The organism is Klenkia sp. AC732, from assembly GCF_979256525.1.
In genome coordinates this window covers 1-111,873 of sequence record NZ_CEEDOS010000009.1, presented here as the reverse complement: position 1 = coordinate 111,873, position 111,873 = coordinate 1, and the positions used below count along the sequence as shown (strand labels likewise).

The window sequence follows — 111,873 nt, the reverse complement described above, 5'->3', positions numbered from 1 at the left end:
CCGCCGAGGGCTCCCCCGCCCCCGACGCGGCGCCCCCCGGTGACCAGGCGTCGGCCGCGGAAGCACCGGGCCGGCACGCCGCGGTGATCGGCACGCCGGCCGCCACGCCGGGGCCCAGCGTCTACGACGCCCCGCAGGAGGCCCCGCCGGTCGAGCTGGCCCCCGTCACCGAGAGCCCGGCCGGCCCGGAGCCGGTCGACGGCGAGGCCGTCCGCGCCGTCGTCGAGGGCTGGTCGCACGACCCGCACGCCGTCCTCGGCGCCCACCAGGCCGGCTCGGGCTGGGTGGTCCGCACGCTGCGCCCGGACGCCGTGTCGGTGACCGTGGTGGACCAGGACGGCAGCCGGCACGAGGCCTCCCAGCTGCACGGCGGCGGCGTCTACGAGGCCGCCCTCCCCCAGCAGCCCGGGGACTACCGGGTCGAGGTCGTCTACAGCGACGGCGAGGGCGGCACGAACACCGTGCTCGCCGACGACCCCTACCGGTGGCTGCCCACACTGGGCGAGGTGGACCAGCACCTGATCCGCGAGGGCCGGCACGAGCGGCTCTGGGAGGTCCTCGGTGCCCACCCGCGCTCCTACGAGACCCCCGGTGGCACCGTCACCGGCGCCTCCTTCGCCGTCTGGGCGCCCAACGCCCGCGGCGTGAAGGTCACCGGCGACTTCGACTGGTGGCAGGCCCGCGCCCTGCCGATGCGCTCGCTGGGCTCCTCCGGCGTCTGGGAGGTCTTCGTCCCCGGTGTCGAGGTCGGCCAGCGCTACCGCTTCCACGTGCTGGGCGCCGACGGCGTCTGGCGGGAGAAGTCGGACCCGATGGCCTTCGCCACCGAGGTGCCGCCGCTGAACGCCTCGGTGGTCACCGAGTCCACCTACACCTGGGACGACGACGCCTGGCTGGCCGACCGCGCGGAGGGCAACTGGCACGCCCGCCCGGTCAGCGCCTACGAGGTGCACGTCGGGTCCTGGAAGCAGGGGCTGTCCTACCGTCAGCTGGCCGACGAGCTGGTCGAGTACGCCACGTACGCCGGGTTCACCCACCTGGAGTTCATGCCGGTCGCCGAGCACCCCTTCGGCGGGTCCTGGGGCTACCAGGTCAGCGGCTACTACGCCCCGTCCTCCCGCTTCGGCGTCCCCGACGACTTCCGTTACCTGGTCGACAAGGCCCACCAGGCGGGCCTGGGCATCATCATCGACTGGGTGCCGGCGCACTTCCCCAAGGACGAGTGGTCGCTGGGCCGCTTCGACGGGACCGCGCTCTACGAGCACGGTGACCCCCAGCGCGGCGAGCAGATGGACTGGGGCACCTACGTCTTCGACTTCGGCCGCTCCGAGGTCCGCAACTTCCTGGTCGCCAACGCCCTGTACTGGCTCAAGGAGTTCCACGTCGACGGCATCCGGGTCGACGCCGTCGCCTCGATGCTCTACCTGGACTACTCCCGCGAGGAGGGCCAGTGGACGCCCAACGTGCACGGCGGCCGGGAGAACCTGGAGGCGGTGGCGTTCCTGCAGGAGATGAACGCGACGGTCTACCGCGAGGTGCCCGGGGTCATGACGATCGCGGAGGAGTCGACCGCGTGGCCGGGCGTCACCCGGCCCACCTACCTGGGCGGCCTGGGCTTCGGCTTCAAGTGGAACATGGGCTGGATGCACGACTCGCTCGGCTACGTCGAGAAGCAGCCGGTGCACCGCGTCTACCACCACAACCAGCTGACGTTCTCCCTGGTCTACGCCTACAGCGAGAACTACGTGCTGCCGATCAGCCACGACGAGGTCGTGTACGGCAAGGGCTCGCTGCTGCGCAAGATGCCCGGTGACCGCTGGCAGCAGCTGGCCAACGTGCGCGCCTACCTGGCCTACATGTGGGCCCACCCGGGCAAGCAGCTGCTCTTCATGGGCCAGGAGTTCGCCCAGGACGGCGAGTGGGCCGACTCCCGCTCGCTGGACTGGTGGCACCTGGACGACCCGGCGCACCGCGGCGTGCTCTCCCTGGTCGCCGACCTCAACGCCCGGTACAAGGAGACCGAGGCGCTGTGGAGCCAGGACGTCGACCCGGCCGGGTTCCAGTGGATCGACGCCAACGACGCGACCAGCAACGTGCTGAGCTTCCTGCGTTACGGCAGCGGCGGCCAGGCACTGGCCTGCGTCGCCAACTTCGCCGGCACCCCGCACGAGGGCTACCGGATCGGCCTGCCGCGCGGTGGCCGCTGGCGTGAGGTGCTCAACACCGACGCCGAGGCCTACGGCGGCTCCGGGGTGGGCAACCTGGGTGGCGTCGACGCCGTCGCCGAGCCGTGGCACGGGCAGCCGTTCTCCGCCACCCTCAGCGCCCCGCCGCTGGGCACCGTCTGGTTCCTGCACGAGAGCTGAGCCGCCCCACCGGGCGACCGCACCCAACGCCCGCCGTCCCACCCGGGACGGCGGGCGCTGTGCGTCCACCCCAGCCGGGTGGCGCACGGACTCGCCTCGTCGCGGAGCCGCAGCAGGTCGGCCATGATGGTGGCGTCGGCCGGTCCCCCGGTCGGCGCGCGGAGAACGGGAGCCCATGACGTCGACGTCCCGCCTGGTGGCTGTCGCTGCCGGCGCCCTGTCCCTGAGCGTGCTGCTCACCGGCTGCTCCTCGACGCTGGTGCCCGGCCAGGCCTCCCCCGCGGGGCCCGCCATCAGCGACGTGGCACCCGGGGACTTCCCGATCACCGGCGCGGCCGAGACCGAGGTCGACGTCACCATGCGCAACGCCCTCGCCGACCTCGACGCGTACTGGAAGGCACAGTTCCCCGACGTCTACGGCGAGGACTTCCCGTCGCTGACCGGTGGCTACTACTCCGTCGACCCGAACGACGTCGACGAGTCGCTGTACCCCGAGGGCGTGATCGGCTGCGGCGCCGACCCCTCCGAGGTGGAGGGCAACGCCTTCTACTGCCCACCCGGCGCCAGCGGCACCAACGACGACTCGGTCAGCTACGACCGGACCTTCCTGCAGGAGCTCGCCGACGAGTTCGGTGCCTTCCTGCCCGCCCTGGTGATGGCGCACGAGTTCGGTCACGCGGTGCAGGGGCGGGTGGGCTACCCGGCCGACGACACCTCCATCAACGTGGAGACCCAGGCCGACTGCTTCGCCGGTGCCTGGACGCGCTGGGTCGCCGACGGCAACTCCTCGCACGAGACGATCCGGGCCACCGACCTGGACGACCTGCTGCGCGGGTACCAGCTGCTGCGCGACCCGGTCGGCACGGCCGCGGACAACACGCAGGCCCACGGGTCCTACTTCGACCGGGTCTCGGCCGTGCAGGAGGGCTACGACGGCGGCGCCACCGCCTGCCGGGACAACTACGAGGCCGACCGGCGGTTCACCCAGGCCGAGTTCACCGACAGCACCGAGGCCGCATCCGGCGGCAACGCCTCCCCCGAGGCGGTCACCGGGCTGATCGAGACGGCGCTGCCCGAGTACTACACCGACTCCTTCCCCGACGACCTGGGCACGGACTTCACCGCACCGACCATCGAGGCCTTCGAGGGCACCGCCCCCGACTGCGAGGGCGTCTCCCCCGAGGCCGACGTCTACTACTGCCCCGCCGACGACACGGTCGGCTACGACGTCACCGACCTGGCCGACCCCGCCTACTCCGACATCGGCGACTTCGCCGTGCTCACCGCGGTGGCGATCCCCTACGGCCTGGCCGCCCGGGAGCAGCTGGGCCTGTCCACCGACGACGAGGACGCCATCCGGTCGGCGACCTGCCAGGCCGGGGCGTTCTCCGGCGCCGTGCTGAACGAGGAGGTCCCCAGCATCACCATCTCCCCGGGCGACTTCGACGAGGCGGTCCAGTTCCTGCTCAGCTACGGCTCGGACCCCGACGTGTTCCCCGACGTCGGCCTGTCCGGCTTCCAGCTCGTCGACGTGTTCCGCACCGGCTACCTGCAGGGGCTGACCGCCTGCGGCCTCAGCTGAGCCGAGGCCGCCGGCGGGTCCGACCGCGAGCGGGTCAGAACAGGGCGGCCGACAGCTGCCGGCGGGCGGCCCCCACCCGGGGGTCCTCGTCACCGACGACGCTGAACAGCTCGACCAGGTGCACGCGGGCGACGTCCCGGTCCTCGCCGGCGGTGCGCCGCACGACGTCCAGCAGCCGGGCGAACGCGGCGTCGACGTCGCCGGTGCCCAGCAGGAAGTCCGCGGCCCGGGTCTGGGCGGCGACGTCGTCGGGGGCGGCGTCGGCGGCGGCCAACGCGTTCGGGCCGGCTTCCTCCGCGCGGCGGAACAGCTGCACCTGCTTGAGCGCCAGGCCGGCGACCGGGTGCGTGGGCTCCGCGTCCAGGATCGCCTGGTAGGCGGCCTCGGCGGCAGGCAGGTCGCCGCGGTTCAGGGCGTCGTCGGCGGCGTCCAGGCGCGGGTCCTCGGGCTCCTCGCCCTCCTCGCCCTCGGCAGCGCCGGGCACGCCACCACCGGTGGTCGCGCCGACCAGCTCGGTGATGAACTGGCGGGCCTGCTCCTCGGGGATGGCCCCGGTGAACTCGGCGACCAGCTGGCCCTGCCAGACGGCCTTGACCGCCGGGATGCCCTGCACGCGCAGCCCCTGGGACAGGTTGGGGTTGGCATCGACGTCGACCTTGGCGAGCACCCAGGCACCGCCGCCCTCCAGCGCCAGCTTCTCCAGCACCGGGGACAGCTGCTTGCACGGCCCACACCACTCTGCCCACAGGTCCAGCACGACCGGCACCTGGAAGGAGCGGTCGATGACCTCGGTCTGGAAGGTGGCCTCGTCGACGTCGATCACGGCACTGCCGGCGGCACCCACGGGGGCATCGGCGCTGGGCGGCGGCGCGGCGGCGGCCCGCGCGGCGGCGTCCGAGCGGGCCTTCACCGCGGCCAGGTCGACAGCACCGGCCAGCGACGCGGCCATCTGCGCCTGCTGCGCGGCGGCGCGGGGGTCGGTGGGTCCGGGTCGAGCGGGGCGGTTCGGCTGCATGAGGACGATCATCCCACCGGCCGGGGCGCCGACGCTCGCCACGGGGAGGCCGCTGCTGTGCCCCGGATCACCTCCGCAGGCAGCTCCGGGGGTGACCTGCCCGGACGCCGCGCTCCCCGCTCCCCCGGCCGCCCGTGGGGTTGCGGGGTCCCCCGGGGGGCTGCCTACGGTCGTCGGGCCGATCGGGAGGTCGTCGTCGCCACCGGACGGCCCCGACCCGGCACCGCCGGAGTGCCGCCCCAGCCCGGGGCCAGGCCGAGGGTCGCGAGGTGCCCGTGAGCACCCGACCCGCTCCGCCACTGGCCCCCCGCCCGCCGTCCGGTGTGCGCCCGGCGCGTGGTGTCCCGGCGGACGACGCGAGAGGAGCGAGTGCCACCCATGGCGACCACCCACCCCACCGAGCTCGACCAGCACCACACCAGCGACGACCACCCCCGGGACCACCGCAGCCCGCTGCGGTCCCGGCTGGCCCGGGTCCTCGTGACCGGCGCCGCCGCGGCCACGCTGTCGGTCGGCGTGCTGCCCGGCACCGCGAGCGCCCAGACCGCGGCCCCGGTCGCCGCGACCGCTGCCGCCGGCCAGTCGCCCACCGCGCAAGCCGCCGTCGACGCCGCGATGACCCAGGTCGGCAAGGGCTACGCCTACGGCGGCAACGGCCCGGACGCCTACGACTGCTCCGGCCTCACCACCGCCGCCTACGCCGCCGCCGGGGTCGCACTGCCGCGGACCAGCAGTGCCCAGTCCCAGGTCGGCACCCCGGTCTCCCGCGCCGACCTCGTCCCCGGTGACCTGGTCTTCTTCTACTCCCCGGTCAGCCACGTCGGCATCTACGTCGGCGACGGCCAGATGGTCAACGCACTGAACTCCAGCACCGGCGTCGTCGTCAGCAGCGTGGACATGCCCGGATTCGCCGGCGCCTCCCGCGTCGCCTGACGGTCCGCCCTGACCCTGCTCGATGTGACATCGAGCAGGGTCCGGGCAGGGCCGTCCCCCCTGATGTGACATCGAGCGGAGTCCAGCGGGTCCATCCCCCTGATGTGACATCGAGGGGGGTCTTCAGGCGTTCGAGCCCCTGGATGTGACATCGAGGGGTTCCGGCTCCTGTCTGCGGGCCTCGGCCTGTGGACGACGGCGCACACGGCCGGGCCGTGTGCAGGCAGGCTCCCCAGGTGGCACCCACCCCGAGCTGTCCGCCCGAACTGCGCGGGGTCGTGTTCCGCGGCTCGCACGCCGTGCGCCGGGGGCAACTGACCACCACGCACCTGCGGTCGAGGGCCTTCGTCCGGCTGTTCCGCGACGTGCGCGCCGGACCCGACGTCGTCGTCGACCACCGGGTGCGGGCCGTCGCGGCAGCGCAGCTGCTTCTGCCCGGCGCCGTCGTCGCCGGTCGCAGCGCTGCCGTCCTGTGGGGCGTCCCCCTCGCCGGGCTGACGGACGACGTCGAGCTGGTCCTGCCGCCCGGGTGCACCTCCGGGCGCGTGGACGGGGTGCGCGTCCGACGCGAGCGGATCGCTGTCGAGGAGACGGTGCTCCGGTCCGGCGTCGCCGTCACGTCCTTGGTGCGCACCGCCTTGGACCTGGCCCGCGCGCGCCCGGTCGAGGAGGCGGTTGCCCTGGTGGACCGGTTCCTGCTCGCCGTGCCGGTGGGTCCGGCGGAGGTGCTCGCCGCCGCCCGCGCCGACCCCAGCCGCGGCGCACGCCGTCGCGAGGCCGTGGTGCGACTCGCCGACGGGCTGGCCGAGTCACCCCAGGAGACCGTCGTGCGCCTGCTGCTCCAGCGCGCCGGGCTCCCCGCGCCGATCCCGCAGTTCCGGGTGCTGCACGAGGGGCGGGAGGTGGCCCGGGTGGACCTCGGCTGGCCGGCTCACCGGGTCGCCGTCGAGTACGACGGCCGGTGGCACGGAGGGACCGCGCAGTTCGCCCGCGACCGGGCCCGGTTGAACCGGCTCACCGCTGCCGGCTGGCGGGTGGTCTTCGTGACCGCCGAGGACCTGAGGGACCCGGCGTCCGTCGTCGGCCGCGTTCGCGCCGAGCTGGCCCGCTGACCCACGCAGCCGTCACACGGGGCCATCGAGCAGCCCCGAGCCGCAGACACACCCCTCGATGTCTTATCGAGCAGCCCCGAGCCGGGGCGACACCCCTCGATGTCACATCGAGCAGCCCCGGGGCGGGGCGACGCCGCTCGATGTGACACAGAGCGGGGCCGCGGGTCAGGCGGGGGGTGCGGGGCGGAGCGGGGGCGGGGTGCGGACGCCGAAGACCTTCCGCAGCGCCACCTTGGCGGCGTTGTCACCGCACATGCCGTGCACCGCGGGACCCGGCGGGGTGGCGGCGGAGGCGAGGAAGACGCCGTCCAGCGGGGTCGAGTAGGTGTTCCAGCGCGGCACCGGGCGGGCGAGCATCTGGCGGAGCGAGGCCTCGCCGTTGGAGATGTCGCCGCCCACGTCGTTGGGGTTCCACTGCTGCATCTGCGGGGCGGTCATGGTCGCCCGGGCCAGGATCGTGTCCTTGAAGCCGGGGGCGAAGCGCTCGACCTGGGTCTCGATCTCGGCGGTCATGTCGACGTCGGAGCCGTGCGGCACGTGCACGTAGGCCCAGAACACGTGCCTGCCCTCGGGCGCCCGGGTGGGGTCGACCACGGTGGGCTGGACGGCGAGCACGTAGGGGCGGTCGGTCAGCCGACCGGCGGCGGGGGCGGCCTCCCCGGCGATCGTCTCGGCCAGCGTGCCGGCGACGTGCACGGTGCCGGCCCGGCGGACGTCGGGGTTGGTCCAGGGCACCGGGTCCGACAGCGCCCAGTCCACCTTGAAGACGCCGGGGCCGTGCTTGTAGCGGTTCACCCAGCGCGCGTACCCGGGGTGCATCCGGTCCCCGGCCATCGCCACGAACGCACCCGGCGAGGTGTCCAGCAGCACGGCCGGGACGCCGTCGAACTCGCGCAGGTCGGTGACCTCGTGGCCGAGTTCGACCGAGCCGCCCTGCTGCTCCAGCGCGGTGACCATGGCGTCGGCCATCGTCTGGGTGCCGCCCTCGGGCAGCGGCCAGCCGCGGTGGTGGGCCAGCATCGACAGCACCATCCCCAGCCCGGCGGTGAGCGGGCGGGTCAGGTCGAGCATCCCGTGTGCGGCGGCGCCGCCGATGAGCGCGCGGGCCTTCTCCCCCTCGAAGGCCTTGTGCGCCAGCCACCGCACGTTGGGCAGCGCGTTGAGGGCGAACCGGGTGATCGCCGGGATGCTGCGGGTGGGCAGCCGGCGGAAGGCGGAGGACAGGAAGAAGTCGATGACGTCGTCGCCGTGCTCGACGAGCTGGCTGAACAGCGCCCGGTAGGCGTCCCCGTCGGCACCCAGGCCGGCGGCGGTCTGCTCCAGCGAGCGGTACGCGACGGCGGCGTCCCCGCCGTCGAGGGGGTGGGCGTAGGCGACCTCGGGGTGCAGCATGCGCACGCCCCGGGACTCCCAGTCGAACTCCCGGAAGAACGGGGAGGCGACGCCCATCGGGTGCACCGCGGAGCAGATGTCGTGTGCGAACCCGGGGAGGGTGACCTCCTCGGTCCGCATCCCGCCACCGGGGCGGTCACCGCGCTCGACGACCTGCACGCGCAGGCCCGCGGCCGACAGGCGCAGGGCAGCGGCCAGGCCGTTCGGGCCGGCTCCGACGACGACGGCGTCCGGCTTGGTGGTCACCTGCCCATCCTCCCCCGGCGGGGGTCAGAGCCGCCCGACGAGCTCGTCGGCCGCGGCGTAGGGGTCCAGCTCGCCGACCAGCACCCGGCCGGCCAGGGCGTCCAGCGCCTCGGCGCCGCCGACGTCGCCCATCCGCCGGCGCAGCTCGCCGACGGCGATGGCCTCCACCTCGCGGGCGGCCCGCAGCCGTCGCCGGCGCTCGCCCTCCCCGGAGGTGGTGAGCCAGGCGCGGTGGTCCTCGACCGCGGCGAGCAGGTCGTCCACCCCGTTGTCGGCGTCCCGGGAGGCCACGGTGCGCACGACCGGGGGCCGCCAGCCGGCATCCGGGGCCATGGTGAGCATGGAGCGCAGCTCGCGGGCGGTGCGGTCCGCGCCGTCCCGGTCGGCCTTGTTGACCACGAGGACGTCGGCGACCTCGAGGATGCCGGCCTTGGCCGCCTGCACGCCGTCACCCATGCCGGGGGCGACGAGCACCAGGGTGGTGTCGGCCAGCGAGGCGACCTCCAGCTCCGACTGCCCCACCCCCACGGTCTCGACGACGACGACGTCGCAGCCGGCCGCGTCGAGCACCCGCAGCGCCTGCGGGGTGGCCCAGGACAGCCCGCCCAGGTGCCCGCGGGAGGCCATCGAGCGGATGAAGACCCCGGGGTCGCCGGCGTGGTCGCCCATCCGCACCCGGTCGCCCAGCAGCGCCCCACCGGAGAACGGCGAGGACGGGTCGACGGCGAGGACCCCGACCCGCAGGTCCCGGGCACGCAGCCCCCGGACGACAGCCGTGGTGGTGGTCGACTTGCCGACGCCGGGCGGGCCGGTGATGCCCAGCACCCGGGCGCCGCCGGTGTGCGGGGCCAGCGCTGCGGCCACCTCGCGGAGGACCGGGCTCTCGTCCTCGACCAGGCTGATCAGCCGGGCGACCGAGCGGGGGTCGCCGTCCCGGGCGCCGGCGACGAGTGCGCCGACGTCCGGGGTGCGGCGTCCCACTGTCAGGCGGGGACGTGCAGGACCAGCGCGTCGCCCTGGCCGCCGCCACCGCACAGCGCGGCGGCGCCGACGCCGCCACCGCGGCGCTTGAGCTCCAGGGCCAGGTGCAGGGCGATCCGGGCGCCGCTCATGCCGACCGGGTGGCCCAGTGCGATGGCCCCGCCGTTGACGTTGACGCGCTCGGGGTCCAGGCCGAGCTCGCGGGTGGACACGATGCCGACCGCGGCGAAGGCCTCGTTGATCTCGACCAGGTCCAGGTCGGTGGGGCTGATGCCCTCGCGCTCGCAGGCCTTGGCGATCGCCCGGGAGGGCTGCTGCTGCAGCGAGGCGTCCGGACCGGCGACGACACCGTGCGCGCCGATCTCGGCCAGCACGGTCAGGCCCAGCTCGGCGGCCTTGGCGGCGCTCATCACCACGACGGCGGCGGCGCCGTCGGAGATCTGCGAGGCAGTGCCGGCGGTGATCGTGCCGTCCTTCGCGAACGCGGGCTTCAGGCGGCCGAGGGACTCGGTGGTGGTGTCGGGGCGGATGCCCTCGTCCTCGCGGAACTCGATCGGGTCGCCCTTGCGCTGCGGGATGGAGACGGTGACGATCTCGTCGTCGAACAGGCCGTTCTCGTGCGCGGCCGCGGCGCGCTGGTGGCTGGCGGCGCCGAAGGCGTCCTGCTCCTCGCGGGTGAGGGAGTACTGCGCGTTGTGCTGCTCGGTGAGCACGCCCATGGCGACCTGGTCGAAGGTGTCGGAGAGCCCGTCGTGGCTCATCGAGTCCACCAGCGCGGTGTCACCGAACTTGGTGCCCGAGCGGCTGTTGGCCAGCAGGTGCGGGGCCTGGGTCATCGACTCCATGCCCCCGGCGACGACGACCTCGAACTCACCGGCGCGGATGAGCTGGTCGGCCAGCGCGATGGCGTCCAGCCCGGACAGGCAGACCTTGTTCAGCGTGAACGAGGGCACCGACATCGGGATGCCGCCGGCGACCGCGGCCGGGCGGGCCGGGTTCTGGCCGGCGCCGGCCTGGATGACCTGGCCCATGATCACGTACTCGACCTGGTCGCCGCTGATGCCTGCCTTCTCCAGGGCGCCCTTGATGGCGACGCCCCCGAGGTCGGCGGCGGAGAAGTCCTTGAGCGAGCCGAGCAGCCGGCCCATCGGGGTGCGGGCGCCGCCGACGATCACGGAGCGGTTCTTCGCTGCAGGCTGGGTCATGCCGTCCTCCACTCGGTCCGGCCACCCTCGTTGGCGACCTCGTCCGGCCCTCCAGCGTAGGGCTGCCCGGGGTCCGACGCCGACGGCTGGTGACCGAGGTCACCGGGCTGGCCCCCGCCCGGGGGTGCCGGTCCCGCGGGGCGACCGGCAGCATGCCGGCATGAGCGTCGACGGAGCCGCCACCGGCCTGCCCACCGAGCTGTTCACCACGATCGACCACGTGGGGATCGCCGTCCCCGACCTGGACGAGGCGTTGGCCTTCTACGACCGGGCCTTCGGGATCGTGTCGGTGCACGAGGAGACCAACGAGGAGCAGGGCGTCCGCGAGGCCATGCTCGCCGTCGGCGACGGCCAGACCCGGATCCAGCTGCTCGCGCCGCTGACCCCGGAGTCCACGATCGCGAAGTTCATCGGCCGCTCGGGCCCGGGCCTGCAGCAGCTGGCCTTCCGGGTGGTCGACGTCGAGGCGGTCAGCGCCGTGCTGCGCGAGCGCGGACTGCGGCTGCTCTACGACGAGCCCCGTCGCGGGACGTCGGGCAGCCGGGTCAACTTCGTGCACCCCAAGGACGCCGGGGGCGTGCTGGTCGAGCTGGTCGAGCCCGCCCCGACGTCCTGACGGCGCACTGAGGCGCCGCTCACACTGCCTTGCCACTTCCCTACTGGTCAGTAACATCCGGCACCACCTGCAGGACCCCGCACGACTCCGAGCCAACGACGACCCGGGAGCACCGCGTGAACGAGATCAGGGACGCCATCCTCGCCGACCACCTCAGCGACATCGGGGGCCTGGCCGTGCCGGACTCCTACCGCGGTGTGCTGGTGCGCAGGGACGAGCAGGACGTGTTCGAGGGCCTGCCCACCAAGGAGAAGGACCCCCGCAGGTCCCTCCACGTGGAGGAGGTGGCCACCCCCGAGCTCGGCCCGGGCGAGGCGGTCGTGGCGGTGATGGCCAGCTCGGTCAACTACAACACCGTCTGGACGTCGATCTTCGAGCCCGTGAGCACGTTCGGGTTCCTGGCCCGCTACGGCAAGCTCTCCGAGCTCACCAAGAAGCACGACCTGCCCTACCACGTGGTGGGCTCGGACCTGGCCGGCGTCGTCCTGCGGGTGGGCCCCGGGGTGAACAAGTGGAAGCCCGGCGACGAGGTCGTCGCGCACTGCCTGTCCGTCGAGCTCGAGGACCCGGCCGGCCACGACGACACGATGATGGACCCGCAGCAGCGGATCTGGGGCTTCGAGACCAACTTCGGCGGCCTGGCCGAGCTGGCCCTGGTCAAGAGCAACCAGCTGATGCCCAAGCCCGGGCACCTCACCTGGGAGGAGGCCGCCGCGCCGGGCCTGGTGAACTCCACCGCCTACCGGCAGCTGGTCAGCCACAACGGCGCGAACATGAAGCAGGGCGACACCGTGCTCATCTGGGGCGCCTCGGGTGGCCTGGGCTCCTACGCCACCCAGATGGCGCTCAACGGCGGCGCGATCCCGGTCTGCGTCGTCTCCAGCCCGGAGAAGGCCGAGATCGTCCGGCGGATGGGCGCCGAGCTGGTCATCGACCGCTCCGCCGAGGGCTACCGGTTCTGGAAGGACGAGCACGAGCAGGACCCCAAGGAGTGGCAGCGGCTGGGCAAGAAGATCCGCGAGCTCACCGGCGGCGACGACCCCGACATCGTCTTCGAGCACCCCGGCCGGGAGACCTTCGGCGCCAGCGTCTACGTCGCCAAGAAGGGCGGCACGATCGTCACCTGCGCCTCCACCAGCGGCTACATGCACTCCTACGACAACCGCTACCTGTGGATGAACCTCAAGCGGATCGTCGGCTCGCACTTCGCGAACTACAAGGAGGCGTGGGAGGCCAACCGGCTCATCGACAAGGGCCTCATCCACCCGACGCTGTCCAAGGTCTACCCGATGGAGGAGGTCGGGCAGGCCGCGCTGGACGTCCACCGCAACGCCCACCAGGGCAAGGTCGGGGTGCTGACGCTGGCCCCCGAGGAGGGTCTCGGCGTCCGGGACACCGCCAAGCGGGAGCAGCACCTGGAGGCCATCAACCGCTTCCGCGGGGTCTGAGCACACCGCGCCGGGCCGGTCCTGCGCACTGCCTGTGAGAGTGCGACGGACCGGCCCGACACGCCCGACAGGGCCCCGGGTGTCTGGGAGGATGGGCCCATGAGCGACCCCCACTCCGACCTGCTGCCGCTCCGCGAGGCCACCTACTCCTTCGAGGTGGTGCGCAAGGGGTACGACCGCGACCAGGTCGCCGAGGCGATCGAACGCCTGGACGCGGACCTGCGGGTCACGATGGCCGACCGGGACGCCGCGGCACAGCGGTCCTCGGAACTGGCCTCGCAGCTCAACGCGCTGCAGAGCGAGATGGAGGGGCTGCGCCGCAAGGCCGCCTCGGCCGGGGCGCCCACCTTCGAGAACATGGGCGAGCGCATCTCGCACATGCTGCGGCTGGCCGAGGAGGAGGCCGCGGAGATCCGTCGTGCCGCGGAGGCCGACGCCGAGCAGGTCCGGGCGCGGGCCACGGCCGACGCGCAGGCCGCCGACGAGCGGACCCGGGCCGGCCAGACCGAGACCGAGGAGCTGCTCGCCGGCGCCCGGCAGCAGGCCGGCGAGGTCACCGCCGCCGCTCAGGCGCACGCCGACGAGCTGGTCACGGCCGCCGAGGAGCGCGTCGCGCGGCTCGACGCCGACTCCCAGGCCCGGCGGACGAAGATCGAGGAGGACTTCGAGATCGCCCAGCGGGCCCGTCGCAGCGAGGCGGCCCGGCTCGAGGAGGAGCGCGACCGCTCCTCGCGGCAGGCCGCCGAGCAGCGTGTCGCCGCGGCCGAGCAGCACGCCGCGGGCCTGGTCGCCGACGCCGAGGCGCGGGCGGCCTCGATCCGCCGGGTGCGCGACGAGCTGACCTCCCGGCTGCACGACGTGCGGGCCCTGCTGGGCCAGCTCCCCGACCTGGGCGACCGTCCCGACCCCGAGGCGCCGTCGGAGCCGGCGTCCGACCCGGCGGGGGCGACGCCGGCACCGACCGGGCCGGCCGTGCCGGCCGTGCCGGCCCAGGCCGCCGGGCAGCAGCAGGGGCCGCCGGCCCCGGGCGCCACCCGCGCCCCGGGTCGTCCCGCCGTCCCCACCCCGGCGGGCGACGACGACGGTCCCTCCACCGCGGTGCAGCCCGCGGTGCGCTCCGTGCCCGCCTCCACCGGCAGCGTCCCGGCCCAGCCGCAGGGCAGCGCACCCCGCCGCTGACCCCGCACCACCAGCACGCCCCCGGACGCCCCCCAGCACCCCCGCCCCGGAGCAGGCGGGCGTCCGTCGTCCGACTGGCCTTCCGTGACTCAGCGTGTCAAGATCAACACAGGAACGGGCGGGTCTCCGATCGTCGACCCGCGCATCGGTCACGGGGTGACCGACCCCCCGGCGGCCAGGAGGGACGACGTGCCCGAGCAGTCCACCCTGGACGACGCCGCACCCGCACCGGCGCCCTCCGACCGCGCCGACCGACCGGCCCGCCACCGGTCCACCCGCACCGCCCCTCCCCGCTGGTCGGTGCTGGCCCCGCTCGCCGCCGTGCTGGTCAGCGCCCTACTGGCCGCCCGGACGCTGCGCAGCAGCCCACTCGCCGACGACGGTGCCCTGACCGGTCCGGCCTGGGCCTGGCTGGACGGCGGCCCCACTCCGGCACTGCTCACCCCGGACGGCCTGGCCACGGTGCACACCGCCGGCTGGGCGCTGGCGACCCGGGCCTTCGACCGACACGACGGGCTCGCCGCAGCCGGGCGCGAGCTGCTCTGGACCACGCTGGTCGTGTCCTGCCTGCTCCTCTGGGCGCTGGCCCGCCGCGCCGGCCTCGGGGACGGCGCCGCCGCGATCGCCGTGCTGGCCTTCGGTGCGGTGCCCGGGCTGGTGCTCCTGCACGCGGTCAGCTCCCCCGCCTCACTGGCCGTGCCCTGGGTGCTGCTCGCCGGGCTGCTGGCCACCCGGCACCGACGCCGCGGACCCCGGACGGCCGCGGCGCTGTGCCTCGCCCCCGCGGTGCTGCTGGCCCCCGACGTGGCCCTGCTCCTGGTCGCCGCTGCGGCCGGGGCGCTGTCGGTCGGCCGGGTCCGCCCGGACTGGTCGCCGACCGTCCGGGTGGTCGCAGCGGGCCTGCTCGCGCCGGTGTTCGTCGCCCTGGTGCTGCTGCTCCCGGGATGGGACCCCCAGCCCCCGGTGACCACGCCCTGGGCGGCCGGGGAGACGCCGTCGGTCCTGCTGACCGCGGGCCTGCTCACCGCCGGCGCCCTCGCCGCCTGGCTGCTGCCCCGCTGGCGGCCGCCGGCGGCTGCACTGGCGGTCACCACCCTGGCCGCCGTCGCTCCCCCCGGACGGTTCGCGGCGCTCGTGGTGTGCCTGCCGGTGGCCGCGGTCCTGGTCGGTGCCCTCGTGCAGCGCCTGGTGACGGTGCCCGGCGTGCACCGGGCGCGGCCCGTGCTGCTGGTCGTGGGCGGCGCGACGCTGGCCACCGCGGTCGCCCTGGCGGCGGTCGTGCTGCCCTCCGCACGGGCCGACGACTTCGGGGCTGCCGACCGGGCGGAGCTGCTGGACTGGCTGGGCTCCGAGGTGTCCCCGCAGACCCCGGTGGCCGCCGACGGGCTGCTCGCCGACGAGCTGGACCGCGCCGGCGTCACCGTCGGCAGCGGTGGGCTGGAGGTCCTGCGCGGGGAGCCGGCCGACGAGGCCGTCCGCGACGACGTGGTCGCCCGCTTCGGCGACGACGACACCGCCCTCGTCGTGGTGGACCCGGGCCGGGCCGAGCCGACGGCCGACCAGCGCGCCCTCCGCCGCCAGCTGGCCGCGGCCCTGCTGACCAACCCGACCACCGCCGAGGCCGGTCAGGCCACCGGCGCCCTGCTCTCCGGCGACGTCGACCCGCGTCTGCTCACCCTGCTGGCCGGAATCGCCGCCCAGTACGGCGTCGGCATCTCCTCGTTGCCCGCGGTCCCCGGCGAGGTGGGCACCCCGGTCCGCCGGGTCGTCGTGGACTCCGTGGCCGGTACGCCACTGCGCGAGGACCCCGGCCTCGTCGTCCTGGTCACCACCTGGCTGTCGGCGCAGCTGCCGCCCTACGCGCCGGCGTCGGTGACCCCGCTCGAGGACGGCCTGCTCATCTCCTACGGCTACGCCTCCGACCCCGACGGCCTGGTCGTCGCCGCAGGTGGGTAGGCGGTCGGCCACCGCGACGTGCATCATGGGGACGGACCGTTCCCGGTCCGGGAACCGCCTCGCAGCGCCCCCGCAGCACACCGCAGCCCCAGCCCAGGAGGCCCCCTCGTGACGACCCGGCTCACCCGAGGACTCGGCGTCCTCCTGCTCGCCGGGTTGATCGCCCTCGTCGGCGGCGCCTCGGCGGCCGGGGCGGCCGACGGCGGGGTGCTCCGCCTGGCGCACCTGAGCCCGGACACACCCGCGGTGGACGTCTACGTGGACTCCGTCGACACCCCGGACTCCGGCATCCTGCTGACCGGCGTCTCCTACGGCACGGTCTCGGACTACCAGTCGGTGCCCGCCGGCACCTACACGGTGTCCATGCGCGCGGCCGGTGCCGCGGCCACCTCGGCCCCGGTGCTCTCGACGACCGTCACCGTCGCGGCCGGCAGCGCCTACACCGTCGCGGGCGTCGGCGAGTTCGCCTCCCTCGGCCTCGAGGTCATCCCGGACGACCTGGCCCTGCCCGCCGAGGGCCAGGCCCGGGCCCGGGTGGTCAACGCCGCGTCCACGCTCACCCCGGCCGACGTGTCGCTGGCCGACGGCGACGAGCTGGCCGGCGGCCTGGCCTTCGCCGCCCAGACCGGCTACGTCTCGGTCCCCGGCGGCCAGACCACCCTCGAGGTCAGCGGCGGCTCCTCGGCCGGCACCGACCTGCCCGTCGAGCTGACCAGCGGGTCCACCTACACCGTGCTGCTGCTGGACAGCGACGCCGGTGTCGAGGTCCGCACCGTCCTGGACGCGGCCAGCCCGGGCGTCGTCCCGACCGGTGGCGTCGAGGCCGGTGGCGGGGGCGCCGACGGCGGGTCCCCGGTCCTGCCCCTCGCCCTCGGCGGCATCGCGGCCTCCGCGGTGCTCGGCCTGCTGGTCACCGCCGGCCGCCGGCTGCCGCACCGGCACGCGGTCGCCGGTCGGCACGCTGCCGCCTGAGCGCGACCGCCCCGCCTCCCGCCCGTCCGTGCCCAGGCACACCCCGCACCGTCACCGCACCCGGCGGCGTCCCGGCCTGACCGCCGTGCGCTGGGTGCTGGCGCTGGTGGCCGTCGTCGCCGGCTCCGTCGCCCTGCTGGCCCCGCGCGGCCCCCAGGACGTGGGGCCCACCGTGGCCGGGTCGCCACCGGCCCCGGTCGTGGTGGCCGAGCAGGTCGCCTCGGACGTCCCCGTCCCGGTCTCGGTCTCCGTGCCGGCCATCGGACTGACCAGCAGCCTGGTGACCATCGGCGTCGACCGGACCGGCGCCCTGGTGCCCCCGGCCGACTACGCCCAGGCCGGCTGGTTCGCCGACGGCCCCGCGCCGGGTGCGGTCGGACCGGCCGTGCTGGCCGGCCACGTCGACTCCCGCTCGGGGCCCGCGGTGTTCTTCCGGCTCGAGGAGCTGCAGCCCGGCGCCCGGGTCGAGGTCGGCCGCAGCGACGGCAGCACACTGGCCTTCGAGGTCACCCGGGTCGCGGAGTACCCCAAGTCCGACTTCGCCACGGCCGAGGTCTACGGCCCCACCGTGGACGCCCAGCTGCGGCTGATCACCTGCGGCGGGGAGTTCGACCGCAGCCGGCGCAGCTACACCGACAACATCGTGGTCTACGCGACCGCCGTCTGAGGACGCCGCCCGGGACGACGCCGTCGGGTCCTAGCGGTGTCGGCGGTCTCGCGTGCGCCAGCAGACGCTGTGCCAGTGCCGACGCCAGTCCAGCGAGGACTCGGTGTCCCAGGGGTCCAGGTCGGAGTCCCGGGCGTAGACCGGCCAGGTGACCACGTGCGGCGTCCCCGGCCGGATCTCCTGGTCGCAACCCGGGCAGCGGTAGGTGCGCTGGCTCGCCGCGCCGGTGACCTGCCGGACGACCCAGTCGCCGTCGGCGGCCTGCTCGACCGGTTCGGGCCGGGTGAGCGGAGGACGGGTGTCGCGGCCGGTCCGCCGCTGCCCCCGTCCTCTGCCCATGTCGGCCCCGACGCTACCCGGCGCCGGACTACCGGGCCGTGTGGTCCCGGAAGCCCCGCCCGGTCTTGCGGCCCAGGTAGCCGGCGGTGACCAGGTGCTCCAGAAGGGGGGCCGGGGCGTACCCGGGCTCCCGGAACTCCGCGTAGAGCTCGCGCTCGATGGCCAGCGAGACGTCGAGACCGACGACGTCCAGCAGCTCGAAGGGGCCCATCGGGTACCCGCAGCCGACCTTCATCGCCGCGTCGATGTCGTCGGCGCTGGCGTAGTGCGCCTCGAGCATCCGGACCGCGTCGTTGAGGTAGGGGAACAGCAGGGCGTTGACGATGAAGCCCGCCCGGTCCGCGCAGGACACCGCGTGCTTGCCCAGCTGGGCGCACACCGCGTGCGCGGTCGCGGCGACGTCGGGCGCGGTGGCGATGGTGGAGACCACCTCGACGAGCTTCATCACCGGCGCCGGGTTGAAGAAGTGCAGCCCGACGACGTCCCCGGGTCGCTCGCTGGCCTTGGCGCACTCGATGACCGGCAGGCTGGACGTCGTGGTGGCCAGCACGGCACCGGGCCGGCAGCTCTCCCCCAGGGCGGCGAACAGCGTCTGCTTGACCGGCAGCGACTCCACGACCGCCTCGACGGCCAGGTCGACGTCGGCCAGGTCGTCCAGCGAGGTGGTGCCGGTGACCCGGGCGAGGACGACGTCCCGGGTGGCCTCGTCCAGCCGGCCGCGGACGACCTGCTTGTCCAGGCTCCTGGCCAGGGCTGACCGCACGGCCTCGACCTTCTCCGGGGAACGGGCGACGAACACGGTGTCGTAGCCGCCCTTGCCGAAGACCTCGATCATCCCGGTGGCCATCGTCCCGGAGCCGACGACGCCGACCCGGCGGACGGCGCGGGCCCCCTCGGCGGCACCCCCGGGCTGCGGGGTCGCGGCGTCGGGCACGACCTCGGCCTCGTCCCGGCCGGCGTAGCTGTAGAAGCCGCGGCCGGACTTCCGGCCCAGCAGGCCCGCGGTGACCATCTGCTTGATCACCGGGCTGGGGGCGTGCAGCCGGTCCCGGGACTGCCGGTACATCGTGTCCAGGATCTCGTAGGCGGTGTCGATGCCGATGAGGTCCATCAACGCCAGCGGGCCCATCGGCAGGCCGCAGCCCAGCCGCATGGCCGCGTCGATGTCCTCGCGGCTGGCGTAGCGGGACTCCAGCATCGCCACCGCGTGGTTGAGGTAGCCGAACAGCAGCGCGTTGGCGATGAACCCGGCCTTGTCCCCGATGGTGACGTCGGTCTTGCCCAGCCGGGCGGCCAGCGCCTCGACGTCCTCGACGACGGCGGGCTCGGTGACCACGGTGCGCACGACCTCGACCAGCTTCATCACCGGCGCGGGGTTGAAGAAGTGCATGCCGACGACCTTGCTGGGCCGGCCGGTGGCCACGCTCAGCTCGGTCACCGACAGGCTGGAGGTGTTGGTCGCCAGGATGGTGTCCGGCGGGCAGATGCCGTCCAGCTCGGCGAACAGCGCGGCCTTGAGCTCCAGGCGCTCGGGCACGGCCTCGACCACCAGCTCGGCCTGGGACAGGTCGGCCAGGGCGGTGCTGAAGCGGATCCGCTCGAGCACCGCGGTGCGCTCGTCGGCGTCGAGCTTGCCGCGCTCGACGGCCTTCTCGGTGGACTGCTCGACGTGCGCCCGGCCCCGGGCCAGCGCGTCCTCGTCGATCTCCACGGCGGTCACCGACAGCCCGGCGCGGGCGAGCACCTCGGTGATGCCGGCGCCCATGGTGCCGAGTCCGACGACGCCGACCTCGCTGAGTTCTCTGGCCACGTTGCCACTCCCTCGTCCGGGTGCGACCTCGTCGTCGCAGCCCGTGCGGCCGGAGTCTGCCAGAGCTGGTTACCGACGGGTAACCACCAACGGACGTGAAGGGGGTCACGTCCCCCGGGACTCAGAAGAGCCGGGCGGAGGGGTCGTCGGTGCCCTTGAGCACGGCGTAGTCGACGGTCAGGCAGTCGATCCCGCGGTCGGCGGCGAGCACCCGGGCCTGCGGCTTGATCTCCTGGGCGGCGAAGACGCCCTTGACCGGGGCCAGCAGCGGGTCCCGGTTGAGCAGCTCGAGGTAGCGGGTCAGCTGCTCGACGCCGTCGATCTCCCCGCGCCGCTTGATCTCCACCGCGACGACGCCACCGGCACCGTCCCGGCAGAGCAGGTCGACCGGCCCGATGGCGGTGGGGTACTCCCGGCGGACCAGCGACCAGCCCTCGCCGAAGGTCTCCACGTGCAGGGCCAGCAGCCGCTGCAGCTCGGACTCGACGCCGTCCTTCTGCAGGCCGGGGTCGGGGCCCAGCTCGTGCTTCACGTCGTGGACCACCGACTCGATGGTCACGATCAGCTGCTCACCGGCCTTGTTGGTGACCGTCCAGGTGCCCGCGCCGTCGACGAGCTCGTCCTTGAGGGAGCAGGGTGGGCTCATCCAGTTCAGCGGCTTGTAGGCCCGGTCGTCGGCGTGCACCGACACCGACCCGTCGGCCTTGACCAGGAGCAGCCGGGTGGCCAGGGGCAGGTGGGCGGTGAGCCGGCCGACGTAGTCGACGGAGCACTTCGCGATGACCAGACGCACGGGCGCCGACGCTACCGCGCCGGCGCCCGGGTGCCCGCAGGTCCTCAGACGGCGGCGGGCTGGGGCTCGTTGGTCTCACCCAGCGAGCGGACCGGGTCGACCGTGGTCGCCGAGTCGAACGCGGCCTGGTCCAGGATGCCCTCGCGCTTGGCCACGATGGTCGGGACCAGGGCCTGACCGGCCACGTTGGTGGCGGTGCGGCCCATGTCCAGGATCGGGTCGACGGCCAGCAGCAGGCCGACACCGGCCAGCGGGAGGCCCAGGGTGGACAGCGTCAGGGTCAGCATGACGACCGCGCCGGTGACCCCGGCGGTGGCCGCCGAGCCGACGACGGAGACCAGCGCGATGAGCAGGTAGTCGGTGATGCCGAGGTCCACGCCGAAGAACTGGGCGACGAAGATCGCGGCCAGGGCCGGGTAGATCGCCGCGCAGCCGTCCATCTTCGTCGTCGCGCCCAGCGGGACGGCGAAGGAGGCGTAGCTGCGCGGGACGCCCAGGTTGGCCTCGGTGACCCGCTCGGTCACCGGCAGCGTGCCGATGGAGGACCGGGACACGAAGCCGAGCTGGATGGCCGGCCACGCACCGGCGTAGAAGCGCCGCGGGGACAGCCCGTGCACCTTGAGCAGCACCGGGTAGACGACCAGCAGCACGATGGCCAGGCCGGCGTAGACGGCACCGACGAAGACGCCGAGGGAGCCCAGGGACTCCCAGCCGTAGCTGGCCACGGCGTTGCCGATGAGGCCCAGGGTGCCGATCGGGGACAGCAGGATGACCCACCAGAGGACCTTCTGCACGATCGCCAGCGCGGAGCGGGTGACCGACAGGAACGGCTCGGCGGCCTCACCGACCTTGAGCGCGGCGATGCCGACGGCGACCGAGATGACGATCAGCTGGAGGACGTTGAAGGAGATGGACCCGTCGGTGGAGCCCTCCAGGCCCAGGATGTTGCCGGGCACCAGACCGGTGAGGAAGTCCCACCAGCCACCGGAGGAACCGTCGAAGGTGGCCGCCGACTCCGAGACGGAGCTGTTGCGACCGGGTTGGGTGATCAGGCCCAGGCCGATGCCGATGGAGACCGCGATCAGCGCGGTGATCGCGAACCACAGCAGCGTCTGGCCGGCGAGGCGGGCGGCGTTGCCGACCTCCTTGAGGTTGGCGATGCTCACGATGATCGCGGTGACGATCAGCGGGATCACGATGACCCGCAGCAGCCCGACGAACGTCGAGCCGATCGTGTCCAGCGTCGAGGTCAGCCAGTTCTGGTCGGTGCCCTCGACGAGCTGACCGTCGACGACGGTGCCGGGGACGGTGCCGATGGCGCGGGCGAGCAGGCCGAGGCCCACGCCGACCACGAGGGCGATGAGGACCTGGGCCGCGAAGGGGGTGCGGCGGAGGCGGGAGAGCACGAGGGGAGGCCTTTCGGTGCGGGAGGGAGGACGGCGGTCAGCGCCGTCGTCAACCACCCGCGGTCGCTCGACCGAAGTCGATGACCCGCCTCTTCGTCAGCCACAGCTCGCGCACACGAGGGTCAACCGCTCCCCCGCGGCGGTGTTCCCGGGTGTGAGCCGTCAGTCGGTCCAGACCGCGGGCCGCTTGCCCAGGAACGCGGCCATGCCCTCGCGGGCGCCGTCGAGCTGGGAGGCGGCGGCCATCGTCACGACCGCCTGCGCGTAGGCGTCGGCCTCGGGACGGTCCAGCTGGGCGTACATCGCCTGCTTGCCCCAGGCCTTGCTCGCCCGCGAGCCCCGGGTGGCCCGGTGCACCAGGTCGACGACGGCGTCGTCGAGCTCGGCGTCGGGCACCACCCGGTTGACCAGGCCCCAGTCCAGCGCCGTCCGGGCGTCGATGACGTCGCCGGTGAGCGCGAGCTCCATCGCCCGCTTGCGCCCCACGTTGCGGGCGATCGCGACCATGGGGGTGTGGCAGAACCAGCCGCCCTTGCCGCCGGGGGCGGCGAAACCGGCGGACTCGGCGGCCACCGCGAGGTCGCAGGAGGCGACCAGCTGGGCGCCGGCCGCGGTGGCCAGGGCGTGCACCCGGGCCACGACGACCTGCGGCACCTCGTGCAGGGTCTGCATCAGCTCGGTGCACAGCGCCAGCAGCGAGCGGACGTCGGCCAGCGGCGCGCCGGCGACGTCGGCGAAGTCGTGGCCGGCGCTGAACACCGGGCCCTCGGCCGCCAGCACGAGTGCCGATGCGTCGGTGCGGGCCACGTCCTGCACCGCGGCCAGCAACTGGGTCAGGTGCTCGCGGGACAGCGCGTTGCGCTTGGACGGGCGGGACATGGTCACCGTGACGACGTCGTCGTGCCGCTCGACCCGCGGCGCTGCCAGCTGGCTCATGTGATCGACCACACCACGGCGGCGGGCCGGTGTCGAGCCCGCTGCGGTGGGCACCCTGGGGACGTGCACCCAGAACCGGTGACCCCCACCGCCCCGCGCCCCCTCACCTCGACCCTGTTCACCCAGGGCTGGCGGGACCTGGCCTTCCTGCACTGGGCGGTCGACCCGGCCCTGGTCGCCCCGCACCTGCCTGAGGGCACCCGCCCGGACACGATCGACGGCGCCACGTACGTCGGGCTGATCCCCTTCCGGATGCGCCGCATCGGCTTCTTCGGCCTGCCGGGCCTGCCCTACCTGGGCTCGTTCGCCGAGACCAACGTGCGGCTGTACTCGGTCGACTCCCAGGGCCGCCGCGGCGTGGTGTTCGCCTCGCTGGAGGCCGACCGGCTGCTGCCGGTGCTGGCCGCCCGGTGGGTCGCGCGACTGCCCTACGTCTTCGCCCGGATGCGGGTCACGGCCGACGGAGACCTGCGCCGCTACACCTCGCTGCGCCGCTGGCCCGGCCCGCGCACCGCCTCCAGCGCGGTGACCGTGCGGGTGGGCGAGCGCATCGCCGACCCCGGCCCGCTCGAGCGCTTCCTGACCTCGCGCTGGGGGCTGCACGAGCCCTTCCTGGGCCGGACGGCGTACTGGCCCAACGAGCACCCCGAGTGGCCGCTGCACCGCGCCGAGCTGGTCGAGCTCGACGAGTCGCTGACCGCCGCCGCGGGGCTCCCGATGACGGGAGCCCCGGACAGCGTGCTGTTCTCCCCCGGCGTGGACGTGCGCTTCGGCCCGCTGTCGTCCCGCCGCTGAGGTGCCCTAGAGGCCGTTGGCCTCGCGGACGACGTCGACGATCTGGCCCATGATGTCGGTCATCCCGAAGTCCTTCGGGGTGAACACCCGCGCGACGCCCTGCTCGCGCAGCCGCCGGGCGTCACCGTCGGGCACGATGCCGCCGACCACCACCGGGACGTCGTCCAGCCCGGCGGCGCGCAGGCCCTCGAGCACCGCCGGCACCACCTGCAGGTGCGAGCCGGACAGCACCGAGAGCCCGACCACGTGGACGTCCTCCTCGACCGCGGCCGACACGATCTGCGCCGGGGTCAGCCGGATCCCCTGGTAGACCACCTCGAAGCCGGCGTCCCGGGCCCGGACGGCGATCTGCTCGGCACCGTTGGAGTGCCCGTCGAGCCCGGGCTTGCCGACCAGCAGCCGCAGCCGCCCACCCAGCTCCTCCCCGGTGGCCCGCACCCGCTCCCGGACGTCGGCCAGCGAGGCGTCGGCGGCGCCGGTGGAGGCTGCGGAGACCCCGGTGGGGGCCCGGTACTCCCCGAACACCTCGCGCAGCACGCCGGCCCACTCCCCCGTCGTCACGCCCGCGCGGGCGCACTCGAGGCTGGCGGGCACGAGGTTCTCCTCGGTGCCGGCTGCGGCGCGCAGCGCGTCCAGCGAGGCGGCGACCCGGGCGTCGTCCCGGCCGGCCTTCCAGGTCTCCAGCGCTGCCTGGGCCGCAGCCTCGACAGCCGGGTCGACGGTCTGGATGGCGGTGTCCAGGTCGGCGATGAGCGGGTTGGGCTCGGTGGAGGTGAACCGGTTGACCCCGACGACGACGTCCTCGCCGGACTCCATCCGGCGGCGGCGCTCGGCCAGCGAGCCGACCAGCTGGCCCTTCATGTACCCGGACTCGACGGCCGCGACGGCACCGCCCATCTCCTGCACCCGGGCGATCTCCGCGCGGGCACCCTCGACGATCTCGGCGACCTTGGCCTCGACGACCACCGAGCCGGTGAACAGGTCGTCGTACTCCAGGAGGTCGGTCTCGAAGGCCAGCACCTGCTGCAGGCGCAGGGACCACTGCTGGTCCCACGGCCGCGGCAGCCCCAGCGCCTCGTTCCAGGCCGGGAGCTGCACCGCGCGGGCCCGGGCGTCCTTGGACAGGGTGACCGCGAGCATCTCCAGCACGATGCGCTGCACGTTGTTCTCCGGCTGGGCCTCGGTCAGGCCCAGGGAGTTGACCTGCACGCCGTAGCGGAAGCGGCGCTGCTTGGGGTCCTGCACGCCGTACCGCTCCAGGGTGAGGGAGTCCCAGAGCTGGCCGAAGGCGCGCATCTTGCACATCTCCTCGACGAACCGGACGCCGGCGTTGACGAAGAAGGAGATCCGGGCGACCACCTCGCCGAAGCGCTCCTGGGGCACCTGGCCGGAGTCGCGCACCGAGTCCAGCACCGCGATGGCCGTGCTGATCGCGTAGGCGATCTCCTGCACCGGCGTCGCGCCGGCCTCCTGCAGGTGGTAGCTGCAGATGTTCGTCGGGTTCCACCGGGGCATCGTGGTGACCGTGTAGGCGACCATGTCGGTGATCAGCCGCATCGACGGCGCCGGCGGGAAGACGTAGGTCCCCCGTGACAGGTACTCCTTGACGATGTCGTTCTGCGTCGTGCCGGTCAGGGCCGCGACGTCGTGACCGTGCTCCTCGGCGACGGCCTGGTACAGCGCCAGCAGCCACATGGCGGTCGCGTTGATGGTCATCGACGTGTTCATCTCGTCCAGCGGGATGCCGTCGAAGAGCGCACGCATGTCCCCGATGTGGCTCACCGGCACCCCGACCTTGCCGACCTCCCCCACGGCCAGCTCGTCGTCGGGGTCGTAGCCCGTCTGGGTCGGGAGGTCGAAGGCCACCGAGAGTCCGGTCTGGCCCTTGCTCAGGTTGCGCCGGTAGAGGGCGTTCGACTCGGCCGGCGAGGAGTGCCCGGCGTACGTCCGCATCACCCAGGGGCGGTCGCGGTCCTTCGGCGCTGAAGGGGTCGGCATGACCGCGGAGTGTAGGGCTACTGGCCAGTAACCGCGGTGTCGCGCAGACCACACCGGAGCCGCACGCGGCGTGCACAGCGGTGGCACACTCGGGGACCGGGGGTCCACCGCGGACCCGAGGGAGGGGTGCCGTCGTGCCCATCGACGCCGGGAGCCTGCACTTCCTGGTCGGACCGGTCATCGCCGGTCTCGCCCTGCTCGTGCTGGCGCTCTTCCTCCGCTGGGCGTTCGCCCCGAGCACCCCGAAGGCCACCAGGCGCCCCTCCGCGGAGGACGGGCTGCTGACCCGGGTCGCCACGCTGAGCAGGAAGGAGTCCGCGCTGGCGCTGCGCGCGGTGCTCTCCGACGCCGGCATCCGCTCGACGATCCGCTACCCCGCCCCGCTGCGTGCCGACGTGCTCGTCTTCCCCGAGGACGCCGGCCGCGCCCGCGTCCTGGCGGGCAGCTTCCAGAGCTGAGGGCCCTCAGTCCTCGGTGACGCGCTCGATCGTCGCGCCCAGCCCGCGCAGCTGCTCCACGAAGTCGGGGTAGCCACGGTCCACGTGGTGCACGTCGGCGACCTCCGTGACGCCGTCCGAGCAGAGACCGGCCAGCACCAGCCCGGCACCCGCGCGGATGTCGGTGGCCAGCACCGGGGCGCTGGACAGCGCCTCCCGGCCACGGACGACGGCGTGGTGCCCGTCGATCCGCACGTCGGCGCCCAGCCGGACCAGCTCGTTGACGAACATGAACCGGCCCTCGAAGACGTTCTCGGTGATCAGCGCGGTGCCCGTGGAGACCGCGGCCAGCGCGACCGCCATGGGCTGCAGGTCGGTGGGGAAGCCCGGGTAGGGCAGCGTGACGACGTCGACGCAGCGCGGCCGGTCCTCCATCGAGACCCGGACACCGCCCTCGACCTCGGTGACCGAGGCACCGGCCGTCCGCAGCTTGTCCAGGGCCACCCGCAGGTGCTCGGGCACGGCCCGCTCGATGACGACGTCCCCGCGGGTCATCACCGCACCGATGGCCCAGGTCCCGGCCACGATCCGGTCGGGGACGGTCGTGTACTGCACCGGGTGCAGTTCGGTGACCCCGTGCACGGTGATCGTGGAGGAGCCCGCGCCCTCGATGGAGGCGCCCATCGCGGTCAGCATCAGGCACAGGTCGACGATCTCGGGCTCGCGGGCGGCGTTGTCCACCACGGTGGTGCCCTCGGCGAGGACGGCGGCCATCACCAGGTTCTCCGTCGCCCCCACGGAGGGGAAGTCCAGCCAGATCGAGGTGCCCACCAGCCGCGGGGCGGTGGCGATGAGGAAGCCGTGCTCGCTGACCACCGTGGCACCCAGGCGCTCGAGGCCGGCCACGTGCATGTCCAGCCCGCGCGAGCCGATGGCGTCACCGCCGGGCAGGGCCACCTTGGCGGTGCCGCAGCGGGCCACCAGCGGACCCAGCACGCTGATCGAGGCGCGCATCCGGCGGACCAGGTCGTAGTCGGTCTCGCTGGAGGGCGTCTCCGGGACGTCGACGACCACCCGGCCACCGCCACCGCCGCGGCCGTCGGTGTAGCGCTCGAACGTCACGCCACAGCCCAGCCGGCGCAGCACCTCGCTCATGATCGCCACGTCGAGGATGTCGGGGACCTCGTCGATCGTCGTCTCGCCGCTGGCCAGCAGCGCGGCCGCCATCAGCTTCAGCGCGCTGTTCTTGGCACCGGTCACCCGGACCCGTCCGCGCAGCGCCGTTCCGCCGGTCACCTGGAAGCACTCCACCGGTCCACAGTAGGAGCAGCGGGAGGCCGCCGCCGGACCGGGCACTTAGGGTGCGGACATGACCGTCCGGCTTACCCGCATCTACACCAAGACCGGCGACGCCGGCCAGACGCACCTGGGCGACATGAGCCGGGTGTCCAAGACCGACGTCCGGCTGGCCGCCTACGCCGACGTCGACGAGACCAACTCGGTGATCGGCGTGGCCCTGGCCCTGGGCTCCCCCACCGAGGAGCTCACCGCCCTGCTGCGCAGCGTGCAGAACGACCTCTTCGACGTCGGCGCGGACCTGTGCACCCCGGTCACGCCCGACCCGGAGTACCCGCCGCTGCGCATCACCGAGGCCTACACGCAGCGGCTGGAGGCAGCCTGCGACGAGCACAACGAGCCGCTGCCGAAGCTGTCCTCGTTCATCCTGCCGGGCGGGACGGCGCTGGCCGCGCTGCTGCACCAGGCGCGCACGGTGGCCCGCCGGGCCGAGCGCCGCGTGTGGGCCCTGCTGGAGGCCGATGCCGAGCGGACCAACGAGGAGACGGCGAAGTACCTCAACCGGCTCTCGGACCTGCTCTTCATCCTGTCCCGCGAGGCCAACCCCGGCGGGGACGTGCTCTGGGAGCCCGGCGCACACAGCGGGGTGCACGCCCAGCGGGCCGCCCGCTCCCAGCAGACCGGGGACTAGCGCCCGACCGGCGGGGCCGACTCGATCCAGGACAGGAAGCCGGTCACCGTCGAGGTGTCCATCGCCAGCTCCTGCGGACCGGCCCCGGTGCGGCAGATCAGCACCTGGCTGTCCTGGGGCACGGCGCCGTCCTCGACGGTGGGCCGGCGCCGCCCCTCGACGTGGAACTCGGTGCGGCACAGCCGCTGGTTGGGCCGCACCGACAGCGACAGCGCCCGGTACCAGAGCAGCTGCTCACCGGAGTACCAGGCCACCCCGACCGCCCAGCGGGGTGCGCCCACCGGGCGCAGCCACATGGTGACCGCGCCGAGACCGGACAGCAGGAACCGGCGGCGCAGCAGGAAGGTGGCCACCAGGGCCACGAGCAGGACCCCGGCCACGACCAGCAGCAGCGTGGTCACGGTCGCGGGGTCCGGGGCTCAGACGAGGAGTGTCGCGGCGGGGAGGCTCAGGAGTCCTGGCCGGCGGCACGCAGGCGGGACTGGGCGCGACGCGCGGCGGCCAGCGACTCCTCGTCCTCGTCGGCGGCCTCGGCCCGGCGGAGCGCCTCGCGTGCCCGCTCGACGTCGATCTCGGTGGAGATCTCCGCCGTCTCGGCCAGGATGGAGACGCCCTGCTCGGTCACCGAGAGGAAGCCACCGTGGGCGGCGACGACCAGCTCCTCGCCGTCGACGGGCTTGATCCGCACGACGCCACCGGGAGCCAGCTCACCGAGCAGCGGGGCGTGACCGGGCAGGACACCGAGCTCGCCCTCGGTGGTCCGGGCGATGACGGTGCTCGCCTCGCCGGACCAGATCTTGCGCTCCACGGCCACGAGCTCGACCTGCAGGGTCGCCACGACACTCCTCGGGGTCCACCGGCCGGGCCGGTGCGGGTCGCCGCGGACGGCGACGGGTCAGCTGCCACTGTAACGGCTGGGGGCCACACTCCCCCGCCCGCTCCCGTGGGCACGGGTGTGGGACCGACGAGGGAGCGGTGCGGGACCGGCGGGTGGCTCAGTGGCCGCGGCGGTACAGCAGGGTCCAGCGCCCCACGCGCAGCAGCGGGCGGCGCACGATCGAGCTCGGTGCCCAGTCCTCGCAGTCGAACCGGCGGCCGCCGGCGGGCTCGAGCGGCGCGTACGGCGGCCAGCTCCAGTCCATCGGGTCGTCGACGGGCAGGACCGCCGGACCACGGTCGACCGGCTGCTCGGCGACCGGGACGGGCCCGGGCTCGGCCGCCTCGTCGTCGACCACCACGGGGTCGGCCACCACGGGGGTCGCCGTCCCCACCTGCAGGTCGTCCGTCACGCTCGTTCTCCCACCCGTGCACCGGCGGGAGCCGGCGCGTCGCCCACATGTTCGGTCGATCGGTCCCCCGCGGACCGTGCAGTGCACGGACTCCACCCGAACGGGTGGGGCGGTCTGCCCAGGGGGTCGACGGTGCGCGGCGCTGCAACCCGTCACCGGCGATGCTAGCGGCGCCCGGGGGGCCGTGCCGCCCGGTCGACGACCCGTCTCTGGACGGAACCGGTGAGTCCGCTCACGCCGGCGCGCGGGCCGCCAGGAGGTGGTGCGGGTGGGCCCGCCCGCGGTCCAGCCGCCGGGCCCGGACATCGGTGAGACCCGCCTCCACGAGCCACCGGGCCCGGACGTCGGGATCGACGAACGCGAAGTCCCGCGACCCCTCGGTGATGCCCAGGACCCGGACCGAGACCGACTCCTGCAGGGCGTTGAGCCGGGCCTTCCAGCGCGGGCGCGTGGCCATCTCCTTGACCACCAGCCGGCCACCGGGCGCCAGCCGGGACGCACACTCGACCAGCAGCGCCCGCTGGCCCTGCTCGTCGAGCAGGTAGAGCACGTCGACCAGCACGATGCCGTCCCAGGGGCCCTCCGGCACCGCACCCGACGGGCTGGCCCCGAAGGACCGGCGGGTCTCCCCCGCGGGCACGCTGGCCCGGGCCACCTCGATCTTGTCCACGTCGATGTCGACCCCGTGCACCGTGACACCGGGACGACGGGCGGCCAGGTAGCTGCTGAGGAGACCGTGCCCGCAGCCGACCTCCAGCACGCGGCCCACGGCGGGCAGCGCCCCGACGACCGGCGGGAACGGGCAGGTCAGCCACCGCACCAGCAGGTGCAGCCGGTCACCGGTCGGCGCGTCGCGGTAGGCCGCCATCGCCGTCCGGGCGGCCCGGTCGGGCAGCCGGCTCACCGGGCACCGGCCAGGTCCGCGAAGGTGCCCAGGCGCCAGTCGGCCGCCTCGACCACCGCCCGGGTGGCGGGGTCGGTCAGCACCGCGAGCTCCTGTCCCCACCGGTAGTCCCAGTCGAAGCGGGCGAGGTCGGCGTCCCCGGGCTCACCCGGGTGCGCGTTCACCTCCAGGCTGGTGGCCCCGGCGGCGCTCGCCCGGGCAAGGGCGGCCGACAGGTCGGCGACGTCCAGTCGACCGGCCTCGTCGAGCCCGGCGTAGCCGGCCGTGGTGGCCAGACCCGCCGTCGCCAGCCGGCGCCGCAACCGGCCGGCCAGCACCCGCACCCCGACGCCCAGCGGTCCACGTCGGGCACTGGTGGGCAGCCGGACGGTGCCGATCCCGGCCTCGCGGGCCAGCTCCACCACGACCCGGGCCACCGTGGGCCACAGGTGGGTGTGCTGGTGGGTGTCCAGGTGCGTCAGCGGCACCCCGATGCTGCGGACGCGGTCCAACTGGGCCCGGAACTCCCGGGCGACGTCGGCGGCGTCGATGCGACCGGCCAGCCCCCGGGCCACGACCGTGCGGTAGGACAGCGGGAACCGGCCGTCCCGGTCGACGAGGGAGGGGACCTCGCGGGCCGACAGCAGCGGCCGGTCCTCCCCCACCAGGGCCAGGTGGGCGCCGAGCCCGAGCGTCCCGGCGTCCCGGACGGTGCTGGCCGCCCGGTCGAACGCCTGCCCGACCGCCAGCACCGACGTCGAGGTCACCACGCCGTCCCGGTGGGCCCGGGCGACCGCGCGGCAGACGCCGTCGGTCAGCCCGAGGTCGTCGGCGTTGACCACCAGCAGCCCGGTCACCGGGTGACCGGGGTGACCTGCGCCAGGTCCGAGCGGAGCTCGCGCATCTCGGTGAGCATCCGGCGGATCGTGGACGCCGAGCTCAGGGTGGAGATGCCGCGGGTGCGCGGGAAGTAGTCCACGCCGATCTGCACGATGTGGAAGCCCAGCCGCTGGGCGCGGATCACCAGCTCGGCGTCGATGAACGAGCCCTCGCTCACCGGCCGGGCGGCGTCCAGCACGTGCCGGCGGACGAGCTTGAACGCGAAGTTGACGTCCCGCACCCGGGTGCCGAAGACCGCCTGCACCAGCGAGTTGTAGACGAAGGAGTAGACGGCCCGGCGGGGGCCCTCCCCGGTCCGGTCCAGCCGGTAGGCGCTGACCATGTCGGCCTCGTAGTGCCGCAGCACCCGCAGCGCCCGGCCCAGCTCAAGCATCTCGAAGGGCAGGTCGGCATCGGTGTAGAGGACGACGTCCCCGCGCACGGAGTCGAAGCCGGTCTTGATGCTGCCGCCCAGCCCCCGGTTGACCTCGTGGTGCACCACCCGGACGTGCGGGTCGGCCGCGGCCAACCGCTGCGCGATGGCGGCGGTGTCGTCGGTCGAGCAGTCGTCGACGATCACCAGCTCGTAGTCGCCGATCTCACCCAGCCCCTGCAGGCGCTGGCACTCGTCCTCGGCGGCCCGCACCGCCCGCTCGACGTAGTCCTGCTCGTTCCACATCGGGAAGAAGACCGAGAGCAGGGGCACCGGTGGTGCTGACATCAGGAGACCTCCACGCCGTTCACGTAGGCGACCGTCGCGATCGCGAGACCGACGGCCAGCAGCACGAGCACCACGGGCAGCAGCCAGCGCGGCCGACGCTCCCCGGTGAGGACGACGGCTGCGGCCGCGAGGAGAGGGTAGGCGGCCAGGACGTAGCGGCCGGCACCCATGAAGTCCTTGGTGCCGATGATCGGGATGGCGATGGAGACGGCGGCGAATGCCGTGTACCCCCAGCCGAAGCGCCGCCAGCAGGTGCGCACGAGCAGCACCGCCACCAGGCAGCACAGCGCCTGCGGGATCAGCAGCACCATCACGTCCCAGCGACCGGCCAGCGCCGTCCCCACGAAGACGCCCTTGAACCAGGTGAAGGGACCGCTGCCCTGGTCCCACCCCGGCGCCCCCTGCACCGTCGCGAACGCCAGTGGGTCCCCGAACCGGGTGCCCAGGTAGACCGTCCAGGCGATGAGCCCGGCCAGCGAGACCAGCAGGGACACCTCGCGGACCCGGACGTCGCGCAGCGCCGTCACGAGGTCGCGGAACGGCACCGGCCAGTGCCCTGGTGCCGTGCCCCCTCCCGCCGCCGCGTCGTCGGGGGGCCCGGCTCCACCTGCGCCCACGCCCACCGGGACGGCGACCTCGGCTGCCTCGCGGCGGCGGGCCCGCTCCTCGGCCAGCATCTCCACCGCCCGCACCACCAGCCCCGCGGTCACCGCGATGCCGATGGGGCGACCCGCGGTCGCCGCGATCGCCACGATGCCCGCCAGCAGGTACAGCCGGCGCTCCAGCAGCGCGAAGGACGCCATGGCACTGAGCAGGAAGAGCGCGTCGCTGTAGCCGGACCCGTAGAGGAAGAAGCTGTAGGGGTACAGCAGCAGCAGCGCGACGGCGACCACCGCCGTCCGGGCCGGCAACCGGGTCCGCACCCAGGAGGCGAACAGCCACACCGCCCCGGCGGCGCACACCAGGGTCACCAGACCGGCCGCGGTCGAGAAGTCCCCGCTCATCAGCTCCCCGACCAGCTCGACCAGCAGCGGGTAGGCCGGGAAGAACGCGATCGGCGACTGCTGCCCGGGGGTGTAGCTGTAGCCGTCGGCAGCGATCGAGTAGTACCAGCCGGAGTCGCCGTGGAACCAGGCGTCCAGCCACAGCGGACCGTCCAGGAACGGGTAGCCGTTGGCGGACCCGACACCGTCGTAGGCCGCCACCGCCAGCGCACCCGTCAGCGTGGTGAGCAGCACGAAGGCGCCCAGGGCGAGGAGCGGCAGTCTGCGGACGAGGACGTCCCACCGACCGCCGAGGGTCGGCGTCACGGTGCGGAGGGTAGGTCACCCTGCCCTCCGGACAACAGAGACCCGCGGGGGCCGGGACTCCTGGGACGGATGGGTTCACACTCCGTTCACCACCTGTACTGACACCTGTGAGTTCCTGGGCGCGACGGCCGCCGTGCGGCATGCTGCGCACGGCGCTCGCCCATCCCGGGCCCGCCAGGACGGGGGACCTCGTGGTCGTGTCGGTCGTCGCGCTCGTCGTTGCCGCGCTGTGCTCCGGCGCCGCGGCGGTGTGCCAGGCCTCGGCGGTGGCCCGCAGCGCCCGCCAGGACCTCACCGGACTCCTCGGCGGCCTGGTGCGCGAGCCCCGCTACCTGCTGGGCACCGCCCTCGTGGGCGCCGGCTTCCTGGCCTCCCTGGTCGCCGTCCGCGAGCTGCCGCTGTTCCTGGTGCAGGCCGGCCGCGCCTCCAGCCTGGGGGTCACCGCGGTCCTCGCTGCCCTGCTGCTGGGCAGCCGGCTGCACCGCCGGGAGGTCCTCGCCCTGGCCGGTGTGGCCGCGGGCCTGGTGGCCGTCGCGCTGGCGGCCGCCCCACGCGCGGCCGGCCTCGTGGACCCCGACGTCCGCTGGTCGGCCCTCGCCGGGGCGATCACCCTGCTGGCCGCGGTCGTGGTGTGCACCCGCGTGCCCGCGACCCCCACCGGCTCGGTGCTGGTCGCCGCACTCGCCGGCAGCTGCTTCGCGGTCGTGTCCCTGGGCGCCCGCGTGCTGGGCCCGGTCACCGTGCCCGGTGTGCTCGCCGACCCCAGCGCCTGGGCGATCGGCCTGTCGGGCGTCGCGGGGCTGGTTGCGGGCGCGCTGGCCCTCCAGCGGGGCTCCGTGGTGCTGGTGACCACGACGATGGTGGCGACCGAGTCGGTGCTGGGCTCGGTGCTGGGCGTGCTGGTCGGGGACCGCCCCGCCGAGGGTCTCGGCGGCCTCGCCGTGGCCGGCTTCGCCGTGACGATCGGGAGCGCGCTGCTGCTGGCCCGGTTCGGTGCCGTGCCCGCGCCCGCGGTCGCCGACGGGCAGCTCCCCGCCGGCGAGGACGTGTTCGCCGTCGACCAGGACGTGCCGGCACCCCGTCACTGAGTCCGGCATCCCCCCGCCGGTCGGGCGCAGGCCGCACCACCCTCCCCCGGGCTCCCCCGGGGACGCGCGGACGACCGGGACACGACGACGGCCGGGCCCCCCTGGGGGGACCCGGCCGTCGTGGCGGTGCTGGGGCTGGTCAGCCCTTCTTGAGCTTGGCGGCGTTGGCCTCGAGGTCCTCGAGTCCACCGCACATGAAGAAGGCCTGCTCCGGCACGTGGTCGTACTCGCCCTGGGTCAGCGCCTTGAACGCCTGCAGGGTCTCGGTCAGCGGCACGTAGGACCCCGGCTGACCGGTGAAGGCCTCGGCCACGAACATGTTCTGGGACAGGAAGCGCTCGATGCGACGGGCCCGGTTCACGGTGACCTTGTCCTCCTCACCGAGCTCGTCGATGCCGAGGATGGCGATGATGTCCTGCAGCTCCTGGTAGCGCTGCAGGATCCGCTTGACCTCCGACGCCGTGTCGTAGTGCTCCTGACCGACGTACTGGGCGTCGAGGATCCGGCTGGTGGAGTCCAGCGGGTCCACGGCCGGGTAGATGCCCTTCTCCGAGATGGGCCGCGACAGGTTCGTCGTGGCGTCCAGGTGGGCGAAGGTGGTGTGCGGCGCCGGGTCGGTGATGTCGTCGGCGGGCACGTAGATGGCCTGCAGCGAGGTGATGGACCGGCCTCGGGTCGAGGTGATCCGCTCCTGCAGCTCGCCCATCTCGTCGGCCAGGGTCGGCTGGTACCCCACGGCGGAGGGCATGCGCCCCAGCAGCGTGGAGACCTCGGACCCGGCCTGGGTGAACCGGAAGATGTTGTCGATGAAGAGCAGCACGTCCTGGTCCTGCTCGTCGCGGAAGTACTCCGCCATCGTCAGGGCCGAGAGGGCCACGCGCAGACGCGTGCCCGGCGGCTCGTCCATCTGGCCGAAGACCAGCGCGGTCGAGTTGATGACGCCGGACTCGGTCATCTCGGTGATGAGGTCGTTGCCCTCACGGGTGCGCTCGCCGACACCGGCGAACACCGACACGCCACCGAACTCCTGGGCGACACGACGGATCATCTCCTGGATGAGGACCGTCTTGCCGACGCCGGCACCGCCGAACAGGCCGATCTTCCCGCCCTTGATGTAGGGCGTGAGCAGGTCGATGACCTTGATGCCGGTCTCGAGCAGCTCGGTCCGACCCTCGAGCTGGTCGAACTTGGGGGCGTGGCGGTGGATCGTCCAGCGCAGTCCGTCCTCGCCGTAGCCGGGGGTGTCCAGGCACTCGCCGAGGGCGTTGAAGACGTGCCCGGTCACCTGGTCGCCGACGGGGACGGAGATGGCCGAACCGGTGTCGCGCACCTCGGCGCCGCGGACCAGACCGTCGGTCGGGGCCATGGAGATGGTGCGGACGACGTTGTCGCCCAGGTGCTGGGCGACCTCGAGGGTCAGGGTCTTGCCCAGGTCGGCGAGGGTGACGTCGACCTTGAGGGCGTTGAACAGCTCGGGCATCGAGTCACGGGGGAACTCGACGTCGACGACCGGGCCGGTGACCCGGACGACGCGGCCGGAGCCGGTGGTCTCGCTCGTGCTCGGACGGTCCTCGGTGAGGGTCATCGTGTCGCTCTCCTGGCTCGGTGGGTCGTGCTCGCGTGCGTGAACGTGGTGGCGGGCGACGGCATCAGGTGTCCGACCCGCTGGAGACGAGGGCGTCGGCGCCGCCGACGATCTCGCTGATCTCCTGGGTGATGCCCGCCTGGCGGGCCGCGTTCGCCTGCCGGGACAGGTTCTTCGCCAGCTCCTCGGCGTTGTCGGAGGCCGACTTCATGGCCCGACGACGGGACGCCGACTCCGACGCGGCGGACTCGAGCATCGCCGCGTAGATCCGGGTGGAGATGTACTTGGGCAGCAGCGCGTCCAGCAGCGCCTCCGCCGAGGGCTCGAACTCGTAGGAGGTCGGGATGTCGGTCGTCTTCTGACCGGCGGCGGCGTCCTCGCGCTCGTGCTCGAACTCCTCCACCTCCTCGACCTCCAGCGGGGCCATCCGCTTGGCGACGGGGACCTGGGCGAGCAGCGAGCGGAACTCGGTGTAGACGATGTGCAGCTCGTCGACGCCCTCGATGCCGTCGGCACCGCCGCCGACCTCGTCGTCGTCCTCGCCGGCGGTGAACGCCTCGATCAGCGTCCGGCCCACGTCCTGTGCGTCGGTGTAGTTGGGCTGCTCGGAGAACCCGGTCCAGGTCTCCTCGACGGCCCGGTCACGGAACCGGTAGTACGTCTCGCCCTTGCGGCCGACGACGTAGAGGACCGGCTCCTTGCCCTCGCTGCGCAGCAGGCCGAGGAGCTCCTCGGTACGGCGCAGCACGTTGACGTTGTAGGAGCCCGCGAAGCCACGGTCGGAGGTGATGACCAGCACCGCCACCCGACCCGGCTTCTCCCGCTCGGTGAGCAGCGGGTGGTCCAGGCTCGCCGAGGACGCCAGCGCCGAGAGCACCCGGGTGATCTCCCGGGCGTAGGGCTTGGAGGCCTCGACCCGGTTCTGCGCACGCACGATGCGGGCACCGGCGATCAGCTCCTGGGCCGAGAAGATCTTCTTCGTCGACCGTGTGGAGCGGATGCGGCGCCGCAGCGCGCGGAGAGAGGCAGCCACGGGTCAGGCCTTCTTCTTGACCTGGACGCGCTCCTGGCCACGGTCAGTGGCGGCCATGGCCTCGACCTCGGGCTCGTTGACCTTCAGCGACTCGCCGTCGCTGGTGGTGAACTGGCCGTAGAAGGCCTCGACCGCGGACTCCAGGTTCGCGACGGTGTCGTCCTCGAGCTTCTTGGAGTTGCGGATCGCGTCGAGCGCGCCCGTCTCGCCCCGGGACAGGTAGTCCAGGAACTCGCCCTCGAAGCGCCGGACGTCGGCGACCGGGACGACGTCGAGCTTGCCCCGGGTGCCCAGCCACAGCGAGACGACCTCGCGCTCCAGGGAGAACGGGGCGTACTGGCCCTGCTTGAGCAGCTCGACCAGACGCTGACCGCGGTCCAGGGTGGCGCGGGAGGAGGCATCCAGGTCCGAGGAGAAGGAGGAGAAGGCCTCCAGCTCACGGAACTGGGCCAGGTCCAGGCGCAGTCGGCCGGCGACGGCCTTCATGGCCTTCGTCTGCGCCGAGCCGCCGACGCGGGACACCGAGATGCCCACGTTGATGGCCGGGCGGACACCGGAGTTGAAGAGGCCGGTCTCCAGGAAGATCTGGCCGTCGGTGATCGAGATGACGTTGGTCGGGATGTACGCCGAGACGTCGTTGCCCTTGGTCTCGATGATCGGCAGGCCGGTCTGCGACCCGCCACCGAGCTCCTCGGACAGCTTGGCGCAGCGCTCGAGCAGACGGGAGTGCAAGTAGAAGACGTCGCCGGGGTAGGCCTCGCGGCCCGGCGGGCGACGCAGCAGCAGGGAGACAGCGCGGTACGCCTCGGCCTGCTTGGACAGGTCGTCGAAGACGATCAGCGTGTGCTTGCCCTCGTACATCCAGTGCTGGCCGATCGCCGAGCCGGTGTAGGGGGCGATGTACTTGTAGCCGGCCGAGTCCGAGGCGGGCGAGGCGACGATGGTCGTGTACTCCATCGCGCCGGCGTCCTCGAGCGCGGCCTTGACACCGGCGATCGTGGAGCCCTTCTGGCCCACGGCGACGTAGATGCAGCGGACCTGCTGGGCCGGGTCACCGGTGGCCCAGGCGGCCTTCTGGTTGATGATCGTGTCGATCGCGATCGCGGTCTTGCCGGTCTGGCGGTCGCCGATGATCAGCTGACGCTGGCCGCGGCCGATCGGGGTCATGGCGTCGATGGCCTTGATCCCGGTGGCGAGGGGCTCGTGCACCGACTGGCGCTGGACCACCGAGGGGGCCTGCAGCTCCAGGGCGCGGCGCTCGGTGCTGTGGATGTCGCCGGCGCCGTCGATCGGCACGCCGAGCGGGTCCACGACGCGGCCGAGGAAGCCGTCGCCGACCGGCACCGAGAGGACCTGACCGGTCCGGCGGACCGTCTGGCCCTCCTCGATGGAGGCGAAGTCACCCATGACCACGACGCCGACCTCGCGCACGTCGAGGTTCAGCGCCAGACCACGCACGCCACCCTCGAACTCCAGGAGCTCGTTGGTCATGACCGAGGGCAGGCCCTCGACACGGGCGATGCCGTCGCCGGCCTCGGTGACGATCCCGACCTCCTCACGGGAGACGTCGGAGTCGTAGTCGCTGACGTAGTTCTGGATGGCACTGCGGATCTCGTCCGCGGAGATCGTGAGCTCGGCCATGGCCCTGGGTGTCCTCTTCCCTGCTCAGGTGCTGTCTGGGGTCGTGCTGCGTGCTCGGTCGGTGCTCGACTGCCGCGCTGGTGGCTGCGGGTCAGCCGGTGAAGCGCCGGCCCGCTGCCTCGAGACGGTGCGAGATGCTGCCGTCCACGATCTCGTCGCCGACCCGGATGACCAGGCCCCCGACGATGGAGGGGTCGACCTGGACCTGCAGGCCGATGCTCCGGCCGTACGTCCTCTCCAGGATCCCGGTCAGCCGCTGCTCCTGCGCGTCGGTCAGGGGCAGGGCGCTCGTCACGTGCGCGACCGACTGGCCACGTCGTGCCGAGGCCGCGACCGAGATGCGCTCGACGGCGTTGGCTGCGTTGTGCACGTGCGAGCTGGTCAGCGAGTTCCGGACCAGCCGCTCGGTGACGGGTGAGACCCGGCCGGCCAGCAGCCGGTCCAGCAGCGCGGTCTTGCCCTCGCGGGACGCGCTGCGATCGCCGAGCAGTCGGGCCAGGTCGTCGTCGCCGTCGATGATCCGTCCGAACCGGAACAACTCGTCCTCGACGGTGTCGAGCTCCCCGCGGGCGTCCGCGGCGTCCAGCGCCGCATCGGTCGCGAGGGTCTCGACGGCCTCGACCAGGTCCAGCGGGCGCGACCAGCGCTGCCGGGCCACGGTCTCGACGACGTCGACGGCACCGGCGGAGAGCTGGGAGGCCAGCAGTCGCTGGGCCAGCCCGGCCCGGTCGTCGGGCCGCACCGACGCGTCGGCCAGGGCGCGCCGGAGCGAGACCTGGCCCTCGAGCAGGTGCGCGACCGAGAACAGCTCGTCGGCCAGGCCCAGGCGGGCCTCGCCGTCGGTGCCCCGGACGCGGTCTGCCAGGCGCTCGCGCGACTGCGCGAGCGCCTCGCGGCTGGCGGCCTGCATCAGCGGTCGCCCTCGGGCGAGTAGACCGTGCTGCCACCGGTGGTGCCGGCGGCCGCAGGGGTGCTGGCCGACATGCCGTCGAGCTCGTCGAGGAAGCGGTCGACCGTCCCGCGGCGACGGGCGTCGTCCTCGAGGGACTCCCCCACCACGCGGCCGGCCAGCGTCACGGCCATGGAGCCGATCTGCCCGCGGAGCTCGTTGACCACCTGCTGGCGGGAGGCAGCGAGCTGCTCCTCGCCACGGGCGGTGATCCGGGCGGACTCCTCCTGGGCCTGGGTGCGCAGCTCCTCGAGGATCTGCTGTCCCTCCGCCCGGGCGGCGTCACGGATCTGAGCGGCCTCGTTGCGGGCCTCGGCGAGCTGGGCGCGGTACTGCTCCAGCGCTGCCTTGGCCTCGGCCTGGGCCGCCTCGGCCCGTTCCATGCCGCCCTCGATGGCCTCGCGCCGCGCCTGGAACGTCTTCTCGATGACCGGGAAGACGTACTTGACGACGACGAACGCGAGGATCGCGAACGTGATCAGGCCGACGACGATCTCGCCGACGGGAGGGAGCAGGGGGTTCTGCTCACCCTCAGCTGCGTACAGGTTCATCTCTCAGCACCTCCTCCGAGTCCGGTCGCCCTGGCCCTGACGAGCAGGGTCAGGAACCGAAGATGAAGGGGACGACCAGGCCGATGAGCGCGAGCGCCTCGGAGAGGGCGGCACCCAGGAAGGCGTAGGTACGGGTGAGGCCGGCCGACTCGGGCTGGCGGGCGGTGGCCTGGATGTAGGCCGCCCACACGATGCCGACACCGATGCCGGGGCCGATGGCGGCCAGGCCGTAGCCGACCGAACCGATGCTGCCCTGCAGCTCTGCGAGAACCTCGATCATTGCGGGGTGTTCCTCCTGTGTCGGTCACCCGGGGTTCCGGGTGGCTGGCGGGGTGGTGCGTCTGGGGTGGACGGAGCGCTGAGGGGCCTCAGTGGGCCTTCTCGACCGCCCCGTTCAGGTAGGTCGCGGTCAGCACGGTGAAGACGTAGGCCTGCAGCACGATGACCAGGACCTCGAAGAAGGTCATGAACAGCGCCATGAGGAAGGAGAACGGCGCGAAGATGACCGAGAAGTTCTCACCGAACTTGCCCAGCAGGTAGACCGTGCCCAGGGAGAACACGACCAGGAGCATGTGCCCGGCGAAGAGGTTGGCGAAGAGTCGGACGGCGAGGGTGAACGGCCGGATGATGAACATCTGCAGCAGCTCGATCGGCGTCACCAGGAGCAGGAACGGACCAGGCACGCCCGGCGGGATGGCGACCTCCTTGAGGTAGCCCCCCAGTCCCTTGTTCTTGATCGACACGACGTTGTAGAGGATGTAGACCAGCAGCGCGAGGACCAGCGGCAGCGCGAACTTGCTCATCGGCGAGATCTGGAAGAACGGGATGATGCTCATCGCGTTGTTCGCCAGGATGAAGAAGAACAGCGCGCCCAGGAAGGGCACGAAACGCTGGAACTGCGGGCCGATGACGTCGCGGCCGATGTTGTCCCGGACGAGCGAGTAGCCGCTCTCCATCAGGAACTGCGCGCGGCGCGGCACGATCGTCGGCTTGCGGGTGGCCAGCACCATGAAGGCGAGGATCGCGGCGGTGGCGATCCAGGAGATCACCGTGATGCGGGTGATCGAGAAGTCGATGCCCAAGATCGTGAAGTCGACCAGGGACGGGGGGTAGAACTCGGCGATGCTCGGGGCGACGAATCCGCCGCCGGGGTCGCTCTCGACCGCGAGCACGCTGGAGAGCGCGTGGGCGCTGGAGGTCACCGGTGTCCCTTCTGCGTCCTGGGCTGGCTCCGTCGTCCGCCCGGGGTGTTGCGGTACGTGCTGTAGCTCTTAGAGCTGATCTTGCTGTAACTGGTCGAGCTGATGGCCTGGGTCTGCTGGACCGGTCCGCCGTACTTGACGGTGATCAGGTAGACCGACAGGCCGAGTCCGACGACCACGCCGATGAGGGCGAAGACCTTCGTGTCCAGCCACCGGTCCACCAGCAGCCCGGCCCCGCCGTAGACGACGAGTCCGGCCAGGAGGGTCCCGGTGATGCCCCAGCCGACATCCGCACCGCTGGGGTGCGGGGTGTCATCGGGGGCGTCTGCCGGTCGAGGCCGTGGGCCACCGGCACGCGTGGCGGCCTCGTCCATCAGTTCGGACACTATCAGCCGCCTGTGACCTTGCGGACCGGGTGTTCTACAGCGTGTGGCAGAACGTCCGTCGAGGGAGGGGCCGGCGGGGTCGTGTAGTAGAGCTGTCGGGTCCACACCCAGCGGGCCTGCACCCCGCTCCACAGGAGGGCGCCGGCGATGACGGTCCACGCCGTCGCCACCCGGTCGGGCCACCCGTCGGCGGGCAGGGCCTGGAGCAGGGCGAAGAAGCCGAGCACCTTGACCATGAAGGCACCGAGGGCCGCCGGCAGGGTGAAGGAGTCGTCGATCTTGCCGGCCCAGGCGATGGCGAAGCCGGAGAGGCAGAAGAACAGGGTGACGATGGCGGCACCCAGCACCACCCCCAGCGCCTCGGCCCAGCCGCTCAGCAGGCCGACCACCGGGACGGCCACCGCGGTGACCACGAGGGTCACCAGCGAACCGGCCCGCAGGAACGACAGGTCCCACGGGCCGGCGGCGCCCGGGGCGGGCACGACGCGGGTGGCGGGTGCCGGCCGTCGCCGCCAGCGGCGGGAGCGGACGCTGCGTCGGGCGGTGCTCTCGGACTCGGCGACCTCGATGGCGGTCCGCTCGGCACGGCGGGCCCGGGGGCTCAGCACCGCCAGCACGCCGATGACCAGCAGCGTGGAGACCACCACGAGCACCTCCAGGGTGCCGCCGGTGATGGACAGCGCGATGACGCCGAAGGACAGCAGCGCGGCCCAGAAGTACATGATCAGGACGGCCCGGCGGTGCGAGTGCCCGATGGTGAGCAGCCGGTGGTGCAGGTGCATCTTGTCCGGGCTGAAGGGCGACTGGCCCTTGCGGGTCCGGCGGACGACGGCGAGCACCAGGTCGGTGAAGGGGATGAAGAGCACCGCGAGCGGGACCAGCAGCGGCAGCGCCAGCGGCAGCACGCTGGCTGCGGAGTCGAAGCTCTGGGTGTCCACCCGACCGGTGGCCGAGACGGCGGCGGCGGAGAGCATCAGCCCGACCATCATGGACCCGGAGTCGCCCATGAAGATCCGCGCCGGGGAGAAGTTGTGCGGCAGGAACCCCAGGCAGGCCCCGGCCAGGATCGCGGTGATGAGGGCGGGGGCGCTCGCGGTGTCGTCGTAGCCGACCAGGCCCAGGTTGTAGCTGTAGGCGAACAGCGCCAGTGCCGAGATCGCCGAGACCCCGGCGGCCAGGCCGTCCAGTCCGTCGATGAAGTTGAGGGCGTTGACCACCAGGACGGTCACCAGGATGGTCAGCGGCACCCCGGCGTCGCCCAGGGACAGCGTCCCGATGTCGGCGAAGGGCAGGAAGACGAAGAGGAACTGGACGCCCAGCAGCACCATGACCCCGGCGCACGCGATCTGGCCGGTGAGCTTGGTGAGCGCGTCGATGCCGAACCGGTCGTCGAGCACACCGAGCAGGCAGATCAGCCCGCCCGCCACGAGCACCGCGTAGGTCTGGCTGTCCTCGAAGGTGCGCTGCAGGGCCGGCAGCCGGGAGGCCACCAGCACCGCGGCCGCGACCCCGGCGTACATCGCCACCCCTCCCCCCCGTGGGGTCGGGATGACGTGCACGTCGCGGTCGCGTACCGCGGCGACGACCTTGAACCGCATCGCCAGCATCCGCACGACGGGCGTGGTCAGGTAGGTGACCAGCGCCGCGACGAGGCAGACGACGAGGTACTCGCGCACGGGCGGCTCAGGCTCCTGGGGTGGTCGGGCGGGCGGTCCGGGCGGTGGCCCGGGCCCGCCTCAGCGGACGGGCTCGGGGTAGGCCGGGTGGGCCGAGACCAGCTCGCGGACCGCGGCCGACACCTCGGCGGACCGCGACCCGTCGGCGTCGCGGATCGCCGTCCCGATGAAGGTGGCGATCTGGGCCATGTCGGACTCGGTCATGCCCTGGGTGGTGACCGACGGGCTGCCGACCCGGATGCCCGAGGCGATGGAGGCCGGCTGCGGGTCGAAGGGGATCGCGTTCTTGTTCAGCACGATCCCGGCGGCGTCGCAGCGGGCCTCGGCGTCGGCACCGCTGACCCCGGTGGACTGCAGGTCCAGCAGGGCCAGGTGGGTGTCGGTGCCACCGGCGACCGGACGCAGTCCCTCGGCAGCCAGGCCCTCGGTGAGGGCCTGGGCGTTGGCGATGACCTGGCGGGTGTAGGCCTGGTACTCAGGTGTCAGGCACTCCTTGAGGTTCACCGCCTTGGCGGCGACGGCGTGCATCAGCGGCCCACCCTGCATCATCGGGAAGGCGGCCTTGTCGATGGCCTTGGCGTGCTCGGCCTTGCACACGATGGCGCCACCGCGGGGCCCGCGCAGCACCTTGTGCGTGGTGAAGGTGACGACATCGGCGTGCGGCACCGGCGAGGGGATGGCCTTGCCGGCCACCAGGCCGATGAAGTGGGCGGCGTCGACCATGAAGACGGCCCCGACCTCGTCGGCGATCTGCCGGAACGCGGCGAAGTCGATCAGCCGCGGGATCGCGGACCCGCCGGCGATGATCAGCTTGGGCCGGTGCTCGCGCGCGAGGTCACGGACCTGGTCGTAGTCGATGTGCTCGGTCTTCGGGTCCACGCCGTACTGCACGGCGTTGAACCACTTCCCGGAGAACGAGACCTTGGTGCCGTGGGTCAGGTGCCCGCCCATCGGCAGGGCCATCCCGAGCATGGTGTCACCGGGCTTGAGGAAGGCCCCGTAGGCGGCCAGGTTGGCGCTGGCGCCCGAGTGCGGCTGCAGGTTGACGTGCTCCGCGCCGAACAGCTCCTTGCCGCGCTCGATCCCGAGGGACTCGGCTCGGTCGACGACGTCGCAACCGCCGTAGTACCGCTTGCCGGGGTAGCCCTCGGCGTACTTGTTGCTCAGCGTGCTGCCCAGCGCCGCGAGGACGGCGGGGCTGGTGAAGTTCTCGCTGGCGATCAGCTGCAGGCCGGTGCGCAGCCGGTCCAGCTCGTCGGTGACGACGCCGGCGATCTCCGGGTCGAAGGAGGCCAGCGCGTCGAAGTCGGGCCCCCAGTACGGGGTGGCTGCAGGGGTGCTCATGCGGGGCGCGCTCCGGGAGAGAGGGGCGCCGCGCACCCGGGAGGGGGCACGCGGAGGTCGGACCCACGGTATCGCCCCCGTCAGCGGCTCCGGGCCGACGTGCTGGGACGGGGCCGGCTCGACGGCGCGGTGCGGGCGCAGCGCGGTACGGGGACCTGCTCAGTCGGTGATGCCGGGCACGACCGCGCGCAGCCGGTCCACGTCGACAGCACCCACCCGCAGCACCCGGGGCACGGGTCCGGTGCAGTCCACGATCGTGCTGGCCCCACTGCTCTCCCGCGGGCCGCCGTCCAGGACGACGGCTGCGTGCTCGCCCAGCTGGTACTCGGCCTGCTGTGCGCTGGTGGCGGCGGGACGGCCGGACCGGTTCGCACTGGAGACGGCGAGGGGGCCGGTGCGCCGGAGGAGGTCGCGGGCCAGGTCGTCGTCCGGCAGCCGGACGGCAACGGTCCCCTCGGCCTCGCCCAGGTCCCAGCTCAGCGTCGGGGTGTGTTCGAGCACCAGGGTCAGCCCGCCGGGCCAGAACGCCTCGGCGAGGGCGTGGGCGTCGGCGGGGAACGCCGTCACCAGGCCGGCCACGGTGGAGGCCTCCCCGACCAGCACGGGGACCGGCATGTTGCGGCCCCGGTTCTTGGCGGTGAGGAGCCGACCGACCGCCTCGGGGGTGAAGGCGTCGGCGGCCACCCCGTAGACGGTGTCGGTGGGCAGCAGGACCAGCTCGCCGCGGGAGAGCGCGGCGGCCGCGGCGGTCAGGCCCGCGGCGCGCTGGTCCTCGTCGGTGCAGTCGTAGACGTCGGCCACACCGGCAGTCTCCCCCACGTACCGTCGGCGCCCATGCGGTGGTGGCTGGTCCCGGTCGGACTGCTGCTGGGCGGCTGCGCGGCGCCGGTGCAGCTGGACACCCCGATGGGGGCCCGGGTCGACTACCAGCTCGGCGGGCAGTACGAGCCGGCCGACGGGGTGACCGGCGTGGTCCGGGACCGCACCGACTCCCCCGCCCCTGGCCTGTGGTCGGCCTGCTACGTCAACGCCTTCCAGACCCAGCCGGGCACCGACGAGGTGCCCGAGGACCTGCTGCTGCACGACGCGACGGGGGCCCGGGTCGAGGACCCGGACTGGCCCGGGGAGTTCCTCCTCGACATCAGCACCCCCGCCCAGCGCGAGCGGGTACTCACCGAGGTGGGCGGATGGTTCGACGGGTGCGCGGCGGACGGCTTCGACGCCGTCGAGCCGGACAACCTGGACAGCTGGACCCGCTCGCAGGGGCTGCTCACGGTGGACCACGCCGTCGCGATGGCGGGTCTGCTGGTCCGGCGGGCGCACGCCGCGGGCCTCACCATCGCGCAGAAGAACGCCGCCGACCTGGCCGGGCGCGACCTGGGGTTCGACTACGCGGTGACCGAGCAGTGCCAGGTGTACGGCGAGTGCCAGGCCTACACCGCCGCCTACGGCGACCTGGTGCTGGAGGTCGAGTACACCGACGCGGCCTTCGACGCCGCGTGCGCGGCACGGGGCACGGAGGTCGCCGTGCAGCGCCGGGACCGGGACGTGTCCGTCCCGGGGACCGAGGGCTACGTGTCGCGCTTCTGCAGCTGAGCGGTGGTGAAGCGGGGCCGCCCGGCCAGGTCGGGGTGGTCGGCGACGTCGACCCACCCGCCGTGCGCCCGGACCAGCGCCGGCAGCGAACCGCCCTGGACGTCGGCGTGCTCGACGGCCAGCAGCCCGCCGGGGCGCAGCAGCCGTGCGGCGGTGCGCAGCAGCCCGCGGACGACGTCCAGGCCGTCGGGGCCGCCCCACAGCGCCAGCGGCGGGTCGTGGTCGGCGACCTCGCGCGGCAGTCGCGCGTCGTCGGGCACGTACGGCGGGTTGGAGACGACGACGTCGACCCGACCGTCGAGGTCGGTCAACAGGCCCCGGTCGGTCATGTCCCCGGCGAGCACGGTCACCGGGGTGTCCCCCGCGGCGGCGCGAGCGTCGGCGTTGTGCCGGGTCCAGGCGATGGCGTCGGGGTCGCGTTCGACGGCGGTGACCCGAGCACCCGGGTGCTCGTGGGCGACCGACAGCGCGATCGCCCCGGAGCCAGTGCCCAGGTCGACGACGACGGGGGCGTCGAGCCCGGCCACCTGCTCGAGCACCCAGCCGGCGATCTGCTCGGTCTCCGGGCGGGGCACGAAGACCCCGGGGCCGACTGCCAGCTCCAGGTGCCGGAAGGCCGCGGAGCCGGTGAGGTGCTGCAGCGGCACCCGGGCGACGCGCTGGTCCAGCAGGTGGCTGAACCGGGTGCTGTCCGGGACGTCGTCCAGGGTGACCAGCCGCGCCCGGGGCACCCCGAGGGCGTGGGCCAGCAGCAGCTCGGCGTCGACCCGGGGGGACTCGACCCCGGCCTCCGCGAGCCGTCGGGCCGCCTGCTGGAGCAGTTCGCGCGGGGTCAGCTGCCGACCTCGAGCAGCTCGGCGGTGTGCGCGGTGGACAGCGCGTCGATGACGGGGTCCAGCTCGCCGTCCAGGACCGCGTCCAGGTTGTGCGCCTTGAAGCCGACGCGGTGGTCGGAGATCCGGTTCTCGGGGTAGTTGTAGGTCCGCACGCGCTCGCTGCGGTCCACGGTGCGGACCTGGCTGCGACGGGCGTCGCTGGCGGTCGCGGCGGCCTCCTCGCGGGCCGCGGCCAGCAGCCGGGAGCGCAGCACCCGCAGGGCGGACTCCCGGTTCTGCAGCTGGCTCTTCTCGTTCTGCGAGCTCACCACGGTGCCGGTGGGCAGGTGGGTGATCCGGACGGCGGAGTCGGTGGTGTTCACGCTCTGCCCGCCCGGGCCCGAGGACCGGAAGACGTCGATCCGCAGGTCGGCGGGGTCGACGGTGACGTCGACCTCCTCGGCCTCGGGCAGCACCAGCACGCCGACGGCGGAGGTGTGGATGCGGCCCTGGCTCTCGGTGACCGGCACCCGCTGCACCCGGTGGACGCCGGCCTCGAACTTCAGCCGGGACCAGATGCCCTCGTCGGTGCGGGACTTCACCGCGACCGCGACGTCCTTGTAGCCGCCGAGCTCGGCGTCCACGGCGTCGAGGACCTGGGTGGCCCACCCGCGGCGCTCGGCGTAGCGCAGGTACATCCGGAGCAGGTCCCCGACGAAGAGCGCGGACTCCGCGCCGCCCTCGCCGGCCTTGATCTCCAGGATGACGTCCTTGTCGTCGTCGGGGTCCTTGGGCAGCAGCTGCTCGCGCAGCCGGTCCTCCAGGACGGCGATCTGGCCCTGCAACTCGTCGGCCTCGGCGGCGAACGCCCGGTCCTCCTGGGCCAGCTCGCGGGCCGCGGCGAGGTCCTCGCGGGCCGCCTCGAGCGCCCGCGAGGTCTCCACGAGGGGGGCCAGCGAGGCGTAGCGGCGGGCCAGCCGGCGGGCCCGGGACTGGTCGGCGTGCACCGAGGGGTCGGCGAGCTCGAGCTCGAGGCCGGCGTGCTCGGCGAGCAGGTCGGCGAGGCCGCCGTCGGGTGTCCCGGTCACGGTGCTCCCCTCCCAGTGCTGATCGTCGGGCTGCTGGTGCGCTGTCCACGCGTCCCGACCGGGTGGCCGGGACACGACGACGGCGCCCGCCCCGGCCCCTGGTCGGGGGCGGGACGGGCGCCGTCGGGAGTGCTACTTGCTGGCTGCGGTCTCGCGCTTGCCGAAGCGCTTCTCGAAGCGGGCCACGCGGCCACCGGTGTCCAGGACACGCTGCTTGCCCGTGTAGAACGGGTGGCAGGCCGAGCACATCTCGACCGACAGCGTGCCGCCGGAGATGGTGCTGCGGGTGGTGAAGGTGTTCCCACAACCGCAGGTCACAGCGGTCTCGTGGTAGTCGGGGTGGATGTCGGGCTTCATGTCCCTCGCCCTCTCTTGTCTGGCGGGCCGGGTGGCCAGGGTGCTGGCCGGTCGACCGGGTGCGAATGGTGGAACGTCGTCAGCAGGTCGCGTTGTTCCACGCGGGTCCCGCCCTCGACGGGGCTCGGTCCGCCAGTCTCCCACAACCTGGTGAGCGACTGGCCGGCCCCCTCGCAGGGTCCCGGCGCGCGCGGAGCGAGTGCCGGGGGGCGAGGGGGTCCTCCTTCAGAGGTCCTTGTCGTTGCCCAGCGTCGTCTTCTGGACCTGCATGAGGAACTCGATGTTGTTGCGGGTCTTCTTCAGCCGGCCCAGCAGCAGCTCGAGGGCCTGCTGGGGCTCCAGTGCGGCCAGCACCCGGCGGAGCTTGATGACGATCGCCAGCTCGTCCGGGCTCATCAGCAGCTCCTCCTTGCGGGTGCTGGAGGCGTTGACGTCCACGGCCGGGAAGACCCGCTTGTCCGCCAGCCGGCGGTCGAGCTTGATCTCGGCGTTCCCGGTGCCCTTGAACTCCTCGAAGATGACCGTGTCCATCGTGGACCCGGTCTCCACCAGCGCCGAGGCGATGATGGTCAGCGAGCCGCCGTTCTCGATGTTGCGGGCGGCGCCCAGGAAGCGCTTGGGCGGGTAGAGCGCGGTGGAGTCGACGCCACCGGACAGGATGCGCCCGCTGGCGGGGGCCGCCAGGTTGTAGGCGCGGCCCAGCCGGGTGATCGAGTCCAGCAGCACGACGACGTCGTGGCCCATCTCGACCAGCCGCTTGGCCCGCTCGATGGACAGCTCGGCCACGGTGGTGTGGTCGGTCGCGGGCCGGTCGAAGGTCGAGGCGATGACCTCGCCCTTCACCGAGCGCTGCATGTCGGTGACCTCTTCGGGCCGCTCGTCGACCAGGACCACCATCAGGTGGCACTCGGGGTTGTTCGTGGTGATCGCGTTGGCGATGGCCTGCAGCACCATCGTCTTGCCCGCCTTGGGCGGGGAGACGATCAGCGCGCGCTGGCCCTTGCCGATGGGCATCACCAGGTCCAGGACCCGGGTGGTGAGCAGGTGCGACTCGGTCTCCATCCGCAGGCGGTCCTGCGGGTACAGCGGGACCAGCTTCTGGAACTCGGGGCGGGTCTTGGCCTGCTCGGGGTCCAGCCCGTTGACCGAGTCCAGCCGGACCAGCGCGTTGTACTTGTCCTTGCGCTCGCCCTCGCGCGGCTGGCGGACGGCACCGGTGATGGCGTCGCCGCGGCGCAGGCCGTAGCGCCGCACCTGGGACAGCGAGACGTAGACGTCGTTCGGCCCGGTCAGGTACCCCGAGGTCCGGACGAAGGCGTAGTTGTCCAGGACGTCGAGGATGCCGGCGACGGGCAGCAGCACGTCGTCCTCGTCCACGGTGGGCTCGCCCTGGTCGAAGCGGTCGCGTCCGCCCTGGGTGCCCGTGGTGCCGCGACGGTTGCGGTCGCGGTAGCGACGCCCGCGGCGACGGCCGTTGCCCTCGAAGTCGTCGTCGTCCTCGTCGGGGCCGGCGTCCCGGTCGTTGCGGGGGGCCTGCCCGGCGGGCTGGCCCTGGCCGTTGCGGTCGGTCCGGGCGCGGCCGCCACGGTCGTCGGGCCCGTTCCCGCCGCGGTCGTTGCGGTCGCCGCGGTCGTTGCCCCGGTCGCGGTCGTTGCGGTCGCGGTCCTGCCGGTCGCCACGCTCCGCGCGGTCGTCCCGGTCCTGGCGGTCCCGGTCCTGGCGGTCCCGGTCCTGGCGCTCCTGGCGCTCGGCGGCGGCCCGCTCGGCGCGCTCGGCCCGGCTGGGACGCTCGGGCCGGTCGCCGCGGGTGCGCTCGGACGGTCCGCCCTCGTGCTGTCCGCGGTCGCCCTGGTAGCGGTCGGCCTGGCTGCGGTCGCTCTGGTTGCGCTCGCCCTGGCCGCGCTCGGCCTGGCTGCGCTCGGCCTGGCCGCGCTCGCCCTGGCTGCGCTCGGCCTGGTCGCGGTCGTCGCGCTCGGTGCCGGACTGCTCCTCGCGGGCCCGCGACCGGCTGCGGCCGGTCCGCTCGGCGGGGCGCTCGTCGGCGTGCTCGTCGGCGGTGGCGTTCGCGGCAGCCGTGGTCCCCGGCTCGGCGGCGGTGGTGGTCTGGCGCTCGTCGCGGCTGCGGTTGCGGCTGCGGGCCGGGCGGTCGCCCTGGGGACGCTCGGCCTGGGGTCGCTCGGCCTGGGGTCGCTCGGCCTCGGGTGCGGCCTCGACAGGAGCCACGTCGGCCGCGGGGGCGCCGCCGACCTGCGGGGCGCTCGTGGTCTCGGCCTGCGCCGGGGCGTCGGCAACGGCCTCGGGAGCACCAGCCGGCCGGCTGGCGGCCCGGCGACGGCGCGCGACCGGCGGGGCGTCGGCGACCGGCGGCGCGGTGACGGCCGGCGCGGTGACGGCGGACTCGGCCGCCGGCGCGGCTGCGGCGTCCGTGGCCTCCGCGACCGGGGCCGCGACGGGCGCGTCCGGGGTGGTCTGGGGGGCGGTGGCAGTGGCGTCCGTGCGGGCGGTGCCGTTGCCGCCGACCTGGCGCGCCTCGATGGCGGTCACCAGGTCGCCCTTGCGCATCCGGCCGGTGCCGGGGATGCCCAGCTCGGTGGCCAGGCGCTGGAGCTCGGGCAGCAGCATCGACGACAGCCCGGTGCCGCGACGGCGCTTGCCGGCGGCGGCCTCGGTCCCGGCGGTGTCGGCCGACCCGGTGGAGTCGGCGGCGCCGTCGGCGACGAGGGAGGTGGTCTCGCTCACGTACAGGTCCTTCCCTGCGGTGACCTGCGCCTACCAGCGCAGGGGGTGACCGGCGCCCTCTCGGGTTCGCCCCGGGTTTCTCGAGGCGGGACCGAGGAGGGTGCGGGTCTGTGGAAGCGGGACGAGGAGCGGCGGGATCCCGCGCGTCTGCAACGCCTCACGTGATGCTCGCCCGGAGGGCGGCTGGTCGTCAGCCTAGACACGGGCTGACGCGCCGACGACGCCGGCTGCCCCCAGCGTCTTCCCAGGCGGTCAAGACGATACAACACGGTCCGCTGGGCGGACGCGGACGCCGTCGTGGTCGACCGCGAGGTCACGCAGGTGCCAGTCCTCCCCCACCAGCGCGGCGACCGCGGGGACGACGCCGGGTCCCGCGCCCAGCACGAGCACGCTGGGTCCGGCACCGGAGACGACGGCGGCGTGGCCGGCGTCGCGCAGCCGCTCCAGCAGCTGGGCCGTACCGGGCATCGCGGCGGCACGCTGGTGCTGGTGCAGCCGGTCCTCGGTGGCGGCCCGCAGGAGCGTGGGGTCGCTGGTCAGGGCGTGGACCAGCAGCGCGGCCCGGCCGGCGTTGAAGGCGGCGTCGACGTGCGGCACGACCGAGGGCAGCAGGCCGCGGGCGACGTGGGTGGACAGCGTCGCGGTGGGCACCAGCACCAGGGGGTGCACGCCACCGTCGACGGCCAGCGAGGCCGCTGCGGCACCGTGGCCGTCGGACCAGGACAGGGTCAGCCCGCCGAACACACAGGCCGCCACGTTGTCCGGGTGGCCCTCGATCTCGTCGGCCAGCCGCAGCACGCGGGCCCGGTCCAGCTCACCGACGTCGGGGCACAGCGTGTGCGCCGCGACGATGCCGGCCACGACGGCCGCCGCGGAGGAGCCCATCCCCCGGCCCTGCGGGATGCCGTTGCGGGCGACCAGGCGCAGGTTGCGCGGGTGCCAGGCCAGCTCGTCGCAGGCGGCCCGGAACGAGCGGACCACCAGGTGGGTCTCGTCGCAGGGCAGCTCGCCGGCACCGACGCCCTCGACGAGGACCTCGAGCTCGTCGGCGACCGACACCTCGAGCACGTCGTGGCAGGTCAGCGCCAGGCCGGCGCTGTCGAAGGCCGGGCCCAGGTTGGCGCTGGTGGCCGGGACCCGGACCTGCCACACCTCCGGCGGGGGTGCCACGACGGCCTACAGGCCGAGCTGGGCGGCCGCGGCAGCGGCGTCGACCGGGATGGTGACCGGGGCGGGTGCGCCCGAGATCGCCCACTCCGGGTCCTTGAGCCCATTGCCGGTGACCGTGCAGACCACGGTCTGACCGGGCTCGAGCTCGCCGGCGGCCGCGACCTGCAGCAGCCCGGCGACCGAGGCGGCCGAGGCGGGCTCGACGAAGACGGCCTCGGTGCGGGCCAGCAGCCGGTAGGCCGCCAGGATCGCCCGGTCGGTGACGGCGTCGATGCGGCCGCCGGAGTCGTCGCGGGCGGTCAGCGCCTTGGTCCAGGACGCCGGGTTGCCGATCCGGATCGCGGTGGCGATGGTGCTGGGCTGCTCGACGACGGCGCCGTTGACGATCGGGGCCGCGCCCGCCGCCTGGAAGCCCCACATCCGCGGGGTGCGGGTGGCCGGGCCGGGGGTCTCGGAGGAGGTCGTGTACTCCCGGTAGCCCTGCCAGTAGGCGGTGATGTTGCCGGCGTTGCCGACCGGCAGGCAGTGGATGTCGGGGGCGTCGCCCAGGACGTCGACGATCTCGAAGGACGCCGTCTTCTGGCCCTCGATGCGGAACTGGTTGACGCTGTTGACCAGGCTGACCGGGTAGTCGATGGCCAGCTTGGAGGCCAGCGCCAGGCAGTCGTCGAAGTTGCCCTGGACCTGCAGCAGCGTCGCCCCGTGCACCAGCGCCTGGGCCAGCTTGCCGGTGGCGATCTTGCCCTGCGGGACCAGCACGGCGCAGACCAGCCCGGCCCGGGCGGCGTAGGCCGCCGCGCTGGCCGAGGTGTTGCCGGTGGAGGCGCAGATGACGGCCTGCGCGCCCTCCTCGACGGCCTTGGTGATGGCCATCGTCATGCCGCGGTCCTTGAAGGAGCCGGTGGGGTTGGCGCCCTCGACCTTCAGGTGGACGTCGCAGCCGGTCCGCCGGGACAGCTCGGGGGCCGGGACGAGCGGGGTGGCGCCCTCCTGCAGCGTGATGACCGGGGTGGTCTCGCTGACCGGGAGGCGGTCCCGGTAGGCCTCGATCAGACCGGGCCAGAACGGTGAGGCCGGACGGGGCGGGGCGGTGGTCATGAGAGTCCCTCCACACGGAGCACGCTGGTCACGGCCCGGACGGCCGGCATCTCGCGGAGCCGGGAGATCGTGGCAGACAGGGCGGCGTCCGGTGCCCGGTGGGTGACGATCACCAGCGTGGCGGCCTCGCCGGCGCCGTCCTGACGGACGGTGGAGATGGAGACGTCGTGCGCGGCGAACTCCTGGGCGACCGTGGCCAGCACGCCCGGGCGGTCCGCGACGTCGAGGCTGACGTGGTAGCGCGTGGGGGTGTCGGCCATCGGGGCGACCGGCAGTCCGGCGTACCCGGTGGTGCCCGGCCCCGCGACGCCGGCGACCCGGTTGCGGGCCACCGCGACGAGGTCGCCGAGGACGGCCGACGCGGTCGGCTCCCCGCCGGCGCCCTGGCCGTAGAACATCAGCTGGCCCGCGGCCTCGGCCTCGACGAACACGGCGTTGAACGCACCGCCCACCGCGGCCAGCGGGTGCGTGGTCGGGATCATCGCCGGGTGCACGCGGACGGCGATGGCGTCGCCGTCGTCCCCGGTGACCTTCTCGCAGATCGCCAGCAGCTTGACCGTGCACCCGATCTCGGCGGCCCGGGCCACGTCGGTGGAGGACACCGCGGAGATGCCCTCGCGGTAGACGTCGGCGGCGGTGACCGGGGAGTGGAAGGCCAGCGAGGCCAGGATCGCGGCCTTGGCGGCGGCGTCGAACCCGTCGACGTCGGCGGTGGGGTCGGCCTCGGCGTACCCGAGCTCGGTGGCCTCGGCCAGCGCCTCGGCGAACCCGGCGCCGGTCTCGGCCATCCGCGAGAGGATGTAGTTCGTCGTGCCGTTGACGATGCCGACCACCCGGGTCAGCTGGTCCCCGGCCAGGGACTCCCGCAGCGGGCGCAGCAGCGGGATCGCCCCGGCGACGGCGGCCTCGTAGTACAGGTCCACCCCGGCCGCAGCGGCCGCGGCGTGCAGCGCGACACCGTCGTCGGCCAGCAGCGCCTTGTTGGCACTGACCACGGACTTGCCGGCGGCGAAGGCGGCCAGCATCAGCGAGCGGGCCGGCTCGATGCCGCCGACCACCTCCACGACCAGGTCGACGTCGGGCCGGGTGACGAGCGCCTGCGCGTCGGTGGTGAGCAGCTCGGCGGGCACCTCGGGGTGCCGGTCGGGCCGCCGGACGGCGACGCCGGCCACCTGCACCGGGCGCCCGACCCGGGCGGTGATGTCGGCGGCCTGGTCGGTCAGCAGCCGCAGCACGGCCGAGCCGACGGTGCCGCAGCCCAGCAGCGCGACCCGCAGCGGGGGCTGCTCCGCGGGGGTGGCGGCGGGGGTCGCAGTCGAGGTCGCAGTCGGGGTCGCAGTGGCGGTCACGAGGCGGTCCCGACGGCGGGCTGGGAGGGCGCGGGCACGGGGGCGGGGACGTCCGCGAGGACGGCGTCGAGGGCGAACACGTCCGACAGTGTCTGTCGTCGGACGATCTCGGCCGACACCCCGTCCCGCACGGCGACCACCGGGGGCTTGAGCAGGTAGTTGTAGTTCGAGGCCATCGACCAGCAGTAGGCCCCGGTGGCGGCGACCGCGAGGAGGTCCCCGGCGGCCACGTCGGAGGGCAGCCACAGGTCGCGGACCAGCACGTCCCCGCTCTCGCAGTGCTTGCCCACCACGCGGCACAGCGCCGGCGGGGCGGTGGAGACCCGGTTGGCCAGCACACAGGTGTAGGCGGCGTCGTAGAGGGCGGTGCGGATGTTGTCGCTCATCCCGCCGTCGACGGAGACGTAGTTGCGCACCATCGGGGTGCCGGGGGAACCGCTGGCGCCCAGCCGGACCGGCTTGATGGTGCCGATCTCGTAGAGGGTCACCGTGCCGGGGCCGGCGATGGCGCGACCGGGTTCGACGGCCAGCCGGGGCACCGGCAGGCCCAGCTCCGCGCACTCGGTGGCGACCACCGAGCGCAGCTTGACCGCGACGTCGTCGGCGGCGACCGGGTCGTCGTCGGGCAGGTAGGCGATGCCGAACCCGCCACCCAGGTTCAGCTCGGCCAGCACCACGCCGGTGGCGTCCCGGACGGCGCCCATCAGACCCACGATGCGGTGCGCGGCGGCCTCGAAGCCCGCGGTGTCGAAGATCTGCGAGCCGATGTGGCTGTGCAGGCCGGCGAGGTCGAGCGCGGGCTCGGCCACACAGCGGACCGCGGCGGCCAGCGCGTCGCCGGTGGCCAGCGAGAACCCGAACTTCTGGTCCTCGTGGGCGGTGGCGATGAACTCGTGGGTGTGCGCCTCGATGCCGACGGTGGAGCGGATGAGCACCGGCACCGGCGTCCCTCCCCCGGCGACCCGGGCGGCGGCCAGCGGCACCAGGCGGTCGATCTCGTCGAAGCTGTCGAGCACGACGTGCCCGATGCCCGACCGCACGGCCAGCTCCAGCTCGACCAGCGACTTGTTGTTGCCGTGCAGCGCGATCCGGTGCGCCGGGAACCCGGCGGCCAGGGCGAGGGCGAGCTCGTTGCCGCTGCAGGCGTCCAGGTGCAGCCCGTCCTCGGCGACCCACCGGGCGACCTGCCCGCACAGGAAGGCCTTGGAGGCGTAGTGCACGTCGGCGCCGTCGAAGGCGCGGGCGAAGTCCGCGGCCCGGCCGCGGAAGTCGGCCTCGTCCAGGACGAAGAGCGGGGTGCCGTGCTCCCGGGCCAGCTCGGTGACCGGCCGCCCGCCCAGGTGCAGCTCACCCTCGACACGGGTGGCCGTGCGCGGCCAGACCTGGCCGTCGAGCTCGCCCAGGGAGGCCGGCGGGGCACCGGCCGCCGACGGCGGGGTCAGGTTGCCGTGCAGCGGACCTGCCGGGTGCGCTCTCACATCCGCTCCGGGGCGTGCACGCCGAGCACGGTCAGACCGTTGCGCAGCACCGTGGCCGTCGCCGAGCACAGCCACAGCCGGGCCACCGTGGTGGCGGTGACCTCCTCGTCGCCGCGTGGCAGCACCCGGCACGAGTCGTAGAACCGGTGGTAGGTGCCCGCCAGCTCCTCCAGGTAGCGCGCCACCCGGTGCGGGGCGCGCAGCTCGGCGGCGGCGGTGACGACCCGGGGGAACTCGGCGATCGCGCGGAGCAGGTCGGTCTCGCGGGGGTGGGCGAGCTGCGTGGCGTCGACGTCGTCCGGACCGCCCAGGGCGATGCCCAGGTCACCGGCGCCGCGCAGCAGCGAGGAGATCCGGGCGTGCGCGTACTGGACGTAGAAGACCGGGTTGTCGCTGGTCTGCCGGCTCCACAGGTCCAGGTCCAGGTCGATCTGCTGGTCGACCGAGGCCCGCGCCAGGGCGTACCGGGCGGCGTCGGCACCGACGGCCTCGACCAGGTCGGCCAGGTTGATGACGGTGCCGGCCCGCTTGCTCATCTTCAGCGGCTGTCCGTCGCGGACCAGGTTGACCAGCTGGCCCAGCAGGATCTCCAGGTTCTGGGCCGGGTCGTCGCCCAGCGCCGAGACCAGCGCCTTGTACCGGCCCACGTACCCGGCGTGGTCGGCGCCGAGCATGATCACGACCTTGTCGAAGCCGCGCTCGCGCTTGTCCTGGTAGTAGGCGCAGTCGGCGGCGAAGTAGGTGTAGTCGCCGTCGCTCTTGACCAGCGGCCGGTCCTTGTCGTCGCCGAAGTCGGTGGTCCGCAGCCAGGTGGCGCCGTCGGCCTCGTAGACGTGGCCCCGCTCGCGCAGGGTGTCGATGGCCTTCTGCAGCGCGCCGCTGGCGTGCAGCGTGGCCTCGGAGAAGTAGGTGTCGAAGACGACGCCGAAACCGGCCAGCGAGCTCTTGATCTCGGCGAACATCAGCTCGACGCCGGCGACCCGGAAGCGCTCCTGCTCCTGCTCGGCGGGCAGCTCGGTGACGCCGGGCTCGGCGGCCACCACCTGGGCGGCGATCTCGCCGATGTAGGTGCCGGCGTAGCCGTCCTCGGGAGCAGGCTGCCCGTGCGCGGCGGCGACCAGGCTGCGGGCGAACCGGTCGATCTGGGACCCGGCGTCGTTGAAGTAGTACTCCCGGCTGACGTCGGCGCCGGTGGCGGTGAGCAGCCGGCCCAGGGCGTCGCCGACGGCGGCCCACCGGGTGCCGCCGATGTGCACCGGCCCGGTCGGGTTGGCCGAGACGAACTCCAGGTTCACCCGCAGACCGGCGAAGGCGTCGGTGCGGCCGTAGGCCTCGCCCGCCGCGACCGCGTCGACCGCGATCCGGCCCAGCGCGCCCTGGGTGAAGGTCACGTTGAGGAAGCCCGGACCCGCGACGTCGACCCGCTCGATGCCCGCCTGCTCGCGCAGGTCCGCGGCCAGCAGCTCGGCCACCTCACGGGGCGGGCGGCCCGCGGCCTTGGCCAGCTTCAGGGCCACCGTGGTGGCGTAGTCGCCGTGCTCGGGGTTGCGGGGACGCTCGACGACGACCTCGTCGGGCACCGGCACGTCGAGCGCGCCGCGCTGCGCCGCTGCGGCGACGACGGACCGGACGAGGGCGCTGAGCTGCTCGGGTGTCACCTGGTGATCGTAGAAGAGGCAGGCCACCGGGTTGACCACGCTCCCGGCGTCGTGTGGGGGGTCACACCGCCCCCGACGTGCGCGCGGCCGGCGTCGCGGGACCCGGCGGACACAGGTCCGCCACCTACACTCGCCGGCCAGGGCCACCGGGGCCGGGTGCACACGCGCCGCCCCCGCACGGGGCGGGCTCCGGGCCACCCGGCGCCGCCCCGAGCCCGCGTCGACGACCGAGAACCTGGAGAAGGCCGTGCCCGAGGACCCCAAGCCCGAGAACAAGACCGGCGCCAGCGCCCCGCGCACGCCCGGCAAGGGCGCCGGCGGCCGGGCCGCCACCCCGGCCGGCAAGGGCCTGGGCGGCAGCGGCAAGGGCGCGAGCGCGCGTCCCGGTGCCGGCAAGGGCCGCACCCGGCCCCAGCAGGCCGTCGTCGCCAAGCCCAAGCCGTGGGGGCTCATCGCCGCCGCGATCGCCGTCGTCGTCTTCGCCGGCGCGGTGATCGGCTACGCGGTCTACGCGGTGGACCGGTCCAACGCCGACCGGGTCACCGCCGCCGACCAGATCGAGGGCGTGCAGACCTTCGACTACGCCGCCGGCCAGCAGCACGTGACCACCCCGGTCACCTACGAGCAGTCCCCGCCGGTCGGTGGACCGCACGACGGCGAGTGGGCCGACTGCACGGGCACCGTTTACGACGCCGACATCCGGCACGAGAACGCGGTGCACGGGCTCGAGCACGGCGCCGTGTGGATCACCTACGACGCCGACGCGATCAGCGACGACGACCTGGCCACGCTGACCGACCTGGTCGAGGGCAACTCCGGGATGATGCTGTCCCCCTACGCCGGCCTGGGCTCCACGATCAGCCTGCAGTCCTGGAACCACCAGCTCGCCGTCGACTCCGCCACCGACCCGCGCGTCGAGCAGTTCGTCGACTTCTTCGTCTTCGGCCAGGACGAGGACGGCGAGGCGCTCTACCCCGAGCCCGGCGCCAGCTGCGAGAACCCGCTCTTCGCCGAGCAGCCGCTCGTCGTGGGCGACAGCAGCCGCTCGGCCTCGGGCGACGTCCCCACCGACAGCGAGACGACGACCGCGCCGTGAGCACCGCGACGAGCAGCCCCACCGCCGGCGCCGGGCCCGACGAGGAGGGCACACCCGCCCGCCGCGGCCCGGCCCGCTGGGTCGCCGGGCTGCTCGTCGCCGTCATCGCGGTGGCCGCCCTGCTGGCCGGCGGCGGGCTCGCCGTCGCGCTGGGCATCGGCCGCACCGACGCCCCCGGGGTCGGCTCGGTGGACGTCGGGTTCTCCCAGGACATGTCCCGCCACCACCTGCAGGCCGTGGAGATGGCCAACCTGGCCCCCGACCGCAGCGAGGACCCCGAGGTCCGGCAGCTGGCCTTCGACATCTCGGCCACCCAGACCAACCAGACCGGCCGTATGCAGGGCTGGCTGTCGCTGTGGGGCGCCCCGATCACCAACCGGGACACCATGACCTGGATGGGCGCCGGCGCCCACGACCACGCCATGGACGACGGCGGCCTGATGCCCGGGATGGCCACCGAGGCCGAGCTCTCCGAGCTGCGCGGGCTGAGCGGGACGGCGTTCGACGTCCGGTTCCTGCAGCTGATGATCCGGCACCACCAGGGCGGGCTGGAGATGGCGACCGAGGGCGCCGACCACGCCACGGTCGGCGTCGTCCGCGGGCTGGCCCGGTCGATCGCGGAGACGCAGGCCGCGGAGTCCACGACCATGGCCCAGATGCTGGCCGCCCGGGGCGCGGCACCCCTGCCGGCACCCTGAGCCCCCCGGTCGGGACGACGACGCCGGGCTGATAACGTCTCCACCACTTCCCCAGCACCACGAGCCCCCGTAGCTCAGGGGATAGAGCACTGCCCTCCGGAGGCAGGGGCGCAGGTTCGAATCCTGCCGGGGGCACCACAGCACCAGATGCAGCGCCAGCACGAGACGCACCGGGCCGGGTCCACCAGGACCCGGCCCGTCGTGCGTCCGGAGCACCTCGGGAGGACCGTTGGCCCGCACCACCACCGTCTCGGACAGCACCGTGGTCGACGCGCCGCCGGCGGCGGTCTGGGCCGTGGTCGCCGACCCGACCCGGACACCGGGGTACAGCCCCGAGAACCGCGGCGCCCGCACACCGCACCCCGGTCCGCTCGCCGTGGGCGAGGTCTTCACCGGGCGCAACGAGCGCTTCGGGGCCCGCTGGACCACCGAGTGCGTGGTCACCGCCGCAGACCCCGAACAGCGCTTCGCGTTCCGGGTGCGCGCCATCGGGCTGCGCACCCCGCGGCTGCGGGCGCGCAACGCCAGCTGGGAGCACCGCCTGGAGCCGGTCGCGCTGCCCGAGGGCCGGACCGGCACCCGGGTCACCCAGACCTGGACCGACGACCGCCGCTGGCCCGACGCCCTGGCCGCCGTCGTGGACCGGGTGCTGACCCGCAGCACGTTCGCCGCCCACCAGCAGCGCAACCTCGCCAGCAGCCTGCGCGGCCTGCGGACGCTGCTCGGGGCATGACCGCGGCGCCGTCGCCCCGGGCCTGGGTGCCCGTGGCGGTCGCCATGTTCGGCATCGGGTGGGGCGCGAACCAGTTCGTCAGCCTGCTGGTCGCCTACCGGCAGGCCGAGGGCTTCGGGGTCGCGACCGTGGACGCCCTCGTCGGTGTCTACGCGCTGGGCCTGGTGCCGGCGCTGCTGGTGCTCGGCCCGGTGTCCGACCGGTACGGCCGGGCCCCGGTGCTCCGGGTGGCCGCGCTGGTGAGCCTGGTGGCGACCGGGGTGCTGATGGTGGGCGGGCTGCCCGCGCTCTACGCCGGGCGCTTCCTCGCCGGCCTCGCCAGCGGGGCGGCCTTCGCCGCCGGCAGTGCGTGGGTGAAGGAGCTGTCCGGTCCCCCGCACGACCCGACGGCCCCGGCCGGCACCGGGGCCCGGCGCGCGGCCATGGCGCTGACCGCAGGGTTCGGGTCCGGTCCGGTCGTGGCCGGGCTCGTCGCGCAGTGGGCCCCGGCTCCGCTGGTCACCTGCTACGTGCCGCACCTGGTCGTCATGGCCGCTGTGCTGGTCCCGCTGTGGCGCGCCCCGGAGACCGTGGACGCGACAGCGGAGGCCGGGTCGGTGCTGGCCCGGATGCGGGTGCGCTCGGCCCGGCTCCCCCGCTTCCGGGGACTGGTGGCGCCGGTGGCGCCGTGGGTCTTCGGCGGTGCGACGGTGTCGATCGCGGTGCTGCCCGGGCTCGTGGCCCCCGCCGTGGCCGGCTACGAGGTCGCCTTCAACGCCGTGGTCGCCGGCGTGACGCTGGGCACCGGGTTCGCCGTGCAGCCACTGGGCCGCCGGATGGCCGCCGTCGACACCCGACGTCCGGCCGGGGCCGGGATGGCCGCGGTCGTCGCCGGGCTGCTGCTGGCCGCGCTGGCCGCCGCCACGACCTCGCCGTGGCTGGTGCTGGGCGCCGCCGTCGTGCTGGGCGCCGGGTACGGCTGGTGCCTGGTCGCCGGGCTGACCGAGACCCAGCGACTGGCGCCGCCGCACGAGCTGGCCGGGCTCACGGCCGTGTACTACGCCCTGACGTACGTGGGGTTCGCCGCCCCCGTGCTGCTCGCCGGGCTGTCCGCGGTCGCGGGGTACCCGGTGCTGCTGACCGCCGCGGCTGCGCTCGCCGCCGTGGTGCTGGTGCTGGTCGCGCGCCGGTCCCCCGCCTGAGCCCGCCGCGGCCCTGCCGCCGGAGGTCGCCGCGGCCCTGCCGCCGGAGGTCGTCGCGGTCCTGCCGCTGTGGGTCGTCGCGGTCCTGCCGCCGGAACGTCGCGGTGGTGCCGCCTGCGGGCCACCCCCCGGTCACCTGCACCGGCCACCGTGACGGTCATGAGCACCGGTCCCTGCTCGACCGCCTGCACCGTCGACGTCGTCCCCACGGCGTCCCCTGCCCTCCGCCGCCGCCGCGCCCTCGCGCTGACCGGCGCCCTGGCCCGCGCGACGGCCCGTCCGCCGGCCGGTGACGGCCGCCGGCACGGGGTCTGCACGGCCGCCCGGCTGCTGACCGCCGCCGGCGTCCGGGTGCGCCTGGTCCCGCCGGCCGTCGCCTGGCCGCGGGGGGCGCGGCTGGTCGTGGCCAACCGGGTGTCCTGGGTGGACGACCTGGCGCTGCGGACCGCGGTCGCGGCGCTGCCGGTGGAGGACGAGGCCGGCTGGCCGGGCCTGGCGACCGTGCGGGCCGACCGGGTGACCGCCGAGCTGAGCGCGGGCCGCAGCGTGCTGGTCCGCCCCGAGGAGCACGCCACCTGCGGCACGGGGCTGGGCCGCTTCCGGCCCGCCGCCGTCGCCCCGGCACTGGCCGCGGGCGTGCCGGTGTGCCCGGTGGCCGTCCGCTTCCGGCTCGCCGACCGGCCGACGACGGCGGCCGCGCAGGCCACCGGGGAGTCCTGGTGGCGCAGCGCCTCCCGGGTGCTGGGCAGCAGCGGGCTGGTGGTCGAGCTGCACCAGCTGCCGGCGATCGACCCGCGCCGGGGCACCGCCGCCGAGGTCGCCGCGCTGGCGGAGTACGCGATCGCCGCGGTGCTGGAGGCCGACCCGCCTCGGCCGATGAGCCACCCGCACCGGGCCCGCACGCACGTCGCGGACCCGGTCGCACCGGCGCCGGTGGTCAGTCCTCGGAGAGCCGCCCGCCGTTGACGGTGAGCCGCCGGGTGGTCTGCACGGCCTCGAGCATCCGGCGGTCGTGGGTGACCAGCAGCAGCGTGCCGGTGTAGTCGGCGAGTGCCTGCTCCAGCTGCTCGATGGCCGGCAGGTCCAGGTGGTTGGTGGGTTCGTCGAGGACGAGCACGTTCACCCCGCGGGCCTGCAGAAGCGCCAGCCCGGCCCGGGTCCGCTCCCCCGGGCTGAGCGTCTCGGCCGGGCGCAGCACGTGGTCGGCGCGGAGCCCGAACTTGGCCAGCAGCGTGCGGACCTCGGCGTCGGGCAGGTCGGGGACCTCGGCGCCGAACGCCTCGGCCAGCCGCTCGGGACCCAGGAAGCGGCCGCGGGCCTGGTCCACCTCGCCCAGGCGCACCCCCGAGCCCAGCGACGCGTGGCCCTCGTCCACCGGCAGCCGGCCCAGCAGCGCGGCCAGCAGGGTGGACTTGCCCGACCCGTTGGTCCCGGTGATGGCCACCCGGTCGCCCCAGTCGACCTGCAGGTCCACCGGGCCCAGCGTGAAGTCCCCCAGCCGGACGACGGCCCCGCGCAGGGTGGCCACGACCGCGCCGGCCCGGGGCGCGGCGGCGATCTCCATCCGCAGCTCCCACTCCTTGCGGGGCTCCTCCACCACCTCCAGCCGCTCGATCCGGCGCTCGGTCTGCTTGGCCTTGGCCGCCTGCTTCTCCGAGGAGGACCGGTTGGCGGCCTTGACGTGCTTGTCGCCGTCCTTGCTCTTCTTGATGGAGTCCCGGACGCCCTTGGCCATCCAGTTCTTCTGCATCCGGGCCCGCGCCTCGAGACCGGCCTTGGTGTCGGCGAACTCGTCGTAGGACTCCCGGGCGTGCCGGCGGTCGACCTCCCGCTCGGTCAGGTAGGCCTCGTAGCCGCCGTCGTGCACCCGGACCAGCTGCTGGGCCAGGTCCAGCTCGACGACCCGGGTCACCGTCCGGGACAGGAACTCGCGGTCGTGGCTGACCACCACGACCCCGGTGCGCAGGCCCTGCACGAAGGTCTCCAGCTGGTCCAGCCCGGCCAGGTCCAGGTCGTTGGTCGGCTCGTCGAGCAGCAGCACGTCGTAGCGCGACAGCAGCAGCGAGGCCAGCCCCACCCGGGCCGCCTGCCCCCCGGACAGCCCGGTCATCGGCGCGTCCAGGGCGACCCCGGGGGCCACCTGCGCCACCACCTCGACCGCGCGCTCCTCCAGGTCCGCCCCACCCAGGGCCAGCCAGCGCTCCAGGGCGTCGGCGTACCCGTCGTCGGGGGTGCCGGCGCTGAGCGCCTCCAGGGCGTCGTCCATCACCTGCTGGGCGTCGGCGACGCCGGTCCGCCGGGCGAGCGCAGCCAGCACCGTCTCGCCGTCCCGGCGTTCGTGCTCCTGCGGGAGGTAGCCGACGGTGGCCGAGGGCGGGGACAGCGTGACCGCGCCCGCCTCGGCGGGGAGCAGGCCGGCCAGGGTGCGCAGCAGGGTGGACTTGCCGGCCCCGTTGACCCCGACGAGACCGACGACGTCACCGGGGGCGACGACCAGGTCCAGGTCGGCGAACAGGACTCGTGCGCCGTGCCCGGCGGCCAGGCCGCGGGCCAGCAGGGTGGCACTCACGCCGGACATGGTCCCCCGGCGCGTCCGGGTCACCCGCGGGCGGTGTCCCGGGGGTCGCCGTCGGGGTCGGGGTCGGGGTCGAGCACGTCGTCCAGCACGTCGTCGGCGATCTCGTCGAGCAGTTCCTCGAAGGAGTCCAGCGCCGGGACCGGTTCGCCCTCGCGCCGACGGACCAGCCACGGCTGCAGGTGGTCGTAGCCACGCACCGAGACCCGGCGCAGCGGCCGCACCCGGTAGGCACGCCGCCCGCGCAGCCGGCGGGCCAGCTCGCGGTCCACCAGCAGGGTCCCGGGCCGGCCCAGCGAGGTCAGCCGGCTGGCCAGGTTCACCACCGGTGAGTAGACGTCGCCCAGGCGGGTCAGCACCGGTCCGTAGGCCGCGCCCACGCGCAGCGGGGGGCGGTCGGGGGCGGCCCACTCCTCGGGCAGCCGCAGCCCGATCTCCACCGCCTGCGCCGCGGTCGGGCAGGTGAAGAGCACGCCGTCGCCGACGGTCTTGACCACCCGGCCGGCGTGCCGGGAGACCAGGTCGGCGGTCAGGCCCTCGAAGTCCTCCACCATCACGCCCAGCTCGCGCCCGTCCATGCCGCGGCTGCGGGAGGTGTACCCGACCAGGTCGGCGAACCCGACCGCGAGCTCGCGGCGGTCCACCGCGGCGCCGGGCTCGGCGGCGAGCAGCCGGTCGGCGTTGGCGGCCAGGTGCCGGCGCCACACGTAGGTCTGCACGTCGCGCATGAGTGGCAACAGCACCTGCGCGGCGTCGACCACCGCGGCGGTGTCCCGGTCCCCCGGGGCCAGCAGGGCGGCCAGCATGTCGGTCTGCCAGTCGGCCAGCCGGGCCAGCGACTGGCCCATGGCCCGGGCGATCGAGGCCTCGGTGTCGACGTCGACGAAGCCCGAGTCGATCAGCGCCGACAGCGCGGTGAGCGCGTCGACGTCGGCGTCGGCGAAGACCGGGGCGTCGTCCTCGACGTCGGCGAAGCCGAGCGCCCGCCACAGCCGCTGGGTGCGCGCCGGCGGCATCCCGGCGCGCTCGGCGACCTCCAGCCGGGTCCACCGGCGTGGTCCACCGAGCAGCAGCCGGTCCAGCGCCGCGCGCGTGTCCCCGGGCTGCCCGTCCGTGGTCCCCGGACCGGTCACGTCGTCCGTGGGGTCAGTCCGTGGTGTGCACGATCAGCACGTCGACCGACGAGCGGCGCGTCGCGTCGGCGGGCACCGAGCCCAGCAGCCGGCCCTTGATGCCGTTGAGCCCGCGGTTGCCCACCACCAGCAGGTCGGCCTGCTCCCGGCGGACGACGTCCAGCAGCGCCTCGACCGGCGAACCCACGACGGCGACCGTCCTGACCTGGCCGGCGCCCGCGGCCAGCGCCCGCTCGTGTGCCGTGCGCACCGTCTCCTCCGCCGGCGAGGACCCAATCACCTGGTAGGCCTCGTCCTTGAGGACGTCGGCGGTCCGCTGCACGTCGCGGTCGTCGGCGTCGGTGGGCAGGTAGGCGCAGGCGATGACCAGCGTCCCCCCGCACGCCCCGGCCAGCGCCCCGGCCCGGGCGACCGCCCGCAGCGAGGACTCCGACCCGTCGGTGCCGACGACGACCGTGCGGTAGGCAGTCACGGGCCGGACCGTAGCCGAGCTGCCGCCGTGCGGCGTGTCGGGGGTCACCACCGCGCGCGGCCCGGACACCCGACGTCCACCCGGCGGTCTCCTCCGAGACGGTCCCGGTGCGGTTGGATGGGCCGGTCGTCACGGGAGAGCGGACAGGGGTGAGCACGATCAGCAGCAGCACCGCACCAGCAGGGCAGGTCCGGGTCGAGGTCCGGGGTCTGACCAAGAGCTTCGGCTCGGTCCGCGCCGTGTCCGACCTGGGCTTCACCGTCGAACCGGGGCAGGTGACCGGCTTCCTGGGCCCCAACGGCGCCGGGAAGACCACCACGCTGCGGATGGCCCTGGGCCTCATCACCCCCGACTCCGGGACGACGACGTTCAACGGCACCCCCTACGCCCAGCTCACCGAGCCCACCCGGCAGGTCGGCGCGGTGCTGGAGACGGCCTTCCACCCCGGCCGCACCGGCCGCGACCACCTCCGGGTGTACTGCCGCGCCGCGGGCCTGCCGGTGTCCCGCGCCGACGCGGTGCTGGACCAGGTCGGGCTGACCCCGGCCGGCCGGCGCAAGGCGGGCAACTACTCCCTGGGCATGCGACAGCGGCTGGGGCTGGCGACGGCGCTGCTGGGTGACCCGGCCGTGCTGGTCCTCGACGAGCCGGCGAACGGCCTGGACCCCGAGGGCATCCAGTGGCTGCGCCGCTTCCTGCGGCACCTGGCGCACGACCAGGGCCGCACGGTGCTCATCTCCTCCCACCTGCTCTCCGAGGTCGAGCAGACCGCGGACCGGGTGGTGATCGTGGGCGCGGGCCGCCTGGTCCGGGAGGGCTCGCTGGCCGAGCTCGCCGCCGACGCCGGGGCCGGCACCGTGCAGGTGCGCAGCCCCGAGGCGGCCCGTCTCGCCGCGGCGCTGTCCGCCGCCGGGGCACAGGTGCAGACCACCGGCCCCGACACCCTCACCGTCACCGGGGCCAGCACGGCGGAGATCGGCCACCGGGCCTTCGTCGACGGCGTCGAGCTGCACGAGCTGCACGGCCGCACCTCGGGCCTGGAGGAGACGTACTTCCGGCTCACCGCCGGCGCGGAGCAGTACAGCGCCGGGTCCCCCGACACGACCACCCCCGGGAGCGCCGCGTGACCGCCCGCCTCGTCCGCGCCGAGTGGACCAAGCTGACCAGCACCCGCGTGGGCCTGTGGCTCGTCCTCGTCGGCTGCCTGATGGCCGGCGGCTTCACCGCGCTGTTCACCGGGCTGGCCGGCGCCGAGAACGGGACCCCCGCGGTGGGCACCGAGGCCTTCAGCCAGCTCATCGCCGCCATCCCGGCCCAGGTCACGATCATCAGCCTCGTGCTGGGCGTGATCGGGATGACGCAGGAGTACCGGCACCGCACCGCCACCCCGACGTTCCTGGTCGCGCCCCGGCGTGGCCGGGTCGTGCTGGCCAAGGTGGTCGCCTACGCCGTGGCCGGGGCGGTGCTCGCCGTCGCGGTCGTGGCGACCACGGTCGTGGTGGCCTCGGTGTACGGCGCCGCGCGGGGAGGTGCCCCGGACTGGTCCGGGGACACCCTGGGCGTGCTGCTGCGCTCGGGTCTGGCCCTGGTCGTCTACGCGGTGATCGGCGTCGGCGTGGGGGCCCTGGTGCGCAACCAGGTCGCCGCGGTCGTGGGCTCGCTGGTCTACCTGTTCGTGGTCGAGTCGATCCTGCGCAGCGTCCCCGCGACGTCGGGTGCCTACAAGTTCCTGCCGGGCGGGGCCCTCGAGGCGATGACCGCGACCTTCGAGGGGCCGGACCTGCTCACCGCCTGGCAGGGCGGCCTGCTCCTGCTCGGATACGGTCTGCTCGCCGCCGTGCTCGGGACGCTCCTGGCGGTCCGCCGCGACGTGGTCTGACCGACCGCACGGACCCCAGCCCGACCCGCACCACCCACCCACCGCCGCCAGCACGACGACGAGACGGGGTCACCGATGACCGAGACGACCGGTCCCACCGCCGCCGCCCCCTCCACCGGGGAGATGCGCGCGCTGCGGATGACCGCCCAGCGACTGTCCGGGCTGATCGCCGCGGGCGACACCGACGCGGTCCGCTCCGCGGTCACCGACCAGCCCCGGCTGCTCACCACGACCGTGGAGCGCGACGGGCAGGACGGCTGGACCCCGCTGCACCTCGCCGTCGCGGCCGGGCGCCGAGACGCCGTCGAGGCGCTGGCCGGCGCCGGTGCGGACCTCGAGGCCCGCACCGAGCACGGCCGGACCCCGCTGCAGGTGGCCCTCGAGCACGCACCGGACCTGGTACCGGTGCTGGAGGGCCTGGGCGCCCGGGTGGACGCCGCCACCGCGGCCTACACCGGTGACACCACCCGGCTCGTCGCCGAGCTGGACGGCGGCGCGCCGCTGACCGACCCGCACAGCGACGTCGCCCTGCTCACCTGGGCGGCGTTCGGCGGCCACCTGGACGCGGTGCAGCTGCTCGTCGACCGGGGCGCGGACCCCGACGGCGGGGCGCTGCAGGCCGCGGCCGGTGGCGGGCACCCCGACGTCGTCCGGGCGCTGCTGGCCGCCGGGGCACACCCCGGACGCCGGGACCCCGACACCGGACGGACCGCGCTGCACACCGCGGTCGGCGCCGGCCCCGACGGCGAAACGCCCGGGATCGTGGCCCAGTTGCTGGCGGCCGGGGCCGACGTGGAGGAGACGACGTCGGACGGGGCCAGCGCCCTGGACATCGCCCGGGTCTCCGCCGCCCAGCACCGCGCGGGCAGCCAGGACGGGCGTACCGGCTGGGACGCCCTGGTCGACCAGCTCGAGCAGCACACCAGCTCCACCTGACGACCCGGACGGCGAGAGGTGAGCCGGGCCACGTGCGACGGGTCACCACACGCCGGACGGACCCCCTCCGGGGCCGGTAGAGTCGGCAACCGGTCCAACGACGTCCACAGACGAAGAAGGCACTCGACCCCGTGTCAAGCGTGAGCTCATCCCGGCCCTCCCCCACCAACTCCTCCGCCGCGGCGGCTGGGTTCGGCACCAACGAGTGGCTGGTCGAGGAGATGTACCAGCAGTACCTCGCCGACCCCGGAAGCGTCGACCAGGCGTGGCACGACTTCTTCGACGACTACCGTCCCGGCAGCCCGGTGTCCGCCGGCGAGGACCGCGCGGAGGCCGCACCGGCCGCCGCGCCGGCCGCGCCGCCGGAGCCCACCGCGCCCCCGGCGCCGCCGGCCCCTGCTCAGCCGGCGGCGCAGAAGCCCGCCCCGGCCGACGCCGAGGCCTCCGCCACCCGGCCCAGCACCACCGACGTCCCGGCCCAGGCGCCCGCGCCGACGCCGAAGGCCGTCACCCCGGAGCCCACGAGCGCCGGCACCGTGGTGGCCAAGCCGGCCGAGCGGGCCGACCAGCAGGTCGCGGCCAAGCCCGCCCCGAAGCCGGCGGCCAAGCCGGCCGCCACGACCGGCGCCGGCCCCCGGCAGAGCGTGCTGCGCGGTGCCGCGGCCAGCGTCGTGAAGAACATGAACGCCTCGCTGACCGTCCCGACGGCCACCAGCGTGCGCGCCGTCCCGGCGAAGATGCTGGTCGACAACCGCATCGTCATCAACAACCACCTCGCCCGCTCCCGCGGCGGGAAGGTCTCCTTCACCCACCTGATCGGCTACGCGCTGGTCCGGGCGCTGGACGACTTCCCGGAGATGAACGCCGCCTTCGCCGAGATCGACGGCAAGCCGCACGTCGTGCAGCCCGAGCACGTCAACTTCGGCCTGGCCATCGACCTGCCGAAGGCCGACGGCAGCCGCTCCCTGGTCGTGGCCAACATCAAGGGCGCCGAGGAGATGGACTTCGCCGCCTTCTGGGGCGCCTACGAGGACGTCATCCGCCGGGCCCGCGGCGGCAAGCTGACGATGGAGGACTTCACCGGGACCACGGTCTCGCTGACCAACCCCGGCACCGTCGGCACCAACCACTCCGTGCCCCGGCTGACCACCGGCCAGGGCACCATCGTCGGCGTCGGCGCCATGGACTACCCGGCCGAGTTCCAGGGGATGAGCCCGGAGACCCTGACCGACCTCGCGGTCGCGAAGACGATCACGCTCACCTCGACCTACGACCACCGGATCATCCAGGGCGCCCAGTCCGGGGACTTCCTGCGCAAGCTGCACGGCCTGCTGCTGGGCAAGGACGGCTTCTACGACGAGGTCTTCGCCGCGCTGCGGATCCCCTACGAGCCGGTCCGCTGGGTCCCCGACGTCACCGTCCGGCACGAGGGGCAGATCGACAAGGGCGCCCGCGTCGTCGAGCTGATCGAGGCCTACCGGCGCAACGGCCACCTGATGGCCGACACCGACCCGCTCGAGTTCAAGGTCCGCACCCACCCCGACCTGGACATCACCCAGCACGGCCTGACCCTGTGGGACCTCGACCGGCAGTTCCCGGTCGGCGGGTTCGCCGGGGAGAAGGTCATGCCGCTGCGCGACGTGCTCGGCGTGCTGCGCAACTCCTACTGCCGCACCGTCGGCGTGGAGTACATGCACATCACCGACCCCGAGGAGCGCGAGTGGCTCCAGAAGCGCATCGAGGTCAAGCACGACAGCCCCGACCGGGACAAGCAGAAGCGCGTCCTGGCCCGGCTCAACGCCGCTGAGGCCTTCGAGACCTTCCTGCAGACCAAGTACGTCGGTCAGAAGCGGTTCTCCCTCGAGGGCGGCGAGTCGGTCATCCCGCTGCTGGACGAGGTGCTGGTCGCCGCCACCGAGTACGAGCTCGACGAGGTCGCGATCGGCATGCCGCACCGCGGCCGGCTCAACGTGCTGGCCAACGTGCTCAACAAGCCCTACTCGAAGATCTTCGGGGAGTTCGAGGGCAACATCGACCCGGGCACCGTGCAGGGCTCCGGCGACGTCAAGTACCACCTGGGCGCCGAGGGCACCTTCCAGCACCCGGCCCGCGACGCGCACATCAAGGTGTCGCTGACCTCGAACCCCTCGCACCTGGAGGCCGTCAACCCGGTCCTCGAGGGCATCGTGCGGGCCAAGCAGGACATGATCGACAAGGGCGAGGCCGGCTTCACCGTGCTGCCGGTGCTGCTGCACGGCGACAGCGCGTTCGCCGGGCAGGGCGTGGTCGCCGAGACCCTCAACCTGTCCCAGCTGCGCGGCTACCGCACCGGCGGCACCGTGCACGTCGTCGTCAACAACCAGGTCGGCTTCACCACCAGCCCGGCCGCGGCGCGCTCGAGCCTGTACTCCACCGACGTCGCCCGGATGATCGGCGCCCCGGTCTTCCACGTGAACGGCGACGACCCCGAGGCGTGCGTGCGGGTCGCCCGGCTGGCGATGGACTACCGCCAGGCCTTCCGCAAGGACGTCGTCATCGACCTGGTCTGCTACCGCCGCCGGGGCCACAACGAGGGCGACGACCCCTCGATGACCCAGCCGCTGATGTACGACATCATCGACCGCAAGCGCTCGGTGCGGAAGCTGTACACCGAGGCGCTGGTCGGCCGGGGCGACATCACCCTGGCCGAGGCCGAGGAGGCGCTCAAGGACTACCGCGGGCAGCTGGAGCGGGCCTTCGCCGAGACCCACGACGCGCGGGACTCCTCCACGCCCGAGCCGGTCATGGACCAGCGGCCCTCGGAGTCGGCGCAGACCGCCATCTCCACCGAGGTGCTCAAGGCCATCGGGGACGCGCACGTCTCCTTCCCCGAGGACTTCACCGTCCACCCGAAGCTGCAGAAGATGCTGGAGCGTCGCGCCGCGATGGTCAGCGAGGGCGGCGTCGACTGGGCGATGGGCGAGCTGCTGGCCTTCGGGTCGCTGCTCATGCAGGGCGTGCCGGTCCGGCTCGCCGGGCAGGACTCCCGCCGCGGCACCTTCGTGCAGCGCCACTCGGTGCTCATCGACCGGGTGGACGCCAAGGAGTACACGCCGATCGCGAACCTGTCGGCCGACCAGGCCAAGTTCTTCGTCTACGACTCGCTGCTGAGCGAGTACGCCGCCGTCGGCTTCGAGTACGGCTACTCGGTGGCCAACGAGAAGGCACTGGTCCTCTGGGAGGCCCAGTTCGGTGACTTCGTCGACGGCGCCCAGCTGATCATCGACGAGTTCATCTCCTCCGGTGAGGCCAAGTGGGGCCAGCGGTCGGGCGTGGTGCTGCTGCTGCCGCACGGCCTGGAGGGCCAGGGCCCCGACCACTCCAGCGGTCGGCCCGAACGCTTCCTGCAGCTGTGCGCGGAGAACAACATGACCGTCGCCAACTGCTCGACCCCGGCGAACTACTTCCACCTGCTGCGTCGTCAGGCGCTGTCGGAGACCCACCGCCCGCTGGTGGTCTTCACGCCCAAGTCGCTGCTGCGCGCCAAGGCCGCCGTCAGCGCGGTCGCGGACTTCACCGACGAGCGGTTCCGGCCGGTGCTGGCCGACCCGGGTGTCGGCGGGGAGCCGCTGGAGGACGCCGCCGTCCGCCGGGTGCTGCTGTGCAGCGGGAAGGTCAGCTACGACCTGCTCGCCGCCCGTGAGGCCCAGGGCATCGACGACGTCGCCGTGCTGCGGGTCGAGCAGCTGTACCCGCTGCCGGTCAGCGAGCTGGTGCAGGCCCTGGAGCGCTACCCGAACGCCGCCGAGGTGTTCTGGGTGCAGGAGGAGCCGGCCAACATGGGCGCCTGGCAGTTCATGGCCGTCAACCTGCCGGCCGACCTGCCGAGCGGGAAGTCGCTGTCGGTCGTCAGCCGGAAGGCCTCGGCCAGCCCGGCCGTCGGGTCCGCCAAGGTGCACGAGGCCGAGCAGAAGGACCTCGTCACCCGCGCGTTCGCCCAGTAGCGGCGTCGGGAGACACCGTGTACTTCACCGATCGCGGCATCGAGGAGCTGGTCACCCGCCGGGGCGAGGAAGAGGTCTCCCTCGCCTGGCTGGGTGACCAGCTGCAGGCCTTCGTCGACCAGCACCCCGACTTCGAGGTGCCGGTCGAGCGGCTGGCCACCTGGCTGGCCCGCGGCGGCACGGACGACGACGCCGAGGACTGAGCCGAGGACCGAGCGGGGGTCGGTCACGGACTACGTTCCGGACCCGTGACCGGCCTCCCCCTCACCGCGGCCCCGGGCCTCACCCGGGGCACGCACCTGGGCTACGCCCTGGGCTCCATCGGCACCGCCGCCTTCGGCACGGTGCCCGGCCTGCTGCTGCTCTACTACCTGACCGACGTGCTCGGCGTGGGCGCCGGCATCGCCGGGCTGGTGGTCTTCGCACCCAAGGCCTGGGACGTCCTGCTCAACCCCTGGGTGGGCGCCCGGTCCGACGCCACCGACAGCCGGTGGGGCCCGCGCCGGCCGTGGATGCTGGCCGGTGGGCTGGCCCTCCCCCCGCTGTTCGTGCTGGTCTTCGCCGGCCCCGGTGCCCCGCCGTGGCTGGCTGCCACCTGGGTGGCGGTGACGTTCCTGCTGGCCGCCACCGCCTACGGCCTCTTCCAGGTGCCCTACGTCGCCCAACCGGCGGAGATCACCCTGGACCCGGGCGAGCGGTCGACCCTGGTCTCCTGGCGGGTCGCGGCACTCGCGGTGGGGATCCTGCTGGCCGGCGCCGGCGCCCCCGAGGTCCGGGACCTGGCCGGCGGCGGCCGGGCCGGGCACCTGGCGATGGCCGGTTTCGTGGCGGTGCTGCTGGCCGTCGGCATGCTCGGGGCCGTCGTGGGCACCCGGAACGCGCGCACCCTCACCCGGGTGGCCAGCGAGGGGCGTCTGCTGCACACCGTCCGGGTGGCGGCCCGGGTGCGCCCGTTCCGGCTGCTGCTGACCGGTTTCGTCGTCCAGGCGCTGGGGATCGGCGTCATGCTGGCCGGGGTGCCGTACTACGCCGAGCGGGTGCTCGGGGACGGCGGCGCGGGCACGCTGCTGTTCCTGGCCCTCGTCGGGCCGGCCATCGTCGTCATGCCGCTGTGGCTGCGGGTGGGCCGCCGGGTCGGCAAGCGGGCCGGGCTGCTGGCCGCGGGCGCGGTGTTCGCCGTCGGTGCGGCGGGCCTGGCGCTGGGCGGCCCCGGGCGCACCGGGCTGGTGCTGGGTCTGGTCGTGCTCGTCGGGGTGGGCTACGCGGGCCTGCAGATGTTCCCGCTGGCGATGCTGCCCGACGTGGTGGGTGCCGACGAGGCCTCCTCCGGGCGGCGCCGCGCCGGGGTGTTCACCGGGGTGTGGACGGCCGCGGAGACCCTGGGGCTGGCCGTGGGTCCCGCGGTGCTCGGTGGTCTGCTGTCCCTGGCCGGCTACCGGTCCTCGGTCGGTGACGACGTCGTCACCCAGACCGGCGCCGCCGACACCACCGTGCTGCTGTCCTTCAGCGTGCTGCCCGCACTGCTGGTGCTGGCCTCGCTGCCGTTCATCGCCCGCTACCGACTGGAGCCCACCCCGTGACACCGCAGGACGTGCTGGCCGAGCTCACCGCGCTGGCCGGCGGCGACGTCCCCACGCACGGCGGGGCCACCATGGCCTACGTCTACGACTCCGGCCTGGCCGAGGTGGACGCGCTCGCCGCCGGCGCCCAGGCGGCCTACCAGTGGACCAACGCGCTGGACCCCACCGCCTTCCCCAGCGTCGCCCGGATCGAGGACGACCTGGTGGCCGCAGCCTCCCGGCTGCTGGGCGGTGGCCCGACGACCGTGGGCACCGTGACCTCCGGAGGCACCGAGAGCTGCCTGCTGGCCGTGCTGGCCGCCCGCACCCGCTGGCGTGCCGCGCACCCCGACGACGAGCGCCGTCCTCAGTTGGTGCTGCCGGTGACCGCGCACGCGGCGTTCCGCAAGGCGGCACACCTCCTCGACCTGACCGTCGTCGACGTGGGCGTGGACCCGGTGACGTGCCGGGTCCGACCGGCCGACGTCGAGCAGGTGCTGTCCCGGCGCACGGCGCTGGTCGTGGTGAGCGCGCCGTCCTACCCGCACGGCGTGCTGGACCCGGTGCCCGAGGTGGCCGCCCTCGCCGCGGCCGCCGGGGTCCCGTGCCACGTGGACGCCTGCATCGGCGGGTGGCTGCTCCCGCACCTGGACAGCGCACCGTTCGACCTGTCGGTGCCGGGGGTGACCAGCCTGTCGGTCGACCTGCACAAGTACGGCTACGCACCCAAAGGCGTCTCGGTGCTGCTGACGAACGACCCGGAGTTCCGGCAGGGCCACTGGTTCGCCACCGCGGGCTGGCCGGGCTACCCGGTGGTCAACCCGACGCTGGCCGGCACCCGCCCGGCCGGCCCGATGGCGGCGGCCTGGGCGGTGCACCGCTGGCTGGGCACCGAGGGCTACGCCCGGCTGGCCCGGGAGGCCCGGGCGGCGACGACGGCGCTGGTCGCCGGGCTGGCCGACGTCCCCGGGGTGCGGGTGGTCGGCACCCCGGCGACGACGCTGGTGGCCCTGGCCGGCACCGACGGGCTGGACGTGCTGCACCTGGCCGACGAGGCCACCGCCCGTGGCTGGCTGTTGCAGCCCCAGCCGCCGTTCACCCAGCCCGACGGGACGACGCTGCCGGCCACCCTGCACCTGACCGTCACCGCGGCGACCGCCGGCCGGGTGCCCGCACTGCTGGCCGACCTGGCCGACGCCGCCCGGGCCGCGCTCGCCCTGCCCCCGCCGGTGCCCGACCCCGGCCTGGTGTCCGCGGCGGCAGGGCTGGACCCGGCGTCGCTGTCGGTGGCCGACGTCGACGGGCTGCTCGACCTCGCCGGCCTGGACGGCGGCCCGCTGCCCACCCGGATGGCGCCGGTGCACGCCCTGGTCGCGACCCTCCCCCGGCCGCTGGCCGAGCGCCTGCTGGCCGGCGTCCTGGACCGGGTCTACCGCCCCACCCCCTGACGCGCCTCCCGGGGACGACGCCCCCTGGCGGTGACCATGGGTGGGTGCTCGGTCACTCCCACGCCCTGTCCGGGCTCGCCGTCGGTGCCGCGACCCTCCCCCTCGCCCCGCTGAGCGGCACCGTCGCCCAGCTCGGCTGGGTCGCAGCCGTCGGCGGGATGGCGATGCTGCCCGACCTGGACCAGCGCGGGTCGACCATCTCCCGGATGTGGGGGCCGCTGAGCGAGGTGCCCTCGGGCGTGGTCGGCACGCTGTCCGGTGGCCACCGGCGGGGCACCCACGACGCGGTGCTCGCGCCCCTGGCGTTCGGGGCGCTGGCGTTCGCGGCGTCGCGGGCCACCTGGTCGGCGCTGCTGCTGCTCGCGCTGGCGATCGGGCTGGCGCTGCGGGCACTGCACGTCGTCGTCCCCGGCCGGTTCGAGACCACCGTCGTCGGCAACCTGGTGCTGTCCTGGGGCGGCGCGTGGCTGCTCCTGGCGCACAGCCCCAGCCCCACCTGGCTGCCCTGGGCGGTCGGGCTGGGTGTGCTGGTGCACGTGGCCGGGGACTTCCTGACCTGCGGCGGGGTGCCGGTGCCGCTGGTGTGGCTGGTCCGGCCGCGGGCGAAGGTGCACTTCTCGCCGATGGAGACCGGCGGGTTCACCGAACGGGTCGTGCTGGTGCCGCTGTTCGTCGTCGCCACCGTGGTGCTGCTGTGGCTGAACACCCCGGCGGCGGAGGTCCTCGGGGGATCCACCGCCGCCGGGTGAGGCTCAGTCCCGGGTGACGCCCTCGGCGCGGGCCGCGGCGGCCACCGCGGCCGCGACGGCCTCGGCGACCCGGCGGTCCAGCGGGCTGGGCACGATGTAGTCCGCCCGGACCTCGTCGCCGACCACGTCGGCGATCGCGGTGGCCGCGGCCAGCTTCATGCCCTCGGTGATGCCGGTGGCGCCGGCGTCGATGGCCCCGCGGAAGACCCCGGGGAAGGCGAGCACGTTGTTGATCTGGTTGGCCAGGTCGCTGCGCCCGGTGGCCACGACGGCGGCGTACCGCGCCGCCATCACCGGGTCGACCTCCGGCGTCGGGTTGGCCAGGGAGAACACGATGCAGCCCGGCGCCATCGCCGCGATCGCCGCCTCGGGCACCGACCCGCCGGACAGGCCCAGGTAGACGTCGGCGCCGGCGAGGGCCTCGACCATCGTGCCGGTGCGCCCGGTCGGGTTGGTGTGCTGCACCAGCCACTGCTTGGTCTCGGTGAGGTCCTCCCGGCCGGCGTGCAGCAGGCCCTTCGAGTCCGCGACGGCGATCTCGCCGATGCCGGCCTCGAGCAGGATCTTGGTGCAGGCCACGCCCGCGGCCCCGGCGCCGGAGACGACGACCCGCAGGTCGCCCAGCGGACGCCCGACGACCTTGGCGGCGTTGCGCAGCGCGGCCAGGACGACGATCGCCGTGCCGTGCTGGTCGTCGTGCATGACCGGGATGGACAGCTGCTCGCGCAGTCGGGACTCGACCTCGAAGCAGCGCGGCGCGCTGATGTCCTCGAGGTTGATGCCGCCGAAGGAGGGTGCGATGGCCATGACGGTCGCGACGATCTCGTCGACGTCGGTCGTGGAGAGCACGATCGGCACGGAGTCCAGGCCGCCGAACTCGCGGAACAGGCAGGCCTTGCCCTCCATGACCGGCAGCGAGGCGGTCGGGCCGATGTCACCCAGGCCCAGCACCGCGGTGCCGTCGGAGACCACGGCGACCACGCGGGGCGCCCAGGTGAACCGGCGGGCGAGCTCGGGCTCGGCGGCGATGGCGCTGGACACCCGGGCCACGCCCGGGGTGTAGGTGAGGGCGAGGTCGGCGATCGAGGTGATGGCGCTCGTCGGCTGCACCGAGAGCTTGCCGCCCTCGTGCACCGCGAACGCGGGATCGTCGGCGAATCGGTCGGTCGAGCCGGGCATGACACTCTCCGTTGAGCTCATGGGACCGGGAGCGTAGAGCAGCGACCCACGTCACAGTCCGGTCGCCGGAGCGGCGGGCAGCCGCCCCGGCCGGGGGTACACCCGGGCCAGCACGCGACCCACCACGACCGCAGGCCCGAACGTGCGACTGTCCGAGTGCACGACCGCGCTGTCGCCCTCGACCCACCAGCCCCCCGGCACCTCACGGACGCAGCGCTTGACCACCAGCAGCTCGGGCCGGGCCGGGAACCGTGCGATCACCACCTCGCCGGGCCGGGCGCGGTCGGCGCGGGCGACCAGCAGGCGGTCGCCGTCCTTCAGCGTCGGTGACATCGACGGGCCCGTGACCCGGACGTGCGTCCACCGCCGGGGCAGCCCCTGCATCCCGTGCACCGGTCCACTTCCCGACATGTCGCTCCCGATCACCGCGGGTAGGGTCGCAGACGACCCACCCCACGAGCTTCCGGAGGAACGCCATGCGGCTGTTCAGCCTGTTCTCCGCCGTGGAGGCCACCGCGCACTGCGACCTCCCCTGCGGCGTGTACGACCCCGCCCAGGCACGCATCGAGGCCGAGTCGGTCAAGGCCCTGCAGGAGAAGTACCAGGGCAGTGACGACGAGGTCTTCAAGACGCGCGCGCTCATCATCAAGGAGCAGCGGGCCGACCTGGTCAAGCACCACCTGTGGGTGCTGTGGACCGACTACTTCAAGCCCCCGCACTTCGAGAAGTACCCGCAGCTGCACGAGCTGTTCAACAAGGCCACCAAGCAGGCCGGTGCCTCCGGTGCCAAGCAGTCGGTCGACCCGGCCGAGGGGCAGAAGCTCCTGGACTACATCGCCGAGATCGACAAGATCTTCTGGGAGACGAAGGCCGCCGCCTGACCTCCCGCACCGATGATGCCGGGCTCCCCCACGGGGTGGCCCGGCATCGTCGTTCCTCCTCCCGGACCAGGTGACCGCGTGACCGCCGCCCCACCCCTGCCACAGACGCCCCGGCTGGACCTGCGTGCTCTGCTGGAGCGGGTCGAGGCCGCAGCGCCGGTCGACGCCGTCACCGTCGTGGCCGCCGAGCTGTCGGCCGCCGTCGCCGCCCGCGCCGTGTCCTTCCTGATCGCCGACTTCTCCGGCCACTCGCTGGTCCGGCTCGGCACCGTGACCCCGCGGGGCTCCGCGACCCGCACCACCGGGACCGAGAGCGCCGACACCGTGGCGATCGCCGACAGCCCGCACGGTGAGGTGCTGCGGACCCAGCGCGCCTCGGTGACCGCGCTCGTCGACGGCAGCCGGGTCCTGGTGCCGGTCACCGACCGCGGGGACGCCCTGGGCGTGCTGGAGCTGGAGCTGCCCACCGAGCCCGGCCCGCAGGTGCTCGCCGACGTCGCCGCCGCCGGCCACGCGCTGGCCTACGTGCTGATCGCCAACCGCCGGCACACCGACCTGTTCGAGTGGGGCCAGCGGACGACGCCCTTCTCCCTGGCCGCGGAGATCCAGCGCCGGCTGCTGCCGGCCTCCTTCACCTGCGAGGCCGGCCAGTTCACCGTCTCGGGCTGGCTCGAGCCCGCGGCCACCGTCGGCGGGGACACCTTCGACTGGTCCCTGGACCGGCACAGCCTGCAGGTGTCCATCACCGACGCCGTCGGCCACGACGTCGCCGCCGCGCTGCTGGCGACCCTGCTGGTGGGCAGCCTGCGCAACGAGCGTCGCCGCGGGGTGGACCTCGCGGCGCAGACCCGGGCCGCCAACGAGGCGGTGGCCGCGCACGGCACCGGGGGCCAGTTCGTCACCGGGCAGGTGCTGCGGGTGGACCTGACCACCGGCGCCGCCCAGCTGGTCAACGCCGGCCACCCCGCGCCGCTGCGCCTGCGTGCCGGGGTGGTCGAGGAGCTGGACCTGCTGGTCGACCTGCCCTTCGGGGTCCAGGCGGGCCGGGGGTTCCGGGTGCAGGAGTTCGACCTGCAGCCCGGGGACCGGCTCGTCTTCCTCACCGACGGCATGCAGGAGCGGGACGCCGCGGCGGTCGACGTGGTGCGGGCACTGCGCGACAGCGCCGGGGACCACCCGCGCCAGGTGGTGCACGCCCTGGGCTCGGCCGTCGTCCGGGCCACCGGTGACGAGCTCTCCGACGACGCGACGGTCGTCTGCCTGGACTGGTACGGCGGGGACCTGCGGCCGCGGGTGAGCGAGGGCGGCGCCAGCGCCGAGCACGCCTCGACCTGAGGCGTCCGGCGACCTGCCCCGGGCGGTCAGCACCCCGAGCGCACCGCGCCCCGGTAGCCTCGGACCCCGATGCGCATCGACCGGGCCGGCTGGCCCTTCATCACCGTGCCACTCGCCCCGGCCGTGGCCCTGGGCGTGCTCGGCCGGGTCACCGGCCGACGCTCGACGAGCCGGGCCGGCTGGCCGCTGCTGGGGCTGGCCGCGTACATGGCGCTGTTCTTCCGGGACCCGCAGCGGCGCTGCGACACCACCCCGGTCGCCGGTGAGGACGTCGTGTCCCCCGCCGACGGCGTGGTCATGGTCGCCGGCCCCGCCCAGGACGGCGTCGCCCCCGAGCCGGTGCCCGAGGGGGGCTGGCAGCAGGTGAGCGTCTTCCTCTCCGTGGTCGACGTGCACGTCAACCGCTCGCCCTACCGCGGCACGGTGACCCAGAGCAGCTACACCCCGGGCAGCTTCCTGGCCGCCTACCGGGCCGAGAGCGCGCACCGCAACGAGCGCACCGAGCTGTGGCTGGTCGACGGCGACCGGACCGTGGTCTTCCGCCAGCTCGTCGGGGTGCTGGCCCGGCGCATCGTCACCCGGACCGGGGTCGGGCAGCAGCTGGCCACCGGCGAGCGGATGGGCCTGATGAAGTTCGGTTCCCGGATGGACGTCTTCGTGCCGGCCACCGCGACCCTCACCGTGGGCAAGGGCGACCGGGTCCGCGGCGGGGAGACCGTCATCGCCCGCTGGGACCGCGCTGTCGGCGGGGACGGGCCGAGACCGTGACCACCGAGCGGCGCTCGCCCACCCGGCGGACGCAGACCGTCGAGTTCGTCCGCGCCTCGGCGCGCGGCGGCCGCTCCCGGGCGCGCTCCTGGCTGCCCAGCCTGTTCACCCTGGGCAACATGCTCTGCGGCTTCGCCGCGATCCTGGTCGCCTTCCGCGGCCAGTACGACCTGGCCTGCGTGCTGATCGGCGCCTCGGTGGTGCTCGACATCGCCGACGGCGCGGTCGCCCGGCTGGTGGGCGCGGTGTCCCCGTTCGGCCTGCAGTTCGACTCCCTGGCCGACCTGGTCTCCTTCGGTCTGGCCCCGGCGCTGCTGGCCTTCGCGCTGTTCTCCGACGGCCGGGACGGCTTCGACCCGCTGGGCTGGATCGCCTGCTTCCTGTGGGTGGCCTGCGCCGCCATCCGGCTGGCCCGGTTCAACACCACCGTCGACCCCACCGCGGACAAGCGCTTCTTCGTCGGCCTGGCCAGCCCGGGCGCCGCCGGGGTCGTGATGGCCAGCGTGTTCGCCTTCTCCGACGTGCTCCAGGGCCGGGACCGGCTGTGGGTGCTGCTGGTCGTCGTCGTCCCCGGCCTGCTGATGGTCTCCACGATCAAGTGGCGGTCCTTCCGCTCGCTGGTCAGCCCCAAGAGCGGCAAGCCCTACGGCCTGATCACCGCCGGGGTGCTGATCGCGGTCGGCCTGGCGACGGTGCCGGTGTTCACCTTCTGCCTGGTCGCCTACACCTACCTGGCCTCCCCGCTGCTGGTGCCGCTGGTCTCCCCGCTGGGCCGCCTGGTGCCCCCACGGGTCAAGGAGCTGCTGTCGTGACCGTCCGACCCGTCGCCCCCGCAGACATCGAGGTCGTGGTCGGGCTGGTCCGCGAGCTGGCCGACTACGAGCAGAGCCTGGACGAGGCGCTGATGACCCCCGAGCAGCTGCACGCAGCGCTGTTCGGGGAGTCCCCGGCACTGTTCGGGCACGTGGCCACCACCGGGGACGGCGAGGTCGTCGGGTTCGCGCTGTGGTTCCTGTCCTTCAGCACCTGGCGCGGCACCCACGGGGTGTACCTCGAGGACCTCTACGTCTCCCCCACCCAGCGTGGCACCGGCCTCGGGCGGGAGCTGCTGCGCACCCTGGCCGCGCTGTGCGTCGAACGCGGCTACGCCCGACTCGAGTGGTCGGTGCTGGACTGGAACACCCCCTCCATCGACTTCTACCGCGCCGCCGGTGCCCGCCCGCAGGACGGCTGGTCGGTCTTCCGGCTCACCGACCGGACCGACGACCCGGCGCTGACCACCTTCGCCCGCGAGAGGACGACGAGATGACCGAGCGCAGGCCCTCCGAGTGCTGGCTGACCGACATGGACGGGGTGCTGGTCCACGAGGGGCAGGCGCTGCCCGGCGCCGCGGACTTCCTCCGCCGCCTGGTCGACCGGGAGCGCCGCTTCCTGGTCCTGACCAACAACTCGATCTTCACCCCGCGGGACCTCGCGGCCCGGCTGCACCGGTCGGGGCTGGACGTGCCCGAGGAGGCCATCTGGACCTCCGCGCTGGCCACCGCGGACTTCCTGGCCTCCCAGCTGCCCGGCGGCTCGGCCTACGTCGTCGGCGAGGCGGGGCTGACCACCGCGCTGCACGAGGCCGGCTACACGATCACCGACACCGAGCCCGACTACGTGGTGCTCGGCGAGACCCGCACCTACAGCTTCGAGGCCATCACCCGGGCCATCCGGCTGGTGGAGGCCGGCGCCCGGTTCATCGCCACCAACCCCGACGTGACCGGCCCGTCGCCGGAGGGCTCGCTGCCCGCGACCGGCTCGGTGGCCGCGCTGATCACCAAGGCCACCGGCGCCGAGCCCTACTTCGTCGGCAAGCCCAACCCGATGATGTTCCGCTCCGCGCTCAACCGGATCGACGGCCACTCGGAGTCCACCACCATGGTCGGGGACCGGATGGACACCGACATCGTGGCCGGCATCGAGGCCGGTCTGGAGACCGTGCTGGTGCTCACCGGCTCGACCCGGGCCTCCGACGTCGCCCGGTTCCCGTTCCGCCCCAGCCGGGTGCTGGACTCGATCGCCGACGTCATCGACCTGGTCTAGCGCTCGGAGTACGCCAGCCGCGCCTCGGGGGTGGCCAGGAACCACAGCACGCCGGCCACCAGGGCGAGCACCGGCAGGCCCAGCAGCGGCCGGCCGGCCTCGAACGCGGTGACGTAGCCCAGCAGCCCCAGCAGCAGCTGGAGCACGACCACCGGCCCCCGCGCCCACGGCGACACCCGCCACAGCCCGACCGCGGCGGCGCCCAGCGCCCCGGCACCCAGCCCGACGTACACGACCTCGGCCAGCGCGCGGCCCACGCTGTCCGGGGTGCTGGTCAGGGTCAGCACCAGCACCACCGCGGCGACGACGGCCAGGGCGGCGGCCTCGACGCCCACCAGCAACGCCGCCAGCCGGACGGCACCCGGCGCCTGCGACGCCGGCCGTCGCGGTCGGGGGGCGGACTCCTCCGCGGCACCACCGAGCAACCGCTCGGCCCGGCGCCGGGACCGGGGGTCGGGACCGCCGTCGGGGTGCGCTGCCACGACGGCGAGGCTACGCGGGGGGCCTGGATAGGGTGGGGCACGTGCGTGCGCTGCTGGTGGCCAACCCGGCGGCGACCACCACCACCGCCAAGGTCCGCGACGTGCTCGTCCGGGCGCTGTCGACCGACCTGCGCCTGGAGGTCGTCGAGACCACCCACCGTGGGCACGCCCGCGAGCTCGGCGCGCAGGCGACCGCGGACGGGTACGACGTCGTCGTCACCCTGGGCGGGGACGGCACGGTGAACGAGACCGTCGACGGCATGCTGGCTGACGGACCCGGCCCCCGCGTCCCCACGCTCGCCGTGGTCCCCGGCGGTTCGACCAACGTCTTCGCCCGTGCACTGGGGCGCTCCCGGGACCCGGTCGAGGCGATCGCGGAGATCCTGGACTCGCTGCGGGCCGGGCGCACCCGCCGCATCTCGCTGGGCACGGCCAGCGCACAGCAGACCGACGCCGCCGGCACGGTGCGCTGGACGCCGCCGCGGTGGTTCGTCTTCGCGGCCGGCCTCGGCTTCGACGCCGACGTCATCCGGCGGGTCGAGGAGCAGCGGTCCCGCGGGCACCGCTCGACCGGGTCGCTCTACGTGCGGGCCGGCACCCGCTCGTTCCTGCTCGGCGCGGACCGGCGCCGCCCGCCGATGACGCTGCACGTTCCCGGGGAGCAGCCGACCACGGGCCTGTTCCTGTGCCTGGTCTCCAACGTGAGCCCGTGGACCTACCTGGGCGACACCCCGCTGAACCCGAGTCCCCGGGCCTCCTTCGACACCCGGCTCGACGTCTTCGCGATGGGCCGTCTGGGGCCGCTGCGGATGCTGCACCACCTCCGCCAGACGATGGCCCGCGAACCCGACCCCCGGGGGCGCGGCGTGCACCGCTGGCACGACCTGCCCGACCTCGCCCTGACCTGCGAGCGGCCCCAGGGCTGGCAGCTGGACGGCGACCACCTCGGCGTCGCGACGGGTCTGCGGGTCCGTTCGGTGGGGCGCGCGCTCTCCGTGGTGCTCTGAGACGCCACCGCGTCCCGGCACCCGTCCGGGTGACCCCCGCTCGCCACCCCGTCGTCGATTGCGGTGGCGGACCTGGTAGGTGCGTGGTGAGGTTGCTCATACGAGGGGTGGGTCCGGCGGCGAACCGCTTGACAGCCACTCAGCGCGTGAAAGCATCGTCCGTGAACGCAACCTGCTGGTAACACCAGCGTGCGGTTGCCTCCCGACGTCGACCAGACGCCGTCGGGTCACACACCCGGCCAAGCCGGGTCGTGCGGGTACGGGCACACCGTAGACGACACCGAGGAGCACACCGACATGGACTGGCGCCACCGCGCCCTCTGCCGGGACGAAGACCCCGAGCTCTTCTTCCCCATCGGGACGACGGGCCCTGCGGTCACGCAGATCGATCAGGCCAAGGCCGTGTGCCAGCGCTGCCCCGTCGTGCAGTCCTGCCTCGAGTGGGCTCTGAGCTCGGGCCAGGACTCCGGCGTCTGGGGCGGTCTCTCCGAGGACGAGCGCCGTGCGCTCAAGCGGCGCACCGCCCGCACCCGGGTCCGCACCGCCTGACCGGCACCAGCACAGCACCGACCTGACGAGGCCGGCTCACCGGGACCCCCGGGGAGCCGGCCTCGTGTCGTCGCCGCCCGGCTCCCCCGCGTTCAGCGGCGGACCCGCCCGGCGCCGGGCAGGGTCAGCACCGCGACGGTCCCGTGCCCGGACTCCGGCGCGCTGATCGCCAGGGAGCCGTGCAGCTCGCTGGTCACCAGCGTCCGGACGATCTGCAGGCCCAGCCCCTTGCTCGCCGCGACGTCGAAGCCCGGCGGCAGCCCCTGGCCGTCGTCGGTGATCCGGACCAGCAGGTCGTGGCCGTCCCGCTCGGCCGCCAGCTCGATCGTGCCCGGACGCCCGTCGGGGAAGGCGTGCTCGACGGCGTTGTGCAGCAGCTCGGTGACCGCCATGACCAGCGGGGTCGCCGCGGCCGCCGGCAACTCGCCGAAGGCACCCACCCGCTGGATCCGCGCCGAGGGCCCCACCGACGCGACGTCGCCCAGCATCGGCAGCACCTGGCCCAGCACGTCGTCCACGTCCACCACGTCGTCCCGGCTGCCGGCCAGGGTGTCGTGCACGACGGCGATGGAGGCCACCCGGCGGACCGACTCCAGCAGCGCCTCCCGCGCGGCCGGCTCGGACACCCGCCGGGCCTGCAGCCGCAGCAGCGCGGCCACCGTCTGCAGGTTGTTCTTCACCCGGTGGTGGATCTCCCGGATGGTGGCGTCCTTGGTCATCAGCGCCCGGTCCCGCCGCCGCACGTCGGTGACGTCGCGGACCAGCACCAGCGCCCCGTGCTCGCCACCGGGGGCCTGCAGCGGCAGCGCCCGCACGAGCATGGTGGCGGCCTCGCCCTCGACGTCCATCGGGTCGGGGAAGCGACCGGCGACCGCTGCGGTGATGCTGGCCGCCACGGCCTCCCCGGCCACCCGGTCGGTGGCCGCGTGCCGGGTGAGCTCGGCCAGCTGGACCCCGACGACGTCACCGGTGAGACCCATCCGCCGGTAGGCCGACAGGGCGTTCGGGCTGGCGTAGACCGCACGCCCGGCACCGTCCAGCCGCACCAGCCCGTCGCCGACCCGGGGGCTCATCTCGGCGTCCTCCAGCATCCGCGGGGGGAACGTGCCGGCCGAGACCATCTGGCACAGCTCCGCGGCGATGTCGAGGTAGGTCAGCTCCAGCGGGGACGGCGAACGGGTCGCCGACAGCCGGGTGTCCCGGGCCAGCACGGCCACCACCGCACCCTCGTGCCGCACCGGCAGCACCTCACGGCGGCGTGGGGCGGAGCCCGTGCCGTCGGGCTCCTCGGTGACCGTCTCGCCCCCGGCGTGCACCCGGGCGAAGGACGCCGCGTCCGCGCCCTCGACCTCGACGCCGATGAGGTCCTCGGGCTGCGAGGTGGGCGCGGTCAGCGGGCGGACCTGGGCCACGCACCACCAGGGGCCGGTGGGCAGCGGGACCCACAGCGTGAGGTCGGCGAAGGACAGGTCGGCCAGCAGCTGCCAGTCGGCCACCAGCCGGCGGGCGTGGTCGACCTGGGAGGGACTGACCGAGGAGCCGCGGGACAGGCGGTCGGAGAGGCTGCTGGGGGTGCTGGTCATGGTGGACCGAGCCTAGGACGGCGCCGTCCCGACCTCCCCCGGCGACCCCGCGGCGTCAGGCCTGGACGGTGGCGATGAGGTCGCCCTCCTGGAGGACCTCGCCCTCGACGACGTGCAGCTCGGTGACGGTGCCGGCCTTCTCGGTCAGCACCGGGATCTCCATCTTCATCGACTCGAGGATGACCAGCGTGTCACCGGCGGCCACCTCGGCGCCCGGGGCCACCAGCACCTTCCAGACGCTGGAGACCATCTCGGCGTGGATCTCCTCGACCGCCACCGGTCCTCCTCGCTGCAGGGACTCCCACCCGTCGCTGCTGCGCCGGTGTGCGCACATCCAACCACCCGGGGGGCCACCTCCCCGCCGTCCGCCGGGTGGACGTGCCGGTCAGCCGTCGGCGAGCCGGTGCAGCACCGAGCAGACCGCCGCCCCGTCGTGCGGCACGCCGGTCTCGGGCAGACCGGTGAGCACCTCGGCGACCAGCCGCGCCGCGGTGCCGGTGTCCGGGCCCGCCGCGCTGACCGTGGCCAGCAGCGCGTCGTACCAGCCGTCCAGCCGGTCCCCCCGGTCGTACCCGGTGACGGCGACGACGTCGGAGCCCGGGCCGGCCGGGCGGTCCGGCAGCCGGCCGGTGACCCGGCCCGCGGTGCCCGGGGGCAGCGTGGAGCGCAGCTGCGCCGCCACGGCCGGGCGCAGCGGGGCGTCGGGCACCGGGCGCAGCCGCCCTGCGGCGCTGCGCAGGGCGAGGTCCACCGCGTCCACCCCGTGCGCCCGCTCCAGCACCGCCACGTCCAGGCTGAACCCGGCGGCCACCTCCGCCAACGCCCCCTCCGGGTCGATGCCGACGGTCACCAGTCCGCGCCAGCCCAGCTCGGGCAGCCGCTGGGCCGCGGCGGGCAGCGCCATCGCCTCCCCCGTCGTCCAGGACACCCGGGCGGTGCCGGCCTCCCGGTCCCGGCGCACCGGGGTCACGTGCGCCAAGCCGTCGGCGGTGACCACCGCCAGGAAACCCAGCTCGCTGGCCGGCTCGACGCCGTCACCACCGAGCCGCTCCAGCACCGCCGGGTCCGGGCCGACCCAGGTCAGCCCCACCGACCGCACCGCGGCGGCCAGCTCGACGTTGCCGGCCAGTGCCGGGGGCACCGGCAGGACCGCCGACACCCCGCTGCGCCGGGCGGCCTCGACCAGCCGGGGCACCGACAGGTAGGACTCCGCGGCCGGCGCCGGGCCCAGCCACACCGCGTCGTCGGCCAGCCGCACGTGCCGGGCGTGCGGCTCGGTCGCCGAGTGCACCGCCACCGTCTTCACCCCGCGTGCGGCGCACGCCGCGATGACCGCGCAGGCCATCGGGCCCCGTCCGGCCACCAGCACGCTGTCGATACCCGTACCGCCGGTGTCGGCCACTGTGCGTCGTCCCCCTTGTCTGCGGTCACCCCCGTGACGTCGTCGTCACGGCCGGTGCCCGTGTCCTGCCCGCTGACAGCCTCGTCCACGCCTGCCGCGGGTGGGACGGTCGGCACGCGGGTGCCGGGGCGTGAGACCCTGGAACACCGGTCCGGTGGGTCTCCCACCGTGCCCGCAGCACCACGACACCGGCGACCACCCCGGTGACACGACGAGGAGAGGAGGGCAGCGATGTCCAAGCGTGGACGCAAGCGGCGCGCCCGCAAGAAGAGCGGCGCCAACCACGGCAAGCGTCCCAACGCCTGAGCGAGGAGCTCGTCCCTCCCCACGACGTGCTCCGCACGCCGCGGGACCCCGGGACGAGGCCGACGGGCAGGACGCGAAGAGGCGGGGACGACGTCGTCGTCCCCGCCTCTTCGTGTCTCCGGCCGGCTCGTCCGGCCCAGCGTGTGCGGCTCAGCGTTCGGTGGTGTGCTCCACCGTGACGCGCTCGACGGTGACCGACGTGCCGTCCTCCTCGAAGGAGACGTTGGTCAGCTGCATCTTGATCCGGTCCTTGAGGCCCAGCGGGGTGGGGTCTCCCCCGCAGCGCCGGCGGACCAGGGCCTTGAACTCCTGCTCGATGCCGAACTCCCGCAGGCAGGGCGAGCAGTCCTCGAGGTGCTCGGCGATGACCGCGCGGCGCGCGTCCCCGGTCTCGTGGTCCAGGAACTCGAAGACGTGGGAGAGCACGTCGTCGCAGCTGTTGATCTCCCCGTCGTGCTCGGGGTGGGCGGTCTCGCTCATCGCGCGCTCCCCTCCTCGGGGGCCCCGGCGCGGGCGAACCCGCGCTCCCGGGCGTAGTCGGCGAGCAGCTTCTGCAGCCCACGGCGGCCGCGGTGCAGGCGGGACATCACCGTGCCGATGGGCGTGCCCATGATCTCGGCGATCTCCTTGTAGGCGAAGCCCTCGACGTCGGCGAGGTACACCGCCAGCCGGAAGTCCTCCGGCAGCTGCTGCAGGGCGTCCTTGATGTCGGAGTCGGGCAGGTGGTCCAGCGCCTCGATCTCGGCCGACCGCAGCCCGGTGGAGCTGTGCTGCTCGGCGGCGAACAGCTGCCAGTCCTGCACCTGGTCGGTGGGGTACTGCTGCGGCTGCCGCTGCTTCTTGCGGTAGTTGTTGATGTAGGTGTTCGTCAGGATCCGGTACAGCCAGGCCTTGAGGTTCGTGCCCTCGGCGAACTGGTGGAACGCGGAGTAGGCCTTGACGAAGGTCTCCTGCACCAGGTCCTCGGCGTCGGCCGGGTTGCGGGTCATCCGCAGGGCCGCCGGGTACAGCTGGTCCAGGAAGGGCAGCGCGTCGCGCTCGAAGCGGGCGTCGCGCTGCGCACGGGTCTCGGCCTGCTCGCTGCGGCTGCCGTCGGCCCGGGCCTCGGGGGTCTCGGTCACGACAGCGGGGGCACCGGCAGCTGCCGTCCCCGGTCCCGTCGTCTCGTCCGTGGTCTCGTCGGGCACCGACCGTCCTCTCTGCGGCGCCCGCAGACGGGACACCACGTCGGTCGATCCTAGCCGGGCGGCCACCGGGCGGCCGGGCGGACGACGGGTCACGACGACGTCCGGGGACGTCGTCGACCGGCGGGCCCGGGTCGGTGCGGAGGAGCTGGTCACGCTCTCTACAAGGGTGCCGCCCGCCGGGTCATTCCCCGTCCCTAGGGTGTCCGGTCATGGCGGCGACCCCCGCGGTGCGGGTGCTGGAGCGGGCCCGGGTGGCCCACGTCCTGCACACCTACGACCCCGACGACCACCCCGACGGCGTCGGCTTCGGCGAGGCCGCGGTGGCCGCGCTGGGCTCAGACCCGGCCCGGGTCCTCAAGACCCTGGTGGCCCGGGTCGACGGCGCGCTGACCGTCGCGGTGGTCCCGGTCGCGGGCCAGCTGGACCTCAAGGCGCTCGCGGCCGCGGTCGGTGGGCGCAAGGCGGTGATGGCCGACCCGGCCGACGCCGAGCGCAGCAGCGGCTACGTGCGCGGGGGCATCAGCCCGCTGGGTCAGCGCAAGGCGCTGCCCACGGTCGTCGACGTCTCGGCGCTGGGGTTCGACACCGTGCTGGTCAGCGGCGGCCGGCGGGGCCTGCAGGTCGAGCTGGCCCCGGCCGACCTGGTGGCGCTGACCCGGGCCCGGACGGCGGACGTCGGCCGCTGATCGGGGCCGGTCAGCCGTAGGGGGTGAGCAGTTGGTCCACCGGCGCGTGGTCGTCGGTCAGCACCGGGGCGTCCCCGACGAAGGCGTCGAGCTCGGCCCCCTGGGCGACCCGCCAGTCCAGCCCACGGCCGGCCAGCGCCTCGTCCAGGGCGACGTCGTCCACCGGCTCCTGCGCCGCGACCACGACGACGTTGCCGCCCTCCGCACCGGCCAGCACGTCGGGCCGGGCGAGCAGCACGACGTCGGAGAAGACGGTGCGCAGGGTGGCGAGCTCGGCGCGGACGAAGTCCAGCGGCGGGTTGTCGATGAGGTTCGCGGCGTAGACCCCGCCGGGGGCCAGCGCGTCCTCGACCAGCGCGACGGCCTCGGTGGTGGCCAGCTGCCAGGGCACCGACAGCCCGCCGAACGCGTCGCCCACGACCAGGTCCCGGCCGCCCGGGGCCTCCGCGCTGAGCCCGACGCGGGCGTCGCCCACGACGACCTCCAGGTCCGCCGAGGTCTGCAGACCCAGCCTGGCCCGGTCGACCTCGACCACCCCGGGGTCGACCTCCAGCACCCGGCTCTGCGTGCCGGGCCGGACCTCGGCGAGGTAGCGCGGCAGGGTCAGCCCGCCCCCGCCCAGGTGCAGCGCGGACAGCGGCTCCCCCTCCGGGGCGAGCACGTCGGTGACCGAGGCGATGGCCTGGACGTACTCGAACTGCAGGTACGTGGGGTCGGCGAGGTCGACGTAGGAGTGCCGCAGGGTGTCCAGCACCAGGGTGCGGCCGCCGTCCCGCTCCGGGTCGGCGACCACCCGGGCGCAGTGGTACGTCGTCTCGTCCTGGCAGGGGTTCGGGGCCAGCACCGCGAGCCCGGTGCCGGCCAGCGCCGTCACCACCAGGGCGCCGGAGACCCGGGCCGGCACCCCGGCCCGGCGCTGCCAGACCAGCAGCGCCAGCCCGGTGGCGACGACGACCAGCCCGGTGCCGACCATGATCACGCTGGTCGGCAGCACGGCGACGAGCAGGAACCCGGTGCCGAAGGTCGCCGCGATGCCGCCCAGGGTGCCGATCCCGGACAGCCGGCCGACGACGGACCCGGTCTCCGCGAGGCTGCCCAGCTGCAGGGCCACCACGATCGGGGGCACCGCCGACAGCAGCGCAGCGGGGACGACGACGGCCACCGCGGCCAGCAGCAGCACGCTGCCGGCGTCGGCCCCGGACAGCGCGGCACCGGCGAAGCGCACCAGCGGCAGCACCGCGATGACCAGCGCCCCACCGGCGACGAGCAGCGGCACCAGCAGCCGCCGCGGGTCGCCCCGGTCGGCGGCCCGGCCCCCGGCCCAGGCGCCGACGGCGATCGCGGCCAGCGCGAACCCGATGACCGCGGTGTTGGTCTGCAGCGTGATCCCCACGTAGGGCGCGATCAGCCGCAGGCCGGTGATCTCCAGGACCAGCACGGCACCGGAGGACAGGAAGGTGACCGCGGCGGCGATCCAGGACGGCAGCGCCCGGGACCCGGGTGCCACCGGCCCCTCGGACGGTCCGGCGGCGGGCACGGCGGGGTCGGTCGTGCTCAGGGGGTCACCTCGGGGGTCGGGTCAGAACAGGGCGGGCTGGTCGGCGGGCTCGCTGACCGCCTCGGCCCGGGCGGTGAGCTGCCGACCGCTGTTGGCCACGTTGCCCACCGCGGCACCGACGGGCCGGATCTCCAGGCCCTCGACGACCTCGGGCGGGGTCGGTGCGGCGAGGGTCTCGACGTCCTCGCGCCCGAGGTCCAGCCAGTCGGCCCAGCGGTCGCGGGGCAGCACGAGCGGCATCCGGTCGTGGATCTCGGCGAGCGCGCCCACGGCCGGGGCGGTGACCACGGTGCAGCTGTAGACCCGGTCCGCACCCCGACCCCAGACTTCCCACAGCCCGGCGAGGGCCAGGCCCGAGCCGTCCTGCGGGGTGACGTACCAGGGCTGCTTGCCCGGGGAGTGCGGCTTGGGCGCCCACTCGTACCAGCCGTCGGCGGGGACCAGGCACCGCCGGGCCCGGGCGGCCTTGCGGAACGCCGGCTTCGACGTCAGGGACTCCACCCGGGCGTTGAGCATCCGGTTGCCGACCGAGACGTCCTCGGCCCAGGACGGCACGAGGCCCCAGCGGACCACCCGCAGCTCGCGGTGCACGCCGCCGGTGGGGGTGCCGTCCTCGGCGCGCTCCCGGGCCTGCCGGACGACGTACACGTCCTTGGTCGGCGCGACGTTGTAGTCCGCCGCCAGCGGGGACTGCCCGGGGGCCGCGACGGCCTCGAACTCCACCGTCAGGTCCTCGGGACGGCGACTGGCTGCGTAACGCCCGCACACGGCGGCCTCCCCGGGACTCGATCAGCGCGACACGTCGACTGTAGGTCGCCCGGCCCGCCCCGTCCCCAGCCCCGCCGTCCCCAGGTCCGTGGCGGCCGGGGAGCGTGCTGTCGGTCCGGGCGGGTAGGACTGCACCCGACCCACCAGCGAGCGAGAAGAGGCACGACGACGTGACGAGCACGCAGACCGACACCTCCACCGGCACCAGCGCGAAGACCGACAGCGGCACCGCCGACCGGGCCTACGCCACCGTCAACCCCTTCACCGGTGAGACCGAGCGGGAGTTCGACTCGCTGCCCAGCGACCAGGTGACCGCCGTCGTCGACCGGGCGCACGCCGCCTACCTGGACTGGCGCCGGCGCAGCGTGGCCGAGCGGGCCGCCGTCGTCGGGCGTGCCGCCGACCTGATGCTCGAGCGCTCCGACGCCCTGGCCGCGCTGATCACCACGGAGATGGGCAAGCGCATCCAGGAGGCGGCCGGTGAGGTCCAGCTGGCCGCCAGCATCCTGCGGTACTACGCGGACGAGGCCGAGCAGTTCCTCGCCCCGCGCACGATCGGGGTGATGAAGGGCGAGGCCGTGGTCGTCAACGAGCCGACCGGCGTGCTGTTCGCCATCGAGCCGTGGAACTACCCGCTGTACCAGGTGGTCCGGGTGGCCGGCCCGAACCTGACGCTGGGCAACACGATCGTGCTCAAGCACGCCGAGCTGAACCCGCAGTGCGCCCTGGCCCTGGAGGAGCTCTTCCGCGACGCCGGTGCGCCCGAGGGCGTCTACACCAACGTCTTCCTGGCCATCTCGGACACCGAGCAGGTGATCAGCCACCCGGCCGTGCAGGGCGTGACCCTGACCGGCAGCGAGAAGGCCGGCTCCTCGGTGGCGTCGCTGGCCGGCAAGCACCTGAAGAAGTCGGTCCTCGAGCTCGGCGGCAGCGACCCGTTCGTCGTGCTGGACACCCCGGACCTGGGCCGGACGGTCAAGGCCGCCACCATGGGCCGGATGGCCAACACCGGCCAGGCCTGCATCGCCGCCAAGCGGATCATCGTGCTCGCCGACGTCTACGACGAGTTCGTCGCCGGCATGCAGCAGGCCTTCGGCACCTTCACCCCCGGCGACCCCGCTGACCCGGCGACCACGCTGGGCCCGCTGTCGACGGAGAAGGCCGCGCAGGACCTGCACGCCCAGATCCAGGACGCCGTCGACAAGGGCGCCACCGTGCTGGCCGGCGGCGGCCGCCCCGAGCACGCCGGTGCCTTCGTCGAGGCCACCCTGCTCGCCGACGTCACCCCCGACATGCGCGCCTACTCCGAGGAGCTCTTCGGTCCCGCCGCCGTCCTCTACAAGGTCGCCGACGAGGACGAGGCGGTGCGCCTGGCCAACGACAGCACCTACGGGCTGTCCGCCGTCGTCTACAGCGGGGACGCCGAGCGGGCCCGCGGGGTCGCCGACCGGCTCGAGTCCGGGATGGTCTGGATCAACCAGCCCTCGGGTTCCTCCCCCGAACTGCCCTTCGGCGGAGTGAAGCGCTCGGGCTACGGCCGCGAGCTCTCCGAGCTGGGCATGTTCGAGTTCGCCAACCGCCGGCTGGTGCGCACCCTGCCGGCCGCGAAGCCCGCGGCCCCGGCCGCCGGGTGACCTCCGGGCAGGGGACGACGACGCGGACCGTGGACCGCGGGCAGGGCAGGATGACCGGCATGGACAGCTGGTCGACCCCCTCCGCCCCGCAGCCGGTCGACGCCGTCGTCACCCTGCCCGGCTCCAAGTCGATCACCGCCCGGGCCCTGGTGCTCGCGGCGATCAGCGACGGCCCGTCCCGGCTGGTCCGCCCGCTGCGCGCCCGGGACACCGACCTGATGGCCGAGGGCCTGCGGGCCCTGGGGGTCGGCGTCGTCGAGGACGGCGCGGACTGGCTGGTCACCCCGGCCCCCCTGCGCGGCCCGGCCACCGTGGACGCCGGTCTGGCCGGCACGGTGCTGCGGTTCCTGCCGCCGGTGGCCGCGCTGGCCGACGGCCCGGTCACCCTGGACGGCGACGAGCGGCTGCGCGAGCGGCCCAACGCCGGGCTGATCGAGGGCCTGCGCGGGTGCGGCGTCACCGTCGACGACGGCGGCCGCGGCCGGGCGCCGTTCACCGTGCACGGCACCGGCGCGGTCCGCGGTGGCACGGTGACCGTGGACGCCAGCGAGTCCAGCCAGGTGGTGTCCGGGCTGCTGCTGGCCGCCGCCCGGTTCACCGAGGGCCTGGACCTGCGGCTCACCGGCGGCGTCCCCTCGATGCCGCACGTGCAGATGACCGTGGAGACCCTCACCGAGCACGGCGTGCTGGTGCAGCGCACCGACACCGGCTGGACGGTGCACCCGGGCCCGGTGGCCGCGCTGGACCGGGTCGTCGAGCCCGACCTGTCCAACGCCGCCCCCTTCCTCGCCGCTGCGCTGGTCACCGGCGGCCGGGTCACCGTCCGCGACTGGCCGCTGCGCACCACCCAGCCCGGCGCACAGCTGGAGCAGCTGCTGGTCGTGATGGGCGCCGACGTGCAGCGCACCGCCGAGGGCCTGCAGGTCACCGGCGGCCAGACCGTCCGGCCGCTGGTCGCCGACCTCGGTGAGGTCGGCGAGCTGACCCCGGTGCTGGCGGCGCTGTGCGCGCTGGCCGACGGCCCGTCCCGGCTCACCGGCATCGCGCACCTGCGCGGCCACGAGACCGACCGGCTGCAGGCCCTCGACGAGGTGCTCACCGCGGTCGGTGCCACGGTGACCCAGCTGCCCGACGGCCTGGAGATCACCCCGGGCCCGCGGCGGGCGGCGCAGCTGGACTCCTACGCCGACCACCGGATGGTCATGGTGGCCGCGGTGCTCGGGCTGGTGGTGCCCGGCGTCGTCGTCCGCGACCCCGGGGCGGTCACCAAGACGCTGCCGGACTTCACCGACCGCTGGGCCGGGTTGCTGGGCAGCGGCGTCGGAGCGGTCGGCTGAGCGGGCCGTGCCGGTGACCAGCGTGCAGCCCTCCCCCCGCCCGTCCCGGACGGGCGGCCGCTGATGTCGGGCCGCACGTTCGACAGCCGCTCCGACGAGGACGACGTCCGGGTCCGTCCCGGCCGGCGTGGGTCCCGGCCACGCACCCGGACCCGGCCCAGCCACGACGACGCCGTCCCCGGGCTGGTCGTCGGGGTCGACCGCGGCCGGATGACCGTGCGGGTGCAGGACCCCGACGACGGCGGCCAGGTCGAGGTGACCGCCATGCGGGCCCGCGAGCTGGGCAAGCACGGCGTGGTCACCGGCGACCGGGTCCGCCTCGTCGGGGACACCAGCGGGCGCACCGACACCCTGGCCCGCATCGTGGTCATCGAGCCCCGGGCCACCACGCTGCGCCGCACCGCCGACGACACCGACCCCACCGAGCGGGTGGTGGTCGCCAACGCCGAGCAGCTCGTCGTCGTCACCGCGATCACCGACCCCGAACCGCACGTGGGGTTCCTGGACCGCTGCCTGGTGGCGGCGTTCTCCGGCGGACTGACCCCGCTGCTGTGCCTGACCAAGGCCGACCTGGGCAGCCCCGACGAGCTGCTGGCCCGCTACGCCGGGCTGGAGGTCGAGGCGATCGCGGTCTCCCGGGACACCGACCTGCACGAGCTGGAGCCGCGCCTGGACGGCCGGATCTCGGTCTTCGTCGGCCAGTCCGGGGTGGGCAAGTCCACCCTGGTGAACCGGCTGGTCCCCGACGCGTACCGGGCGACCGGCGGGGTGAGCAAGGTGGGCAAGGGCCGGCACACGTCGTCCTCGGCGGTGCTGCTGGACCTGCCCCACGGCGGGATGGTCATCGACACCCCGGGCATCCGCAGCTTCGGGCTGGCCGACACCGACCCGGCCGACGTGCTGGCCTCTTTCGACGACCTGGCCGAGGTCGCCCGGGACTGCCCGCCGCTGTGCGGGCACACCGCCGAGGACCCCGACTGTGCGCTGGACGACTGGGCCGCCGAGGGTCCACCGGCCCGGGCCGAGCGGCTGGGCAGCTTCCGTCGCCTGGTCGCCGCGGTGACCCAGACGCCGAACTGGTGAGCCGGCGGCCCTGCCGCTCACCCCCGGGGGGCAGGTCCCGCCCGGATCCCACCCGTCCACTCAAGCGGAACAGGATCGTGCCGATCTCTTCCCCGTGCGCCGACTGCTGCCCCGACCACCCGAGGTCGCCACCCCCCGGGTGATGGCCGCGGTGACCGGCTCCCTGTACTGCGCCGGTGGTGCAACGGTGACCGTCGCGGCGGTGGACCACCTGGACCGCTCCCCCACCGGCCTGGCCCTGCTCGCGATCGGGCTGGTCTCCCTCGTCACCGGCGTGGGCTGCCTGCGGTGGGGCCGCCTGCTGGGCCGGGGCGTCTACCACCTGCTGGTGGCCGCCGGCACCGTGTTGATCGCCGCCGCCTCACTGCTGGCGCCCGACCCGGCCACGGCCACGGCACTGGCCGGGCTGATGGTCTTCGTCACCCTGGACTCCTTCTTCTACTTCGCCGGCGTGGGCGCGGTGCTGCAGCTGGTGGGTGCGCTCACCGCCGGCGCCGGTGTGCTGCTGGTGCGCCCGGACGTCCCGGTGTCGGTGGCCCTGGCGCTCGTCCTGGTCTGCGTCGCGGTGGCGGTGGTCGTCGGTGACCTGGTGCGCCGGGCCTCCAGCGCCGGCCGGGACCCGTTGACCGGGCTGGCCAACCGCCGCCGGTTCGACGAGACGGTCGAGGCCCTGCTGCTGGCCACCGCGCGCAGTGGAGACCCGTTGTCGGCCGCGCTGCTGGACATCGACCACTTCAAGGCGGTCAACGACGCCCACGGCCACGGTGCCGGTGACGACCTGCTCCGGCTGGTCGCCACCCGGTGGGGCCCGGCGCTGCCGGCCGGCGCGGTGCTGGCCCGGCACGGCGGGGACGAGTTCTCGCTGCTGCTGCCGGACTCCACCGGCCCCGTCGCCCTGGCCCTCGTGGAGCAGCTCCGTCACGCCTGCCCCGAGGTGGGCCTGTCCTGCGGGGTGACCCAGCTGCAGCCCGGGGAGACCGCCTCCCAGCTCATGCGCCGGGCCGACCGGGCGCTCTACCAGGCCAAGGCCGCCGGCCGTGGCCGCAGCGTGCTCGACGACTCCGGCCCCGACCCGCTGGCCGCCGAGCTCGCCACCGCCCTGGCCGGCGACCCGGTCGCGTCCGGTCTGGCGGTGCACTACCAGGGCATCGTCACCGTGGCCGACGGCGCCGTGGTGGGTGTCGAGGCACTCGTGCGCTGGTCGCACCCGAGACTCGGGGCGGTGTCCCCCGGCCGGTTCGTGCCGATGGCCGAGGACAGCGGCCTCATCGGCGCACTGGGTGCCCACGTGCTGCGCACCGCCTGCCGGGACCTCGCCGCACTGCACGCCCGCACGGGACGGCGGCTGCTGCTCACCGTCAACGTCTCGGGCCACCAGCTGTGCGACCCCGCCTTCCCCGACCTGGTCACGGCCGCCCTGACCGACGCGGGGTGGCCCGCCGGGTCCACCGTGCTGGAGGTGACCGAGAACCTGCTCGAGGCCGAGTCGCCGGTCGCCGTCGCCACCCTGGAGCGGATGCGCGCCCAGGGCCTCTCGGTGGCCATCGACGACTTCGGCACCGGCTACTCGTCCCTGGCCCGGCTGGACACCCTGCCGGCGGACTTCCTCAAGCTGGACGACTCGTTCGTCTCCGCGCTCACCACCTCGACCCGCCGGGCCCGGCTGATGCGCAGCATCATGGCGCTGTCGGACGCCCTGGGGCTCCAGCTGGTCGCCGAGGGCGTGGAGACCCAGGAGCAGGCCGACCTGTTGCGCACGCTGGGTTGCCTCTACGCACAGGGCTTCCACTTCCACCGCCCGGCCCCGATCGGCGACGTCGAGGCGCTGCTGTGCGGTGCGTCGGCTCAGACCTCGACCGGGCCGCCGCTGCGCCAGTAGACACCGGCGTCCCGGCTGAGCAGACCCTCGTCGACCAGGTACCGGCGAATGGCCGCGGTGTCCGGGTGCCACACGGCCAGCAGCGCGTTGACCTCCCGCTCGGGGTAGCGCAGGCCCGGCTCGAACACCGCGACGAGGTGCTCGAGCACCACCCGTCGCTTGGTCCGGTGCGACGGGATCGAGGTCAGCCGGCCGTCCCGCACGAACGCCTGCAGCACGGCGTCCTGGACCGGGTCCGCCGACAGCGGCACCGGCGGTGGGGCCGACTCCCCCGCGGCCCGGGCCGCCGCCCCGAACACCTCCCGGCGCAGGGTCAGCGCCGCGCCGTCCCGCTCCACCAGGCCGGCCCGGCCCAACCGCCGGGCGGCCAGCGCGACCTCCGTCTGCGAGAGACCCGTCGCCGTCGCCACCGCTGCGTGGTCACCCGCGCCCAGGGCGAGTGCGGCGACCACCGCCAACCGGGCGTCGTCGGCGAGCAGGCCGACCAGCTTGGCGGCGTCGGGACCCTTCTGCACGCTGCCGACGGTAGCCGGGCATCGACCCGGGGGCGTCGGGTAGCGGGCGCTCATGGTGAGTCCCATCGACATCCAGAAGGCCCTGCAGGGGATCGAGTACCCGGCGTCCAAGGACGACCTGGTCGGCCACGCCGAGTCCCAGGGAGGAGGTGACGAGGTCCTGGAGGCCCTGCGCGGTCTGGACGACCAGCAGTACGACGGCCCGACCGACGTGGAGGCCGCGGTCTTCCACTGAGCCCACCGACCGACCGCACCGCCGTGACGACCGAGCCCAGGTCCACGGCGGACCACCCCGACGCACCAGCCCGCTACCGTCGCCCCATGACGGGGACGCGGGGCTTCACCGAGGACATGCAGCTGGCGCACGTGCTGGCCGACCAGGCCGACGCGATCTCCCTGGACCGCTTCAAGGCCCAGGACCTGGTGGTCGACACCAAGCCCGACCTGACCCCGGTCACCGACGCCGACCGTGCGGTGGAGCAGCAGCTGCGCAGCTCGCTGGCCCGCACCCGCACCCGGGACGCCGTCCAGGGCGAGGAGTTCGGCACCACCGGCCACGGTGCTCGCCGGTGGGTGGTCGACCCGATCGACGGCACCAAGAACTTCGTCCGCGGCGTGCCGGTCTGGGCCACGCTCATCGCCCTGCTCGACGGCGACGTGCCGGTCGTGGGCATGGTCAGCGCCCCGGCACTGGGCCGCCGCTGGTGGGCCGCCGCCGGGGTGGGGGCCTACACCGGCCGCCGGCTGGAGTCCGCCACCCGCTGCCACGTCTCGGGCGTGGACACCCTGGCCGACGCCTCGCTGTCCTACTCGAGCCTGTCCGGCTGGGAGGAGCGCGACCGGCTCGACGGGTTCCTGGACCTGACCCGCTCGGTCTGGCGCACCCGTGCCTACGGGGACTTCTGGAGCTACACGATGCTGGCCGAGGGCGCCGTGGACATCGCCTGCGAGCCCGAGGTGTCGCTGTGGGACATCGCCGCCCTCGACGTCATCGTCCGCGAGGCCGGGGGCACGTTCACCGACCTGTCCGGGACTCCGGGACCGGCCGGGGGCAACGCGGTGGCCACCAACGGCCACCTGCACGCCGACGTGCTGGCAGCGCTCGCCCCCCGCTGAGGGGACGAGCGCCGCCGGGTGCTCAGAGGGACCGGGTGCTCAGAGGGACCGGCCGCCGGTCCCCCGGCCGCCACTGCCCCCGCCGCCCTGCAGACGACGACGCACGTCGTCGATCTTGGCGCGGTTCTTCGGGTCCTTGGCGAACTGCTGGGCCTTGTCCGTGGCCTGCCGGATCGCCCGCTGCCCCTGGGGGCTCTTGGCGAACTTCATGATCTTGTCGACGAGCGCCATGTCGCGCGTCCCTCCTCCGTGCTGGGACCACCGGTCGGGTCCGATCGAGGATGTCAACGCTGGCACGTCCCCGGGCGTTCCGCCCGGTGACCGCGGGGGTCCACGACCGGCCCGGTGGACCGTCGCGGGACGACGTCGAGACCGACCCCGCGGGCGGCGAGCAGGGCCGCCCCGGTGGCCGAGGAGCTGCGCACGCCGACGTGCCGGACCGGCCGGCCCAGCGCGTCGGCGACCAGCTGCTGCACCGCGGGGGTGCGGGCACCCCCGCCGGTGAGCGCCACCGGGGTGTCGTCCGCGGGCGGGTCCAGCAGGTCGGCAGCCGCGGCGATCGCCCCGGCCACGCCCTCCAACGCCGCCCGGCCCAGGTCGGCGCGGGTGGTGCCCGGGTGCAGCCCGGTCCAGGCGCCGCGGTCGGCCGGGCCGGCCACGCCGCCGCGCTCACCGGTCAGCCAGGGCGCGAAGGCGACCCCGCCGGCACCGGGCGGCGAGGTGTCCAGGGTGGCGAGCAGCTCGGGCCAGTCCATGCCGAGCACCCCCCGCACCCAGTCCCAGGCGAGGCCGCCGTTCTGCAGCGCCGCCATGGCGTACCAGCCGTCTGCAGCGTCGGCGTAGGTGTGGACGACGGGGTCGGCGACCGGCCGGGGCCTGGACACCGGGCGCAGCAGCTGGACACCGGTGCCCAGGTTGACCTGGACGGTCGCGCTCCCGGTGGCCAGCCAGGCCAGCGGGGTGTCCGCCCCGCCGACCACGACGGGCACCCCGGCGAGGGCGCCGGGCAGTGCGGCGGTGCCCACCACCTCGTGCGCGGGGCTGACCCTCGGGCACAGGTCGAGACCCACCCCGGCCGCGGCGACCGCCGGGGCCGACCAGCAGTCCCCCGGCACGTCCCAGAGCAGGGTGGCCGAGGCGTCGCTGCGGTCGGTGACCACCGGGCCCGGCACGAGGGTCGCCCGCAGCGCGTCCTTGGGCAGCACCGCCGCCGCGGCCCGGGCCACCAGCCCGGGTCGGTGGTCGACCAGCCAGGCCAGCAGGGGCCCGGTCATCCCGGCCACCAGCGGGTTGGCCAGCGCAGCCCGGTCGTCGGCGGGCAGCGCCCGCCAGCGGTCCAGCTGCCCCCCGGCGCGCTGGTCGGGCCACAGCAGCGCCGGGGCGAGCGCGGTGCCCGCGTCGTCGACGAGCACCAGGCCGTGCATCTGCCCGGCCAGCCCCAGCCCGCGGACGGCGTGCCCGGCCAGGAGCGGGACCATCTCGGCCAACGCACCGTCGAGGGCGCCCCGCCAGACGGCGACGTCGGTCTCCGCCCAGCCGGGGCGCGGCGCGTCGGAGGAGTACCCGCGCTCGGCCTGCGCCAGCACCGCACCGTCCACACCGAGCGCGACGGCCTTGAGCCCACTGGTGCCCAGGTCCACCCCGAGCACGACGTCCACGGCGGCGGTCAGAAGTCGAAGCCGCCGGGTCGGCCGTTCCGGTCGGCGAGCAGCCCGGCCAGCGTGGAGACGGCGATCTCCACCGGGGCACGGCTGCCGATGTTCAGCCCGATCGGCCGGTGCACCCGGGCGACCTCGTCGTCTCCGACGCCGAGCGCGGCCAGCGCTGCGACGTGCGGGCCCTCGTGGTGCGGGTTGCCCATGACGCCGACCCAGCGGACCGGGCGGGTCAGCGCGTCCCGCAGCACGACGCCGAGCTCCTCGCGGTGGTGGTCGCAGACCACGACGTCGGCACCGGCGGCGGCGAGCTCGTCGGGCACCGTGGGCACGGAGTCCACCCGCACCGTGCCGTCGGGCAGACCGGTGACCTCGCGGCCGGCGTCGGGTTCCACCAGCACCGGCCGGTAGCCGCACTCGGCGGCCAGCCGGAGCAGCGCCGCCGCGACCGGGGACCCGAAGACGGCCACCAGCACCCGGTCGGGGGCGGGGTCGGCGGGGCTGTGCCCGTGCGCGACCCCGCAGCCGGGGTCCACCTCCTCGGACCGCAGCGGGTCCGAGCCCATCGGGACGGTGCTCACCGGGCGGGGCTGTCGCCGTAGGCGTACCCGGCGTTGGCGTAACGGCCGCCCTCGGCGGCGCCCGGCGGCGCGATCTCCTCGAGCCGGGCCAGGTCGGCGTCGGTGAGCTCGACGGCGTCGGCCCCGGCGTTCTCCTCCAGGTAGGTCCGGCGCTTGGTGCCCGGGATGGGCACGACGTCGGCGCCCTGGGCGGCGACCCAGGCCAGCGCGAGCTGCCCGGCGGTGACCCCCTTGCCGGCCGCCAGCTCCCGGACGGCGTCGACCAGGAGCAGGTTGGCCGCGAACGCCTCACCCTGGAAGCGCGGCATGTCCTTGCGGAAGTCGTCGTCGCCGAAGTCGGCGGGGCTGGTGATCGCCCCGGTGAGGAAGCCCCGGCCCAGCGGGGAGAAGGGCACGATGCCGATGCCGTGCTCGCGGGCCACCGCGAGCACGCCGCTGCTCTCCAGGTCCCGGGTCCACAGCGACCACTCGCTCTGCAGGGCGGTGATCGGGTGCACCGACGCCGCCCGGCGGACCGACTCCGCCGAGGCCTCCGACAGCCCCAGGTACCGGACCTTGCCCTGCGCGACGAGCTCGGCCATCGCCCCCACGGTGTCCTCGATCGGCACCTGCGGGTCGACCCGGTGCTGGTAGTACAGGTCGATCGTGTCCACGCCGAGCCGGCGCAGGCTGGCCTCGCAGCGGGCGTGCACGTTCTCCGGTCGGCCGTCGGTGCTCATCGCGCCGGCCGCGTCTCGGGAGAGGGAGAACTTGGTGGCCAGCTGGACGTCGTCGCGGCGGGTGCGCAGACGCTGGGCGAGCAGCTCCTCGTTGTGCCCGTCCCCGTAGACGTCGGAGGTGTCCCAGAAGGTGACCCCGACTTCCAGTGCCCGGTCCAGCACGGCGAGGGACTCGTCCCGGTCGGCGGTGCCGTAGGACTGGCTCATCCCCATGCAGCCCAGGCCCTGCGCGGACACGTCCAGGTCGCCGAGCCGGCGCCGGCTGATCGGTGTGGTCATGCCCCGATCCTGCTCACCGGTCGGCCAGCCCGTCCACCCGGTCGCGCTCGCCGGCGGTCAGCGCGAAGCCCAGCACGTCGGCGTTGGCCTCGATCCGCTCCGGGGTGACCGACTTGGGGATGACGACGACGCCGTGGTCCAGGTGCCAGCGCAGCACCACCTGCGCGGTCGTGACGCCGTGCGCGCCGGCGATCTCGACCAGCACCGGGTCGTCCAGGTCGGTGGACGTGAAGGGGCTGTAGCCCTCCAGCACCACCCCGCGCCGCCGGTGGCCCTCGAGCACGTCGGCGTCGAAGAGCGAGGGCGCCCAGCGCACCTGGTTCACCGCCGGGGTGACCCCGGTGGCGTCGGTGAGCTCGTCGAGCTGGGCCGGCGAGAAGTTGCTGACGCCGATGTCGCGGGCCAGCCCGGCCTCCCGCGCGGCGACGAACTCCCGCCACAGCGCGACGTCGTCGCCCCCGGTGGACCAGTGCACCAGCCACAGGTCGACCTGCTCCAGGCCGAGTGCGGCCAGCGACGCCTCCAGCGTCGACCGGGCGGCCGAGGCCCGCTCCGGGGGCAGCTTCGTGGTCACGAAGACCTCCTCGCGGGGGACGCCGGAGTCGGCCAGCGCCCTGCCCACCTCGGCCTCGTTGCGGTACATCGTGGCGGTGTCCAGGTGCCGGTAGCCCGACGCCAGCGCGACCCGGACGGCGTCCACGCACTCCTCGCCGGTGATCTGCCAGGTGCCGAACCCCAGCAGCGGCATGGCGCCGCCGCCGGGCAGTGCTGCGGTGGGCTGCTGGACCGAGGTCATGACCGTCCCCTGCCCGGGGACGCCGGGGCCGACACCTGTCCCCGACACCTGCTCCCGGCCCGTGGGATCGTCGGTGGTGGACCGGAGACCCCGGCCGCCCCACCACCGCCTGGAGGACCTCCCGTGCAGTACGCCGAGTCCGTCGTCGACCTGATCGGGAACACCCCGCTCGTGCGTCTGACCAAGGTCACCGAGCACCTGGGCCCGGACGCCCCGTTGGTGCTGGCCAAGGTCGAGTACGTCAACCCGGGCGGGTCGGTGAAGGACCGGATCGCCGTCCGGATGATCGACGCCGCCGAGGCCTCGGGCGCCCTGCAGCCCGGCGGCACCATCGTGGAGCCGACCAGCGGCAACACCGGGGTCGGGCTGGCCATCGTGGCCCAGCAGCGCGGGTACAAGTGCATCTTCATCTGCCCGGACAAGGTCTCGGCCGACAAGGTCAACACGCTGCGGGCCTACGGCGCACAGGTCGTGGTCTGCCCGACCGCCGTGGACCCCTCGGACCCGCGGTCCTACTACTCGGTCTCCGACCGGCTGGCCCGGGAGACCCCCGGCGGCTGGAAGCCCGACCAGTACTCCAACCCGGCGAACCCGCAGAGCCACTACGAGACCACTGGCCCGGAGATCTGGTCCCAGACCGACGGCCGGGTCACCCACTTCGTCACCGGTGCCGGCACCGGCGGCACCATCTCCGGCGTCGGCCGGTACCTCAAGGAGGCCTCCAGCGGGGCCGTGAAGGTCATCGGCGCCGACCCCGAGGGCTCGGTCTACTCCGGTGGCACCGGCCGGCCCTACCTGGTCGAGGGGGTCGGCGAGGACTTCTGGCCCACCACCTACGACCAGACCGTGGCCGACGAGATCGTCGCCGTCTCCGACGGCGACTCCTTCGCGATGACCCGCCGGCTGGCCCGCGAGGAGGGCCTGCTCGTGGGCGGCTCCTGCGGCATGGCCGTGGTCGCGGCACTGCGGGTGGCCGAGCGGCTGACCAAGGACGACGTGCTGGTGGTGCTGCTGCCCGACGGCGGCCGCGGCTACCTGAAGAAGATCTTCGACGACGAGTGGATGGCCGACTACGGCTTCGTCGAGGCCGCCGACGGCGAGACCGTCGGCGAGCTGCTGCGCGCCAAGTCCGGCGACGGCGACGCGCTGCCCGCCCTGGTGCACACCCACCCCACCGAGACCGTCCGCGAGGCCATCGACATCCTGCGCGAGTACGGCGTCTCCCAGATGCCGGTCGTGCGGGCCGAGCCGCCGGTCACCGCCGGCGAGGTGGTCGGGTCCGTGGAGGAGAAGGCGCTGCTGGACGCGCTGTTCTCCGGTGCGGCCGCCCTGTCGGACACCCTGGAGAAGCACATGAGCGCACCGCTGCCGATCATCGGCTCGGGCGAGCCGGTGTCGGCCGCGGTCGCCGCGCTCGGCGGCGCCGACGCGCTGCTGGTGCACGAGGACGGCAAGCCCGCCGGCGTCGTCACCCGGCAGGACGTGCTCGGTCACCTCGCCGGCATCCCGGCCGCCGTGGCTCCTACGGTGACGGCATGACCGACCCGCACTCCCCCGCCTCGACGCACGGCTTCTCCACCCGGGCGATCCACGCCGGGCAGGAGCCCGACCCGACCACCGGCGCCGTCGTCGTCCCGCTGCACCTGACCAGCACCTACAAGCAGGACGGTGTCGGTGGGCTGCGCCAGGGCTACGAGTACAGCCGCAGCGCCAACCCGACCCGCACCGCCCTGCAGGACGCGCTGGCGTCGCTGGAGCAGGGCGCCACCGGTCTGGCGTTCGCCTCCGGGCTGGCCGCCGAGGACGCCCTGCTGCGCACGGTGCTGGACCCCGGCGACCACCTGGTCATCCCGATCGACGCCTACGGCGGCACCTTCCGGCTCATCTCGAAGGTCCTGCAGCGCTGGGGGGTCGACCACACCCCGGTCGACCTCGGTGACCTGGACGCCGTCCGGGCCGCGTTCCGGCCGACCACGAAGCTGGTCTGGTGCGAGACGCCGACCAACCCGCTGCTGGGCATCGCCGACATCGCCGCGCTGGCCCAGCTGGCCCACGAGCACGGCGCGCTGCTCGCGGTGGACAACACCTTCGCCTCGCCCTACCTGCAGCAGCCGCTCACCCTGGGCGCCGACGTGGTCGTGCACTCCACGACGAAGTACCTGGGCGGGCACTCCGACGTCGTCGGCGGGGCACTGGTCGCCGGCACCGCCGAGCTCGGTGAGCAGCTGGCCTTCCACCAGAACGCGATGGGCGCGGTCGCCGGCCCGTTCGACGCCTGGCTGGTCATGCGCGGCATCAAGACACTCGGCGTGCGGATGGACCGGCACCAGGCGAACGCGGGCCAGGTCGCGGAGTTCCTGACCTCCCACGCGGCGGTCTCCTCGGTGCTCTACCCCGGGCTGCCGGACCACCCCGGCCACGAGATCGCGGCGAAGCAGATGTCGGGCTTCGGCGGGATGCTGTCGTTCCGGCTGCGCGGCGGCGAGGAGGCGGCGCTGGCCGTCTGCGAGCGCGCGCAGGTGTTCACCCTCGCCGAGTCCCTGGGCGGCGTGGAGTCCCTGGTGGAGCACCCGCACCGGATGACGCACGCCTCGGTCGCCGGCTCCGCCCTCGAGGTGCCCGCCGACCTGGTCCGGCTCTCGGTGGGCATCGAGGACGTCCAGGACCTCCTGGCCGACCTGGAGCAGATGCTCGCCTGACAGGCGTGCCGGCGGCGACGTCGGGCACCGGTCGCGGGTGACCTCCACCGCGCTCACCGACCGGGTGTCCGTCGTCGTCGCCACCCGGGACCGGCGGGACTCGCTGCTGCGCACGCTGGCGGCACTCCCGCCGGGCCCGGAGGTCCTCGTGGTCGACAACGGCTCGCGGGACGGCAGCGCCGACGCCGCCCGCGCGGCCGGTGCCGCCGTCCTGGGGCTGCCGGCCAACACCGGCGCCCCGGCCCGCACCGAGGGCGTGCGCCGCGCGCGGACGCCGTACGTGGCCTTCGCCGACGACGACTCCTGGTGGGACCCCGGCGCACTGGACCGGGCCGTGCAGCTGCTGGACGCACACCCCCGCCTGGGTCTGGTCGTGGCCCGGGTGCTGCTGCCCGGGGGCCGGGAGGACGCCGTGAGCCGCAAGCTCGCCCGGGCCCCCGTCGGCCGCTCCCCCGGGTCCCCCGGACCGGACGCGCTGAGCTTCCCGGCCTTCGCCGCCGTCGTCCGGCGCGAGGCCTACCTGGCCACCGGCGGGTTCTCCCGGTTGCTGTTCTTCGGCGGCGAGGAGCACCTGCTGGCCCTGGACCTCGCCGCCGCCGGCTGGCAGCTGGCGTACTGCGCCGACGTGGTCGCCCGGCACGCGCCCGGTCCCTCGAACGTGACACCGCTGCGCTGGGCCCGGCAGACCCGCAACGACCTGCTCGTGGTCTGGTTGCGTCTGCCGCTGCGGGCGGCCGTCGTCGGGACGCTGGGGCTGGCCCGCCGATCGCTGCGGGACCGCAGCGCAGCCCGGGCCCTGGCCGGCACCGTCCACCGGCTGCCGGGCGCACTGGCCCGACGCCGTGCGGTGCCCACGTCCCTCGCCGCCCGGTTCACCACCGCGCAACGACCCCTGGGCCCACCACTGGACCCGCCACTGGACCGCGGCCCGACCCGGGACGAGAGCGCCGTCACACGTCCGACACCGGGACACCAGCCGTGGCACGGAGTGCCCCACCCGATGGGGTGAGCGGCCCGTCCCGCCGGCGTGGGGGGACCGAACGCGGGGCAGACAGACCCCGGCCGCACCGGCCGGACCAGCTCGAGACCGGAGTCCCGTGTCCCACCCCCGCACGCTCGCCCCCCTGCTCCGCGCCGCCGCCTGCGTCCTGGCCCTCACCGCCGTCGGCGGGGGGATCGCCGCTGCCTCCGACGGCGCCGCCCCGACCGCCGCCGCCGTCACGGTCGACGCCCAGCTCGCCGGCGACCTGTGGCCCGGCGCGCCGGCCGCGGACGCGACGGTGACCCTGGGCAACCCGGGTGGCGTCCCGCTCCTGGTGGTCGCGGTTCGCGTCGGCATCGGCAGCGGCACCGCGGCGGGCTGCGTGGACCAGCTGGTCCTGCCGGCCGGGGACCTGCTGCCGGCGCCGGTGACCGTGCCCGCCGGTGGCTCGGTGACGGTGACGGTGGCCGGGCCCACCCTCGCCGCGGAGGGCGGGGACGACTGCAGCGGACTGCCGTTCAGCGTCGACTACACCGCGGACGCCGTCGAGGCCTGACCCGCCTCAGTCGGGGAGCCGGGCCAGCACCGCGTCGGTCAGCCCGGTCAGCACGCGGACCTGGTCGGGGCCGAGCCCGGCGAAGAACAGCTCGCGCACGGTCTCCACGTGGCCCGGCGCGGCGGCCTCGATCGCGGACCGCCCGTCGTCGGTCAGCACGACCACCGAGCCACGGGCGTCGTCGGCGGCCCCGGTGCGGCGGACCAGCCCGCGGGTGCCCATCCGGGTGAGGTGGTGGGACAACCGGCTCTTCTCCCAGCCCAGGGCCGCCCCCAGGTCGCGGGTGCGCACCCGCCCGCCCGGGGTCTCCGAGAGCTGCACCAGCACCTCGAAGTCGGCCAGCGACAGGTCGCTGTCAGCCTGCAGCTGGCGGTTCAGCGCCGCCGGGAGCCGGGTGCTCAGCAGCAGCCAGTGCCGCCAGAGCCGCTGCTGCTCCTCGTCCAACCAGGTCACCGGTGCAGCCTCACCACCTGTTGTTGACACGTCACCATCCTACGGCGCAGGCTGGCGCCCATGACCGTCGACCTCACCGCCATCGAGGCCACCCGCGCCCGGATCCGCGACCAGCACCTGCGTCCCGCCGGCGAGCGTCCCGCCTCGACCGCCCGCGGCCTGCACCACACCGCCCTGATCAGCAGCGACGTCGAGGCGACCATCGCCTTCTACCAGGGCGTGCTCGGCTTCCCGCTGACCGAGCTCATCGACAACCGGGACTACCCCGGCAGCTCGCACTTCTTCTTCGACATCGGCAACAGCAACCTGCTGGCCTTCTTCGACTTCCCGGGCCTGGACGTCGGCCCGTACGCCGAGGTCCTGGGCGGGCTGCACCACGTCGCGATCAGCGTCGAGCCCAGCCGCTGGGAGGCCCTCGTCGGGGAGCTCACCGCAGCCGGGGTCGAGCACGTCGTGCACAGCGGCGTCTCCGTCTACTTCCGCGACCCCGACGGCGCCCGGATCGAGCTCATCGCCGACCCGCTCGGTGAGATGTACGGGGAACACGTGCTCTGATCCCCGGGTTGGCTCCCTGAACCGCCGTCCAACCGCCCCGGGAGGCACCCGCATGACCCAGGCCCCCCGCCCCGGACCCGCCCTGCGCGTCTCGGTCCCCACGCTGTCGCCGTCGTCCCGGCTGTACATGGGCACCGAGGCCGGCGGGTCGGCCCTGCTGCTCGTGGGCACGCTGCTCGCGCTGGCCTGGGCGAACTCGCCCTGGGCCGCGGGCTACGACTCGTTCTGGTCGACGACGGCCTCCCTGGGCATCGGCGACGTCGAGCTGTCCATGGACCTGCGGCACTGGGTCAACGACGGCGCGATGGCGCTGTTCTTCCTCGTCGTCGGCCTGGAGATCACCCGCGAGGTCGCGACCGGCGAGCTGCGCGATCGGCGCTCGGTCGCCGCCCCGGCCCTCGGCGCCCTCGGCGGGCTGGCCGTCCCGGCGCTGGTGTACCTGGCCTTCAACCCCAGCGGGGAGGCCGCCGGCGGCTGGGGCATCGTGATGAGCACCGACACCGCGTTCGTGCTGGGCGTGCTGGCGCTGTTCGGCCCCCGGTGCCCGGACCGGCTGCGGCTGTTCCTGCTGACCCTGGCCATCGTCGACGACATCGGCGCGATCGGCGTGATGGCGCTGTTCTACTCCGACGAGATCGCGTTCCCCGCCCTCGCCGTGGCCGGGGCGCTCGTCGTGGCGCTGCTCGTGCTGCGGTGGATCGGCGTGTGGAAGCTGACGCCCTACGTGCTCACCGGCACCGCCCTGTGGCTGGCCGTGCACGAGTCCGGGGTGCACGCCACGCTGGCCGGCGTCGTGCTGGGTCTGCTGCTGCCGGCCCGGCCACCCTCGCGCAAGGAGATCGAGCGGACGGCGGCGTTCGGCCGCGCCCTCCGGGAGGACCCGGACGCCTCCAAGGCACGGTCCACCAAGCTCGCCGTCGCCTCCACCGTGCCGGCCAACGCGCGGCTGCAGGAGTCCCTGCACCGCTACACGGCCTACCTGGTGGTGCCGGTCTTCGGCCTGGCCAACGCCGGCGTCGTGCTGGACGCCGAGACGCTGCGCGCCGCCGCCACCTCGACCGTCACCCTGGGCATCGCGGTCGCCCTGGTGGTGGGCAACGCCGTCGGGATCACCGCCGGCGCGCTGCTCGCGCTGCGGACCGGCTGGGGCGTGCTGCCCGGCGGGGTCCGCTGGTCGCACCTCATGGCCGGCGCCACCCTGGCCGGGATCGGCTTCACCATCTCGCTGTTCATCACCGACCTGGCCTTCGACGACGAGGTGCTGCGTGAGCAGGCCAAGATCGGGATCCTGGTCGGCTCACTGACCGCAGCGGTGATCGGCACCCTCGTGCTGCGCACCCTGGGCGAGCGGTTCCCGCTGTGCTCGCCGGCGACCGACGAGCCACCGGCGCTTCCCCCGCGCCCCTGGCTGGAGCCCGGCGTCCGGGTCTGACGGCACACCCGCCGCCCCACGGGCGCCCTGGCCGGCGGCGCCCACCGCCCGGCGCAGCGAGGCCAGGTCGGGGCGGCCGGAGAACAGCTGACCGTCGATGAAGACCGTCGGGGTGCCGGGCACCTCCAGCGCCACGCCGGTCGCGAAGTCCGCCTCCACCTTGTCCCCGTGGGGCTGCGCGGCCTCCCCGACCACCCGGTTCGGGTCCAGGCCCAGCTCCTCGGCGTACCCGGCCAGGTCGGCGTCGGTGAGCCGGTCCTGACGGGCGAAGAGCAGGTGGTGCATCTCCCAGTAGGCACCCTGGTCGGCCGCGGCCTCGGCGGCCAGCGCGGCGGTCAGCGCGTAGGGGTGCGTGTCGTACAGCGGCCAGTGGCGGAAGACCAGCCGGACGCCGCCGCCGGAGCCGTCGACCAAGGCGCGCAGCACCGGCGCCGTCGCGGCGCAGTACGGGCACTCGAAGTCGCCGTACTCCAGCACGGTCACCGGCGCCTGCGGATCCCCGTAGACGTGGTCCTGCGCGGTCACGGCGAGGGGGTCGCTGGTCATCGACGGGTCCTCAGGCGCCCGTGGCGACCAGGTCGCGGTACTCGGGGTGCCGCTCGATCCACCCGGCCACGAACGGGCACTGCGGGACGACGGTGCCCCCCGCCGCCCGGACGTCGTCCAGCGCGGCCCGGACCAGCCGGCCGCCGAGGCCGTGGTGCTCGTCGCCGGTCTCGACCTCGGTGTGGGTGAAGGTCCAGCGGTCTCCGGCCCGGGTGTAGGCGGCGATGCCGACCCGCTGGTCCCCCTCCAGGATCTCGAAGCGGCTGTGCTCCGGGTCGTCCCGGACGGTGGGCTCCGACGGTGTCGTCATGTCCGCGCCAACGCACCGCGCGACCGACGCCTTCCCGGCACCCCTCACCTGCGCCGCCCGGCACGCGACAAGGCGTCGGACGCGACAGGGCCTCGGACGCGACGAAGGCCCGGACTCCGAGGAGTCCGGGCCTTCGTGGTGGTAGCGGGGACAGGATTTGAACCTGTGACCTCTGGGTTATGAGCCCAGCGAGCTACCGAGCTGCTCCACCCCGCGTCGCAAGGAGAACGTTACCCCCCGGACACCTGGGGCGTCCAACCGGGTGGGCGTGACGGTGACCACCCCGCGCCGACCACCCGGCGCCCCGGTCGCCCGCCCGGCTCCCCTCGGCGACGATGGAGCCGTCGCAGCCCGTCGACCTCCTCCCCGGGGCACCGCCCGCGGGACAGCACCGGAGGCCGGAGCCGAAGACGATCGCCCCACTGGCGTTCACGATCGGGTCGCTCGGGCTGTCGTTACCCATCCAGACCGC

General features: G+C 74.4%; 109 protein-coding genes, 2 tRNA genes and 1 pseudogene. 51 read left to right on the top strand and 61 right to left on the bottom strand.

The genetic code is table 11. The annotated features are described in order from the left end of the window. A partial coding sequence (gene glgB / locus AC0IVP_RS06370; protein WP_471755329.1) for a 1,4-alpha-glucan branching protein GlgB occupies positions 1 to 2,366 on the top strand: 2,366 nt, incomplete at its 5' end. A 175-nt stretch (positions 2,367 to 2,541) separates the two neighbouring features. Next, positions 2,542 to 3,948: a neutral zinc metallopeptidase gene (locus AC0IVP_RS06365; RefSeq protein WP_471755327.1), complete on the top strand. Its 1,407-nt coding sequence runs from the start codon at positions 2,542 to 2,544 to the stop codon at positions 3,946 to 3,948. A 34-nt stretch (positions 3,949 to 3,982) separates the two neighbouring features. Here the strand turns inward: AC0IVP_RS06365 and AC0IVP_RS06360 are convergent, their stop codons facing one another. Next, positions 3,983 to 5,005, bottom strand: a complete 1,023-nt coding sequence (locus tag AC0IVP_RS06360) for a tetratricopeptide repeat protein (protein ID WP_471755325.1) — start codon at positions 5,003 to 5,005, stop codon at positions 3,983 to 3,985. A gap of 336 nt (positions 5,006 to 5,341) precedes the next feature. Here AC0IVP_RS06360 and AC0IVP_RS06355 point away from each other — a divergent pair, with 336 nt between their 5' ends. Both AC0IVP_RS06355 and AC0IVP_RS06350 read left to right on the top strand, forming a co-directional pair. Next, entirely contained in the window at positions 5,342 to 5,896 is a 555-nt protein-coding gene (locus AC0IVP_RS06355) for a C40 family peptidase (RefSeq protein ID WP_471755323.1), read from the top strand. Positions 5,897 to 6,132: 236 nt separating this feature from the next. Next, the gene (locus AC0IVP_RS06350; protein WP_471755321.1) at positions 6,133 to 7,008 is read left to right on the top strand and encodes a hypothetical protein; all 876 of its coding nucleotides are present in this window, start codon (positions 6,133 to 6,135) and stop codon (positions 7,006 to 7,008) included. Between the two features lie 165 nt (positions 7,009 to 7,173). Here AC0IVP_RS06350 and AC0IVP_RS06345 read toward each other — a convergent pair whose 3' ends face one another. The 3 genes from AC0IVP_RS06345 to AC0IVP_RS06335 are packed head-to-tail and all read right to left on the bottom strand — an operon-like array spanning position 7,174 to position 10,832. Then, a complete protein-coding gene (locus tag AC0IVP_RS06345; protein ID WP_471755319.1) occupies positions 7,174 to 8,646 on the bottom strand; it encodes a phytoene desaturase family protein in 1,473 nt (490 codons plus the stop codon). Between the two features lie 24 nt (positions 8,647 to 8,670). Continuing rightward, on the bottom strand, positions 8,671 to 9,627 hold the full coding sequence (gene meaB / locus AC0IVP_RS06340) for a methylmalonyl Co-A mutase-associated GTPase MeaB (protein WP_471755317.1): 957 nt from the start codon (positions 9,625 to 9,627) through the stop codon (positions 8,671 to 8,673). A gap of 2 nt (positions 9,628 to 9,629) precedes the next feature. After that, a complete protein-coding gene (locus tag AC0IVP_RS06335; RefSeq protein WP_471755315.1) occupies positions 9,630 to 10,832 on the bottom strand; it encodes an acetyl-CoA C-acetyltransferase in 1,203 nt (400 codons plus the stop codon). A 160-nt stretch (positions 10,833 to 10,992) separates the two neighbouring features. On the opposite strand from AC0IVP_RS06335, the gene mce reads away from it, so the two are divergent. From mce to AC0IVP_RS06305, 6 genes are all read left to right on the top strand, one after another. Then, the gene (gene mce, locus AC0IVP_RS06330; protein WP_056290007.1) at positions 10,993 to 11,448 is read left to right on the top strand and encodes a methylmalonyl-CoA epimerase; all 456 of its coding nucleotides are present in this window, start codon (positions 10,993 to 10,995) and stop codon (positions 11,446 to 11,448) included. Between the two features lie 116 nt (positions 11,449 to 11,564). Beyond that, the gene (ccrA, locus tag AC0IVP_RS06325; RefSeq protein ID WP_056288387.1) at positions 11,565 to 12,896 is read left to right on the top strand and encodes a crotonyl-CoA carboxylase/reductase; all 1,332 of its coding nucleotides are present in this window, start codon (positions 11,565 to 11,567) and stop codon (positions 12,894 to 12,896) included. A gap of 99 nt (positions 12,897 to 12,995) precedes the next feature. After that, positions 12,996 to 14,075 carry a hypothetical protein gene (locus AC0IVP_RS06320; RefSeq protein WP_471755313.1) on the top strand — a complete coding sequence of 360 codons (1,080 nt, stop codon included), beginning with the start codon at positions 12,996 to 12,998 and terminating at the stop codon, positions 14,073 to 14,075. A 189-nt stretch (positions 14,076 to 14,264) separates the two neighbouring features. Then, the gene (locus tag AC0IVP_RS06315; protein WP_471755311.1) at positions 14,265 to 16,031 is read left to right on the top strand and encodes a hypothetical protein; all 1,767 of its coding nucleotides are present in this window, start codon (positions 14,265 to 14,267) and stop codon (positions 16,029 to 16,031) included. A 108-nt stretch (positions 16,032 to 16,139) separates the two neighbouring features. Then, entirely contained in the window at positions 16,140 to 17,003 is an 864-nt protein-coding gene (locus AC0IVP_RS06310) for a DUF4397 domain-containing protein (protein ID WP_471755309.1), read from the top strand. Positions 17,004 to 17,031: 28 nt separating this feature from the next. Beyond that, complete coding sequence (locus AC0IVP_RS06305) at positions 17,032 to 17,670, top strand: class F sortase (RefSeq protein ID WP_082556443.1); 639 nt, start codon at positions 17,032 to 17,034, stop codon at positions 17,668 to 17,670. Between the two features lie 30 nt (positions 17,671 to 17,700). Here the strand turns inward: AC0IVP_RS06305 and AC0IVP_RS06300 are convergent, their stop codons facing one another. The 5 genes from AC0IVP_RS06300 to AC0IVP_RS06280 all read right to left on the bottom strand — a co-directional run bounded on the left by AC0IVP_RS06300 (position 17,701) and on the right by AC0IVP_RS06280 (position 22,954). Next, on the bottom strand, positions 17,701 to 18,009 hold the full coding sequence (locus tag AC0IVP_RS06300; protein WP_471755307.1) for a hypothetical protein: 309 nt from the start codon (positions 18,007 to 18,009) through the stop codon (positions 17,701 to 17,703). A 28-nt stretch (positions 18,010 to 18,037) separates the two neighbouring features. Beyond that, a complete protein-coding gene (locus AC0IVP_RS06295) occupies positions 18,038 to 19,819 on the bottom strand; it encodes a 3-hydroxyacyl-CoA dehydrogenase family protein (protein WP_471755305.1) in 1,782 nt (593 codons plus the stop codon). 121 nt (positions 19,820 to 19,940) lie between these two features. After that, positions 19,941 to 20,612: an endonuclease NucS gene (gene nucS, locus AC0IVP_RS06290; protein ID WP_056288406.1), complete on the bottom strand. Its 672-nt coding sequence runs from the start codon at positions 20,610 to 20,612 to the stop codon at positions 19,941 to 19,943. Between the two features lie 44 nt (positions 20,613 to 20,656). Beyond that, positions 20,657 to 22,018: a dicarboxylate/amino acid:cation symporter gene (locus AC0IVP_RS06285; protein WP_471755303.1), complete on the bottom strand. Its 1,362-nt coding sequence runs from the start codon at positions 22,016 to 22,018 to the stop codon at positions 20,657 to 20,659. A 162-nt stretch (positions 22,019 to 22,180) separates the two neighbouring features. After that, positions 22,181 to 22,954, bottom strand: coding sequence for an enoyl-CoA hydratase-related protein (locus tag AC0IVP_RS06280; RefSeq protein ID WP_471755301.1), 774 nt, complete (start codon positions 22,952 to 22,954; stop codon positions 22,181 to 22,183). Positions 22,955 to 23,017: 63 nt separating this feature from the next. Between AC0IVP_RS06280 and AC0IVP_RS06275 the strand changes: the two genes are divergently transcribed. Continuing rightward, positions 23,018 to 23,749, top strand: a complete 732-nt coding sequence (locus AC0IVP_RS06275) for a YqjF family protein (RefSeq protein WP_471755299.1) — start codon at positions 23,018 to 23,020, stop codon at positions 23,747 to 23,749. 6 nt (positions 23,750 to 23,755) lie between these two features. Here the strand turns inward: AC0IVP_RS06275 and AC0IVP_RS06270 are convergent, their stop codons facing one another. Beyond that, positions 23,756 to 25,747, bottom strand: a complete 1,992-nt coding sequence (locus AC0IVP_RS06270; RefSeq protein ID WP_471755297.1) for a protein meaA — start codon at positions 25,745 to 25,747, stop codon at positions 23,756 to 23,758. 134 nt (positions 25,748 to 25,881) lie between these two features. On the opposite strand from AC0IVP_RS06270, the gene AC0IVP_RS06265 reads away from it, so the two are divergent. After that, on the top strand, positions 25,882 to 26,205 hold the full coding sequence (locus tag AC0IVP_RS06265; protein WP_471755295.1) for a hypothetical protein: 324 nt from the start codon (positions 25,882 to 25,884) through the stop codon (positions 26,203 to 26,205). A gap of 6 nt (positions 26,206 to 26,211) precedes the next feature. Here AC0IVP_RS06265 and murA read toward each other — a convergent pair whose 3' ends face one another. Further along, complete coding sequence (gene murA / locus AC0IVP_RS06260) at positions 26,212 to 27,495, bottom strand: UDP-N-acetylglucosamine 1-carboxyvinyltransferase (RefSeq protein ID WP_056288422.1); 1,284 nt, start codon at positions 27,493 to 27,495, stop codon at positions 26,212 to 26,214. 58 nt (positions 27,496 to 27,553) lie between these two features. Here murA and AC0IVP_RS06255 point away from each other — a divergent pair, with 58 nt between their 5' ends. Continuing rightward, positions 27,554 to 28,171: a cob(I)yrinic acid a,c-diamide adenosyltransferase gene (locus tag AC0IVP_RS06255; protein WP_471755293.1), complete on the top strand. Its 618-nt coding sequence runs from the start codon at positions 27,554 to 27,556 to the stop codon at positions 28,169 to 28,171. Here the strand turns inward: AC0IVP_RS06255 and AC0IVP_RS06250 are convergent. The 7 genes from AC0IVP_RS06250 to AC0IVP_RS06220 all read right to left on the bottom strand — a co-directional run bounded on the left by AC0IVP_RS06250 (position 28,168) and on the right by AC0IVP_RS06220 (position 33,253). After that, complete coding sequence (locus tag AC0IVP_RS06250) at positions 28,168 to 28,572, bottom strand: DUF2550 domain-containing protein (protein ID WP_056288428.1); 405 nt, start codon at positions 28,570 to 28,572, stop codon at positions 28,168 to 28,170. The genes AC0IVP_RS06255 and AC0IVP_RS06250 overlap by 4 nt on opposite strands. A gap of 47 nt (positions 28,573 to 28,619) precedes the next feature. After that, a complete protein-coding gene (locus AC0IVP_RS06245; RefSeq protein WP_056288431.1) occupies positions 28,620 to 29,009 on the bottom strand; it encodes a F0F1 ATP synthase subunit epsilon in 390 nt (129 codons plus the stop codon). A gap of 157 nt (positions 29,010 to 29,166) precedes the next feature. Then, a complete protein-coding gene (locus AC0IVP_RS06240; RefSeq protein ID WP_471755288.1) occupies positions 29,167 to 29,460 on the bottom strand; it encodes a hypothetical protein in 294 nt (97 codons plus the stop codon). Positions 29,461 to 29,692: 232 nt separating this feature from the next. Next, entirely contained in the window at positions 29,693 to 30,364 is a 672-nt protein-coding gene (locus tag AC0IVP_RS06235) for a class I SAM-dependent methyltransferase (protein WP_471755286.1), read from the bottom strand. Further along, complete coding sequence (locus AC0IVP_RS06230; protein ID WP_056288437.1) at positions 30,361 to 31,200, bottom strand: ChbG/HpnK family deacetylase; 840 nt, start codon at positions 31,198 to 31,200, stop codon at positions 30,361 to 30,363. Before AC0IVP_RS06230 ends, AC0IVP_RS06235 begins: the two co-directional genes overlap by 4 nt. Next, on the bottom strand, positions 31,197 to 31,943 hold the full coding sequence (locus AC0IVP_RS06225; protein WP_056288439.1) for a glycosyltransferase family 2 protein: 747 nt from the start codon (positions 31,941 to 31,943) through the stop codon (positions 31,197 to 31,199). The genes AC0IVP_RS06230 and AC0IVP_RS06225 overlap by 4 nt, the downstream gene beginning before the upstream one ends. Next, positions 31,943 to 33,253, bottom strand: a complete 1,311-nt coding sequence (locus tag AC0IVP_RS06220; RefSeq protein WP_471755284.1) for a hypothetical protein — start codon at positions 33,251 to 33,253, stop codon at positions 31,943 to 31,945. The genes AC0IVP_RS06225 and AC0IVP_RS06220 overlap by 1 nt, the downstream gene beginning before the upstream one ends. A 197-nt stretch (positions 33,254 to 33,450) precedes the next feature. Between AC0IVP_RS06220 and AC0IVP_RS06215 the strand changes: the two genes are divergently transcribed. Next, positions 33,451 to 34,341 (top strand): hypothetical protein, encoded by an 891-nt coding sequence (locus tag AC0IVP_RS06215; RefSeq protein ID WP_157518889.1) that lies wholly within the window; start codon positions 33,451 to 33,453, stop codon positions 34,339 to 34,341. Positions 34,342 to 34,480: 139 nt separating this feature from the next. On the opposite strand, the gene atpD is transcribed toward AC0IVP_RS06215, so the two are convergent. From atpD to AC0IVP_RS06160, 11 genes are all read right to left on the bottom strand, one after another. Beyond that, positions 34,481 to 35,926: a F0F1 ATP synthase subunit beta gene (gene atpD / locus AC0IVP_RS06210; RefSeq protein WP_471755282.1), complete on the bottom strand. Its 1,446-nt coding sequence runs from the start codon at positions 35,924 to 35,926 to the stop codon at positions 34,481 to 34,483. Positions 35,927 to 35,990: 64 nt separating this feature from the next. Continuing rightward, positions 35,991 to 36,959, bottom strand: coding sequence for a F0F1 ATP synthase subunit gamma (locus AC0IVP_RS06205; protein ID WP_056288452.1), 969 nt, complete (start codon positions 36,957 to 36,959; stop codon positions 35,991 to 35,993). Between the two features lie 3 nt (positions 36,960 to 36,962). Continuing rightward, the gene (gene atpA, locus AC0IVP_RS06200; protein WP_056288457.1) at positions 36,963 to 38,600 is read right to left on the bottom strand and encodes a F0F1 ATP synthase subunit alpha; all 1,638 of its coding nucleotides are present in this window, start codon (positions 38,598 to 38,600) and stop codon (positions 36,963 to 36,965) included. 91 nt (positions 38,601 to 38,691) lie between these two features. Beyond that, the gene (locus tag AC0IVP_RS06195; RefSeq protein ID WP_056288460.1) at positions 38,692 to 39,510 is read right to left on the bottom strand and encodes a F0F1 ATP synthase subunit delta; all 819 of its coding nucleotides are present in this window, start codon (positions 39,508 to 39,510) and stop codon (positions 38,692 to 38,694) included. After that, positions 39,510 to 40,100, bottom strand: coding sequence for a F0F1 ATP synthase subunit B (locus AC0IVP_RS06190; protein WP_471755280.1), 591 nt, complete (start codon positions 40,098 to 40,100; stop codon positions 39,510 to 39,512). The genes AC0IVP_RS06195 and AC0IVP_RS06190 overlap by 1 nt, the downstream gene beginning before the upstream one ends. Before the next feature lie 49 nt (positions 40,101 to 40,149). Beyond that, positions 40,150 to 40,380: an ATP synthase F0 subunit C gene (gene atpE, locus AC0IVP_RS06185; protein ID WP_471755278.1), complete on the bottom strand. Its 231-nt coding sequence runs from the start codon at positions 40,378 to 40,380 to the stop codon at positions 40,150 to 40,152. An 88-nt stretch (positions 40,381 to 40,468) separates the two neighbouring features. Then, positions 40,469 to 41,302 (bottom strand): F0F1 ATP synthase subunit A, encoded by an 834-nt coding sequence (gene atpB / locus AC0IVP_RS06180; protein WP_471755276.1) that lies wholly within the window; start codon positions 41,300 to 41,302, stop codon positions 40,469 to 40,471. Then, positions 41,299 to 41,688, bottom strand: coding sequence for an AtpZ/AtpI family protein (locus AC0IVP_RS06175; RefSeq protein WP_471755274.1), 390 nt, complete (start codon positions 41,686 to 41,688; stop codon positions 41,299 to 41,301). The genes atpB and AC0IVP_RS06175 overlap by 4 nt, the downstream gene beginning before the upstream one ends. A gap of 2 nt (positions 41,689 to 41,690) precedes the next feature. Further along, complete coding sequence (locus AC0IVP_RS06170) at positions 41,691 to 43,364, bottom strand: glycosyltransferase family 4 protein (protein WP_471755271.1); 1,674 nt, start codon at positions 43,362 to 43,364, stop codon at positions 41,691 to 41,693. 60 nt (positions 43,365 to 43,424) lie between these two features. After that, positions 43,425 to 44,708 carry a serine hydroxymethyltransferase gene (locus AC0IVP_RS06165; RefSeq protein ID WP_471755269.1) on the bottom strand — a complete coding sequence of 428 codons (1,284 nt, stop codon included), beginning with the start codon at positions 44,706 to 44,708 and terminating at the stop codon, positions 43,425 to 43,427. A gap of 159 nt (positions 44,709 to 44,867) precedes the next feature. After that, a complete protein-coding gene (locus tag AC0IVP_RS06160; protein WP_471755267.1) occupies positions 44,868 to 45,509 on the bottom strand; it encodes an L-threonylcarbamoyladenylate synthase in 642 nt (213 codons plus the stop codon). A gap of 33 nt (positions 45,510 to 45,542) precedes the next feature. Between AC0IVP_RS06160 and AC0IVP_RS06155 the strand changes: the two genes are divergently transcribed. Beyond that, positions 45,543 to 46,304: an endo alpha-1,4 polygalactosaminidase gene (locus AC0IVP_RS06155; RefSeq protein WP_471755265.1), complete on the top strand. Its 762-nt coding sequence runs from the start codon at positions 45,543 to 45,545 to the stop codon at positions 46,302 to 46,304. Here AC0IVP_RS06155 and prmC read toward each other — a convergent pair. The 9 genes from prmC to argS all read right to left on the bottom strand — a co-directional run bounded on the left by prmC (position 46,280) and on the right by argS (position 58,056). Then, positions 46,280 to 47,125: a peptide chain release factor N(5)-glutamine methyltransferase gene (gene prmC, locus AC0IVP_RS06150; RefSeq protein ID WP_471755331.1), complete on the bottom strand. Its 846-nt coding sequence runs from the start codon at positions 47,123 to 47,125 to the stop codon at positions 46,280 to 46,282. The genes AC0IVP_RS06155 and prmC overlap by 25 nt on opposite strands. Before the next feature lie 11 nt (positions 47,126 to 47,136). Further along, entirely contained in the window at positions 47,137 to 48,207 is a 1,071-nt protein-coding gene (gene prfA, locus AC0IVP_RS06145) for a peptide chain release factor 1 (protein ID WP_157518891.1), read from the bottom strand. Between the two features lie 132 nt (positions 48,208 to 48,339). Then, positions 48,340 to 48,564 (bottom strand): 50S ribosomal protein L31, encoded by a 225-nt coding sequence (gene rpmE, locus AC0IVP_RS06140; protein ID WP_056288484.1) that lies wholly within the window; start codon positions 48,562 to 48,564, stop codon positions 48,340 to 48,342. A gap of 225 nt (positions 48,565 to 48,789) precedes the next feature. Then, positions 48,790 to 51,303: a transcription termination factor Rho gene (gene rho / locus AC0IVP_RS06135; protein WP_471755263.1), complete on the bottom strand. Its 2,514-nt coding sequence runs from the start codon at positions 51,301 to 51,303 to the stop codon at positions 48,790 to 48,792. A 252-nt stretch (positions 51,304 to 51,555) separates the two neighbouring features. Beyond that, positions 51,556 to 52,473, bottom strand: a complete 918-nt coding sequence (gene thrB, locus AC0IVP_RS06130; RefSeq protein ID WP_471755261.1) for a homoserine kinase — start codon at positions 52,471 to 52,473, stop codon at positions 51,556 to 51,558. A 6-nt stretch (positions 52,474 to 52,479) separates the two neighbouring features. Continuing rightward, the gene (gene thrC, locus AC0IVP_RS06125; RefSeq protein WP_471755259.1) at positions 52,480 to 53,571 is read right to left on the bottom strand and encodes a threonine synthase; all 1,092 of its coding nucleotides are present in this window, start codon (positions 53,569 to 53,571) and stop codon (positions 52,480 to 52,482) included. After that, positions 53,568 to 54,920: a homoserine dehydrogenase gene (locus AC0IVP_RS06120; protein WP_471755257.1), complete on the bottom strand. Its 1,353-nt coding sequence runs from the start codon at positions 54,918 to 54,920 to the stop codon at positions 53,568 to 53,570. Before AC0IVP_RS06120 ends, thrC begins: the two co-directional genes overlap by 4 nt. Next, on the bottom strand, positions 54,917 to 56,398 hold the full coding sequence (gene lysA / locus AC0IVP_RS06115) for a diaminopimelate decarboxylase (protein WP_056288500.1): 1,482 nt from the start codon (positions 56,396 to 56,398) through the stop codon (positions 54,917 to 54,919). The genes AC0IVP_RS06120 and lysA overlap by 4 nt, the downstream gene beginning before the upstream one ends. After that, positions 56,395 to 58,056 carry an arginine--tRNA ligase gene (argS, locus tag AC0IVP_RS06110; RefSeq protein ID WP_471755255.1) on the bottom strand — a complete coding sequence of 554 codons (1,662 nt, stop codon included), beginning with the start codon at positions 58,054 to 58,056 and terminating at the stop codon, positions 56,395 to 56,397. The genes lysA and argS overlap by 4 nt, the downstream gene beginning before the upstream one ends. A 247-nt stretch (positions 58,057 to 58,303) precedes the next feature. On the opposite strand from argS, the gene AC0IVP_RS06105 reads away from it, so the two are divergent. The 6 genes from AC0IVP_RS06105 (at position 58,304) to AC0IVP_RS06080 (ending at position 62,730) form a co-directional block, all read left to right on the top strand. Next, positions 58,304 to 59,152 carry a DUF3105 domain-containing protein gene (locus AC0IVP_RS06105; RefSeq protein WP_471755253.1) on the top strand — a complete coding sequence of 283 codons (849 nt, stop codon included), beginning with the start codon at positions 58,304 to 58,306 and terminating at the stop codon, positions 59,150 to 59,152. Beyond that, a complete protein-coding gene (locus AC0IVP_RS06100) occupies positions 59,149 to 59,850 on the top strand; it encodes a DUF305 domain-containing protein (protein ID WP_056288508.1) in 702 nt (233 codons plus the stop codon). The genes AC0IVP_RS06105 and AC0IVP_RS06100 overlap by 4 nt, the downstream gene beginning before the upstream one ends. 63 nt (positions 59,851 to 59,913) lie before the next feature. Then, positions 59,914 to 59,988 (top strand) — tRNA-Arg (locus AC0IVP_RS06095). 91 nt (positions 59,989 to 60,079) lie between these two features. Then, on the top strand, positions 60,080 to 60,583 hold the full coding sequence (locus AC0IVP_RS06090) for an SRPBCC family protein (RefSeq protein ID WP_056288511.1): 504 nt from the start codon (positions 60,080 to 60,082) through the stop codon (positions 60,581 to 60,583). Continuing rightward, positions 60,580 to 61,764, top strand: a complete 1,185-nt coding sequence (locus AC0IVP_RS06085; protein ID WP_471755251.1) for an MFS transporter — start codon at positions 60,580 to 60,582, stop codon at positions 61,762 to 61,764. The genes AC0IVP_RS06090 and AC0IVP_RS06085 overlap by 4 nt, the downstream gene beginning before the upstream one ends. Positions 61,765 to 61,923: 159 nt before the next feature. Further along, positions 61,924 to 62,730, top strand: coding sequence for a lysophospholipid acyltransferase family protein (locus AC0IVP_RS06080; RefSeq protein ID WP_056288516.1), 807 nt, complete (start codon positions 61,924 to 61,926; stop codon positions 62,728 to 62,730). On the opposite strand, the gene AC0IVP_RS06075 is transcribed toward AC0IVP_RS06080, so the two are convergent. The 3 genes from AC0IVP_RS06075 to AC0IVP_RS06065 are packed head-to-tail and all read right to left on the bottom strand — an operon-like array spanning position 62,702 to position 65,944. Then, entirely contained in the window at positions 62,702 to 64,333 is a 1,632-nt protein-coding gene (locus AC0IVP_RS06075) for an ABC-F family ATP-binding cassette domain-containing protein (RefSeq protein ID WP_056290025.1), read from the bottom strand. The genes AC0IVP_RS06080 and AC0IVP_RS06075 overlap by 29 nt on opposite strands. Before the next feature lie 29 nt (positions 64,334 to 64,362). Beyond that, positions 64,363 to 65,472 carry an adenylate/guanylate cyclase domain-containing protein gene (locus AC0IVP_RS06070; protein WP_471755249.1) on the bottom strand — a complete coding sequence of 370 codons (1,110 nt, stop codon included), beginning with the start codon at positions 65,470 to 65,472 and terminating at the stop codon, positions 64,363 to 64,365. Between the two features lie 13 nt (positions 65,473 to 65,485). Further along, a complete protein-coding gene (locus AC0IVP_RS06065) occupies positions 65,486 to 65,944 on the bottom strand; it encodes a universal stress protein (RefSeq protein WP_471755247.1) in 459 nt (152 codons plus the stop codon). A 149-nt stretch (positions 65,945 to 66,093) separates the two neighbouring features. Between AC0IVP_RS06065 and AC0IVP_RS06060 the strand changes: the two genes are divergently transcribed. The 8 genes from AC0IVP_RS06060 to AC0IVP_RS06025 all read left to right on the top strand — a co-directional run bounded on the left by AC0IVP_RS06060 (position 66,094) and on the right by AC0IVP_RS06025 (position 76,498). Then, a complete protein-coding gene (locus tag AC0IVP_RS06060; protein ID WP_235564290.1) occupies positions 66,094 to 67,071 on the top strand; it encodes an ABC transporter ATP-binding protein in 978 nt (325 codons plus the stop codon). Further along, positions 67,068 to 67,823 carry an ABC transporter permease gene (locus AC0IVP_RS06055; protein WP_056288522.1) on the top strand — a complete coding sequence of 252 codons (756 nt, stop codon included), beginning with the start codon at positions 67,068 to 67,070 and terminating at the stop codon, positions 67,821 to 67,823. Before AC0IVP_RS06060 ends, AC0IVP_RS06055 begins: the two co-directional genes overlap by 4 nt. 75 nt (positions 67,824 to 67,898) lie before the next feature. Further along, on the top strand, positions 67,899 to 68,759 hold the full coding sequence (locus AC0IVP_RS06050) for an ankyrin repeat domain-containing protein (protein WP_304438009.1): 861 nt from the start codon (positions 67,899 to 67,901) through the stop codon (positions 68,757 to 68,759). 140 nt (positions 68,760 to 68,899) lie between these two features. Beyond that, the gene (locus AC0IVP_RS06045) at positions 68,900 to 72,742 is read left to right on the top strand and encodes a multifunctional oxoglutarate decarboxylase/oxoglutarate dehydrogenase thiamine pyrophosphate-binding subunit/dihydrolipoyllysine-residue succinyltransferase subunit (protein WP_471755245.1); all 3,843 of its coding nucleotides are present in this window, start codon (positions 68,900 to 68,902) and stop codon (positions 72,740 to 72,742) included. A gap of 17 nt (positions 72,743 to 72,759) precedes the next feature. After that, entirely contained in the window at positions 72,760 to 72,945 is a 186-nt protein-coding gene (locus AC0IVP_RS06040; RefSeq protein ID WP_056288528.1) for a DUF6104 family protein, read from the top strand. 45 nt (positions 72,946 to 72,990) lie between these two features. Then, positions 72,991 to 74,322, top strand: coding sequence for an MFS transporter (locus tag AC0IVP_RS06035; RefSeq protein WP_471755243.1), 1,332 nt, complete (start codon positions 72,991 to 72,993; stop codon positions 74,320 to 74,322). Beyond that, positions 74,319 to 75,749: a pyridoxal phosphate-dependent decarboxylase family protein gene (locus tag AC0IVP_RS06030; RefSeq protein WP_471755241.1), complete on the top strand. Its 1,431-nt coding sequence runs from the start codon at positions 74,319 to 74,321 to the stop codon at positions 75,747 to 75,749. Before AC0IVP_RS06035 ends, AC0IVP_RS06030 begins: the two co-directional genes overlap by 4 nt. A 44-nt stretch (positions 75,750 to 75,793) precedes the next feature. Next, the gene (locus AC0IVP_RS06025) at positions 75,794 to 76,498 is read left to right on the top strand and encodes a metal-dependent hydrolase (protein ID WP_056288537.1); all 705 of its coding nucleotides are present in this window, start codon (positions 75,794 to 75,796) and stop codon (positions 76,496 to 76,498) included. Positions 76,499 to 76,501: 3 nt separating this feature from the next. Here AC0IVP_RS06025 and AC0IVP_RS06020 read toward each other — a convergent pair whose 3' ends face one another. Beyond that, positions 76,502 to 77,677, bottom strand: a complete 1,176-nt coding sequence (locus AC0IVP_RS06020) for an NAD(P)-dependent malic enzyme (protein ID WP_471755239.1) — start codon at positions 77,675 to 77,677, stop codon at positions 76,502 to 76,504. Between the two features lie 51 nt (positions 77,678 to 77,728). Beyond that, complete coding sequence (locus AC0IVP_RS06015; RefSeq protein ID WP_056290040.1) at positions 77,729 to 78,061, bottom strand: S26 family signal peptidase; 333 nt, start codon at positions 78,059 to 78,061, stop codon at positions 77,729 to 77,731. Between the two features lie 92 nt (positions 78,062 to 78,153). Here AC0IVP_RS06015 and sodN point away from each other — a divergent pair, with 92 nt between their 5' ends. From sodN to AC0IVP_RS05985, 6 genes are all read left to right on the top strand, one after another. Next, a complete protein-coding gene (sodN, locus tag AC0IVP_RS06010) occupies positions 78,154 to 78,558 on the top strand; it encodes a superoxide dismutase, Ni (protein WP_056288542.1) in 405 nt (134 codons plus the stop codon). A gap of 78 nt (positions 78,559 to 78,636) precedes the next feature. Beyond that, positions 78,637 to 79,893, top strand: coding sequence for a PP2C family protein-serine/threonine phosphatase (locus tag AC0IVP_RS06005; protein ID WP_235564295.1), 1,257 nt, complete (start codon positions 78,637 to 78,639; stop codon positions 79,891 to 79,893). A gap of 69 nt (positions 79,894 to 79,962) precedes the next feature. After that, positions 79,963 to 80,661 (top strand): phosphatidylserine decarboxylase, encoded by a 699-nt coding sequence (locus AC0IVP_RS06000; protein WP_056288545.1) that lies wholly within the window; start codon positions 79,963 to 79,965, stop codon positions 80,659 to 80,661. Then, complete coding sequence (gene pssA / locus AC0IVP_RS05995) at positions 80,658 to 81,473, top strand: CDP-diacylglycerol--serine O-phosphatidyltransferase (RefSeq protein WP_157518893.1); 816 nt, start codon at positions 80,658 to 80,660, stop codon at positions 81,471 to 81,473. The genes AC0IVP_RS06000 and pssA overlap by 4 nt, the downstream gene beginning before the upstream one ends. Next, entirely contained in the window at positions 81,470 to 81,970 is a 501-nt protein-coding gene (locus AC0IVP_RS05990; RefSeq protein ID WP_471755237.1) for a GNAT family N-acetyltransferase, read from the top strand. The genes pssA and AC0IVP_RS05990 overlap by 4 nt, the downstream gene beginning before the upstream one ends. Next, entirely contained in the window at positions 81,967 to 82,746 is a 780-nt protein-coding gene (locus tag AC0IVP_RS05985) for an HAD-IIA family hydrolase (RefSeq protein WP_056288549.1), read from the top strand. Before AC0IVP_RS05990 ends, AC0IVP_RS05985 begins: the two co-directional genes overlap by 4 nt. On the opposite strand, the gene AC0IVP_RS05980 is transcribed toward AC0IVP_RS05985, so the two are convergent. Beyond that, positions 82,743 to 83,228, bottom strand: a complete 486-nt coding sequence (locus AC0IVP_RS05980; RefSeq protein WP_056288552.1) for a hypothetical protein — start codon at positions 83,226 to 83,228, stop codon at positions 82,743 to 82,745. The two genes, AC0IVP_RS05985 and AC0IVP_RS05980, sit on opposite strands and share 4 nt — an antisense overlap. Before the next feature lie 41 nt (positions 83,229 to 83,269). On the opposite strand from AC0IVP_RS05980, the gene AC0IVP_RS05975 reads away from it, so the two are divergent. Continuing rightward, complete coding sequence (locus tag AC0IVP_RS05975; protein ID WP_056290049.1) at positions 83,270 to 84,235, top strand: diacylglycerol/lipid kinase family protein; 966 nt, start codon at positions 83,270 to 83,272, stop codon at positions 84,233 to 84,235. A 297-nt stretch (positions 84,236 to 84,532) separates the two neighbouring features. Then, positions 84,533 to 84,784 carry a WhiB family transcriptional regulator gene (locus AC0IVP_RS05970; RefSeq protein ID WP_056290052.1) on the top strand — a complete coding sequence of 84 codons (252 nt, stop codon included), beginning with the start codon at positions 84,533 to 84,535 and terminating at the stop codon, positions 84,782 to 84,784. Between the two features lie 92 nt (positions 84,785 to 84,876). On the opposite strand, the gene AC0IVP_RS05965 is transcribed toward AC0IVP_RS05970, so the two are convergent. The 3 genes from AC0IVP_RS05965 to AC0IVP_RS05955 form a co-directional block, all read right to left on the bottom strand. Next, positions 84,877 to 86,367 (bottom strand): sensor histidine kinase, encoded by a 1,491-nt coding sequence (locus AC0IVP_RS05965; protein WP_056288555.1) that lies wholly within the window; start codon positions 86,365 to 86,367, stop codon positions 84,877 to 84,879. Between the two features lie 55 nt (positions 86,368 to 86,422). Next, a complete protein-coding gene (locus AC0IVP_RS05960; protein WP_082556444.1) occupies positions 86,423 to 86,644 on the bottom strand; it encodes a biotin/lipoyl-binding carrier protein in 222 nt (73 codons plus the stop codon). Positions 86,645 to 86,752: 108 nt separating this feature from the next. Continuing rightward, positions 86,753 to 87,769 (bottom strand): biotin carboxylase N-terminal domain-containing protein, encoded by a 1,017-nt coding sequence (locus AC0IVP_RS05955; protein WP_235564297.1) that lies wholly within the window; start codon positions 87,767 to 87,769, stop codon positions 86,753 to 86,755. Between the two features lie 231 nt (positions 87,770 to 88,000). Between AC0IVP_RS05955 and AC0IVP_RS05950 the strand changes: the two genes are divergently transcribed. Next, positions 88,001 to 88,075: a 50S ribosomal protein bL37 gene (locus AC0IVP_RS05950; RefSeq protein ID WP_014742531.1), complete on the top strand. Its 75-nt coding sequence runs from the start codon at positions 88,001 to 88,003 to the stop codon at positions 88,073 to 88,075. A 150-nt stretch (positions 88,076 to 88,225) separates the two neighbouring features. On the opposite strand, the gene rsrA is transcribed toward AC0IVP_RS05950, so the two are convergent. Then, positions 88,226 to 88,555 (bottom strand): mycothiol system anti-sigma-R factor, encoded by a 330-nt coding sequence (gene rsrA, locus AC0IVP_RS05945; RefSeq protein ID WP_056288558.1) that lies wholly within the window; start codon positions 88,553 to 88,555, stop codon positions 88,226 to 88,228. Continuing rightward, the gene (locus AC0IVP_RS05940) at positions 88,552 to 89,415 is read right to left on the bottom strand and encodes a sigma-70 family RNA polymerase sigma factor (protein WP_304438010.1); all 864 of its coding nucleotides are present in this window, start codon (positions 89,413 to 89,415) and stop codon (positions 88,552 to 88,554) included. The genes rsrA and AC0IVP_RS05940 overlap by 4 nt, the downstream gene beginning before the upstream one ends. Positions 89,416 to 89,471: 56 nt before the next feature. Here AC0IVP_RS05940 and ybaK point away from each other — a divergent pair, with 56 nt between their 5' ends. Further along, positions 89,472 to 89,948, top strand: a complete 477-nt coding sequence (ybaK, locus tag AC0IVP_RS05935; protein WP_056288560.1) for a Cys-tRNA(Pro) deacylase — start codon at positions 89,472 to 89,474, stop codon at positions 89,946 to 89,948. Between the two features lie 10 nt (positions 89,949 to 89,958). Here the strand turns inward: ybaK and AC0IVP_RS05930 are convergent, their stop codons facing one another. After that, a complete protein-coding gene (locus AC0IVP_RS05930) occupies positions 89,959 to 91,455 on the bottom strand; it encodes a fused MFS/spermidine synthase (protein WP_471755235.1) in 1,497 nt (498 codons plus the stop codon). 72 nt (positions 91,456 to 91,527) lie between these two features. Further along, positions 91,528 to 92,274, bottom strand: a complete 747-nt coding sequence (locus AC0IVP_RS05925; protein WP_056288566.1) for an SOS response-associated peptidase — start codon at positions 92,272 to 92,274, stop codon at positions 91,528 to 91,530. 170 nt (positions 92,275 to 92,444) lie between these two features. On the opposite strand from AC0IVP_RS05925, the gene AC0IVP_RS05920 reads away from it, so the two are divergent. The 4 genes from AC0IVP_RS05920 (at position 92,445) to AC0IVP_RS05905 (ending at position 98,207) form a co-directional block, all read left to right on the top strand. After that, the gene (locus tag AC0IVP_RS05920; protein WP_471755233.1) at positions 92,445 to 93,908 is read left to right on the top strand and encodes an NAD-dependent succinate-semialdehyde dehydrogenase; all 1,464 of its coding nucleotides are present in this window, start codon (positions 92,445 to 92,447) and stop codon (positions 93,906 to 93,908) included. A gap of 59 nt (positions 93,909 to 93,967) precedes the next feature. Further along, on the top strand, positions 93,968 to 95,245 hold the full coding sequence (gene aroA, locus AC0IVP_RS05915; RefSeq protein WP_235564302.1) for a 3-phosphoshikimate 1-carboxyvinyltransferase: 1,278 nt from the start codon (positions 93,968 to 93,970) through the stop codon (positions 95,243 to 95,245). A gap of 63 nt (positions 95,246 to 95,308) precedes the next feature. Continuing rightward, positions 95,309 to 96,328: a ribosome small subunit-dependent GTPase A gene (rsgA, locus tag AC0IVP_RS05910; RefSeq protein WP_471755231.1), complete on the top strand. Its 1,020-nt coding sequence runs from the start codon at positions 95,309 to 95,311 to the stop codon at positions 96,326 to 96,328. 94 nt (positions 96,329 to 96,422) lie between these two features. Then, positions 96,423 to 98,207 (top strand): putative bifunctional diguanylate cyclase/phosphodiesterase, encoded by a 1,785-nt coding sequence (locus tag AC0IVP_RS05905; protein ID WP_471755228.1) that lies wholly within the window; start codon positions 96,423 to 96,425, stop codon positions 98,205 to 98,207. Here the strand turns inward: AC0IVP_RS05905 and AC0IVP_RS05900 are convergent. After that, entirely contained in the window at positions 98,174 to 98,722 is a 549-nt protein-coding gene (locus AC0IVP_RS05900) for a DUF2087 domain-containing protein (RefSeq protein ID WP_471755226.1), read from the bottom strand. The two genes, AC0IVP_RS05905 and AC0IVP_RS05900, sit on opposite strands and share 34 nt — an antisense overlap. 52 nt (positions 98,723 to 98,774) lie before the next feature. On the opposite strand from AC0IVP_RS05900, the gene AC0IVP_RS05895 reads away from it, so the two are divergent. Beyond that, the gene (locus tag AC0IVP_RS05895) at positions 98,775 to 98,957 is read left to right on the top strand and encodes a DUF2795 domain-containing protein (protein ID WP_056288580.1); all 183 of its coding nucleotides are present in this window, start codon (positions 98,775 to 98,777) and stop codon (positions 98,955 to 98,957) included. Between the two features lie 86 nt (positions 98,958 to 99,043). Then, on the top strand, positions 99,044 to 99,838 hold the full coding sequence (gene hisN / locus AC0IVP_RS05890; RefSeq protein ID WP_056288583.1) for a histidinol-phosphatase: 795 nt from the start codon (positions 99,044 to 99,046) through the stop codon (positions 99,836 to 99,838). Positions 99,839 to 99,877: 39 nt separating this feature from the next. Here the strand turns inward: hisN and AC0IVP_RS05885 are convergent, their stop codons facing one another. Genes AC0IVP_RS05885 through AC0IVP_RS05865 form a run of 5 tightly spaced genes read right to left on the bottom strand, consistent with a single transcriptional unit; the run spans position 99,878 to position 103,868 of the window. After that, a complete protein-coding gene (locus AC0IVP_RS05885; RefSeq protein ID WP_056288586.1) occupies positions 99,878 to 100,069 on the bottom strand; it encodes a hypothetical protein in 192 nt (63 codons plus the stop codon). Between the two features lie 53 nt (positions 100,070 to 100,122). Next, the gene (locus AC0IVP_RS05880) at positions 100,123 to 101,496 is read right to left on the bottom strand and encodes an FGGY family carbohydrate kinase (RefSeq protein ID WP_471755224.1); all 1,374 of its coding nucleotides are present in this window, start codon (positions 101,494 to 101,496) and stop codon (positions 100,123 to 100,125) included. Between the two features lie 8 nt (positions 101,497 to 101,504). Further along, positions 101,505 to 102,074, bottom strand: a complete 570-nt coding sequence (locus tag AC0IVP_RS05875) for an XdhC family protein (RefSeq protein WP_471755222.1) — start codon at positions 102,072 to 102,074, stop codon at positions 101,505 to 101,507. After that, positions 102,071 to 103,072: an aldo/keto reductase gene (locus tag AC0IVP_RS05870; protein WP_471755220.1), complete on the bottom strand. Its 1,002-nt coding sequence runs from the start codon at positions 103,070 to 103,072 to the stop codon at positions 102,071 to 102,073. Before AC0IVP_RS05870 ends, AC0IVP_RS05875 begins: the two co-directional genes overlap by 4 nt. A 13-nt stretch (positions 103,073 to 103,085) precedes the next feature. Then, complete coding sequence (locus tag AC0IVP_RS05865; protein ID WP_471755218.1) at positions 103,086 to 103,868, bottom strand: aldo/keto reductase; 783 nt, start codon at positions 103,866 to 103,868, stop codon at positions 103,086 to 103,088. Between the two features lie 123 nt (positions 103,869 to 103,991). On the opposite strand from AC0IVP_RS05865, the gene AC0IVP_RS05860 reads away from it, so the two are divergent. The 4 genes from AC0IVP_RS05860 (at position 103,992) to AC0IVP_RS05845 (ending at position 108,105) form a co-directional block, all read left to right on the top strand. Beyond that, positions 103,992 to 105,407 carry a cystathionine beta-synthase gene (locus AC0IVP_RS05860; RefSeq protein WP_471755216.1) on the top strand — a complete coding sequence of 472 codons (1,416 nt, stop codon included), beginning with the start codon at positions 103,992 to 103,994 and terminating at the stop codon, positions 105,405 to 105,407. After that, on the top strand, positions 105,404 to 106,567 hold the full coding sequence (locus AC0IVP_RS05855) for a cystathionine gamma-synthase (RefSeq protein ID WP_056288603.1): 1,164 nt from the start codon (positions 105,404 to 105,406) through the stop codon (positions 106,565 to 106,567). The genes AC0IVP_RS05860 and AC0IVP_RS05855 overlap by 4 nt, the downstream gene beginning before the upstream one ends. A 37-nt stretch (positions 106,568 to 106,604) precedes the next feature. Beyond that, positions 106,605 to 107,576, top strand: coding sequence for a glycosyltransferase family 2 protein (locus tag AC0IVP_RS05850; RefSeq protein ID WP_471755214.1), 972 nt, complete (start codon positions 106,605 to 106,607; stop codon positions 107,574 to 107,576). An 88-nt stretch (positions 107,577 to 107,664) separates the two neighbouring features. After that, complete coding sequence (locus AC0IVP_RS05845) at positions 107,665 to 108,105, top strand: hypothetical protein (RefSeq protein ID WP_471755212.1); 441 nt, start codon at positions 107,665 to 107,667, stop codon at positions 108,103 to 108,105. 6 nt (positions 108,106 to 108,111) lie between these two features. On the opposite strand, the gene AC0IVP_RS05840 is transcribed toward AC0IVP_RS05845, so the two are convergent. Further along, the gene (locus AC0IVP_RS05840; protein WP_056288610.1) at positions 108,112 to 108,558 is read right to left on the bottom strand and encodes a MarR family winged helix-turn-helix transcriptional regulator; all 447 of its coding nucleotides are present in this window, start codon (positions 108,556 to 108,558) and stop codon (positions 108,112 to 108,114) included. Between the two features lie 60 nt (positions 108,559 to 108,618). Here AC0IVP_RS05840 and AC0IVP_RS05835 point away from each other — a divergent pair, with 60 nt between their 5' ends. Next, positions 108,619 to 109,113: a VOC family protein gene (locus tag AC0IVP_RS05835; protein ID WP_056288614.1), complete on the top strand. Its 495-nt coding sequence runs from the start codon at positions 108,619 to 108,621 to the stop codon at positions 109,111 to 109,113. A 52-nt stretch (positions 109,114 to 109,165) separates the two neighbouring features. Continuing rightward, positions 109,166 to 110,386, top strand: a pseudogene (gene nhaA / locus AC0IVP_RS05830) (Na+/H+ antiporter NhaA); the annotation flags it as partial. Between the two features lie 24 nt (positions 110,387 to 110,410). Here nhaA and AC0IVP_RS05825 read toward each other — a convergent pair. The 3 genes from AC0IVP_RS05825 to AC0IVP_RS05815 form a co-directional block, all read right to left on the bottom strand. Continuing rightward, positions 110,411 to 111,091: a DsbA family protein gene (locus tag AC0IVP_RS05825; RefSeq protein ID WP_471755210.1), complete on the bottom strand. Its 681-nt coding sequence runs from the start codon at positions 111,089 to 111,091 to the stop codon at positions 110,411 to 110,413. A 10-nt stretch (positions 111,092 to 111,101) separates the two neighbouring features. Next, complete coding sequence (locus AC0IVP_RS05820) at positions 111,102 to 111,401, bottom strand: GNAT family N-acetyltransferase (RefSeq protein ID WP_471755208.1); 300 nt, start codon at positions 111,399 to 111,401, stop codon at positions 111,102 to 111,104. Between the two features lie 139 nt (positions 111,402 to 111,540). After that, positions 111,541 to 111,617 (bottom strand) — tRNA-Met (locus AC0IVP_RS05815). Positions 111,618 to 111,873: the final 256 nt, after the last annotated feature.

Coding starts and splice junctions, on each gene's coding strand:
- AC0IVP_RS06365 (WP_471755327.1), top strand. CDS start 2,542: ATGACGTCGACGTCCCGCCTGGTGGCTGTCGCTGCCGGCGCCCTGTCC.
- AC0IVP_RS06355 (WP_471755323.1), top strand. CDS start 5,342: ATGGCGACCACCCACCCCACCGAGCTCGACCAGCACCACACCAGCGAC.
- AC0IVP_RS06335 (WP_471755315.1), bottom strand. CDS start 10,832: ATGACCCAGCCTGCAGCGAAGAACCGCTCCGTGATCGTCGGCGGCGCC.
- mce (WP_056290007.1), top strand. CDS start 10,993: ATGAGCGTCGACGGAGCCGCCACCGGCCTGCCCACCGAGCTGTTCACC.
- AC0IVP_RS06320 (WP_471755313.1), top strand. CDS start 12,996: ATGAGCGACCCCCACTCCGACCTGCTGCCGCTCCGCGAGGCCACCTAC.
- AC0IVP_RS06300 (WP_471755307.1), bottom strand. CDS start 18,009: ATGGGCAGAGGACGGGGGCAGCGGCGGACCGGCCGCGACACCCGTCCT.
- AC0IVP_RS06280 (WP_471755301.1), bottom strand. CDS start 22,954: ATGAGCCAGCTGGCAGCGCCGCGGGTCGAGCGGCACGACGACGTCGTC.
- AC0IVP_RS06270 (WP_471755297.1), bottom strand. CDS start 25,747: ATGCCGACCCCTTCAGCGCCGAAGGACCGCGACCGCCCCTGGGTGATG.
- AC0IVP_RS06255 (WP_471755293.1), top strand. CDS start 27,554: ATGACCGTCCGGCTTACCCGCATCTACACCAAGACCGGCGACGCCGGC.
- AC0IVP_RS06225 (WP_056288439.1), bottom strand. CDS start 31,943: ATGTCAGCACCACCGGTGCCCCTGCTCTCGGTCTTCTTCCCGATGTGG.
- atpD (WP_471755282.1), bottom strand. CDS start 35,926: ATGACCCTCACCGAGGACCGTCCGAGCACGAGCGAGACCACCGGCTCC.
- atpA (WP_056288457.1), bottom strand. CDS start 38,600: ATGGCCGAGCTCACGATCTCCGCGGACGAGATCCGCAGTGCCATCCAG.
- AC0IVP_RS06195 (WP_056288460.1), bottom strand. CDS start 39,510: ATGCAGGCCGCCAGCCGCGAGGCGCTCGCGCAGTCGCGCGAGCGCCTG.
- AC0IVP_RS06190 (WP_471755280.1), bottom strand. CDS start 40,100: ATGAACCTGTACGCAGCTGAGGGTGAGCAGAACCCCCTGCTCCCTCCC.
- atpE (WP_471755278.1), bottom strand. CDS start 40,380: ATGATCGAGGTTCTCGCAGAGCTGCAGGGCAGCATCGGTTCGGTCGGC.
- AC0IVP_RS06165 (WP_471755269.1), bottom strand. CDS start 44,708: ATGAGCACCCCTGCAGCCACCCCGTACTGGGGGCCCGACTTCGACGCG.
- AC0IVP_RS06155 (WP_471755265.1), top strand. CDS start 45,543: ATGCGGTGGTGGCTGGTCCCGGTCGGACTGCTGCTGGGCGGCTGCGCG.
- rpmE (WP_056288484.1), bottom strand. CDS start 48,564: ATGAAGCCCGACATCCACCCCGACTACCACGAGACCGCTGTGACCTGC.
- thrC (WP_471755259.1), bottom strand. CDS start 53,571: ATGACCACCGCCCCGCCCCGTCCGGCCTCACCGTTCTGGCCCGGTCTG.
- AC0IVP_RS06085 (WP_471755251.1), top strand. CDS start 60,580: ATGACCGCGGCGCCGTCGCCCCGGGCCTGGGTGCCCGTGGCGGTCGCC.
- AC0IVP_RS06080 (WP_056288516.1), top strand. CDS start 61,924: ATGAGCACCGGTCCCTGCTCGACCGCCTGCACCGTCGACGTCGTCCCC.
- AC0IVP_RS06050 (WP_304438009.1), top strand. CDS start 67,899: ATGACCGAGACGACCGGTCCCACCGCCGCCGCCCCCTCCACCGGGGAG.
- AC0IVP_RS06020 (WP_471755239.1), bottom strand. CDS start 77,677: ATGCCCGGCTCGACCGACCGATTCGCCGACGATCCCGCGTTCGCGGTG.
- AC0IVP_RS06015 (WP_056290040.1), bottom strand. CDS start 78,061: ATGCAGGGGCTGCCCCGGCGGTGGACGCACGTCCGGGTCACGGGCCCG.
- sodN (WP_056288542.1), top strand. CDS start 78,154: ATGCGGCTGTTCAGCCTGTTCTCCGCCGTGGAGGCCACCGCGCACTGC.
- AC0IVP_RS06000 (WP_056288545.1), top strand. CDS start 79,963: ATGCGCATCGACCGGGCCGGCTGGCCCTTCATCACCGTGCCACTCGCC.
- AC0IVP_RS05985 (WP_056288549.1), top strand. CDS start 81,967: ATGACCGAGCGCAGGCCCTCCGAGTGCTGGCTGACCGACATGGACGGG.
- AC0IVP_RS05970 (WP_056290052.1), top strand. CDS start 84,533: ATGGACTGGCGCCACCGCGCCCTCTGCCGGGACGAAGACCCCGAGCTC.
- AC0IVP_RS05965 (WP_056288555.1), bottom strand. CDS start 86,367: ATGACCAGCACCCCCAGCAGCCTCTCCGACCGCCTGTCCCGCGGCTCC.
- rsrA (WP_056288558.1), bottom strand. CDS start 88,555: ATGAGCGAGACCGCCCACCCCGAGCACGACGGGGAGATCAACAGCTGC.
- ybaK (WP_056288560.1), top strand. CDS start 89,472: ATGGCGGCGACCCCCGCGGTGCGGGTGCTGGAGCGGGCCCGGGTGGCC.
- aroA (WP_235564302.1), top strand. CDS start 93,968: ATGGACAGCTGGTCGACCCCCTCCGCCCCGCAGCCGGTCGACGCCGTC.
- rsgA (WP_471755231.1), top strand. CDS start 95,309: ATGTCGGGCCGCACGTTCGACAGCCGCTCCGACGAGGACGACGTCCGG.
- AC0IVP_RS05895 (WP_056288580.1), top strand. CDS start 98,775: ATGGTGAGTCCCATCGACATCCAGAAGGCCCTGCAGGGGATCGAGTAC.
- hisN (WP_056288583.1), top strand. CDS start 99,044: ATGACGGGGACGCGGGGCTTCACCGAGGACATGCAGCTGGCGCACGTG.
- AC0IVP_RS05885 (WP_056288586.1), bottom strand. CDS start 100,069: ATGGCGCTCGTCGACAAGATCATGAAGTTCGCCAAGAGCCCCCAGGGG.
- AC0IVP_RS05870 (WP_471755220.1), bottom strand. CDS start 103,072: ATGACCACACCGATCAGCCGGCGCCGGCTCGGCGACCTGGACGTGTCC.
- AC0IVP_RS05865 (WP_471755218.1), bottom strand. CDS start 103,868: ATGACCTCGGTCCAGCAGCCCACCGCAGCACTGCCCGGCGGCGGCGCC.
- AC0IVP_RS05855 (WP_056288603.1), top strand. CDS start 105,404: ATGACCGACCCGCACTCCCCCGCCTCGACGCACGGCTTCTCCACCCGG.
- AC0IVP_RS05835 (WP_056288614.1), top strand. CDS start 108,619: ATGACCGTCGACCTCACCGCCATCGAGGCCACCCGCGCCCGGATCCGC.
- AC0IVP_RS05825 (WP_471755210.1), bottom strand. CDS start 111,091: ATGACCAGCGACCCCCTCGCCGTGACCGCGCAGGACCACGTCTACGGG.
- AC0IVP_RS05820 (WP_471755208.1), bottom strand. CDS start 111,401: ATGACGACACCGTCGGAGCCCACCGTCCGGGACGACCCGGAGCACAGC.